The organism is Streptomyces sp. NPDC104307 (genome assembly GCF_055584045.1).
The window spans coordinates 1-115343 of the sequence record NZ_JBVJMU010000005.1; the positions used below are offsets into that span (position 1 = coordinate 1).

Here is a 115343-nt window from a genome sequence, read left to right on the forward strand (position 1 = left end):
ATGGTACTGCAGGGGGGACCCTGTGGGAGAGTAGGACGCCGCCGAACTCCTTTTAATAGTTAAGCCCCGTGCCCTTGTGGCACGGGGCTTTTCTGTGTTTCCCGACCAGGTTCCCGGTACCCCCGTGTACCTGCCGGCCGCCCCTGAGGGTAGGGTCAGGAAGCATCATTGGCACGTTCTTCACAGGAGGCCCCCGGGTGGAGGTCCAGGAGACCCGCGTTCAGACGAACCGGGTACTCACCATCCCCAACATCCTCAGCATGGCTCGCCTCGTCGGCGTACCTGTCTTCCTGTGGCTGATTCTCCGCCCCGAGTTCGGCGGACCCAAGAGCGACAGTTGGGCGTTGCTCGTGCTGATGTTCAGCGGTATCAGCGACTACCTGGACGGAAAGCTGGCGCGTCGCTGGAACCAGATCAGCAGCCTTGGGCGACTACTCGACCCGGCTGCCGACCGTCTCTACATTCTTTCGACCCTGGTCGGGCTGACCTGGCGGGAGATCCTCCCGCTCTGGCTCACCGCAGCGCTACTCGCTCGCGAGCTGATGCTTCTCGTCATGGTGGGAATCCTGCGCCGGCACGGCTATCCGCCGCCCCAGGTGAACTTCCTGGGCAAGGCGGCTACGTTCAATCTGATGTACGCGTTTCCCTTGTTGCTGCTCAGCGACGGAGGTGGTTGGCTTGCAACGCTGGCCTCTGTTTTCGGATGGGCGTTCGCAGTATGGGGTACAACGCTCTACTGGTGGGCAGGAGTGCTTTACGTGGTTCAGGTCCGCCGGCTTGTGAAGGCGGATGCAGTAGCCGACTGAGCCTGTTGATGCGGTGCCGCGCAGCGTGGCCGGCCCGCGGCTGATGACACAGATGCTGCCCCGACGGGCGAAGTCGGCTAGACCGTCGTCTCTTCGAGGAGGACGTTTCCGACATGAAGGCCGTCGTGATGGCTGGTGGTGAAGGCACTCGCCTTCGCCCCATGACCTCAAGCATGCCCAAGCCGCTCCTGCCCGTAGCCAATCGGCCGATCATGGAGCATGTGCTTCGGCTGCTGAAGAGGCACGGGCTCAATGAGACGGTTGTGACCGTCCAGTTTCTCGCGTCCCTGGTGAAGAACTACTTCGGGGACGGCGAAGAGCTCGGAATGGAGCTCAGCTATGCCAACGAGGAGAAGCCGCTCGGCACCGCGGGCAGCGTGAAGAATGCCGAAGAGGCATTGAAGGACGATACCTTCCTCGTCATCTCCGGTGATGCCCTCACCGACTTCGATCTCACCGACCTCATCGCCTTCCACAAGGAAAAGGGCGGCCTGGTCACGGTCTGCCTCACCCGTGTACCGAATCCCCTGGAATTCGGGATCACTATCGTGGACGAAGCGGGCCAGGTCGAGCGGTTCCTGGAGAAGCCCACCTGGGGTCAGGTCTTCTCGGACACCGTCAACACGGGCATCTACGTGATGGAGCCCGAGGTCTTCAACTACGTCGAGGCCGATGCCTCCGTCGACTGGTCCGGAGACGTCTTCCCGCAGCTCATGAAGGAAGGCAAGCCCATCTACGGCTATGTCGCCGAGGGCTACTGGGAGGACGTCGGAACGCACGAGAGCTACGTGAAGGCCCAGGCCGACGTTCTTGAGCGCAAGGTCGACGTGGAGATCGACGGCTTCGAGATCTCGCCCGGAGTATGGGTGGCCGAAGGCGCGGAAGTACACCCTGACGCCGTACTCCGAGGCCCCCTGTACATCGGTGACTACGCCAAGGTCGAGGCCGGGGTCGAGATCCGTGAACACACGGTCATCGGGTCGAACGTCGTCGTGAAGAGCGGGGCGTTCCTGCACAAGGCCGTGGTGCACGACAACGTGTACATCGGTGATCACAGCAATCTGCGTGGCTGTGTCATCGGAAAGAACACCGACATCATGCGTGCCGCCCGGATCGAGGACGGCGCAGTTATCGGCGACGAATGCCTCGTCGGCGAGGAATCGATCATTCAGGGCAACGTCCGCGTCTACCCCTTCAAGACCATTGAGGCAGGCGCGTTCGTCAATACCTCGGTGATCTGGGAGTCGCGCGGACAGGCTCATCTGTTCGGAGCGCGCGGCGTCTCCGGAATTCTGAACGTCGAGATCACGCCGGAACTGGCTGTCAGGCTGGCAGGCGCGTACGCCACGACGCTGAAGAAGGGCTCGACGGTCACCACCGCGCGTGACCACTCCCGGGGCGCCCGAGCGCTGAAGCGCGCGGTGATCTCGGCACTTCAGGCCAGCGCCATCGATGTCCGCGACCTGGAGAACGTACCGCTGCCCGTGGCGCGTCAGCAGACCGCCCGCGGTAGCGCCGGCGGCATCATGATCCGCACGTCGCCGGGTGTCCCCGACTCCGTCGACATCATGTTCTTCGACGCGAGCGGTGCGGACCTCTCCCAGGCCCAGCAGCGGAAGCTGGACCGTGTCTACGCCCGGCAGGAGTACCGCCGCGCCTTCCCCGGCGAGATCGGTGACCTGCACTTCCCGTCCAGTGTCTTCGACTCGTACACCGGATCCCTGCTGCGGAACGTGGACACCGCCGGGATCGCCGACGCCGGCCTCAAGGTCGTCGTCGACGCCTCCAACGGCAGCGCGGGGCTTGTTCTGCCCAGCCTGCTGGGGCGGCTCGGTGTGGACGCGCTGACCATCAATCCCGGGCTGGACGAGTCGCGTCCCACCGAGTCCGCCGAGACCCGGCGGTCCGGACTGGTGCGGCTCGGGGAGATCGTCTCGTCGGCCAGGGCAGCCTTCGGCGTCCGGTTCGACCCGGTCGGCGAACGGCTCTCCCTGGTCGACGAGCGGGGCCGGATCATCGAGGACGACCGGGCCCTGCTCGTCATGCTCGACCTCGTCGCCGCCGAGCGGCGCAGCGGACGGGTGGCGCTGCCGGTGACCACCACCCGGATCGCCGAGCAGGTGGCCGCGTACCACGGCACCCAGGTCGAGTGGACGACGACGTGGCCCGACGACCTGACCCGGGTCGGTCGCGACGAAGGCACCATCTTCGGTGGAGACGGTCGGGGCGGCTTCATCGTTCCGGAATTCAGCAGCGTCTTCGACGGCTCGGCCGCTTTCGTGCGGCTGATCGGGCTGGTGGCCAGGACGCAGCTCACGCTCAGCCAGATCGACGCACGTATCCCGCGCGCCCATGTGCTGCGCCGTGATCTGGCGACTCCGTGGGCCGTGAAGGGGTTGGTGATGCGTCGGGTCGTCGAGGCCGCCGGAGACCGTGACGTCGATACGACGGACGGCGTGCGGGTCGTCGAGGCGGACGGTCGCTGGGTGATGGTGCTGCCCGACCGGGCGGAAGCGGTCACCCATCTGTGGGCGGAGGGGCCGGACGACGCATCGGCGCAGGCCCTCCTGGACGAGTGGTCGACCATCGTCGAGAGCGCGGGCGACTGAGCCGTCCGGCCGCGGCGGGCGGGGAACGCTTCGCCGCGGCCGGACGGTTCGCGTTCACGCGGTCCGCCGGAGTGCGCCGGCCGGCGGCTCCCGGCGGCCCGGTGGGGCCATTCGGCGGTAGCCGCTGCGACGTGCGACGATGTGCGGCATGTCGCAGCAGCCCCCCGATCGGAGTACGGCCTCGCCGCCCGCGCGCCCCGACGCGTCCATGTCGCTGCTGACCAACGTGATGGACCACAGCCTGGACGACGGATACGCCGAGGCATCGGCCCGTCGCAAGGCCGACGGCCGGGCCGGCCTGCCCCGTACGCTCAAGGCGAAGCTGGGCTTCGCGGCGTGCCTGGTGCTGGCCGCGCTCGTTGTCACTCTGGGAGCCGCGCAGGCACGGGTCTCCGCGCCGGTCCTCGCCAAGGAACGCGAAGAGCTGATCGACCGGATCGACGCGGAGACCGACGCGGCCGACACCCTTGAGGACCAGGTCGAGAAGGTCCGCGACGATGTCGGCAGACGCCAGCGCAAAGCTCTGGAAAAACACGGCGGCGACCAGGCGGAGCTGGTGGCGCTGCTCTCCGGTGCGACCGCCGTGCACGGGCCCGGCGTGAAGCTGGTCGTCGACGACGCGAAGGACACCGACCAGGGCGGCGGCGGACCGCGTGAGACCAGTGGCTTCTCCGACACCGGACGGGTCCGGGACCGGGATATGCAGCGGGTCGTCAACGGGCTGTGGCAGTCCGGCGCCGAAGCGATCGCCATCAACGGGCAGCGTCTGACCGCCCTGTCGGCGATCCGCGCCGCGGGCGACGCCATACTGGTCGACAACAAACCGCTCGTGCCGCCGTACTCGGTGCTCGCGGTGGGGGACGGGAAGAAGCTCGGTGCCGCCTTCCGTGACAGCGCCGACGGCCAGTACCTGCAAGCGCTGAAGGACACCTTCGACATCAGGACGAGCATCTCCGTCCAGGAGAAGGTGAGTCTCCCGGCGGCCCCGAGCCTGATCGTACGGACAGCAGAGCCTTATAAGGCCGCAGACACCGGCAGTGGTGCGGCAGACACAGGGAAGGGCACATCGTGATCGCCGTACTGGGCCTCGTCGTGGGAGTCGTGGTCGGACTGTTGGTCCGGCCCGAAGTGCCGGCGGTGGTCGAGCCGTACCTCCCGATCGCCGTCGTGGCCGCCCTCGATGCCGTCTTCGGCGGCCTGCGGGCGATGCTCGACGGAATCTTCGTCGACAAGGTCTTCGTGGTCTCGTTCCTCTCGAACGTGGTCGTGGCCGCCCTGATCGTCTTCCTGGGAGACAAGCTGGGCGTCGGCGCGCAGCTCTCCACCGGTGTGGTGGTCGTCCTGGGTATCCGGATCTTCTCCAACGCCGCCGCCATCCGCCGCCACGTCTTCCGGGCCTGAGGCCGATGAGCAACGACGAGGAATTCACCGGTGACCGGGAACAGCCCGGCGAGCGGCCCGTGGACGCGCCCAAGGAGCTCACCGGACGCCAGCGGCTGATCGCCGGCATCTGGCCGCCGCGGGTCACCCGCGCCCAACTCATCGTCGCGGTACTGCTGTTCGTGCTCGGACTGGGACTCGCGATTCAGGTGCGGTCCAACAGCGACAACAGTGCCCTGCGTGGCGCGCGCCAGGAGGACCTGGTCCGCATCCTCGACGAGGTGGACGACCGTTCGCAGCGGCTGGAGGACGAGAAGCAGCGCCTGGAGGACCAGCGCACGGAGCTGGAGAACAGCTCCGACCAGGCGGAGGAGGCCCGTAAGCAGACGGTCGAGAAGGAACGCCAACTCGGCATCCTCGCGGGCACGGTGGCGGCGCACGGCCCGGGAATCACCCTCACCATCAACGATCCGGGTGACGCGGTCGAGGCGGACAAGCTGCTCGACGCGCTTCAGGAACTCCGGGCCGCCGGCGCCGAGGCCATCGAGGTCAACGGCGTGCGAGTGGTGGCCAATACGTACTTCTCCGGTGACGGTGGCGCCATCAAGGTCGACGGGCGGAAGATTCCGGCTCCGTACGTCTTCAAGGTCATCGGCAAGCCGCAGGATCTGGAACCGGCGCTGAACATCCCGGGAGGCGTCGTGCAGACGCTGGAGAAGGAGCAGGCCACCGTGCACGTGTCGCAGGCCGAGGACATTGTCGTGAACGCCTTGCGACCGGCGGAGCGGCCTGACTACGCTCGGTCGTCGGCCCAGTGAAACCGGGACGCGTGGGCGTCGGGGGACACGGGCAGAAGGTTGCGGGGGGTCGCCGCATCGTATTCGTGGCGCGTGGTGGAAACTGTCGAGTAGATACGGACGTTGTGAAGATGTCCGGGTCGGCAGGTGTGTTCATTCAGGGTTCGTCCTGCCCCACGGGCGGGTCTGTTTCGGTCAAGGGGAATCGCCCGTGAAGTTGTTTGGAAAGTTGTTCGGCAAGAGCGCACGCGATGAGGCTGCCCGCCATCGTGCGCCGCGCAATGGTCAGGCCGATGAGCAGGGCTCGGAGCGCCCGCTCTTCCGTGATCAGGTGGGAGGCCCGGGGGGTGACAATTCGGGCGCGTCGTCTGTTGACCCCGCCGGTCCCGGCCGCATAGGTTTCGGAGAACCGTCAACCTCAGGTACGGGTGGAGGGTTCACCCCGGGGCAGGAGGGTTCGTCCATGCCGGTCTGTACGAGGTGCGGCCACCGCAATGCCGAAGCCAGCCGTTTCTGCTCCAACTGCGGCGCGCCGCTGAGGGGCGGGGTCCCCGAGCGGGCCTCGGAGACGACATCGACCATCTCCATCTCGGGCCTTGAGGCCTACGAGGCGGAGGCGACCGGGCAGACGTCGGCCCCGTCGCTCTCGCCCGAGGCCCAGGCCGCTGTGGACGCACTGCCGCTCGGCTCGGCGCTCCTGGTGGTGCGCCGCGGTCCGAATTCGGGCAGCCGCTTCCTGCTGGACGGTGAGCTGACTACGGCCGGCCGCCACCCGCAGAGCGACATCTTCCTCGACGACGTGACGGTCTCGCGCCGCCACGTGGAGTTCCGCCGGAGTCCCGACGGCAGCTTCACGGTCGGGGACGTGGGCAGCCTCAACGGCACGTACGTCAATCGAGAGCGCATCGACTCCGTCGCGCTGTCCAACGGCGACGAAGTGCAGATCGGCAAGTACCGGCTGGTCTTCTACGCGAGCCAGCGGGCCATCTGACCCGCCCCTGACTCCGTCGGGGGGACCCCGAGGAAGGTCCATGCTGAGAACACCGACGGGCGGTGCCGGAAACGGCACCGCCACCGCCGAGGACCGCCCGATGAGCATCGGCACGGTGCTCCTGCAGCTGCGGGACGAGTTTCCCGAAGTCACCATCTCCAAGATCCGGTTTCTGGAGGCGGAGGGACTCGTCGAGCCGCAGCGGACGCCCTCCGGTTATCGCAAGTTCCGCCACGACGACGTCGAGCGGCTCGCCCAGGTGCTGCGGATGCAGCGGGACCACTACCTTCCGCTCAAGGTCATCCGCGAGCACCTGGACGCCGTCGCCCGGGGCGAGCGCGCCCCCCTGCCGGCCCCGGACAGCGAGCGGGACTTCACCGACGGCAGCTGGACCGGCGGGACGGGCCGGGCCACCGCCGCCCGCATCGGCCGGGCCGAGCTGCTCGCTGCCGCGGAGGTCACTGAGAGCGACCTCGACGCGTGGGAGTCCTACGGTCTGGTCGTGCCGTCGGCCGACGGCGGATACGACGCGGAGACGGTCACCGTCGCCAGGCTGGTGGCGGATCTGGGCCGATTCGGTCTGGAACCGCGGCATCTGCGTGCCATGCGGGCGGCCGCGGACCGGGAGGCCGGGCTGATCGAGCAGGTGGTCGCACCCCTGCGCCGGCACCGGAATCCGCAGACCAGAGCCCATGCCGAGGCCACCGCGAAGGAGCTGGCGGAGCTCTCCGTACGGCTGCATTCGGCCCTCGTACAGACCGCGCTCCAGATCAGACTCCACTGATCCGCGTGGGCCCCGACTACCCAAACCGGCCGAGCACGTCCTAGGGTTGCTGTGTGAACGAGCTCGACGTTGTGGGTGTCCGGGTGGAAATGCCCTCCAACCAGCCGATCGTGCTCCTGCGTGAAGTGGGAGGCGACCGGTACCTCCCCATTTGGATCGGTCCTGGCGAGGCGACCGCGATCGCCTTCGCCCAGCAGGGCATGGCTCCGGCGAGGCCGCTGACCCATGACCTCTTCAAGGATGTGCTTGAGGCCGTGGGCCAGGAGCTCACCGAGGTCCGGATCACGGATCTCAGGGAAGGGGTCTTCTACGCGGAGCTGGTCTTCGCGAGCGGAGTCGAGGTGAGTGCGCGGCCGTCCGACGCCATAGCGCTCGCCCTGCGTACCGGAACGCCGATCTACGGCAGTGACGGGGTGCTCGATGACGCGGGAATCGCGATTCCCGACGAGCAGGAGGACGAGGTGGAGAAGTTCCGCGAATTCCTCGACCAGATCTCGCCGGAGGACTTCGGCACGAACAGCCAGTGACGTCCCGACGGGGCGCCGTCAGCGCATCCGACAAGCCTTTCCCGGCCGAGGGTCACGGGAAACCACCCTCAGGGTGATTATCACTCGGCGTGCCGAGTGTGGCGATCGTTGACGCACCCCGGGTGACTGCCTACCTTCGAGTGGGCAGGTCAAGGACGGAGGTCGGCGTGGGAAGCAGCGGCGACGGTGCGGCAGTGGGTGGGCCGTATCCGCAGCAGGGGAGTACAGCCGACCAGACCATCAGGCAGCCGGCTGCGCCGGCTGCGGTGGCGGGGGGCGGCGTGGCATCGGCCAAGGACATCGGCTATCGCGGGCCGACGGCATGCGCGGCGGCGGGGATCACTTATCGACAGCTCGACTACTGGGCCCGTACGGGCCTGGTCGAGCCGAGCGTCCGGCCGGCCTACGGGTCGGGCACACAACGGCTCTACAGCTTCAGGGACGTCGTCCTGCTGAAGATCGTGAAGCGCTTCCTCGACACCGGGGTGGCCCTCCAGAACATCCGCACCACGGTTCAGCACCTGCGGGCCCGCGGCTTCCAGGACCTGGAGCGCATGACGCTGATGAGCGACGGGGCGACGGTCTACGAGTGCTCCTCGCCCGCCGAGGTCGTGGAGCTGCTCCAAGGGGGGCAGGGCGTCTTCGGTATCGCCGTGGGGGTGGTCTGGCGGGACGTCGACGCCGCACTGTCACAGCTGCACGGCGAGCGGGTGGACACCGGCGAGACACTGATCGGGAACAACCCCGCCGATGAGCTCGCCCGACGGCGCAACCGGGCCGGCTGACCCGGTGACCCCCGGCGGTTCCGGGCCGCCCGGGGCCGGCCGGCGGGGGAGCGCCGTCCGGCGATTGTCAGTGCCATGGGGCAGCATCGGTTGATGTGAGAGCCGTGCCGACCATCCTGCATCTGGACATGGATGCCTTCTACGCCTCCGCCGAGCAGGCGTCGAAGCCGAGCCTGCGCGGCAAGCCGGTCGTCGTGGGCGGGCTGGGGCCCCGTGGGGTCGTCGCCACCGCCTCGTACGAGGCCCGGCGTTTCGGGGTCCACTCGGCCATGCCGATGGCGCAGGCCAGACGACTGGCGCCTAACGCCGCGTATCTGGTGCCGCGCTTCGCGCTCTACCGGGCGGTGAGCGACCAGGTCATGGAGCTGCTGGGCCGCCTGTCGCCGCTGGTGGAGCCATTGAGCCTGGACGAGGCCTTCGTCGACCTGGAGGCGGGCGGCACCGCGGACGACACGGCCTCCGCGCTGGCCATCGGCGAGCAGCTGCGCGAGGCGATCGAGGCGGTCACCGGACTCAGCGGATCCGTCGGCCTGGCCGGCTCCAAGATGCTGGCCAAGATCGCCTCGGAGGAGGCGAAGCCCGACGGGATCATGCTGATAGAGCCGGGTACCGAACGGGAGATGCTCGCGCCCATGCCGGTGCGCACCCTGCCCGGCGTCGGACCGGCCACCGCGGACCATCTGCGGCGCGCCGGGATGACCACGGTGGACGACCTGGCCGAGGCGGGCGAGGCGGAGCTCGTACGGCTGCTGGGCAAGGCGCACGGCAGCTCACTGCACCGGATGGCCTCCGGCCACGACGACCGGCCGGTCGTCGCCGAGCGCGACGCGAAATCGGTCTCGGTCGAGGACACCTTCGACACGGACCTGCACGACCGGGTCCGGGTCAGGAGCGAGGTCGAGCGCCTTGCCGACCGGTGTGTCCAGCGGCTGCGCGCGGCGGAGCGCTCGGGCAGGACCGTCGTGCTGAAGGTGCGTCGGTACGACTTCTCGACCCTGACCCGCTCCGAGACGCTGCGCGGGCCCACCGACGACCCCACGGTGGTCCGGGAGGCCGCGGCCCGGCTGCTGGAGTCCGTGGACACCACCGGGGGAGTGCGGCTGCTGGGAGTGGGCGTCACCGGGCTGGCCGACTACACCCAGGAGGATCTGTTCGCGCAGGCGGCCGGCGAGCGCGCCGCGGCCGGGCTCGCCGCAGCCCTTGCCGCCGCCGCGCCGGCCGGTGGTGCGGAGGCCGCCGGGGACGCCGGAACGGACGAGGGCAGCCCGCAGCCCGTGGAGCCGGAACCGGAGAGCGCCGAGCAGCTCGCCGCCCGGCGCTGGCCGGCCGGACACGACGTGCGGCACGACGCCCACGGCCACGGCTGGGTGCAGGGCAGCGGGGTCGGCCGGGTCACGGTGCGCTTCGAGGAGCCGGAATCGGCGCCCGGCCGGGTGCGTACGTTCCGTATCGACGATCCGGAACTCCGGCCGGCCGATCCGCTGCCGCTCGTACGGGACCCGGCCGACTACTCGTCCTGGCCGGCCAGCCTGCCGAAGTCCCGGTCGGGGGCGGTCTCCTCGGGCGGGGAGTCCAGACCGTAGTGCCGGTAGAGCTGGAGCTCCTGTTCCGGCGAGAGGTGCCGGCCGACCCCGAAGTCGGGTGCGTCCCTGATCAGCGCGCGGTCGAAGGGGACGCGAAGCACGTCCTTGACGAATTCGCTGGGTTCCAGCGGGACGAAGGCGTCCCGGCTGAACAGTCCGGTGCGTACGGCCGCCCACTCCGGCACACCGGTCGCGTCGTCGAGGTACACCTCGTCCACGGTTCCGATCTTGGTGCCCTCGCGGTCGAAGGCCTTGCGGCCGATCAGGCTGCGCGGATCGATGTCGGTCTGCACGGTCCCTCCCACGGGTCGCGGGTACTCCACAGGAACCACAGAAGTGCAGATCCGTGGGCTTGGCCACTCGAAAACTCTGCCGGGCACCCCGCTGGTAGGCTGGGGGCGGCTGCTTACCCCGTGCGGGAGAGTCCTCCGGAGCGAGTCCGGAGGCGCCGAAGGAGCAAATCCTCCCCGGAATCTCTCAGGCCCCCGTACCGCACGGACGAGGTCACTCTGGAAAGCAGGGCGGGTTCCGCACGGCCGGGTGCCGGGTGGGTCCCTCCCTCACCGACGGTGAAAGCCGGTGCGCGCAGTGGGCACCGGTGAAGCTCTCAGGTTGAGATGACAGAGGGGGAGGCCGTTCGGGCACCCCGCGCCGCGGTGCCCCTCGCAGGTCGTGACAGACCAGGAGGCCTCCACCATGACCCCCCGCCGCACTTCGCTCTCCCAGCTCGAACAGGGAATCCCGTTCGAGCAGCGTCATATCGGTCCCGACGCCGCGGCGCAGGCGAAGATGCTCGCCCAGGTCGGTTACGGCTCGCTCGACGAGCTCACCTCGGCCGCCGTGCCCGACGTCATCCGCAGCGCGGAGGCGCTCCAGCTGCCGGAGGCCCGCACCGAGGCCGAGGTGCTGGCCGAACTGCGGGCGCTCGCCGACCGCAACCAGGTGCTGGCCCCGATGATCGGGCTCGGCTACTACGGCACGTTCACCCCGCCGGTGATCCTGCGCAACGTGATGGAGAACCCCGCCTGGTACACGGCCTACACGCCGTACCAGCCGGAGATCTCCCAGGGCCGCCTCGAAGCCCTCCTGAACTTCCAGACGATGGTCGCGGACCTGACCGGACTGCCCACCTCCGGCGCCTCGCTGCTCGACGAGGGCACCGCCGCAGCCGAGGCGATGGCGCTGGCGCGGCGCGTCGGCAAGGTGAAGAACGGCGTCTTCCTGGTCGACGCCGACGCCCTCCCGCAGACCGTCGCCGTGATCCGGACCCGCGCGGAACCGACCGGTGTCGAGGTCGTCGTCGCCGACCTGACCGACGGCATTCCGGCGGAGATCGCCGAGCGCGGCGTCTTCGGCGTACTGCTCCAGTACCCGGGCGCCTCCGGAGCCGTGCGCGACCTGCGGCCCGTCATCGAACAGTCCCACGAGCTGGGCGCGATCGTCACCGTCGCCGCCGACCTGCTGGCGCTCACCCTGCTCACCTCGCCCGGCGAGCTGGGCGCGGACATCGCGGTGGGCACCACACAGCGCTTCGGCGTGCCGATGGGCTTCGGCGGACCGCACGCCGGCTTCATGGCCGTGCGCGAGAAGTTCGCCCGCAGCCTGCCGGGCCGCCTCGTCGGCGTCTCCGTGGACGCGGACGGCAACAAGGCCTACCGGCTGGCCCTGCAGACCCGCGAGCAGCACATCCGCCGCGAGAAGGCCACCAGCAACATCTGCACCGCCCAGGTGCTGCTCGCCGTGATGGCCGGCATGTACGCCGTCTACCACGGCCCCGACGGGCTGCGGACGATCGCGCGGCGCACCCACCGCTACGCCGCGATCCTCGCGCAGGGCCTGCGGGCCGGCGGCGTCGACGTCGTCACCGACTCGCACTTCGACACGCTCACCGTCCGGGTGCCCGGCCGGGCCGCGGAGGTCGTGGCCGACGCCCGCGAGCGCGGTGTGAACCTGCGGCTCGTCGACGGCGATCTCGTCTCGCTCGCCTGTGACGAGACCACCACGCGTACGGAGATCGCGTCCGTCTGGGCGTCCTTCGGAGTCACCGGTGACATCGAGGCGCTGGACGCCACGACAGTCGACGCGCTGCCCGAGCAGCTGCTGCGCTCCGATGACGTGCTGACCCACCCGGTCTTCCACCAGCACCGTTCCGAGACCGCGATGCTGCGCTACCTGCGCAAGCTCGCCGACCGCGACTACGCGCTGGACCGGGGGATGATCCCGCTGGGCTCCTGCACCATGAAGCTGAACGCGACCGCCGAGATGGAGTCGATCACCTGGCCCGAGTTCGGCGCGCTGCACCCCTTCGCGCCGGCCGAGCAGGCGCAGGGCTTCCTGACGCTCATCCGCGAGCTGGAGGAGCGGCTGGCCGAGGTCACCGGCTACGACGCGGTGTCCATCCAGCCGAACGCCGGCTCGCAGGGCGAGTTCGCCGGGCTGCTGGCCGTCCGGGCGTACCACCGTGCCAACGGTGACGAGGGGCGGACGGTCTGCCTGATCCCGTCCTCCGCGCACGGCACCAACGCGGCCAGTGCGGTGATGGCCGGCATGCGGGTCGTCGTGGTGAAGACCGCCGACGACGGCGAGGTCGACATCCAGGACCTCCGCGCCAAGATCGAGCAGCACCGCGACGAGCTGGCCGTGCTCATGATCACCTACCCGTCGACGCACGGTGTCTTCGAGGAGCACGTCGCGGACATCTGCGCCGAGGTGCACGACGCGGGCGGCCAGGTGTACGTGGACGGCGCCAACCTCAACGCGCTGGTCGGGCTCGCCAAGCCGGGCCACTTCGGCGGCGACGTCTCGCACCTGAACCTGCACAAGACCTTCTGCATCCCGCACGGCGGCGGCGGCCCCGGCGTCGGCCCGGTCGGGGTGCGCGCGCACCTGGCGCCGTACCTGCCGAACCACCCGTTGCAGCCCGCCGCCGGTCCGGAGACCGGGGTCGGCCCGATCTCGGCCGCGCCGTGGGGCTCGGCCGGCATCCTGCCGATCTCCTGGGCGTACGTACGCCTGATGGGCGGCGAGGGCCTGAAGCGTGCGACGCAGGTCGCCGTACTCGCTGCGAACTACATCGCCAAGCGGCTGGAGCCGCACTACCCGATCCTGTACAACGGCCCGGCCGGGCTCGTGGCGCACGAGTGCATCGTGGATCTGCGGCCGATCTCCAAGGCGACCGGTGTCAGCATCGACGACGTGGCCAAGCGGCTCATCGACTACGGCTTCCACTCGCCGACCATGTCGTTCCCGGTCGCGGGCACGCTGATGATCGAACCGACCGAGAGCGAGGACCTCGCGGAGCTGGACCGCTTCTGCGACACGATGATCGCCATTCGCGGCGAAATCGAGAAGGTGGCCTCCGGCGAGTGGAGCGCGGACGACAGCCCGTTGGCCAATGCTCCGCACACGGCGGCCGCGCTGGGCGGGGACTGGGCGCACGGCTACAGCCGTGAGGTTGCGGTCTTCCCGGCCGGGGTCACCGCCGCGGACAAGTACTGGCCGCCGGTCCGCCGGATCGACGGTGCGTTCGGTGACCGTAACCTGGTCTGCTCCTGCCCGCCGCTGGACGAGTACGACAACTGACGGGACCGACGTCATGGACGTCGTCGTATGACGCGGGACCGCGTCGGGGCCGGTTCGGAGATCTCTCCGGGCCGGCCCCTCCCCGTATCTGCCTCGGTCAGGCGGCCTTCATCACCCGGCCCGTTCCCAGCGGCCGGTGGGGCGCGATGATCTGCCCGTCCGGGAGCAGCTCACCGGTGTCCTCGAAGAGCAGGACGCCGTTGCACAGCAGGCTCCAGCCCTGTTCCGGATGGTGTGCCACCGGGCGGGCTGCCTCCCGGTCGGCTGAGTCGGCTGTGGGGCAGGGTGGCTGGTGCTGACACATGGCTGGGTTCTTTCGCTGCGTTGAGTTGAGTGTCCTGCGGCTTGAAGAGGTGTTCATGGCCGCCCCCCGTATCGATCGGTCCGGTCCCAGTGTTGCCCCACGGGCGTCAATCCGCAGGGATTTCGCGGCAGCGCTGCTTCTCCTCTCATGACGCATCACCCGGCCGGACGGTTCAACGCAACTGCCCTGTCACTTCGGGTGGTTCGGGGTGGCCGGATGGGGCTAGTCCGGATGGGGCGCGGATGCGCCCCGCGCGCTGTGCCCCGCCACCGGAATCGGTGGCGGGGCACAGTGAAGTGGGGGGCGGCCTGAGGTCAGGCCGGGGAGCCGAGCAGGGGGCCGGGGCCGGGCGTGATGCGGGTGGTGATCACGGGAAGCAGATCGGCGACCTGGTGCGGACGGTGTGCCGCGATGCCCGGAGGAGCGGGAGCCAGCGGTACCAGCAGATCGGCGGGTGCGGGGGACCCGGTGGACGCGTCGGCCTCGGTGTCCTCGTGCAGCCACAGCGCCAGCATGTAGAGCTCGGGAATGGACAGCAGCCTCGGCTGGTAGTGCGTGCTCACCGCCTCCGCCTGGCGCAGGGCGAGTTCGGTCGAGGCGATGTAGGGGCCCTCGAAGAAGTGCGAGAAGGTCCAGCCGTCGGGGGTCAGCATGGTGTCCGCCGCGGCGATCGCCCGCTCCGCGCCGCGGATCTGGAAGCGCCAGGCGGCGAGCCGGGTGGTGGGTGCGAGTCCGCCCGGTCCGCTGCCGTCCAGCACGTGTACGGGGAGCGGGTGTTCGGGGCTCAGGGGGCCCTGGGCCGACCGCAGGGCAGGTGTTCGGGCCTCGCGGACCGCGGTGGGTGAACCGAGTGCCGCGAGGACGCTTCTCAGCGCGGGCGCGGGGGCCGGAGGAACATGCAGGGGCATAGTGGGTCGCCTCTCACTTCGGAGACACGGTGGAGCGTGGGCGGGTGCAGACGGCGCTGTCGGCGTGCGGGGCCAGAGGAGGCCGGTGACTGAGCCGGTGCGTCAACTCTCTGCCTCGTCCGCGGAGTTTATACGACACGTGTTCACGCGGTGATTCCACTAGCCGTCACTACTATTGCCGGCAAGGCAGTATCCAGACTTTATTATGCGGAGATTATGCTGATTCGGCGTGAGCGGCGCCGCTGCGGCCTCGGGTTTTCCCTCCGACGCGGTAGGCTGAAACACGTCGGTGCATTTCTCGCGCCCCGAACGGTGGAAACCGCTCACTGCGTCATGCCGAGTGAATGTGCCCCGGGCCGCGGTCATCAGATTAGCGGGTGCGCACCGTCCGCGGGGCGTTATGGATCACTCCGTCTGGGCATTATCGATCGTGACGCGAGCGGCCTGGGCCGCGGGCTGCCCACTCATGGAGGGACACGTCGATGGGGGAGAAGGTCGTGGCGGGCGCCTTTGACCTGTCCGATCGGCAGAGGTACCGACGGAAGCTCCACCAGTGCCTGGAGGGGCTGGAGAGGCTGCTGGCGGAGCGGAGATTCGACCGGCCGCGCAACCTCATGGGCATGGAGATCGAGCTGAACCTGGCGGGTCCCGACGGCATGCCGAAGATGTTGAATGGACAGGTTCTTGAGCGCATCGCGAGCCGCGATTTCCAGACGGAACTCGGGATGTTCAATCTGGAAGTGAACATTGTTCCCCATCGGCTGGACGGCCGCGTTCTCGATCAGCTGGCAGAAGAGCTGCGGACCGGCCTCGGATATGCCGACCGGAAGGCCGGTGAGGTCGATGCGGGGATCATGATGATCGGAATCCTGCCCACCGTCGGCAGCGCGGACATGGTCCGCGGGAACCTCTCCGATGTGGACCGCTACGCGCTGCTGAACGACCAAATGGTGGCGGCGCGCGGGGAGGATTTCTCCCTCGATATCGAAGGTGTGGAGCGCCTGGTCTGCACCTCGGGGTCGATCGCACCGGAGGCGGCCTGCACCTCGGTCCAGCTCCATCTGCAGGTGACCCCGGAACGGTTCTCCGACGTGTGGAACGCCGCCCAGGCCGTTGCCGCGGTCCAGGTGGCCCTGGGCGCCAATTCGCCCTTCCTGTTCGGCCGGGAGCTGTGGCGGGAGTCGCGTCCGCCGCTCTTCCAGCAGGCCACGGACACCAGGCCGCCCGAACTGCAGAACCAGGGGGTGCGTCCCAGGACCTGGTTCGGGGAGCGGTGGACGCGTTCGGCGTACGAGCTCTTCGAGGAGAACGTGCGCTACTTCCCCCCGCTCCTGCCCATCTGCGACGAGGAGGAGCCGCTCCGGGTCCTCGACGAGGGCGGCGTGCCCCGGCTCCAGGAACTCGTGCTGCACAACGGCACGGTCTACCGCTGGAACCGGCCGGTGTACGGGCTGTCGGACGGCGTTCCCCACCTCCGGGTGGAGAACCGGGTGCTGCCCGCCGGACCGACCGTCGCGGACGTGATCGCCAACGCCGCGCTCTACTACGGGCTCGTGCGGGCCCTGGCGGAGGAGTCCCGCCCGGTGTGGACCAGGATGCCGTTCGCCGCGGCGGCCGAGAACTTCGACACCGCCTGCCGCCGGGGCATCGACGCCGAGCTGCTCTGGCCCCGGCCCGGCCGCGCCGGCGGGCTGACCCGGGTGCCGGCCGCCAAGCTCGTACGGGACGAACTGCTGCCGCTGGCGGCCGCCGGGCTCGACGCGTGGAACATCGAACCCGCCGACCGCGACCACTATCTCGGGATCATCGAGGAGCGCTGCAAGCGACGGACCAACGGGGCGTCGTGGCAGGCGGACACCTATCACCGGGCGCGCGAGGCCGGACTGGGGCGGGACGCCGCGCTCGCCGCCATGACCCGGCGGTACGCAGAACTGATGCAGGCCGGAGAGCCCGTGCACAGCTGGCCGGTGGGCATCGCGGGGATATGAGCGGCCGGGGCCGGACCCGGGCGGGTCCGGCCCACGCGCGCTCGGGCCGGACCCAAGGACGGGACCGCACCAACCCCTCGCGTTCGACGCGGCGCGGCGGCTACTCCCGGGCGGCGCGGCCGCTCTGCCCGGCGGTCATGACCGCCTGGAGGATCACTGCCTGGATCTCGGCCGGGTCGTTGACCTGGTAGCCGCCGCCACCGGTCACCTTGGCTATCTCGTTCACCTCTTCGCGGTCGGCGTCGGGGCCGACCGCGATGGCGAGCAGCGGAACCGGTCGCTCGGGGTCGGCGATCCGGGTGAGTTCCGCGATCAGGGCGCTGCGCGAGATGGAATGGTCATCCTGGTTCGAGCCGTCGGTGAGGATCACCACGGCGTTGAACTTGCCCTTCACATAGGTGCGCTGCGCCTCCTTGTAGGCGGCCAGTGTGGTGTCGTACAGCCCGGTCGCCCCGTCCGGCACGGGCTGCAGCGCCGAGAAGGCGTCCGTGAGCTTCGCACGGTGGGTGCCGCCGTCCTTCGCCTTCTCCCCGAGCCGGCTGGTCGCCACCAGCCGGCGGTAGTCCTTGTCGCCGTCGAGCCTGGTGGCGAACTCCCAGAGGCCGATCTCGTCGTTCGGGGTGAACTGGTTGAGGGCCTCGATCAGGGACGCCTTGGTGACGTCCATCCGGGACTGGTTGCGGCCCGGCACGATCGTGGCCATCGACCCCGAGGCATCGACGACGGTGGTGAGCCGCGCGCTCTGCACGGTGATCGTCCACATGCCGAGCGTTTCCTGAAGTGTCTCGTCGGAAGGCGCCGTGGCGGGTGAGGTGGCGTACGGCTGAGGCGACCTGCCGCCCGCAGAGGCGACCAGCGCGCCGCCCGCCGTGCCGTCGACCGTCCGGAAACCGTGCTCCTCCAGTGTGCGCTGCGAGCTCTCCTCGGACAGCAGGGTCATGAACCGCAGCGCCGCCCGGCTCTTGTCCGTGCTGAGCTGATCCTCGTTGACCAGCGCGAAGGGATAGTCGAGCAGCGGGGTGCCATCCTTGGGGTAGAACAGGTTGAGCTTCCCGGCCCCGGTCGACTCGGCGTTGTGGGCGAACGCGGCCTGCTCGGACAGCAGCACCGCCTGGTTGCGGGCGGGGTTGCCCTCCTCTGCGCCCGAGTCGTCGCCGGCCAGGGTCCCGAGCGCCTGGGTATCGCCGTCCGACATCCGCTGGGCGAGGAGCTTGGCGGTGGCCGCGACCCTGGTGTCGCTGTCCCCGCCCTGCTTGTCGGAGGACGCGCCGATGCTGGTGAGCGCGAGCAGCCCGGTGGCGCTGCGCGCCGGGTCGGCCGAGCCCAGCCGTACTTTGTCCGACTCCATCGCTGTGGCCATCAGCTCGGCCCAGGTGTACTTCTTCTTCGGCCAGCCGAGGGTCCTGGCGGCGGAGGGCACCATGGCCAGGGCCACCGGGGAGGTGGCCACGGAGTCGCCCGGGGTGACGGGCACGGCGTCGCCGGTCCCCTTCGCCCGGCTCAGCCAGAGGTCGGAATCCGGCAGCCACATCTGGTAGTCGGGCTTGCTGGTGCCGGCGGCGAGCGCGTCGGCGACCTTGTACGAGTCACGGGCCAGCACCTCCACGTCGAGGCAGTGGCCGTCGGATCTCAGATCGTCCTTGCGGGCCTTGTCGGCCACCGCGCGCACGGCGGGCGCGATATCGGGCGAGGCCACCATGGACAGGTGCACCGCGGAGTCCTCGCAGGACTTCGAGAACGACAGCAAGCCCCCCTGGGCCGCTACCGCCGTTCCCGCCGCCACGGCGAGAACGAGCGCGGTGGCGATGGCTACGGTACGACGGCGGTTCGGCGGACGGTCCCCGCTTCCGTCCGCCGTGTAGTCGTCGGGCAAGCTGTGACGTCCCATGTCGGTGGTGCCCCTCCTTGAGGATGAACAAGGAAAAGGGGGACCACACCATCGGCAATGGTGCTTGTCCCCCGGCCTGTCGCGCATGATCTTCGTACCTGTATTCGAGACCCTAGCGGGGCGGGGAGTGGCATGGGACGTGAATGCACAACTGAAGGCAGGTGTACAGGTGGAGGCGGGGCGCGTGGCTGATTCTTATCCTCAGGAGGCCGTGTCACGACGGATCTTGCGGTCCGAGACGGTGTTGGTGCTGGCGCTCTCGCTGGGAGCCAGCGGGGTATCTGCCCTGATCAGTTTTGTCGGATCACTGACGAAACCAGGGGGTTTGAAGGATCAGGCGGCGACGCTCAACAGTTCCTACGCACCCGGCCGTCCCTGGCTGGATCTCGCCTGGCAGCTCTTCGGTATCGCGACCGCGCTGGTGCCCGTCGCGCTGGTCGCCCATCTCCTGATCCGTGAGGGGACGGGCCTGCGGGCGATCGGTTTCGACCGGACCAGGCCGGGATCGGATCTGGGGCGCGGCACGCTGGTGGCGGCGGGCATCGGCAGCGCCGGACTGGCCTTCTATCTGGTGGCGCGGGCCGCCGGATTCAACCTCACGGTCGTCCCCGAGTCGCTGCCCGAGGTGTGGTGGAAGTTCCCGGTACTGATCCTGTCGGCGGTCCAGAACTCCGTACTGGAGGAAGTGATCGTCGTCGGATACCTGCTGCGCCGGCTGGGGCAGTTGGGCTGGACTCCGATGGCCGCCCTGGTGGCCAGTTCGGTGCTGCGGGGCTCCTACCACCTCTACCAGGGGATCGGCGGCTTCATCGGGAACATGGCGATGGGCGTCGTCTTCGTGCTGCTGTACCGCCGTTGGCAGCGGGTGGGGCCGCTGGTCGCCGCGCACGCCCTGCTCGACATCGGGGCGTTCGTCGGATACGCGCTGCTCGCCGGAAAGGTGGGCTGGCTGCCCACTCCGTGAGCGGCCGCCGGGCCGGGCTCCTGGAGGGCGGGTACCTGGAGGGGGTGTGCGGGTGATCCGCACGCCCCCTCCAGGCGTTCGCTCCTGTCCGTGAGGGCGAGGGCCCCTCCTCCTGCCCTTTTACGGGGCGACGAGCAGTTCTCCGTCCAGGACCGTGACGGCGTCGCCGGTCAGCAGGGTCCGGTCACCGCGCAGGGCGGTGCGGACGAGACCGGACCGGGCGGACGCCTGGAGGCCGGTCAGCTCTTCGCGGCCGAGCCGGGCCGACCAGAACGGCGCCAGGGCGGTGTGGGCGCTGCCCGTCACGGGGTCCTCGTCGATGCCCACGGCGGGGAAGAAGCCGCGGGAGACGAAGTCGTAGCCGGACCCGGTGGCCGTGGCCGTGGCGATGACGCCGCGCCGCGAGTGGGCGGCCAGTGCCGCGAAATCCGGGGTCAGCCCCCGTACGGCCGCCTCGTCGGCCAGTTCCACGAGCAGGTCGCCGAGGTGCGGGCCCGTGTCGTGTACGGATACGGGCTCCGCGCCCAGTGCGGCGGCCAGCCAGTCCGGCGTGGCCTCGGGGGTCAGCGGCGCGGTGGGGAAGTCGAGCGTGAGCGAGCCGTCCGGCCTGGCGGTCGAGGTGAGGACGCCGCACCGGGCGGTGAAGCGCACCGTGCCGCTCGCGACGGCCGTGGTGTGCAGGACGTGGGCGGTGGCTAGGGTGGCGTGGCCGCACATGTCGACCTCGGTGGCCGGGGTGAACCAGCGCAGCGCCCAGTCCGCGGCGCCGCCCGGCGGCAGCGGGTGCGCGAACGCGGTCTCGGACAGGTTCAGCTCCGTCGCGATTTGCTGGAGCCGGCTGTCGTCGGGGAAGCCTTCCGGGCCGAGCAGCAGGACGCCCGCGGGGTTGCCGGTGAAGGGGTGGTCGGTGAACGCGTCGACGATTCGAATCCTCATGCCGCGACCGTAGGCGCGCCGCGAAGCCGTGGGCCAAGGCCAATTCCGGATCCGCGGACTGATCGGCCCCGTCCCGGAGCGGGTGTCACATTCGCGGGCCCGGCGGTGTCTTCATGCCGAAGCAGGAAAACGTTCGAAGGAGAACACGATGGCACTGCGCATCCCGAAGGCCGAGCTCCCCGCCGAGCTCCGCGAAAACCTGATCAAGCAGCTCGGTTCCGTGCCCGAGCCCAACGAGGTGCTGTGGAACAACCCCGAGCTCGCTGAGGCCAACCAGGAGTTCTCGGCCAAGGTGGGCACCTGGGACGCGGCCGACGCGAGCCTCAAGACATTCGCGCACATGGCCGTCGCGGCCCAGATCGGTTGCAGCTGGTGCCTCGACATCAACTACTTCGCGGCACAGAACCAGAAGCTGGACCTGACCAAGGCGAGCCAGGTGCCGCGCTGGCGGGAGTCGGAGGTGTTCACGCCATTGGAGCGGGAGGTGCTGGAGTACGCCGAGGCCATGACGAACACGCCGCCGACCGTCACCGATGAGCTGTCGGCGAGTCTGCTCGGCCGGCTCGGCCCGGCGGCGCTGGTCGAGATCACCGTGTTCATCGGCTTCGCCAACCTGGCGGCCAGGTGCAACACGGCTCACGGGATCACCTCGCAGGGCTACTCCGATGCCTGCGAGATCCCGCTGGCCGCACGTCCCGAGACGCCCGATACAGCGTCGAAGGCATGACCGAGGACCCGTTCGTCGCCCATCGCAGTCTGCTGTTCACGGTCGCCTACGAGATGCTCGGCTCGGCGGCCGACGCGGAGGACGTGCTGCAGGAGTCCTGGCTGCGGTGGGCCGAGGTCGACCGGTCGCGGGTGAACGACGCGCGGGCGTACCTCGTCAGGACCGTCACACGGCAGGCGCTCAACCGGCTGCGGACGTTGGCGCGCAGCCGCGAGGACTATGTCGGCGAGTGGCTGCCGGAACCGTTGCTGACCAGCCCTGATGTCGCCGAGGACGTAGAGCTCGCGGAGAGCGTCTCGATCGCGATGCTGACCGTCCTCGAAACGCTGGGGCCGACGGAGCGGGCGGTGTTCGTGCTCCGCGAGGTCTTCGAGCTGCCGTACGGCGAGATCGCCGGGGCCATCGGGAAGTCCGCGGCCACGGTGCGGCAGATCGCGCGGCGCGCACGCGAGCATGTGGCGGCCAGGCGTCCGCGGGTGCGGGTGAGCCGGTCGGAGCAGCAGGCCGTGGTGGAACGGTTCCTGCGGGCTCTGCGCACCGGGCAGTTGCAGGAGCTGGTCGAGGTCATGGCGCCGGACGTGGTCCTGATCGCCGACGGTGGCGGGCTGGCGGCCGCCGCTCTGGCTCCGATCCATGGGGTCGAGCTGGTGGCGAAGGTGCTCGCGCGCACCAACCAGGTCGACGCGGCCACGCTCGCGACGACTGCCGTGTGGCTCAACGGCGCACCCGCGGGCCGGATCGAGATCGACGGCGAGCCGGCCACAGCGGTGAGCCTCGTGGTGGAGAACGGGCAGATCACCCGGGTCTACTTGGTGAGAAACCCGCGGAAGCTGACGCGACTGGACGAGCCGGCTGAACTCGCCAGGTAGGCCGGCTGCTGCTCCGGTGTCGTGAGTGTTCCGGGCGAAACCGCCCGGAACACTCACGACCGCGAGTCGGGCCGGCACCCGATGGCGTTCCTGCCCAGTCTGTCCTGTCCCGAAGAACGCAGTGAAGGCCGCGTGGTCTCACCGAAGCTCCATCGCCGGTTGCCGGTTGCCGGTTGTCGGTCGCGGGCCGTCGGGAAGTCATATCCGGTGCGGTGCGGCTCCGTCCCGCCGGCGGTAGAGGTCGCGCAGCAGGGAGATCTCGGCGCCGTGATGGATCAGCTCCCTGTTGACGTGCAGGACGCGGTTCTCCATCGGCAACCGCTCGGGGCCCACCTTGGGCGGATTGTCCAGGTCGGCGTCCGAGAGCTCACAGACCCCCGCGTTCCACCTCCCGTACATCTCATCGAGCTGTTCCAGCGCCTCGTCAGCGGTCCCCGCGTAGGCGAATGTCCGGAAGTCGACGTCCTGGCCGCCGAAGTGCCATCCGACCCGATAGCCGAGGCATGAGACGGTGATGTGCGCCAGCCGCCAGGCGATCGTGGTCACCGGAGCCGGCACCGGGTCGGGGGATGCGGAGTCCATCGTCCACTTCCCCGAACCTGCCGACATCGGTGCGGCCGACGTGCCACGGGGGCGGATGCTCCAGCAGTCACGCACAGGCTCCCAGAAGTACTCCTCGTCGGTAAGGCCGTCCAGCCCTGGCCGCAAGTTCTTGTGCCAGTACCAGTCCAACTGCTCCGCGAGCCGCTCGCTTCTTGTCATTGCCGCACATTACAGACCCGTCGAGCAGAGCCACCGTCGCCGACTTCACCAACCGGTTTCAGCAGGGGGTTTGTCAGGCGACCGGTTCCGATATATCGTTGAAGCATCGCGACCGATCAACGATAGAAGGAGTACAGTCATGCGATCCCACGGATATGAACACGGACATGGACATGGCGGGCACGGCGAGCGCGGACGGGGTGACTTCGAGGGGCGCCGGGCGGCCTTCGGGCAGTTCGGGCCGCCTTTCGGCGGCGGACCTTTCGGCGGTGGCCCCTTCGGGGGCGGGCGCGGCCGGGGTGGCGGCCGGGGAAGGGCGCGCCGCGGTGACGTACGTGCGTCGATCCTGGCCCTGCTGAAGGACCGGCCGATGCACGGCTACGAGATGATCCAGGAGATCGGCGAGCGCAGCGGCGGGGCCTGGCGGCCCAGCCCCGGCTCGGTGTACCCGACCCTCCAGCTCCTGGAGGACGAGGGCCTGATCGTCAGCGCCAGCGAGGGCGGCAAGAAGCTGTTCACGCTGACCGACACCGGCCGCACCGAGGCGGAGTCGGGCCCCGAGGCGCCCTGGGAAGAGGCCGGCCGCGGCGTCGACTGGGAAGGGGTCAACGAGATCCGGCAGGCCGGATTCGGCCTGATGGAGGCGTTCGGCCAGGTCTGGAAGACCGGCTCTGCGGACCAGCGCGAGAAGGCGCTCACGGTCATCAACGACGCCCGCAAGAAGCTCTACCTGATCCTCGCCGACGAGCACTGAGTCGGCGGTGCGAAGGCTGAGGAGTTGTACGTCGAGAAGGCCCCGCGGGATATCCGCGGGGTCTTCTCGACGCCGGTGTGCGAACGGCTGGTGTGTGCGGCCGGTCCGCCGGTCCGGCCGTCCGTCGGTTTTCAGGCGACGATCAGTCCGTCCAGCTTACGCAGCGACTCGATGAGGGCGGCAGTGGCTGAATCCTTGAGCTTGCCGGCCATCAGGGAGACCGCCGCCCCCGTGAACTCGCCGTCGATGCGGACCGTGGTGGCGTCCCCGTCGGGTGTCAGCGCGTAGCGCATCTTCAGGTTGACGCCCATGGGGCCCTTCCCGGTGGTCGTCAGCAGGCGGCCGTCTTCCAGCTCGGCGATCGTCCACGTCACCTCGGCCGGGAACCCCATGAGCTTCATGTTCTCCTCATAGGTGCCCGCGAGCTCCAGCGCGGCCGGTCCGCCCTTGGGGAAGCTGGTGTGGGTGGCGTTCCACTCCCCGTACGTGCTGAAGTCGGTCAGCTGGGCCCAGACCTTCTCGGCCGGTGCCTCGATGCGCGCCTCTGCACTGACTTCGGCCATGCGACCACCCCTTCTCGGCGGGTTACGGTGTCGCGGAACGTAGCCGCAGGGGCTTCAATATTCAATACTGATGAACTGTCAGGTCTCAGGTTCTGTTCAGATTCAGGGTTACGTTCCGGCCCGCCAGATCCGCGCGGAGTCGAAGCGGTCGGAGGCGCGCGGGTGCGGACCGTCGTCGTGGCAGTGGAACGCTGCCCAGAACAGGTCGGCGGGCAGCGCGTCGCGGGGCGCGTGGACCCGGTAGACGTAGTCACGCCCGTCCAGTGCGGGCAGGGCGACCAGCCAGCTCACCTCCGGCACCCCTCCCGTCGCCGCAACAGTGCTCCGGGCTGTGGGACGTGTACGGAGACGGTTCCGGTTGCTCCTTGAGCGCAGGGCAAGGCGGCGCGCGCCGATTCCCGGGATTGGGTTCCAGAACGGCGTGATCTCATCCGTAAGGAGGAGGAGTCGCGCTTCTGTGCCCAACTCGGGTGGGATGCGTCAATGGGCCTCTCCGGGGACGATCCGGTCTGTCAGGGCTGATGAGGTGGGAGTGTGCAGAACCGGACACCGCGGATTCCTCAGCAACCCGCACCGAACCACCGTGCCGAGACGGACGCCGAACTCACCGATGAGCTGGCCGCCGTGGTGACGGGTGCGCGCAGGCGCGCCCTCCGTGACGGCGATCAGCAGATCGACACGGCTCATCTGCTGCACTCCCTGATCGAGTCCGACCCCGCGGTCCGCACCGCCTTCGACGGCGGACCGCAACTGGCCAGGGTGCTCGGCTATCTCGTCCAGCGCAGTATCGGCTACGGGCTCCGCTGGCAGGGTGCGATCGAGGACTCCGGGGCCATCCCGGTCGTCCCGGCCGCGCCGAACGCGGTGGCCGAGGGCTGGTCGCCGGCCGCCGGGTCCGCGATGGGGGAGGCCCATCGGCGCGCCCGGCTCCTGGGCCGGGAACGGGCCTGCGGGCTCGATCTGCTCGCCGCGATCGCCGCGGACCGGCAGTGCCGGGCTGTCGAGGTGCTGGAGCGGGCGGGCGTGGACGCGGATCTGCTCGCGGACCGGATCGTCGACACCTCCGGCCAGGGCTGACCGCAGGGGCCGGGGGCGACCGCAGGGCTGATGCGGTGACAGCGGGCTGTCGGGGTGCGTCAGGTGTCACCGGGATGACGCTCCTGACGGCAGCTGTCATGATGTGCCGATGCACGCGTCTCAGGGTAGAAGCGCCGGCCTGGGACTCGCCCTCGCCTCGGCCTTCGCGTTCGGCGGTTCCGGAGTGGCGGCCAAGCCGCTGATCGAGGCGGGGATCGACCCGCTCCATGTGGTGTGGCTCCGGGTGGCGGGCGCCGCGCTCGTCATGCTGCCGGTGGCCTGGCGCCACCGCGCTCTGGTGCGCAGCCGGCCCGTGCTGCTGCTGGGATTCGGGCTGCTCGCCGTCGCGGGCGTCCAGGCCTGCTACTTCATGGCGATCTCCCGCATCCCGGTCGGTGTGGCGCTGCTGGTCGAATACCTCGCGCCGGCGCTCGTCCTGGGCTGGGTGCGCTTCGTCCAGCACCGCCCGGTCACCCGGGCGGCCGCGGTGGGCGTGGTCCTGGCCGTGGGCGGACTGGCGTGCGTGGTCGAGGTGTGGTCCGGGCTGACCTTCGACGTCGTCGGCCTGCTGCTCGCACTCGGCGCCGCCTGCTGCCAGGTCGGCTACTTCGTCCTCTCCGATCAGGGCAGCGGCGAGCAGGCGGCGGGTGCCGGAACTCCGCACCCGGTCGGGGTCATCGCCTACGGGCTGCTGATCGGTACCGCTGTCCTCACCGTGGTGGCCCGGCCCTGGGGCATGGACTGGTCCCGGCTCGGCGGGAGCACCACCATGAACGGCACGGACGTGCCGGCCTGGCTGCTGCTCGTCTGGATCGTGCTGCTCGCCACCGCCATCGCGTACGTCACCGGAGTGATCTCGGTGCGGATGCTGTCGCCGGCCGTCGCGGGCGTCGTGGCCTGTCTGGAAGCGGTCATCGCGACCGTGCTCGCCTGGGTCCTGCTCGGGGAGCATCTGGCGGCCCCGCAGCTCATCGGTGGATTCCTGGTGCTGTTCGGTGCCTTCATCGCGCAGTCCTCGACACCGAAGGCGCCCTCGGGGCCCGTCGCCTCAGGGCCGGGCGGTGAGCTCGCAGGGGCCGAGGGGGAGTTGTCCGCAGGCCGTGCCGCCTCGTAGGGTGACGATCATGCGTCTCACCGTACTTCCGCCTCCCGCCGCTTAGCGCGGGCGGCCACCTCTGACGAAGACCGGGCTCGGGCAGTCCCCGAGCGGTTCGTCGCTGCCCGCGTGCGGAGCCGAGCGACCACCTTCCCGTCTTCCTTGGAGAAGTCACGTGTCGAATCCTGCTTCCGGCCTGTCCACCGGGCGGAGCCTGTGCTATCTGATCATCGCCGGAGTGGCCTGGGGTACGGCCGGTGCCGCCGCCTCGCTGATCTTCGGGGCCAGTGATCTCGGTCCTCTCGCGCTGTCGTTCTGGCGATGCGCGGGCGGCCTCGTACTCCTGCTCTCCGCGCTGGCGCTGCGGCCCGCGCGGGCGGCAGCCGCTGCCGAGCCCCGCCGTCGTCGGCTGCTGCGGATCGTCGGTACCGGCGTCGGGCTCACCGTCTTCCAGACCGCCTACTTCGCGGCGGTCCAGGTCACCGGCCTCGCGGTCGGGACCGTCGTCACGCTCGGGGCGGGCCCGGTACTCATCGCCGTCGGCGCCCGGATCACCATGGGCGAGCGGCTGGGCGGCGGCGGGATCGCCGCGGTGGCGGGCGCGCTGACCGGGCTCGCCGTACTGGTGCTCGGCGGCGACGCCGGTACGGTGCGGCCCGCCGGTATCGCACTGGCGCTGCTCTCGGCGTCCGGTTACGCGTCGATCACCCTGCTGACCCGTTGGCTCGGCCGGGACGGCGGCGGCGCCGACGCGCTCGCGACCAGCGCCTGGGCGTTCGCCGTCGCGGCGGTGCTGCTGCTGCCGTTGGCCGCCGGTGAGGGAATCGTGCCGGCGACCGCGCACCCGGTACAGGTGGTGGTCCTCATGGCGTACGTCGCCGCCATCCCGACCGCACTCGCCTACGCGCTCTACTTCGCGGGGGCCGCGGTGGTGCGCGCCGCCACCGTCTCGGTGATCATGCTCCTCGAACCGGTGAGCGCGGCGTTCATCGCCGTCGTGGTGCTCCGTGAGGAGCTCACCGCCGCGACCGTCGCCGGGACCCTGCTGCTGCTCACCGCGGTGGCCGGGCTGGCGGTGGCCGAGACGCGGGGCGCCGCGAACGCGCGTCGTGAGGCGGCCGCCCACGCCTGACCCGGGGGCCGGCGGGCCGGTTCGCTGTCCGGCGAGGGCCGGTCCGCCGTCCGGGGGGTGGTTCAGAGCGCCTTGAGGTAGTCGGGAACCGTGATGGCGGGATCGAGGTCGGCCGCGGGGACGGGGGCCGCGCATCCGTGTGTGAGCGGGACGACACCGGTCCAGTAGGGCAGTGCGAGATCCTCGGGCTCGTCGTTCGGGCCGCCGGTGCGGACCTTGGCGGACACCTCCCGCAGGTCCAGCCGGAGCACGGCGGTGGCCGCCAGCTCCTTCTCGTTGGCCGGCCGCGAGTCCCGCGAGCGCCCCGGAACGACCTGCTCCACGATCGCGTCGAGCGCGGTGCGCCGCTCATCGGGGTCCGTCACCGCGTGGGCGGTCCCGTGGACCACCACCGAGCGGTAGTTGAGCGAGTGGTGGAAGGCGGAGCGGGCCAGCACCAGCCCGTCGACGTGTGTCACCGTCAGGCACACGGCGAGTCCGTCGGAGCTTCCGCCCGCCGTCCGCAGCGGGCGGGAGCCGGTCGAGCCGTGTACGTAGAGCCGCTCGCCGATCCGGCCGAAGAGCGTCGGAAGGACGACGGGAGCGCCGTCGCGCACGAAGCCGAGGTGACAGACGTAGGCCTCGTCGAGTATCGAGTGGATCTGCTCACGGTCGTACGCCGCCCGTTCGCGGGAGCGGGTCGGGACCGTGCGCCCGGTCGGTTCGTAAGCGGCTACGGCGTCCGGGCCCGTGGTCTGCGGCGGTTGGGTGTCCGGCATTGCGTACTCCATTGCACTAGTGCATACTGTCCTTTGTGCTAGAAGAGTATCGGATCACCGGACGGCGTGCATCGGAAATTGCCGCCAGCGTGGAGCGGGCGGTCGGCTCGGGGGAGCTGGCTCCCGGCCAACTGCTGCCACCCATGCGGGAGTTGGCGGCCCTGCTGGAGGTGAACCCCAATACGGTTGCGGCCGCCTACCGCACCCTGCGCGAGCGTGGGGTGATCGAGACGGCGGGCCGCAGGGGCAGCCGGGTCCGGCCGCGCCCCGCGAGCACCGCGCGGGGATCGCTGCGGATCGAGGCGCCGCCCGGGGTGCGGGACCTGGGCACGGGGGATCCCGATCCGGCGCTGCTGCCCGCCCTGGGCGAGGCGTTCGCGGCGGTCACCGAGGCGTACGCGCGGGCGCCCGGGATGTACGCGCAGGCGCCCGTGGATCCGGAGTTCGCCGCGCTCGCGCGAAGCGCGTTCGACGCCGACGGCGTTCCGGCCGGGCCGGTGATCGCCACCTCGGGATCGCTCGACGCCATCGAGCGGGTGCTGACCGCCCATCTCAGACCGGGCGACGCGGTCGCCGTCGAGGATCCGGGCTGGGGCAGTCTGCTGGATCTCGTGCCCGCGCTGGGGATGCGCCCCGTCCCGGTGGCGCTCGACGACGACGGACCGTTGCCGGACGCTCTCGAAGCGGCGCTGCGGGCGGGTGCCCGTGCGGTCGTCGTCACCGGCCGGGCGCAGAATCCGACCGGAGCCGCGATCGGTGCCGGGCGCGCGGCCGAACTGCGCGCGGTGCTCGCGGGACACCGGGGCGTGCTGCTGATCGAGGACGACCACGGTCACGCCATCGTCGATCTGCCGCTGCACACCCTGACGGGCGCCACCGACCGCTGGGCGGTCGTACGTTCGGTGGCCAAGGCGTACGGGCCGGATCTGCGGGTCGCCGTGCTGACGGGCGACGCGGTCACGGCCGACCGGGTGTCGGGGCGGCAGCGGCTGGGGCCCGGATGGGTCAGCAAGCTGCTGCAGCGGGCGATGGTGCACCTGTGGACCTCGGGCGCCGTGGATCCGCGCGAGGTGGCCCGGTCGTACGCGCTGCGCCGGGACGCGCTGGTGCGGGCGCTGGAGGCCCGGGGTGTCGAGGCGCACGGCCGGAGCGGGATGAACGTGTGGGTCCCGGTGAGCGACGAGACCGGGGCCGTGGCGCGGCTGCTGCACACGGGCTGGGCGGTGGCGCCCGGGGCCCGGTTCCGGATGTCCGCGCCGCAGGCGATCCGGATCACCGTGTCCCCGCTCGTCGACGCGGACATCGGTCCGGTGGCGGACGCGGTGGCGGAAGCGGCGGGGCCCGCCCGGCCGCTGAGCTATGGCTGAGCCGGGGCTCCGGCGGGGAGGTGGGAGGGGCCGCCTGCCGGACGCCGAACGGCATGGGTGCCTGGGGCAGCCGTCGGACGCATTGCCGGGGGCGGATCTGCGGGTCCTGATTGGGACGAGAGGGGCTGGACCGGGCTGGATGAGGAGTGGCTCTGGACCGGGCTGGATGAGGAGAGGCCCGTGGACCGGTCTGGATAAGGTGCCGCCATGAGCGATCGCCACGGAACGCGGAACCTCTCGCCGGTGCTGCTCGGAGTGGATGACGGCGGCTGGTCGCCCGTCACCGCGGGCGAGTCGGGAGCGACTGTCTTTCGCAGTGCGGACGCCACTCGGTATGCCAAGTGCGTGCCCGCCCCGGACGCGGCCGGTCTGAGGGCCGAGCGCGACCGGGTCGCGTGGCTGAGCGGTCAGGGTGTGCCCGGCCCCCGAGTGCTCGACTGGCGGTCCGGTGCCGACGGCGCCTGTCTGGTGACGCGTGCTGTCTCCGGCGTACCCGCTGATCAGGTGCCTGCCGAGGATCTGTGGGTCGCCTGGGAACACATCGCGGACGCGGTCCGCCGGCTGCACGAGGTGCCCGTGTCCCAGTGCCCGTACCGCCGGAGCCTGGACGCCATGGTCGCCTTGGCGCGCGACGTCGTGGCCCGTGACGCCGTCAGCCCCGAGTTCCTCCCCGTCGAACAGCAGCGGACGCCCGCCCCTGAGCTGCTGGACCGCCTCACCCGGCAGGTCTCCCGGCGACGGGAGCAGGAAGCCGCTGACGCGGTCGTGTGTCACGGGGACCTGTGCCTGCCCAACATCATCCTCGATCCCCAGACCCTGGAGGTGTCAGGCTTCATCGACCTGGGCCGCCTCGGACTGGCCGACCGCTATGCCGACCTGGCACTGCTGCTCGCCAACGCGCGAGAAACCTGGACGGACGAGGAGCGCGCTCGGGCTGCCGACACGGCCTTCGCCGCGAGGTACGGCATCAAGCTCGACCACGAGCGTCTGCGCTTCTACCTCCATCTCGACCCGCTGACCTGGGGCTGACCGATTTCCGCAGCCGTTTGCGGAAGCCTCGCCGGTTGGTGCGGTGGCCCTGGTGGGCCGGGGCCTGCTCTGGGTCAGGGCGGCCCCCGCCAGGACTACGAGGGCGCCGACCGGGGTGTTCCAGTTCAGCTGTTCGCCCAGCACGGTGACTCCGGCGGCGGTGGCGATCACCGGGATGAAATAGGTGACCATCTGCGCGGTCGTCGGGCCGACCTCGGTGACCAGTCCGTACTGGAGGAGTACCGCGAGTCCCGTTCCGAGCGCCCCGAGAGCGACCACGGCCAGGGTGGGAAGCAGTGGGAACCCTGTCGGGGGCGAGGTGAACAGCGGTGTGATCAGGGCGAGTTGCGCGGTGCCGAGAAAGAGCTGGCTGCCCGTCAGTGCAAGGGTCGAGGAACCGCTGTCCGCCAGCGTCCGGCGGACGTAGATCCAGCCGACCGGGTAGCTGAGGGAGGCCAGGAGCGCCATCGCGGTGCCGGTGAGGTCCAGTCCGGAGAACCCCTGCCAGGCGCCCAGTACGGTCAGTACCCCGAGGAAACCGAGCCCGAGGCCGGCGACCCGGCGGCGGGTGGGCCGGTCCTCCGACAGTGCGACCACTGACAGTGCCATGCCCCACAGGGGTGAGGTCGCGTTACAGATGCCGGCCAGGGTCGAGGGAATGGTCAGCTCGGCGTACGCGAAGAGTGAGAACGGCAGCGCGTTGAGGAAGAAGGCGGCCACGGCCAGCTGGCCCCAGGTGCGGGCCGTGCGCGGCAGTCGCTCCCGCTTCACCGCCATCGCCACCGCCAGCACCGCCGTGCCCGACAGCAGTCGGCCGAGGGTGACCTGGAACGGCGCGTACCCGTCGGTGCCGACCTTGATCAGGAGGAAGCTGAAACCCCAGATGAGCGACAGTGCCGCGAAACGCAGCCGCCAGTCCAGGGCGGCACGGCGAGCGGGGTCGGCGGCGACGGCGGCGCCCGCTTCCCGCCGGACTGCTGCGGGAGATGCGGGAGGAGGTGGAGGCGATGCGGGCGGTGCGCTCATGCGTTCTACGATGACGAATGCAATCTCGTAGCACAAGTGAGAGTTTGTGTGATGGTCTGCGTAGCATTACTTACATGTTGAACCTGGAGCGTCTCCGCACCCTGGATGCCCTGGCCCGGCTCGGATCGGTCAGTGCCGCCGCCGAGGGGCTGCACGTCACCACCTCGGCCGTCTCCCAGCAGATGGCCAAGCTGGAACGCGAGGTCGGGCAGCAGCTGCTCGCCAAGAACGGCCGCGGGGTCCGGCTCACCGATGCGGGGCAGCTGCTCGCCGACCACGCCGCCCGGATTCTCTCCCAGGTCGAGCTCGCCCAGTCCGACATCGAGGCGCAGCGGGGCGAGGTGGTGGGTGAGATCCGGCTGGCCGCGTTCCCCACCGCGGCGCGCGGCCTCTTCCCGTCCGCCCTGCTCGCCCTGCGCGCGGATCACCCCGAACTCCGGGTGCGCACCAGCGAGCTGGAGCCGGAGGCCGGAATCCGTGCGGTGTTCAGGGGGGACGTCGACCTCGCGGTGGTGCTGGACTGGAGCAATAAGCGGCTGCCGGTGCCGGGCGGCCTCGCCACGGCGCAACTGCTCGACGATGTACCGGACATCGCGATGCCGGCCGGGCACCGGCTCGCGGGCCGGGCGGAGGTGGACCTTGAGGAGTTCTCGGACGACGACTGGGTCTCCTGGCCCGAGGGTGAGTTCTGCTACGAGTGGCTGATGTTCACCCTGCGCTCCAAGGGCATCGAGCCGCGCATCGCCCATCTCGCGGGTGAGCACCACACCCAACTCGCCCTGATCGCTGCCGGTATGGGGGTATGCGTGGCACCCAGGCTCGGTCGCGGTCCGGTGCCGGACGGGGTGCGGCTGGTTCCCGTCCGGCAGCGGATGCGGCGTCACGTCCATGCCGTCTGGCGGGCGGACGCGGACCGGCGGCCCTCCATCAGGGCGGCGGTCGCGGCGTTGCGGGAGGCGGGCCGGGTCCTGAACGAGCCGCTGGAGGGGGAGTAGGGACAGGATTGCGACGTACTCCCCGTCGCCGTCAGATGCCGGGCAGGGCGGCGAGTTTGCCGAAGTCCCAGGAGGTGATGGCCTCCGGTGTGAGCCGCAGCCACGCGTGCCGGCCGTCATGCGGCATCACCTCCATGCCGAAGTACTTCGCCGCGAACAACTGCTCGGGGACGACGAGTTCCGGGCAGGGCTCGCCCGTGCGCGGCGCCTCCCCGACGAACACCGCGTCGCCCGAGAGCTCGATGCCGCGCAGCTCCCCGTACTCCACACCGTCATCGACGACCACCGCGATCCTCGGGTCCCGGCCGAGCTGCGACCAGCGCAGACTCCGGGTGATCGAGTACAGCCACAGCGAGGTGCCGTCCCAGCAGAACCAGAGCGCTCCGACATGCGGGCGTCCGTCGGGGCCGACGGTGGCGACCCGGCAGGTGCGCTGCTGCGCGAGGTAGGTGTCGCGTTCCTCGTCCGTCATCATGATCCGGCGGCCCCGTCGCTGTATGACGGCCATGGGGAGCCTCCTCCTGTTAGCTGACTATGTGTCAGGAATCATGGAGGCTCTTCCCTCATCGCGCAATGGCGGTTAGCCTCGCGCGCCCGTTCCTTCAGCTATTTCACCGAGGCGACTTCACCGAGGCGACTTCACCGAGAGGGGCAGCCCGTGCCGTCCAGGCAACAGCTCGCGGAGCAGATCGATCCGGCCTCCACCGTCCTGCTGACGGTGGAGTGCCAGCAGGGTGTGGTGGGGACCGACAGCGCACTGCCCGAACTCGCCAAGGAGGCCAGGTCGTCGGGTGCGCTGCACAACGTGGCCAGGCTGGTAGCCGCCGCTCACGAGAGCGGTGTCCAGGTGCTGCACGCCGTGGCAGAACGCCGCCCGGACGGCCGCGGCGCCAACCACAACGCCCGCCTCTTCCGCGCCGCCGGGCGGCTGCCCGTGCAGCAGCACTCCGGAACCACCGCGGTACGGATAGCCGAGCCGATCGAGGTGGCGGACGAGGATCTCGTCGTCCGCAGACTCCACGGGCTCTCGCCCATCGCCGGTACGGACGTGGACGCGCTGCTGCGCAACCTCGGCTGCCGCACGCTCGTCGTCACCGGGGTGTCGGCCAACGTGGCCATCCCGAACGCGGTGTTCGACGCCGTGAACCTCGGCTACACGGCGGTGGTGCCGTCCGACGCCATCGCGGGGGTACCCGCCGAATACACCCCCGCGATGATCCGCAACACCCTCGCCCTGGTCGCCACCGTCGCCACCACCGACGACGTGCTCGGCTGCTGGCTGGGCCGGGGCCCTACGAAGCGAGGCTGATCGAGTCGCCCTGCACGCTGATCGGGGCGGCCGGCAGCGGCTCGGTGGCGGGGCCTGCCTTCACATCGCCCGTCGCCACGTCGAACTTGCTCCCGTGACAAGGGCAGTTGATGGTGCCGTCCGCGACGCTCGACACCGCACAGCCCATGTGCGTGCACTTCGACGAGAACGCCTTGAACTCACCGGCCGCGGGCTGCGTCACCACGACCCCCTGCTCCGTGAAGATCTTGCCGCCGCCCTCCGGGATGTCCGTGGTCTTCGCGAGGACGGCGCCCCCGCCGCCGGCCCCGCTCCCGCCGCCCTGTTTGACGGCACCGGAACCGGCGGACGCCTCTTTCGGCCCGCCGCAGGCGGTGAGTACGGCGGCCACGGAGACGGCACCGGCCGCCGTGACGACGTTCCGGCGTCCGGGACGGCCCTCGTGGTCCTGCGATGCGCTCATACTGACTTCCCTTCCACGGTGTACTCGGCTCCGGAGCTCCGTCCACGGGCGCGTCCGGCAGGCACCCCGTGTTCAAAGCCCCAGGGACTTCCTCAGGAAATCCCGCTCCAGCAGCAACAGGCCGCTCGCTGTGCGCTCCTGGCTGACCAGGTGGCCGGCGCCCGACAGCGGCAGCACCGTATGCGGCCGGCCGGCGGCCAGCAGCGCTGCGGAGAACCGCAGCGTGTGAGCCACGGCCACATTGTCATCGGCAAGACCATGCACCAGCATGAGCGGCCGGACCAGGGCCCCGGCCTCCTCCAGGAGGGAATTGCGGGAGTAGTGCTCAGGAAACACCTCCGGGTGGCCCAGGAACCGTTCCTCCCAATGGGTGTCGTAGAGCCGCCGGTCGACCGAGGCGGCACCCGCGACCGCGGCGTGGAAGACCTCCGGATGACGCAGCACCGCGGCCGCCGCCAGATAGCCGCTGAACGACCAGCCGCGCATCGCCACCCGGGTCAGGTCCAGCTCCGGATGGAGCCCGGCCGCCGCGTGCAACGCGTCGATCTGGTCCCGCAGCACGGCGCTGAGACGGTCCCCGTGCACCGCCTTCTCCCAGGCCTCGCCCCGCCCCGGCGTGCCCCGCCCGTCGGTCACCAGGACCGCGAAGCCCTGCTCCGCGAACCACTGGGCGACCGCGACCCACCAGGTACGCACCTTCAGCACCACCTGCATGCCGTGGCCCGCGTAGGGGCTGAGCAGCACCGGCAGCGGACCGTCACCGGGCCGGTGCCACGACGGCAGGTACAGCCTGCTCCGCAGCTGCCGCTTCCCGAGGCTCAGCGCCAGCGGCCGAGGGGCGACGAGCGGTTCCTGCGCCAGTACCGCGATCCGGCCCGCCGGAACGCCGGCCCGCAGCACCGTCACGGTGTGGCCGTCCGGAGTCCTGCTGTCGAGCACCACCGTCGGTCCGCCGACCGACGCCGTGTGCACACCGGGTGCGCCGCTGACCCGTACGAAACCCTCCTCGGGCGCGTCGGGCGCGTACGACCAGACGTGGGTCTCGGTCGGCTCCTCGCACGCGGTGAAGTACACCCGCCCGCCGGTCGCGCCCACCACGTCGTGGACCTCCAGGCCCGCCGGTGTCGGGGTGCCGCCGATGTCCAGCCCCTGACTGTCGCCGCCCGGCCGCGCGGCGACGACCAGAGCGCCCGAGTCGAGACGCAGCGGAGTGCCGGGCCGCAGTGACACCCAGGCGGGATCGTGGGTCGTGTGCACCGCCCGGGTGCCGCCCGTCCGCTCGTCCACCTCCAGGACATGGACGGACCGCTGGTCACGCGTCTGCACCGAGACCAGCGGCCCACGGCTGTCCCAGCCCGCCGACACGACGTACTCGAAGGACCGGTCCGTCCAGGCACCCTCGGGGTGGTCCGGGCCGGCGGCGGAGGGCAGCCGGACATCGGTCCGTTCCCCCGACACCCGCACCAGATGCAGCGAGACCTTCGCGTTCGGTGTGCCGGCCGCCGGATACGGCACCGCGCGCGGCGGCCGCTCCGGGTCCGTCGGATCACTGATGTACCGGCGCCGGACCCCTGCCGTGTCCACCCGCGCCACCAGCAGCGCATCACCGCACGGCGACCACCAGTAGCCGCGTGAGCGCCCGATCGACTCCTGCGACACATAGTCCGACAGCCCGTACGTCACCTGCTCGCCGTCCGGACCGGCGAGCGTCCGGACGCCCGTCCCGTCGGCCCGCACGATGTGCAGCGCGCCGTACGAGACATACGCGATCAGGGAACCGTCGGGCGAGGGGCGCGGGTCCACCACCGGCCCCGGTGTGCGGATCCGGCGCGGCTCCCCGCCTTCTGGGCGCACCACCCAGAGCGCGCCCCGAAGCGCGAAGGCCACCAGCCGTACGGCCTCGTCCGTCGCGTAGGAGACCACCCCGGAGGAGGTCTCCCGGGCCCGCTCCCGCCGCGCCAGCTCCTCCGGCGGCACCTCGCCCGCAGGCTCGTCCGCGAAACCGGGCCCGACGGGGTCCGCGAGCATCCGCTCCGCGCCGTTCTCGTAGAGCCAGAGGCGGCTCACCGGATCGGTGCCCGACGTGCCGCGTACGAACAGCACCCGCTCGCCGTCCGGGGAGACGGTGAACTGCCTGGGCACCCCGAGCGAGAAGCGCCGGGTACGGGCGAACTGGAGCGGGAACCGCTCGGCAGCGGTGGCGAGGGCATCGGCGGTGGCATCGACATGGGCGGCGGCCGGGGCGTCGGCGGGGGGAGTCATGGCGACACCATGACAGGTCGGAATCCGCCGGAGCCGCCGGCCTCCTCAGCCGCGCAGCCGTACGGGCAGCTGCCGCACGCTGTTGCCCACGAAGGACGCGTGCCGGGGCAGTTCGGACTCGGGCGCGGCCAGATCGAGGCCGGGGAAGCGCGCGAAGAGCTGCTCCAGTGCCGTGACGCCCTCCATCCGGGCCAGTTGGGCGCCCATGCAGTAGTGCGCGCCATGGCCCAGGGAGAGGTGCCGGACCCCGCTGTCGCGGGTGACGTCGAAGCGTCCGGCATCGGGGCCGTGGGCCGACGGGTCGCGGCCGGCGGCGGAGTACCCGGCGAGCACCGGGGTGCCCTTGGGGATCACGGTGCCGTCGATGTCGAGGTCGCGGGTCGGGTAGCGGAACGGGAAGTAGCTGACCGGGCTGTCCCAGCGCAGCGTCTCCTCGACCACGTCCGCCCAGCTCGCACCGCCGGAGCGCACCAGGTCGAGCTGGTCGCGGTGGGCGCACAGGGCCCGTACGGCGTTGGTGATCAGATTGAGCGTCGTCTCGTGGCCGGCGATGATCGTGAGCATCAGGGTGCCGATCAGCTCGTGCGGGCCGAGCCGGTCGCCGCCGTCCTCGCGGGCCGCGATCAGGGCGCTGGTGAGATCGTCCCCCGGACTCTCCGTCCTGGCGGCGGCCACCGCGCTCAGCAGCTCCACCATCTCCCGGTTGGCCGCCCTCGCCTCCTGCGGACCGATGTCCGTGGCGACGATCCGGTTGGACAGCTCGTGCAGCCGGCCGTGCAGCGCGTCATCCACGCCCAGCAGTTCGCAGATGACGCCCATCGGCAACGGCAGCGCGAAGTGCGCGCGGAGATCGACGACACCGCCGCTGGTGCCGGCCGCCGATTCGAGGCCGTCCAGCAGCGAGGCCGCCAACGCCTCGGTGCGCGGCCGCAGTTCCTCGACCCGGCGCGCGGTGAACGCCTTGCTCATCAGCGTACGCAGCCGCCGGTGATCGGCTCCGTCGGCGGTGGTCATCCCCTGCACGGTGGCGAAGGTCCGCAGCGGCCAGCCGTCGTCGATCCCACCGGACTGGAGCGCCGCGAAGTGCCGGGCGTCCTTGGCGACATCGGGGTGCGAGAGGAACTCCCTGAGCGCGTCGTGGCCCAGCACGGCCATTCCCGCCACCTCGCCGGGAAGGATCACCGAGGCGACGGAGCCCCGGGCCAGCAGTCGGGCGTTGGCCGCATGCGGACAGCCGCCCGCCGGGTCCATGCGGTGCGGGAGGTCGGCAGCGGGGTTCACCGGCGATGTGCTCAACAGGGCTCTCCAGTTCAAGAGTTCCGCAGGTTCGTAACGGATCGGATCGGATCGGATCGGGCCGGGCCGCGCGCCGGACCTGTGAGCCCGGCCCGACCCGTACGAGTGGACCCGGGCCAACGGGTCTGATTCGGGGAGTCGCCGGGGAAGTGTCCCGTAGGAACGGGGTGGCGGAAGATGCCGCCGTAACTGCCGATCGTGGCCGGAGGGGGAACCTAACGTCAACTCCTGTAAGCGATATCCGACGTCTTGGAGGACAGGCATGAACAACAGCATTCGCACGGCTGCCGCTGCCGCAGCTCTCGTCGCCGGTCTCGTCACGGTGGGCGGCACAGCCAACGCCGCCGAGCGTCCGGACCGGATCACCGGCCAGGAGCAGCTCGCACAGAGCATCGCGAAGGCGGTCGCCGCCGAGCAGGCGAGCGGAGCCGTCACCGACGGGGTCATCGGCGGCATAGTGGTCAACCCGTCTGTCGCGAGTTCCTGCTGACGAAGAGGAGGTGAGCACCGTGGACAGCACTGCGGACCTTGCCCGGGACGGGCAGGAGACTCCTCTGAGATGGTGTCCGAGCGGCGATGCGAGCCGCCCGGAGTCCGTCGTCCTCGGCGTTCGGTCCGGGGACGACGGCCAGGTCGTGTACCTGGCAGAGCCCGTACCCGCCGCCGATGTCCTCGGAGCCATTCCGGAGGGGATTGCCCCCAACCGGGTGCTCCGGTTCGCCTCGCACTGCGTGTCGGACTGCGCGAACCGGGTCGGAGAGGCCTGCGGGCTGATCGACCGGATCACGACCGTGCCGGCCGGGACCGTACCGGCCGCCGTGCCGCGGTGCCACCTCCGCCCGCACTGCAAGTGGTGGAACCAGACCGGTGTCGAGGCCTGCCACCGCTGCCCCGCCCTCACGACGCTGGAACCCCGCGACGACGAACTCGCCGTTCTCGTCGCGGACCCGGCGACCACCCGCGAACAGCTGGAGAGCTGGGTTGCCGCCGCACAATGAGGCAGGTCGTTCACATGTGGTAGGCCGTTCACAGGAGCGGGTCCGTTCACGGGAGCGGGCCCGCTCACTGTGCGCGTCCGCTCACGGAGCCGGTCGCGGACCGGACCGAGCACGAGAGAAGGGATGGCTGTGAACAACTGGATACGGTGCTTCCGCCCGGCCCCCGACGCCGGGGTCCAGGTGCTGTGCTTCCCGCACGCGGGAGGTTCGGCCAGTGGCTACTATCCGCTGTCGACCGAGCTCACGGGGGTGGCGGAGACCCTGGTCGTGCAGTACCCGGGGCGGCAGGACCGGCTCGCCGAACCGTTCGCCGAGCGGTTCGGCGAGGTCGTGGACGCGGTGCTGGCCTCGCTCCCCGCGAGTGACGGCCGGCCCCTCGTGCTGTTCGGTCACAGCATGGGCGCGCTCCTCGCGTTCGAGACGGCGCGGCGGCTGACGGCAGAAGGGCGGTCGCCCGCCGCGCTGTTCGTCTCCGGGAGCGAGTCCCCGGCGCTGCCACGACATGCCCGCCTGCCCAACCCGCCGGGCGACGACGACCTGATCGGAGAGATGCGGCTGCTGTCCGGCACGGGCGAGGAACTGCTGACCGATCCCGAGATCCTCCGGCTCGCCCTGCCGCCGCTGCGGGCCGACTACGCGATGCTCTTCTCCCGCACCTACGTTCCCGGGCCGCCGCTGCGCTGCCCGGTCGTCGCACTGACCGGTGACAGGGACCCCCGGGTCTCCGTCGAGGGCGCGAGGGCCTGGGAAGGGGAGAGCGTGGGCCCCTTCGCGTTGCATGTGCTGTCCGGCGGCCACTTCTTCCTGAGTGACCACCTGAACCGTGTCGCGGGACTCGTCGCGGCGTACGCGCCCGGCCGGGCGGTCCAGATCACCGGCTGAACCCGCTGAACCCGCACACATAGCACAGGGGTTGGGCCCCGGCCTTCCGGCCGGGGCCCAACCCCTGTGCTGTGTGCTCACTCACTCCGCCTCGAACTCCGCGAGCAGGGCGTCGATGGAGTCGTCACCGTCCCGCACCGCCATGATCCGACGGGCCATCTCGTGCAGCGTCAGCTGCTCCAGGAACAGCGTGATGGGGACATCGAGGCCGTACTCGTCGCGCAGGCAGCCGACCAGGTGGACGGCGGTCAGGGAGTCGCCGCCGGCCGCGAAGTACGTCATCTCCGGGTCGTCGGCGTCCGCCAGCCCCAGAGCCTCCGCGATCAGCGCCCGGATCTGCTGCTCCAGGTCCGCGGCGGGCCCGCCCGCCTCCGCCTGCTCCCCGGCCGGCCCGACCGGTGCGAGGCGGTACGCGCCGTGGCTCTCCCCGGCGAAGGGGTAGGACGGCAGCGCGGTCCGCCGGCCGCCCCCCTCCACCGACGCCGTTTCCGCCTCCGGCACCGGCTCGCCCGCCAGCCACGCCCCGCCCAGCGCATCGGGCCCGCCCGCCGCCGGCGCCCCGCCCGACGCCAGTCCGGCCAGCAGCTCCACCGCCTCCGCGCGGTCCACGGCCCGCACGTAGCCGCGCACCGCCATCGGGGCACGGCCCACGCGCAGGGTGTACGCGGTGTCGGTGAGGGACGGGGCGTCCGGGGCCCGCAGCGCCTCGGCCAGCCGGCCGGCCAGCGCGTCGAGGTCCGCCCGGGTGCGGGCGGACAGCAGCAGCACCTCCGGGCCGTCCGGCGCCTCGGTTCCACCGCGCGGCGGCGCCTGCTCCAGCACCACGTGCACGTTCGTGCCGCCGATGCCGACCGAGCTGACCCCGGCCCGCCGGGGGCCGGAACCGGGCTCCGGCCAGGAGTCCGCTCGCTCGATCAGGTGGAACGGCGAGTCCTCGAAGCCCAGTTCGGGGTGCGGGCGCCCGGCGTCGGCGTTCGGCACCAGCGTGGCGTGCTCCAGCATCAGCACCGACTTGATCAGCGCGGCCACGCCCGCCGCCGCGTCCAGGTGGCCGATGTTCGACTTCACCGAGCCGATCCCGATCCGCCCGGTGCCGAGCGCCCCCTTGAACGCCGCGCTCGCCGCCGCCGCCTCGATACGGTCACCGAGCGCGGTGGCCGTACCGTGCGCCTCCAGGTACTGGGCGTCCGCCGGGTCGAGACCGGCCGCCGCCCACGCCTCCACGATCGCCGCGGTCTGCTGGTCGACGCCGGGCGCGGTGAACCCGACCTTGGTCGCACCGTCGTTGGTGACGGCACTGCCCCGGATGACCGCCCTGACCGGGTCGCCGTCCGCGAGCGCCTCGCTCAGCCGGCGCAGCACGACCACGCCCACCCCGTTGCCGGGCACGGTGCCGCCGGCCCGCTCCTCGAAGGGGCGGCACCTGCCGTCGGGGGAGAAGATCCCGCCCTGGTGGTGCACGTAGCCCTTCTTGTGCACGGTGTCCACGGCGACGCCGCCGGCCAGCGCCGTGTCGCACTCACCGAGCAGCAGCGACTGCACCGCGAGGTGCACCGCGGTCAGCGAGGTCGAGCAGGCCGTCTGCACCGTCAGGCTCGGCCCCTCCAGACCCAGCCGGTAGGAGATCCACGGGGCGAGGAACTCGCGGTCGGTGAGGATCCGTACCTGGAGCGCCCCGATGGACGCGGCGAGCCTCGGATCGGTCTGTGCCGCCAGCATGTGCTCCGTGACCCCGCCGCCGACGTACACACCGGTACGGGCCGCGCCCCCGCGCGGCTTGCGGCCGGCGTTCTCCAGCGCGGACCAGGCCGTCTCCAGGAGCAGCCGGTGCTGGGGGTCCAGGGCCGCGGCCTCCGTGCGGTTGAAGCCGAACAGCTCCGCGTCGAAGCGGTCCGCGCCCGCGAGATGGCCCTTGGCCGGTACGTAGTCGCGGCCCCGGACCTCCTGCGGGTCGGCGCCGTCGGCTATCAGCTCCTCCTCGGTGAAGTCGGTCACCGAGCAGAGCCCGCCGAGCAGGTTGCGCCAGTAGGTGTCCAGGTCGGGGGCGCCGGGGAAGCGTCCGCTCATTCCGACGACCGCGATCGCGGAGTCGGCTGCGAGGGGCTCGGCGGCGCTTGCGTTCTCGGTCATCGTGTGGAGCCTTTCCGGTAGCTGAGTCGTTGGGCGGCGGCGGTGCGTCGTGCGTGCCGGTCATCGCCGCGCGCGGCGGCCGTCGCGGCGGTGGGGCCGGTCTCCGGGACCCCGGCGGCGGGGCCGGGGACCGACCGGTCGAGGTGGGCGGCGAGGTCGGCCACGGTGGGGTGACGGAACAGGTCGACGAGGCTGAGTTCGCCGTACGTCCCCAGCTCGCGCAGGGCGGCCAGCACGCTGAGCAGCCGGATCGAGTTGCCGCCCAGTTCGAAGAAGTGATCGGTGACGGCGACCCGTTCGAGGTTGAGGACCCGCGCCCACAGACCGGCCACCAGCTGCTCGGTGGCCGTGCCCACGACGGTGGCGGAGCCGTCGGGCCGGCACGCCACGGTGACGGGTTCCGGCAGCCGCGCCCGGTCGAGCTTGCCGTTCCCGCTGACCGGCATCTCGTCCAGCCGCACGAACACCTCGGGCACCATGGAGCCGGGCAGCCGCCGGGCGAGATGGGCGCGCAGCTCCGCGTCCGGCGGCGCGGCCCCGTCCCGGCCCACCACGTACGCCACCAGACGCTGCTCGGTGCCCGTACCGCGTACGGTGGCCGCTGCCAGGGCGACCCCCGGCGCGCCGGCCAGCAGGGTCTCGATCTCACCGAGTTCGATGCGTACGCCGCGCAGCTTGACCTGGAGGTCGGTGCGTCCGAGGTAGTGGATGAGGCCGTGCCCGTCGATCCGGCCGAGGTCGCCGGTGCGGTACATCCGGGTGCCCGGCGCCCCGTGCGGGTCCGCGACGAACCGTTCGGCGGTCAGGCCGGGCCGGCCGATGTAGCCGCGCCCCAGTGAGGCACCGGCCACGTAGATCTCACCGGCCACCCCGGCGGGCACCGGCCTGAGCCGCTCGTCGAGTACGTAGACACGGGCCCCCGGTACCGCGCCGCCGAGCGCCACGGGCTCACCGGGGGTGAGGTCCCCGGTGGTCGCGTAGACGGTCACCTCGCTGGGCCCGTACGCGTTCACGACGCGCCGGCCGGGCGCGCTGAGCCGTCCGACCAGCTCGGGCGGGCAGGCCTCGCCGCCGACAGCGACGGTCCGCAGGTGCGGCAGCTGCCCGGTGAGGTCGGGCAGCAGCATCGCGGCGGACGGCGGCAGGAACACATAGGTGATGCGGGAGTCCCGCAGCCGGTTCAGCAGCCCCTCGCCGATCCGCTCGTCCTCACTCGGGATGTGCAGCTCCGCTCCGGCCACCCAGGGGAAGAACAGGTCGGAGACGGCGACGTCGAAGCCGAACGAGACGAACTGCAGCACCCGGTCATCGGCGTTGACCGGGAAGGAGTGCCGGACCGCCCGGGTGAGGTTGACCAGCGCCCGGTGCTCGACGGCGACGCCCTTGGGGACGCCGGTGGAGCCCGAGGTGAACAGGACGTAGGCGAGATCCCCGGCGGACGGTGCGGCGGCGGGCCCGGTGGGTGCGGGGCCGACGGGGTCCGTGACGGCCGGGCGGTCGACCCGGATGCACGGCACCCCCAGGGCCGCCCCCGTCTCCGCGGTCTCCCGGGCGGTCAGCAGGAGCCCCGTGCCCGAACTCTCCAGCATGTGGCGGAGCCTGGCCTCCGGGTGCGCCCGGTCCAGCGGTACGTAGGCGCCGCCCGCGCGCAGGACGGCCAGGGCCGCGATGCCCTGGTCTGCAGAGCGGGGCAGCAGCAGGCCGACCCGGACGCCGGGCCGCACCCCGGTGGCGCGCAGCCGGGCGGCCAGCGCGTCGGCCCGGCCGAGCAGTTCGGCGTAGCTCAGGCGGAGGTCGCCGCAGACCAGGGCCGTGGCATCGGGGTGTTCGGCCGCCCGGTCCGCGATCAGCTCGGGCACCAGGCGGTCCAGCGGCGCGGCCTCCGCGAGGCGGTCGGCGCCGTCGATGGTCCGGGCGCGTTCGCCGGGCCCCACCAGCTCCACGGTGGACAGGGGCGCGGACGGGTCCGCGAGCAGCCCGGCCAGCAGGGTGCGGAAGTTCTCCGTCCAGCGCCGGACCGTCGCGGCGTCGAACAGGTCGCTGCGGTAGATGAACTGGGCGGCCAGCTCGTCGCCCCAGCGCTCCATGAAGAGGTGGAAGTCGAATTTGGCGGTGTCCAGGGTCAGGGCGAGCCGCTCGGTGGTGGCACCGGTCAGCCGCAGACCGGGCGCCGCCTCGTCCTCGTAGCTGAGCGCCACCTGCACCACCGGGTCGTGGCTGGTCTCACGGACCGGGGCGAGGGTGTCGACCACCGCTTCGAACGGCGCGTCCTGGTACGGCTGGGCCGCGAGCAGGGAGACCCGGACGCGGCGGGTCAGCTCGTCGAGCGACGGGTCGCCGGACACGTCCACGCGCAGCGCCAGGGTGTTGGTCAGCATCCCGACCATCTCCTGGAGTTCGGGCCGTTCGCGGCCGGACGCCGGGTAGCCGACGACCAGGTCCTCGCCGCCCGAGAGCCGGGAGAGGAACGCGGTATAGACCGCGAACATCGTCATGAAGGGGGTGGCGCCCTGGGCGGCGGCGACCTCGGCCAGGCACGCCCTGATATCGGCGCCGAGCAGGAAGCGCTCGGCGCCGCCCGCGGCGGTGCGGACCGGTGGGCGCGGGCGGTCCAGTGGCAGTTCCATGACGGTGGGGGCGCCGCGCAGCCGCTCTGCCCAGTGCCGCACGGACCCCTCGAACGCGCCGTCCTCGGTGCGCTCGCGCTGCCAGGCCGCATAGTCGGGGAACTGGAGCGGGAGTTCGGCCTGACGGTGGACGGTCCCCCGGATCTCGTGCGCGTACGCCTCCGACAGGCCGTCCAGCATCAGGCCGAGAGACCAGCCGTCGCAGACCAGGTGATGGGCGACCAGCAGCACCCGGTGGCTGCCGTCGTCCACCGCGTACACCGCGCAGCGCAGCAGCGGCCCCTGCGCGGTGTCGAACGGGCGGGCGGCCTCCGCGCGGACCAGGGCGTCCGCACGCTCCGCCGGCACGCCCCGGTGGATCGCGGGCCGCACCCGCCCGAGGGCGGACACCCGCTGGGCGGGAGTGCCGTCCTCTGCGGTCCGGAAGACCGTGCGCAGTGCCTCGTGGCGGGCGACGAGTGCGTTCAGCGCCCGGCCGAACGCCAAGGTGTCGAAGGGCCCGTGCACGGCGAAGGCGACCGGCACGTTGTACTGGGCGGTGCCCGGATTCAGCTGGTCGAGGACCAGCAGGCGGCTCTGGGCGTCGGAGGCGGGGAACTCGTACTCCTCGTTCCCGCCGCCCTCCCCGGCGTAGAGGTCGATGAGCTCGACGGTGTCGACGGTCATGGGTTTCAGTCCCCTCTGAGGGCGGATTCGAGGACCGCGGCGATCTCGGCCGCCGGGCCCGGATTGAGTACGTCGCTGTGACCGCAGTCCAGTTCGTGCACGTCGAGCGAGGCGGTCACACGCCGCCAGGCCGCGGTCTTCTCGGCCGTGCCCGGCCAGCTGTCGTGCGTCGCGGAGAAGAGCGTGAGCCCGCCCCCGTAGTCGGACGGCCGCCAGGTCCGTATGAGCGCGCTGTGATGCGCGCCGATGTCGACCAGGGCGTGCAGAGCGGCCTCGGAAAGACCGTCGAAGGCTCCCTCGTGGGCGCTGGAGAACACCGTGGCCCGGTCCAGCGGCCCGTCAGGTACCGGTGTGCCGGGAGCGTGCGAGTGGAGCAGGATGCGCAGCATCTCGTCCTCGACGGCGGCGGGGTCCAGCGGCGTGCCGAGGATCTTCTCCGGCATCGGCATGGCATCCACCACGGCGAGCATCCGCACCTCCTCGCCGGCCCGGCGCAGCCGCACCGCCAGCTCGTGCGCGAGCGGTCCGCCGAACGACCGGCCGAGGAGCAGGTACGGTCCCCGCGGCTGGAGTTCACGGACGCGCGGCAGATACAGGTCCGCCATCGCGCCGATGGACGCCGGGAGCCCGTCCACCCCGGTGAGCAGCGCCGGGCTCTGGAGGGTGTGCACGGGGCGGGCCGGATCCAGGTGCGGCAGCAGGTTCGCGTAGGACCAGCCGAGGCCGAGCCCCGGGTGCACGCAGATCAGCGGGGTGAGGTCCCCGCCCGCCCGCAGGGTGAGCACGGGCGCCAGGCTGCTCTGCTGCGGCTCCGCCTCCTGCTTCCCGGACGCGGGACGGCCCCGGCCGGGGCGCAGCGCGATCCGCGGTGCCGCGCCCTTCCCGGACGGCGGCGCGTCGAGCCGGGCGGCGAGGGCGGCCGGGGTGGGGGCGTCGAACAGCGCGGAGAGCGGGATCCGGACCCCGAGCACCGTCTCGATCTTCGACTTCAGCCGCAGCGCGGTCAGCGAATGGCCGCCCGCCAGGAAGAAGTCGGTGTCGGGCCCGACCGCCGGCAGTCCGAGCACCGTGCCGAACAGGGCGCACAGCTCGCGCTCGCGCGCGGTGCCCGGACTCCGGCGCGCCACCGGCTGCCCGGCGGGCCCCGGCTCTGGGAGCGCGGCCCGGTCGGCCTTCCCGTGCCGGGTGAGCGGTACTTCGTCGATACGGGCCCACAAGGACGGCACCAGGTGCGCGGGCAGTTGCCGGGCGGCGTGCTCCCGTACCCGGTCGAGGAGGACCTGCCACGGCTCGGCCGCGCCGTCCTGCACCAGCCAGGCCGCCAGCAGTTTGCCGCCCGCCGCGTCGGTCCGGGCGCCGGCCACGGCACGCGCCACGCCGGGGCAGCCGGCCAGCACCGACTCGACCTCTGCGGGCTCCACGCGGAAACCACGCACCTTGACCTGCTCGTCGGCCCGGCCCGCGAACTCCAGTGCGCCGTCGGGCATCCGGCGGGCCAGGTCCCCGGTGCGGTACATCCGGCTGCCCGGCGGCCCGTACGGATCGGCGACGAACCGCTCGGAGGTGGCCACCGGCCGACCGAGGTAGCCGTGCGCCAGCCCGCTGCCGCCGAGGTACAGCTCACCGGTGGCGCCCGCCGGAACGGGGCGTAGCCGGTCGTCCAGTACCTGGGCGCGGGTGTTGTCCAGGGGGCGCCCGATGGGGACGCCGCCCGGCTGGGCGGCCGACTCCGCTGTGGCGGTGTGCGCGGTTGCGAACACCGTCGTCTCGGTGGGCCCGTATCCGTTGACGACGACGGTCCCCGGGCAGTGCTCGTGCAGACGGCGCACGGTGCCGGGCGCGAGGACGTCGCCGCCGGACCACACCTCGCGGAGCCCGGACAGCGCGTCGGGCGCGATCTCCGCGACGGTGCGCAGCAGTTCGGGCGTGAGCATCAGCGCGGTGACCCCTCGGTCGGGGACCACCCGCTTCAGCAGGTCGGGGGTGACCGCCTCCGCAGGGGCGACGACCACGGTCCCGCCGTTCAGGAGCGGGACCCACACCTCGTAGGTGGAGGCGTCGAACGTGTACGGGTTGTGCAGCAGCACCCGGTGGTGGGCGCCGCCCGCGAACCGTCCGTCCGCGGCGAGTTCGGTGATCGCCCGCTGCGGGACGACCACTCCCTTGGGTTCGCCGGTGGAGCCCGAGGTGTAGATCACGCAGGCGGCGGCACCGGGGGAGGACTCCACCCCGTCGAAGGGCTCGTGGCCGGACTCCTCAGTGAGGTCCAGCACCGCCGTTCCCCCGGGCAGCCGGTTCGCGGCGGAATCCGGCCGGTCGGTGAGGACGAGCGCGGGCTTCGCCGCCGTCAGGAGCCGGGCCAGCCGCTCCGCCGGTTGCGCCGGGTCGAGGGGGAGCCAGCAGGCGCCCGCCTTGAGGACCGCGAGCTGGGCGACGACCACGGTCGCCGAGCGGGCCAGCAGGAGGCCCACGGTCCGCCCCGGCGCGACCCCGGCCCGGACGAGCCGGCCCGCCAGCCGGTCGGAGGCCGCGTCCAGCTGGGCGTAGCTGAGGATCTCGCCGTCCGTGTCGACGGCCGGGGCGCCGGGGGTACGGGCCGCCTGGGCGGCGAACCGTCCGGTCACGGAGGCGGGCGCGGCGGGCGCCCGGGACGGCCCCTCGGCCAGGGCCAGCAGCTCGTGCCGCTCCGCCCCGGGCAGGGCGTCGATCTCGTCCACGGGGGTCTGCGGGGAACGGGCCAGTTGCTCCAGTACGTGCGCCAGCCGGGCGGTCACAGCGGTCGCCGAGATGCCCCGGCGGCAGCTCACGGAGAGCAGCAGCCGGTCCTCCGCGACCGCCGCGATGGTGACCGGATAGTGGGTGGCGTCCGTCACCTTCGCCAGGCGCACCGAGTCCGGGGCGGCCTCGCCGCCCTCGGTCCGGGGGAAGTTCTCGAAGGCGAGGATCGAATCGAAGAGTTCACCGGCCCCCACGGCACGCTGCACCTCCGCGGCGCGGGCGTGGTGGTGGGCCAGCAGCAGGGACTGCTCGTCCTGGACCCGGCGCAGCAGCTCTTCCGCCCGCTCGCCGTCCCGCAGCCGGACCCGTACCGGCAGGGTGTTGATGAACAGGCCCACCATGGACTCGACACCGGGCAGATCGTGCGGGCGCCCCGAGACGACCGCGCCGAAGACCAGGTCGCGGGAGCCCGTCAGCCTGGCCAGCACCAGGGCCCAGGAGACCTGCACCAGGGTGTTCAGGGTGACGCCCGCCGCCGCGGCCCGCCGGACCAGCGTCCCGGTGAGCTCGGTGGTCAGCCACACCTGCGAGCGGTCGGGCGCGGTGTCCGGACCGGTGGGGGCCAGCAGCGCGGGCCGTTCCAGGCCCTCCAGCGCCTCGCACCACGCGGCCTCCGCCCTGCCTCGGTCCTGGGCTCCCAGCCACACCAGATAGTCCCGGTAGGGCGCGGCGGGCGGCAGCGGACGGCCCGCCACCAGGGCCGCCAGGTCCCGTTCGACGACCGGCATCGACCAGCCGTCCAGGAGGATGTGGTGGAAGGACACGACGAGGTCGCCGCCGGAGTCGTCCCGCAGGAACGTGGCCCGCACCAGCGGCGGCCGGGCCAGGTCGAAGCGGAGCGCCGCGTCCTGGCGCAGTACCTCATCGGTCCGTACGCGCACCTCGTCCGGGGCGAGACCTGTCAGGTCCACCTCTGTCCACGGCACCGCGACCGCCTTCGGCACGACCTGGACCGGCCGGTCCAGGCGTTCGTGCCGGAAGCAGGAGCGCAGATTGGGGTGCCGGTCCAGGAGCGCGGCGACCGCGTCCCGTACCGTGCGCCCGGCTGTCGCGGCACCGATCCGGAAGCGGGCCTGCACCAGGTAGGGGTCGGGGCCGGCGGTCTCCCGGGCGGCGTGGAAGAGAAGGCCCTCCTGGAGCGGGGAGAGCGGCAGTACGTCCGCGATGCGCGCGTTCATCGTCGTTCCCCTTCTTCGTCGTTGTCCTGCGCGGAGCCGGGGCCGTCGAGGTCCCCGAAGTCCAAGTCCCGCGCGGAGCCGAAGCCGTCCAGGTCACCGAAGTCCATGTCCTGCGCGGAGCCGAAGTCGTCCAGGTCACCGAAGTCCAGGTCCTGCGTGAGCAGTTCGAGCTGGTCGCCGGTGAGGTCGACGAGCGGGAAGTCGGACGGGGTGTGGATGGCCGCGCCGTCAGATCCGCCGTGCTCTGCGAGGACGCCGAGCGCCTCGGACCAGGCCCCGGCCAGGGTGCGTACCTCTTCCTCCGTGAACACCCCGGACGGGTAGGAGAAGCTCGCCTCCAGCAGGGGCTCGCCGTTCTCCTCGCGGGCCAGCACGTCCACCTCCAGGGTGTGCGCGAGCGGCACGGCGTCCGGCCCGAGATCGAGCAGCCGCCCGCCCGCCGCGTCGGTCGCGGTGAACCGGCCCAGGTAGTTGAAGCGGACATTGGGTGCGGTCAGCGCGGCGAGCGCCGGGCCGGTCTCCGGGTGGAGGTAGCGGAGCAGCCCCCAGCCGAGCCCGCCGGACGGCACCGCCCGCAACTGCTCCTTGACGCACTTGAGGGCCTCGCCCGGCCGGCCGCCGGGCTCCACGGAGGCGGCGCCGATGTCCAGCCGGACCGGGTACTGCGTGGTGAACCAGCCGACGGTGGCGGAGACGTCGACCTCGGTGGAGATCACCTCGCGCCCGTGCCCCTCCAGGTGGACGAGGAGAGCGGAGCCGGTGCCACGGCGCCGGACGGCCGCCGCCGTGAGAGCGGTCAGCATCACCGCGTCGGGGCGGCAGTTGAAGGCGGCCGGCAGTGCGACGAGCACACTCCGGGTCAGCTCCGCGCCCAGTTCGAAGGTGAGCGTCTCCCGATGTCCGTCCGGCTGCCCGTCCTCGGTGAGGCGTGCGGCGGGGTCCGCCAGCTGCCTTTCCCACCAGGGGAGTTCATCGGTGCGCAGGCCGGCCTCCTGGGAGAGCAGCCGGGACCAGCGGGTGAACGAGGCCGTGGCGGGGGCGGCTTCGTGACCGGGGCGCGGATCGAGGGCCGAGGCGAGTTCCTGGCCGAGCACCCGCCAGGAGAACCCGTCGACCGCCAGATGGTGCACGGTCAGGACCAGGGCGCCGGGCCGTCCGGGCCCGGGGTCCAGCCACAGCGCCCGCACCATCTCGCCGTCCTCCGGCCGCAGCGTGGCGGTGCGCGCCAGCTCCGTCGCCCGCGCGTGCAGATCGGTGTCCGCCGGCACGGCCAGCCGGACGGCCCGCGCCCCGGCGGGTGCTCCGGCGACGGGCACGTCGAACTCCCAGCCCGTGTCGTCGTCGCGCACCAGGCGCATCCGCAGCGCGGTGTGCCGCTCGGTGAGCGCGGTGACGGCCGCCTCGATCGCGGCCAGTCCGGTGCCGGGCGCCAGCGGGAACAGCATGGACTGGGTGAACGCAGAGGTGTCCGCTACCTGTTCGCGCCACCAGTGCATCACCGGGGTGAGCGGCAGCCGCCCGGTCCCGGTGTCCTCCTCGGCCGGCCCCTCGCTCTCCGGGGTACGGGCCAGCACCGCCAGCCGGGCCGGGGTGCGGACGGTGAACACGTCGTGAGGTGAGAGCACCAGACCGGCCGCACGCGCCCGTGCGGCGAGCTGGATCGCCATGATGCTGTCGCCGCCGAGCCGGAAGAAGTCGTCGTCGGCACCGGCCTGTCCGACGTCCAGCAGCTCCGCGAAGAGCCCGCAGAGGATCTCCTCGCGCGCCGATCCGGGCAGCCGGACCGTGTCCCCGGTCCGCTCGGCCGGTGCCGGCAGCGCGGACCGGTCGAGCTTGCCGTGGGACGACAGCGGCAGCGCGTCCAGCACCACCACCGCGGCCGGGACCATGGCAGCGGGCAGCCGTCCGGCCGCGTGCAGGAGCAGCGCGTCCTCGTCGGTCTCCGCACCCTTCGCAGGCACCACGTACGCGATGAGCTGCGCGGTGCCCCGGTCGTGCCGTACGACGGCCACCGCCCGCTCCACGGTGGGGTGTTCCACCAGTGCGGCGGCGATCTCGCCCGGTTCGATCCGCAGCCCGCGCAGCTTCACCTGCTCGTCGCCGCGCCCCAGGTAGTACGTGATGCCGCTGTCGTCGCGGTGGACCAGGTCGCCGGTGCGGTACATGCGGCCGCCGGGCGGACCGTAGGGATCGGCGACGAACCGCTCTGCGGTGAGCGCGGCACGTCCGAGATAGCCACGGGCCAGAGCGGTACCCGCGAGGTAGAGCTCGCCGCCCGCCCCGGCCGGTACCGGCCGCAGCCGCTCGTCCAGGACGTAGGCGGTGGTGCCCGCCACCGGGGAACCGATGGGCACCGCCGTCGAGCCGGCGTCCAGCGGCCCGGAGACCGTGGCGACGACGGTGGACTCGGTGGGCCCGTAGGCGTTGTGGAAGCGCCGCCCCCCGACCGCCCAGCGCGCCACCAGATCCGGCGGGCACGCCTCCGCGCCGACGACGAGCGCCCGCAGCCACGGGTGCGGGCCGGCCGGCACCGTCGCGAGCACCGACGGCGGGACGAACGCGCAGGAGATCCGCCGCTCGGCCAGCACCGCCCCGAGATCCTCGCCCACGAGCGGCCCCGGCGGCGGCAGCACCAGGGTGCCGCCGGAGCCGAAGGCCAGGCACAGTTCGCCGACGGAGATGTCGAAGGTGGGCGGCCCCAGCTGGAGCACCCGGCTCCCCGCGTCGAGCGCGACGCCGTCCACCAGGCTCCTGGTCAGCGCGGCCACACCGGCATGGGTCACCAGCACGCCCTTGGGGGTGCCGGTGGAACCGGAGGTGTGGATGACATGGGCCACGTCGTACGGCTCAGGACCGCCCGGCGGCAGCGGCGGTCCGGCCCAGGCGTCCTCGTCGAGGACCAGTGCCGGGACGTCCGTCACCAGGGGCGCACCACCCGGCTCGGTGATCAGGAGCACCGGCCCCGCTTCTTCGAGGACCCTGCGGACGCGCTCCGCCGGGTGGGCGGGGTCGACGGGCAGATACGCGGCCCCGGCGCGCTGGACGGCCAGCGCCGCCACCGGCCAGTCGCTGCCGCGCGGGAGGGCGAGCGCCACGGTCCGCCCGGGGCCGGCCCCGAGCCGGACCAGCCGGCCGGCCAGCCGGGCGACCCGGTCGTCCAGTTCGGCATAGCTCAGGCCGCGCCCCGGGAACGGGGACTCGATGGCCGGCGCGTCCGGCGTACTGGCCGCCCGCCGGCTGACCAGAGCGGGCAGCGACTCCGGGGCGGGGGCGGCGGATCCGGCGGAGACGGCGAGCAGTTCACCGCGCATCGCCTCCGGCACCAGATCGATGTCCCCGATCAGCGCCGAGGGCTCCGCGGTGATCCGCCGCAGCAACTCGACGTAGCACTGCGTCCAGCGGGCCACCGTCGCCGGGCTGAAGACATCGGTACGCAGACCGAAGCTGCCCTCCATGCCGTCGCCGCTGTCCTTCACCACACCGACGAGATCGTGCTCGCCGCCCGTGTGGATGCGCTCCGGCTCCGCGAACTCCTTCATCACCGTGACGCTCGGCTGCTGCGTCAGATGCATGAAGACCCACTGGTACAGCGGGGCCCGGCCCGCGCTGCGCTCGGGCGCGGCGGCCGACACGATCCGGCCGACGGGCACGTCCGCGTTGGCCATCAGATCCGGGAAGTCGGCGGCGAACCCGGCGAGCACATCGGTGAACGACCGGTCGGGGCGCACCTGCCAGCGGGTCGGCACGGCGTTCATGACGTACCCGATGACCTGGTCGAGTCCCTTGGCCGCCCGGTTGGCGATCGGTGTCCCGATCACCAGGTCCTCCGCGCCGCTGACCCGGTGCGCCAGGACCGCGAAGGCGGCCATCAGGACGACGTAGACGGAGGAGCCGCGCTCCCGGGCCAGGGCCCGTACGGCGGCGGTGGTCGCCGGGTCGATGCGGAAGGGGACGTTCGCGATGCCGTCGCCTTCTGTGGTGGTGCCGGTGCCGGCACCGGGCACGGCGAGCGGACCGGGCGGATCCGCGAGATAGCGGCGCCAGAAGTCGAGCCGGCTCCCGAAGACCCCGGCCTCCGTCAGCTCGCTCTGCCAGGACGAGAAGTCGGCGTACTGGATACGGGGCCGGGTCAGGGGCGGCTCGACACCGTCGCGCAGGGCGCCGTACGCCTGGGCGAACTCGTTCTGCAGCACGTCGAACGACCACCAGTCACTGATGGTGTGGTGCAGGCTCAGCATCAGCGTGGAGCGCCGCTCGTCGACCCGGACGAACCTGGCCCGGATCAGCTTGTCCCGGCTCAGGTCGAAAGGGCGGTTGCGGAAGGCTTCGAAGGCCGCGTCGATCGTCCCGCCGGTGCCCCGCAGGTCCTCCCGCTCCAGGTCGAATTCCCCGTCCTCGGGGAACTCGACGTGCAGTTCGCCCGCCGGGTCCGTGACGATCCGGGTCCGCAGGATGTCGTGGTGACGCTGGATCAGCGTCAGCGCCGCCGCCAGATGTGCCGGGTCCACCGGCCGCTCGAAGTGGTACGCGGCGCACAGGTTGAGCGCGGGGGTGCCCGGATACAGCGAGTCGTACACCCACAGGTCGTGCTGCGCCGGGCTGAGCGGCACCCGGCGGGCCGGATCGCGCGGCGGGATGACGGCCGGTATCTCACGGGCCCGGCCCGCCTCCAGGAGGCGGCGCATCAGCCGGACCCGCTGCTCCCGGCCGAGCGCGCCGAACCGGTCGGCCATGGAAGGGGAAGGGGACGTGGCGCCCGGAACGGCGCGCGCGACGGTGGGGGCGCTCATCACAGGTTCTCTTTCAGTTCGGCCAGCCGGTGCAGCCCGGCCAGTACGTCGTCCCGTCCGATGCCGAAGTCGATGAAGCAGGCGACCTCGTCGACGCCCAGTTCGGCCAGATCGGCGAGCATCTTGGCGCAGTGCCCCGGGGAGCCGAGCAGACTGCCCCAGCTCAGATAGCGTTCGAAGGCGAATTCCGCGAGCATCGCGGTCTGTTCCTCGGTGAGCTGCGCGGTCGTGGGGTCCGCCGCCCGGTTGGCCGCCGTCTGGCGGACGTAGGAGGCGAGATACGTCTTCAGGGGCGCGCCCGCCATCCGGCGCACCTCCGCGTCGTCGGCGCCGACGTAGGTGTGGGCCATCAGCGTGACCCGGCCGTGCGCGTCGGTGCCGCGCTGCTCGGGGGCGGCCGCGCAGGCGGTGCGGTAGAGGGCGATCTTCTCGGCCAGCTCCCCCCGGCTCTGCCCGACGGTCGCGCCGAGCACCCCGGCGCGCAGTGCGCCGGCCGCCGACCAGGTCTCCGGGTTGCCGGACGTGGTGACCCACAGCGGCAGGGTGTCCTGGACGGGCCGGGGCTGGGGCGTCACGGAGACCGGGGTGCCGGTGCCGTCGGGGTACTCGGCGGATTCGCCCGCCCACAGCGCCCGCAGCCGGGGGATGGTCTCCAGGGCGGTCCGCCGCCGGTCCGCGTACTGCTCAGGGGCCAGCGTGAAGTCCTTGGAGTGCCAGCCGGTGGCCACGGAGAGGCCCACCCGTCCGTGCGAGAGGTTGTCCACGACGGCCCAGTCCTCCGCGACCCGCAGCGGGTGGTGGAGCGGAAGGACGACGCTGCCCGCGCGGATCCCGATCCGCTCCGTGGCGACGGCGAGCGCCGCACTGAGCACCGGCGGGCTGGGGAAGACCTGTCCCACCTGCTGGAAGTGGCGCTCGGGGGTCCAGACGGCGTGGAACCCGAGCCGGTCGGCCGTCCGGGCCACGGCGAGGATGTCCTCGTACGTCTCGGTGTGCCGGGCCTGGCCGGCGGTGGTGCTGTCCGCACCGAAGAACATCACACTGAGGTCCACTGCCGCTCCTCCTGCTTCCTGCTGGGCTGGGTCTGGGATTCCGGACGGCGCGGCACCCGGGGGCGGCGCGGGATGGGGCTGGGGGCGGCCGGTCCGGGCAGGGCCGAGGCCCGTTCCAGCTCGGCCGCGAAGGCGGCGACGGTCGGGGCGGCGAACAACTGGGCCACCGTCACCGGCCGGTCACCGGCCAGCCGGGCCACGACGCGTACCGCGCGCAGCGAGTTGCCGCCGAGCGCGAAGAAGTCGTCGTACGGGCCCGCGCTCGGCACACCGAGGACCTCGCACCACACGGCGGCGGTCTGCTGCTCCAGAGCGGTCATCGGGCGGTCGGCGGGGCTCGGGCGGCGGGTCGCGGCCGTGATCCGGTCGCCCTGCCCGGCCCGCCGCGGCGGCGGGGTCGCGACCAGCCGCGACAGCGGGGTGCCGGGCTCTGCCGCGGCTGTCTCCAGGGTCTCGGGGAGGGCGCGGGCGAGCCACTGGACGAACTCCGCCTCCAGTGCCTGGTCCCGGTACTCGAAGGTCAGGGTCAGCCCCTCCGGGGAACCGTCCGGCGCGGTGGAGTCCGTGACGTCCACCAGCAGTTCGAACCGGGCGGCGCCGGTGCGCACGACCTCGACGCCGTGTTCGGCGCCGGGCAGCGCGACCTCGGCCCGCGCGTTGTTCTGGAGCGCGAGGACCACGTCGGTGAACGGCTGACGGCCGGGGGAGCGCGGCGGGTTGAGGGCCCCGACCACGTCCTCGAACGGCACGTCCTGGTGGCTGAACGCGGCGAGGTCCGTCTCCCGGACCCGGGCGAGCAGCTCGCCCGCCGTGGGGTCGCCGGACAGATCGGTGCGCAGCACCAGCATGTTGACGAAGAATCCGACGACGTCCTCGACGCCGCTGTCCCCGGCCCGGCCGGCCACCGGTGCGCCGACCGCCAGGTCCTCGTCCGCACCGGCCCGTACGAGTACGGCTGCCAGCGCGGCGTGCAGGGCCATGAAGAGGGTGGCGCCCCGGGAGCGGGCCGACTCGACGATCCGGGCGTGGGCCGCCGCGTCCAGGTGGGCCACCACGACCCGCGCGTCCGGCCCCGGTACGGCAGGCCGGCCGGCGCGACGCGGCAGCAGCGGTCCGGCGGCCGGCAGTCCGTCCAGCTCCTTGCGCCAGTACCTGAGCTGGCGGGCGGCGAGCGCGTGCGGATCGGCCGGTGAGCCGAGCCGGCCGAGCTGGTGGCGTGCGTGCTCCGGGTACGGGACGGCCAGCGGCTCAAGTCCGGTGCTGTCACCCGCGACCCGGGCCGCGTAGGCGCGGGACAGATCGCGGAAGAGCGGGCGCAGGGACCAGCCGTCCCCGGCGATGTGATGGACCAGCACCAGGAGCGCGTGCTCGTCGCTACGCTCCCGCGTGGTGAACAGGGTCGCCCGGAGAGGGATTTCGGCCCCGAGGTCGAAGGGGCGGCGGGCCTCCCGCTCGATCTCCCGGTCCAGCGAATCTTCGGCGACGCTCAGTTGACGCAAGGGCGGCCGCGCGGCCGCCCCGTCCAGGACCCGCCGTACGGGGGAGCCGTCGGCCTCCTCGAAGACGGTACGGAGCACTTCGTGCCGCTCCGCGACCTGCGCCAGGGCGTCACCCAGCGCCGCCGCGTCGACCGGGCCCCGCAGCCGTACCAGCATCGGCAGGTTGTACGCCGGGCCGGCCCCGGTCCGGTCCAGGAACCACAGCCGGTGCTGCGCGTGCGAGACCGGGAGCCCACCGGGGACGGCGCCGCCGGCCGGGGCCTCGGGCGGCACCGGGGGAGCGGTGTCGACGAAGGGCGCGAGCAGCGCCGGAGTGGGTGCCTCGAACAGCCCCCGGATGTCGATCTCGGCGCCGAGCACGGTCCGGATCCGGCCCAGCAGCCGGGCGGCCAGCAGGGAGTGGCCGCCGAGGGCGAAGAAGTCGTCGTCCGGGCCGACCGCCGCCGCGCGCAGCACCTGGGCGAAGAGCTCGCACAGCGTGGCCACGGTTCCGTCCGCCGCCGGCCGGCCGGTCACGGCCGCCACGGCTCCGGGCGCCGGCAGCGCGGCCCGGTCCAGCTTTCCGCTGGGCGTCAGCGGCAGCGCGTCCAGCACCACGAACGCCGCCGGCACCAGGTAGTCGGCCAGCATCTCGCGGGCGTAGGCGCGCAACTCCGCTTCCCGGCAGCCCTGCCGGGCACCGCCGCTCGGCACGACGTACGCGGTCAGCTGCCGGTCACCGGCCCGGTGCTCATGGGCGACGACCGCCGCCCGGCCGACGCCGGGGTGCCGGGCCAGCACGTTTTCCACCTCGCCCGGCTCCACCCGGAAGCCCCGGATCTTCACCTGGCTGTCGGCCCGTCCCAGGTATTCGAGGACCCCGTCGGCACGCCGCCGGCCGAGGTCACCGGTGCGGTAGACGCGCTCGCCGGACGGAGCCGCGACGAAGCGCTCCGCCGTCAGCGCGGGCCGGCCCCGGTACTCACGGGCGAGGCCCGCGCCGGCCGCGTAGAACTCACCGGCCGCCCCGTCCGGCACCTGACGCAGCTCCTCGTCCAGGACGTACAGCCGCTTTCCCGCGAGGGGGCGGCCGATCGGCACCGGGCCGTCACCCAGCCCGGCGCGGGTCACCGGGTGCACGGTCAGGAAGACCATGCACTCGACGGGACCGTAGCCGTTGCTCAGCCGCAGGTCAGGGCTGCGCTCCAGGGCGCGGGCCGCGTGCGGCGCGGACAGCGCCTCGCCGCCCACCACGAGCTCCCGCACCCCGTCCAGCAGGTGCGGGTACTCGTCGACGACGACGTTGAAGAGGGATGCCGAGAGGTACATCGAGGTGATGTCGTGCTCCGCGACGAGCCGCGCCATCAGGAGGGGCTCCGGCCGCCCGGCGGGATGCAGAACACAGGTCCCGCCGTTCATCAGAGGCCCCCACAGCTCCAGGGCGAACGCGTCCCAGGACAGCGGCGCGCACTGGAGCCAGACCGCGCCTGGGCCGAAGGAGGCGAAGTCCTGTCCGGTGAGCGTGGCGGTGAGCGCGTGGTGCGACGCGGCGATGCCCTTGGGCCGCCCGGTCGAGCCCGAGGTGAACATCACGCACGCGATGTCGTCCGGCCGGACCCGGACCGTGCCGCGCGGCAGCGGCCGCGCCCCGGCGGCGTCCTCGATGTCCACCCGCGCCGCGCCGAGCCCGTCGAACGTGGTGCCCCTGGCCGAGACGACCACGGCGGCACCGGCGTCCTCGGCCATCACGCGCAGCCGTTCGGCGGGGAAGGCCGGGTCGAGCAGCACATAGCCGGCCCCGGCCTTGAGGATGCCGAGCACCGCCACGACGAGCGAGGCGGAACGGTCCAGGTACACCCCGACCGTATCGCCGGACCGGACGCCTCTCGCGGTCAGCAGACCGGCCAGCCGGTCCGCCCGTGCATCGAGTTCGGCGTATCCGATCCGCTCGTCGCCGTGGATCAGCGCGGTCGCGCCGGGGGTCAGGGCCGCCTGCTCCTCGAACAGCTCATGCGCGCACCTCATCGCGTTCACCTCCCTGGTGGTCGCTCTGCTCGACCGGGTCCTGCGGAGCGTCGGCGACCGGGTCCTGCGGAGCGTCGAGATCGGGCAGCAGGGTGTCGATGTCCCTGATCGAACGGCTGGCGAGTCCCCACAGGGCGACCCCGGTCCCGCCGATGCCGGCCAGGAACAACATGGCCGCCATGCCGCTGCCCGGAGAGTCACCGACGAGCGGGCCGAGCACGGTGAACAGACCGGATCCCTGGGCGGCCTGCGGTTCGAAGACGTGGTCGGCCAGCGGTCCGGAGACCGCCATGGCCAGCGGGACGGAGATCTGCGACAGGAACATCACCGCGCCGAAGACCCGGCCCTGCCATTCGTGGGGAACCTTGGTCTGCACGATCGTCTGCATCGAGGCGTTGACCACGTTCATGAGCAGGGCGCCGACCAGGATGGTCAGACACCAGCCGGTCACACCGCCCACCAGTCCCATCGCCACCAGTCCGGAGAGGCACATGCCGACGACGCCGAGCATCATGCCCCGGCCCCGGTTCGCCGGGCCGCCCCAGGCCGCCATGAGGAGGGCGCCGGCCACTCCGCCGATTCCCACCGAGGTGTTGACCGCGGCGAGTGCGCCGTTCCCGGCCCGGAGCAGCACCATCGGTGAGATGAGCGCGAACCCGAAGACCATGACCAGGTTGACGACACAGAAGTTGATGATCAGGTCGCGCAGGCTGGGCACCCGGAACAGATAGCGCAGCCCCTCGACCGAGTCGGCGGTGATCCGCCGCCGGGGCGCGCCGGGCGTGGTCGTCACCCGGTCACCGACGAAGCGCACGATCCGGACGCCGATGAGGGCGAACGTGTAGCTCGCCACGTCCACCAGGAGCGTCGGGCCGATCCCGAAGAGCGCGAGCATCAGACCGCCCAGCGCCGGTCCGCCGATCCCGGCTGCGCTCTTCGCCCCCGCCAACAGGCCGTTGGTGCGGTCCAGTTGGTCCTTGCGGACCAGCAGGGGAACGGCTGAGGACAGGGCCGGGAACTGGAAGGCGGCACAGACTCCGAGGAGCACGGAGGCCGGATAGACCTGCCAGGCCTGGAACGCGCCGATGTAGTGGAGCAGGGCCAGCGAGCCCACGACGAGGAGCCCGCCGGCGTCGGCTATCTGCAGCGCGGCGCGCTTGGATATCCGGTCGACGATTGCACCCGCAATGGGACTGAAAATGGCCTGCGGCAGCATGGCGCACAGCGAAAGAATGGTGACGGCGGTCGCCCGCTCACCGGACGACCAGACCTCGACGATGAAGGCGAACCGCACCGCCGCGCTGCCTGCCAGCGAAACCGCCTGACCGGACCAGACGAGGAGAAAGGGCCCCATCCCCGAGAAACGCCCGGGAATGTCCTTTGATATCCGGGCGCCCATCAGGATTCGGGCCCGTCGTGCACCGGCGTCCGGCGCAATGTGCCGCCGCCGTCGAATGGTTTGGTTACCACGCCTCTGTCTCCCGGATGTCGCATCCCCTGCGGATCACCACGGATCCCTGTCTGATCGGAACGGGGTCATCATGCGGCCATCGATTACCGCTGCGTTCCCTTGGCGAACGAGGGAACGGGAAGGAAGCGGGATCGGAACGGGAGGGAACCGGGAGCCGGGGCGGAGAGGGTGGCCGGGAAGTTGTCTGCAGTAAGGAGTACTCAAGTGAAGGACCCCAGGGATCGCTCCCCCGACGGGACGGAGCTGCGCCAGGCCTTCCAGGACCTGTCCACCGTGGAACGGTGGGCCGAGCACGTCGCGTCCGGCGTCCATTCCCACCCGTACACCACGCCGGAGTCCCTGGAGGGCCCCCAGCTCAGCGTCGAGACCAGAACCGAGGACGGCATGCACACGGTGGCGGGGATCGAGGAGTGGCCGCCCGGGGGCGACGGCGGAGCGGCCGTCCTGGACGAGACGGAGCGGGCGGTGCTCCGCTCCCTGGTGAGATCGCTGCTCGACCTGGCCGGCCATGAGTCGGGAACCGCCCGTACCCGCGTGGTGCTCACACCCGTCGGCCCCCGCGTCGCCGCCTGCCAGTTGGAGCCGGACCCGGTCTAGGCCGCTGTCCGCAGGCGATTCCTGCCCCGTTCCTGCGGCAGTTCCGGCGGCGGTATCGGGGCAGGAACGGACCGGGAACGCCGGTCAGCAACATCAGTGGTGTCGGGAAGCGGAACACCGCAAAAACCCACAAACACCACTTAGGGGCGGGACCATGGGACACAAGCTTGCTGGGCTCTTCGGGATCATCGCGGCGACGCTGGCCTTCGGTATCGGCGTGACCGCCGAAGCGGGACAGACGCACAGCCCCCGGAGCACTCAGCAGGTCGTGGCCGACGACAAGGGCCCCACGGTGATCGGCACCCACACACTCGCCGACGACAAGGGCCCCACCGTCATCGTCGCCACCCCGAACGACGACAAGGGCCCCACCTTCGCCACCCCCAACGACGACAAGGGCCCCACGTCCGTCACCGACACGACCAACGACGACAAGGGCCCCACGTCCCCGGCCATGTGATCCCGCTTCTCGACAAGCGCGCCCCGCACCGGAGTCACGGTGCGGGGCGTGGTGCTGTCCGTGCGTCGTGCGTCTGCCGTCTGGGTCTGCGTCTGCCGTCGTTCGTGAGCCGTCAGCCGCGGCGGTGTTCGGCCGGCACACCCAGCGCGGCGAAGAGCTTCTCGGCCTCGGCCCGGTACTGGACCGCGTCCGGCGCGTCACCGAGGGCGTCGGCCATGCCCGCGAGGGCGTAGGCCTCCTCGATGCGATAGCTGAGGGACGAGGAGAGGGCATGGGCATGGGTGTGCAGCGCGAGCGCCGCCGCCGTGTCGCCCTGGCGCCGGCGCAGCCGCCCCACCATGTTCTCGACCTTCGCGCGGCGCAGCGGGGAGGAGTTCGTCCGCATCATGGCCAGCGCCCGCTCCGCCCGGTCCGGATCGTGGGGCGGCCGGCCCAGCAGGTTGTCCACATCGGCGGACAGCGCCAGGGTCAGGGCGAGGTTCACCTCGTTGCCGGCGTCCCCGTACAGCGCGCGGGCCTCCGCCAGGCAGCGGTCGGCCTCCTCGTAGGCGCCCAGACCGACATGGGCGAAGGCGAGATCGGTGATGGCCCCGGGCAGACCCTCGTGCTGCCCCAGCTGCCGGCTCAGTTCGGCCGACCGCTGGGCCGCGTCCCGCGCCTCCTCGTACCGCCCCCACTGTTCGTAGAGCGTGCTCAGGATGGTCAGGCTCTCGGCCTCCGCGCGCGGCATGTCCAGGTCCCGTTCGTGCGCGATCGCCGTCTCCATGTGGCCCAGGGCCTCGGAGAAGTCACCGAGCAGGCTGTTGAACTGGCCGAGGATGCTCTCGCTGTGGGCCTGGGTGTGCAGATCACCGAGCCGGATCGCCACGTCCCGGCTCTCCCTGGCGGCTTCGAGCCCCTCGGTGAGACGGCCCAGTTTCCAGCAGGCGACGCCGAGGTTCGAGAGGCTCACCCCCAGCAGCGACAGATCCTGCAGCCGTCCGGCGGCGGCGACCGCGACCCGGCTCAGTTCACCGAACTCCTCCAGGAGGCCGAGGTCGTTGAGCTGGAAGACGAGATTGCGGGACAGACACACCACATAGCGGTCGTGGCCCTTGCGCTCCGCGAGCGTCACGGCCGCCAGGAGCGCCGTCTGCTCGCGCAGGAACCACGTGCGGGCCCGCTCGGCGGTGCCGAGGTCGGGCAGTTCGGCCGTGGAGGGCGGGATACCCGTGCTGCGCCGGCGCCGCCCGGAGTACAGGAGGTCGCACGCCTCCTCGGTGGCGGTGAGGTAGTAGCTCAGCAGCCGCTCCACCGCATCCGAGCTCTCCGCGGGCTCGGCGGACTCGACGAGCAGGCTCTGCGCGAAGCTGCGGACAAGGTCGTGGAAGGTGTAGAGACCGATCTCCGGCTGCTGTACGAGATGGACGTCGAGCAGCATCTCCAGCAGATCCTCCGCGTCCCGCGCACCCGTACCGAGCAGCGCACCGGCCGCGTGGATGTCCATGTCGCTGCCCGGGTGCAGGGCCAGCGTCGAGAACGCGTTCCGGCACTCCTCGTCCAGGGCCTGGTAGGACAGGCGCAGGGTGGCGGAGACGCTGCGGGCGCCGGAGCTGAGCTCGTCGAGTCTTCGGGTCTCGTCGCGCAACCGCTCCGCCAGGTACTGCAGGGTCCAGCGCGGTCGGTTGCGCAGCCGGGCGGTGGCGATGCGCAGGGCGAGGGGCAAGTGGCCACAGAGCCGGGCGAGTTCGGCGGCGGCCTCCGGCTCGGCGGCGACCCGCTGGGCGCCGAGGGTCTCGGCCACCAGCATCGCGCTGTCCTGGGGCGGCATCACTCCGATGGAGATCCACCGCGCGCCGTCCAGATCGACCAGCCGGGCCCGGCTGGTGACCATGATCAGGCTGCCGGAGGAGGCGGGCAGCAGCGGCCGTACGGTGGCGGCGTCCGCCGCGTTGTCGAAGAGGATCAGCAGCCGCTTGCCGATCAGGGTGGCCCGCCACAGGGCGGTGCGGGCGGGTACGTCGTCGGGTATGAGGCTGCCCGGCACACCGAGCGCCCGCAGCAGGGTGTCGAGGGCCATGCCCGCGGTCACCGGCTGGTCGCCGGGCGTGTACCCGCGCAGGTCTATGTGGAGCTGGCCGTCCGGGTACCGAGGTGCGAGCCGGTGCGCCGCCCGCACCGCCAGCGAGGTCTTGCCGCAGCCGCCCATGCCGTCGATGGCCAGGATCTGCGGGCCCTGTCCGCCGCCGTCCTCCACGGCACGCTGTATTTCGGCCAGTTCCCGGTCCCGCCCGGTGAAGTCGGAGAGGTCGTACGGGAGGGTGCTGGGCGGTTCCGCGGGCAGGGCCACCGGTGCGACCGGGGCGACCGCCGGTCCGGGGCCGGCCAGCTCGGGGCTCTCCCGCAGGATTCCCTCGTACAGCTTGGTCAGATTGGGGCCGGGATCGATGCCCAGTTCCTCGACGAGGAGCTCGCGCACCCTGCCGAACTCTTCAAGGGCCTCCGCCTGCCGCCCGGACCGGTACAGGGCGATCATCAACTGCCCGCGCAGGGACTCGCGCAACGGGTGCTGCTGGACCAGCTCGCGGAGTTCGACGACGAGTTCGGCGGCCTCACCGAGACCCAGGTGGAGTTCGAAGAGCTGTTCCGCGGCGGTCAGCCGGCGCTCCTCGATGGAGGTCGACGCGGCCTTGATGACCGGGCCGCCGCCGCCGGACAGAACAGGCCCCCGCCACAGGGCGAGAGCGCCGCGCAAAATCTCTGCGGCTTCGGCCGCGCGGCCCTCGGAGGCCGTCTGCTTCGCTTTCCGTATCAGTAGGCCAAATTCGGCCAGGTCGATTTCGCATTGCTCGTCCGCGACGCGATAGCCGGGCCCATCGGTGAGCAGGACGTCGGCGCCGCCGGGTATCCGCCTGCGAAGATCCGCGACCGCCTTGCGCACTTGGTGCGGTGCCGTCGGCGGTGGTTCTTCGTCCCAGGCAGCCTCGACCAGACGCGAAACCGGAAGCACCTTTCCGGGCTCCAGAAGCAGCGTGGCCAGAACTCGCTCCTGGATGACTCCCCCCAGCCGGAGCCGCGTCCCGTTCGACCACCCCTCGATCGGGCCAAGAATGTTGAAGCGCAGCCGAACCTCTTCCGCTGTTGACACGCATCCTCCCGTCAGCTCTGCCCACCCGCAGCTCTACCCAGGCGCGAAGTGATCGTAGCCCCTGCGTGAAGGAAGTCGCGGTACCGCACCGGGAAGACTTCGGGAATGGCTCGATGGACGCTGTTCATCGACGGCAGACCTTGGCTGTCACGGAGCGTACGGAGCGTGAGCGGGCCGGAATGATCCCGGTCCGGGGGGCGCGTTCCGGACAGTCCATGGAGGCCGGGCAGCCGGCTATTGCCTTTCTGATCGTGTGGAGACCGAGGAGACAATGATGAATTCCCAGCCTGCACACGGGCTTGACGTTCTTCTGCAGAATGCGCGCAGACGAGCGGGGCTCACTCAGGAACAGCTCGCCGGGCTTTCCACCGTGAGCGTCCGGGCCATTCGGGACCTGGAACTGGGGAGGGTTCAGCACCCGCGCAGGGAAACGCTGAAGCTTCTCGCCAATGCCATGAGACTGAGTGACGCCCGACGTGTCGAGCTCGAACTCGCCGTCGACGCGAAGGCGGTGGGCCGCGTCTTCCAGGACAGTTACGGGGCGGACCTCGCCACACCGCCCCCCGCGCTGCGCCCGCTGGTCGGGCGGCGCCCCGAACTGGAGGCACTGACCGCTCGGTTGAGTACGGACCACGAGCGGCTGCTGACACTGGTGGGCCTGCCGGGAGTGGGAAAGTCCCGGCTCGCCCAGGAAGCCGCGTCCGTCATTCACGCCAGGGACCGGGTTCCGGTCCTGTGGGTGAGTCTGGACGGCCCGGCCGATACCGCGGAAATGGGCTCCGGCAGCCCGCAGTCGACCGTGGCCGGCTGGGTGCGCGCACTCGTCCGCGACGGCGGGGAATTCGAGGAGCTCGCCACGCTCATCGGGTCCAAGGAGACCCTGATCGTGCTGGACGGTCACGATGCGTCACCGAATGTCACCCCTCGGCTGCTGAATCTGCTGCGAGCCTGCGAGCGCCTGAAAATACTCACCACCTCCGACCGGCCGGTGCAGTTGCCCGGCGGACGGCTGCTGCCACTGGCTCCGCTCGCGGTGCCGTCCGCCGCGGAGCTGGCCGGCGAGGTGGCCGGCGACACGCTCGTCGCGGACCGGCACGCCGTCGAGCTGACGCTCTCCCATGTCAGCTACGCGCGGCCCGACTTCCTCCCCACGGACACCGTCGTCACCACCGTCGCCCACATCTGCCGGGCACTGGACGGGATGCCGCAGGCACTGGAGGGCGCGGCGTCGTGGCTGCTCCTCTACTCGCCCCAGCAACTCCTGGACATCGCCCGCACCACTCCGCTGGTGCTGCTCGACGGCGTCACCCCGTCCGATCCCGCCGCCGGTCCCACCCTGAGCGAACGGCTCACCGCCGCCGTCACCGGACTCGCCCCGCAGGCAGCCGCGCTGCTGCGCACACTGGCGGGCCTGGAGGACCCGTGGACCGTGGACGGCGCCGCCCGCGCCTGCGGAACCCCGCTGGCCGGGACCGCCCGTGACGTACATGCCCTGCTGGTCCGCGGCCTGATCCGCAGACTGCCCGCCACGGCGGGCGACCCGGTCGGCTTCACGGTGCTCAACCTGGTCCGTGCGGTGCTCTCGGCACAGGACCGGGAGCAGGCGCCCGCCGCTCTCGTCTCCGCGTCGGCCGAATGAGCCGGGCAGCCCCGACCGCCCGGAACTCCGGCCCTTCGTCCCTCTCCGCTCCCGCCCTCACGAAAGGCACCTCACCCATGCGCAACCTGATCTCGCTCGCCGACCTCACGCCCGCCGAGCTGGACCAGCTGGTCCAGCGCGCCGTCTCGTTCGGCCGCGACGGCATCGTGCCGAAGCCGCTGGCCGGACGCCAGGTCGGCCTCTACTTCCGCAAGTCCTCCACCCGGACCCGTACGTCCTTCTGGAGCGGGGCGACCCGGCTCGGCGCCGACGTGATCACCTTCGGCCCGAGCGAGCTCCAGCTCACCACCGGCGAGACGGTCGAGGACACCGCCCGGGTGCTCGGTCAGTACCTCGACGCCCTCGTCGTACGCACCAACGGGGACGTCGAGGAGATCCGGCGGCTCGGCAGCAGCGAGGACCTGGCCGTCGTCAACGCCCTGAGCCTGGACGAGCACCCGACCCAGGCGATCGCCGACCTCGCCACGCTCACCGAACGGTTCGGCTCGCTCGACGGCCTCCACCTGCTCGCCGTCGGCGAGGGCAACAGCTCCGGCGCCGCCCTCGCGCTCGCCGCGGCCCTCACCCCAGGGCTGCGCCTCACCCTGCTGTGCCCGAGGGGATACGAGGTGCCCAAGGAGACCCTGGACCTGGCGGCCGAACTCAGCGGCGGCAGGGCCCTGGTGAACCAGGTCGTGACGCCGGACGAGGTGTCGGGCCCGGTGGACGCGGTGTACACCAGCCGCTGGCAGACCATGGGTGTGACGAAGGAGAACCCCGACTGGCTCCGCGACTTCGACGGCTTCCAGATCAACGCCGGCTTCCTGGAGCGCTTCGGCGGTCCGGAGACCGTCTTCCTGCACGACCTGCCCGCGGTCCGGGGCGAGGAGGTCACCGACGAGGTCCTCGACGGCCCGGCGAGCCTGGCCTGGCGCCAGGCCCACCACAAGATGACCGCCGCCGCCTCGGTCCTGGAGTGGTGCGTCACCGGCTCCCGGGGCTGATCATTCTTTTCGTACCGCGAACGGAAAGGGCGGGTGCGAGACGCTGTACGCGTCTCGCACCCGCCCTTTCGGCACGGGAGTGGCGGCGGGATCAGCCACCCATCGCCGCGACGACCGAACGCGGCCGCATATCGGTCCAGTTTGCCTCGATGTATTCGCCGCACTCCTGCTTGCTGCCCTCGCCCTTCACCAGTTCCCAGCCCGCCGGCTGCTGGATACGGGCCGGCCACAGCGAATACTGTCCCTCCTCGTTGGCCAGCACCACATAACGGCCCTGAGAGTCCTCGAACGGGTTGGTTGCCATGATTCTTCACCTCGGTTGGACGAAGGTATTCATTCGGTCATCGGGTCTGACTGTTTTCTCTGTCGCCTGCCTCAAAGGCTAGGAGCCGCCGACCGGTTCGCCGGGCAGAAGCCCAGGCAGATCGGCGGCACCACGCAGCACGGGTCAGGCGGGCACACGGGCCGTCCGATGCGCATAGGTCAGTGCGACCCCGGTGGCCACGGTCGCCGCACGCACCGCGCCGAGCGCCTCGCGCACCAGCTCCGACCGCTCCGCCGGCATCGCCTCCAAACCGGTCTGACCGGCACGGACGATGTTCACCGCGGCTTCGAGCACGGCGACCTGCGCCTCACCGAGCGCCTCCCGCCGGTCGACCCTCTCCCGAACCTGTGCCAGGACGTCCGCGAGCACGTCCGCCGCCCGGACGCTGTGGCCGGTCTCTGCCATGTCATGACTCCTCGGTCGTTCGCCGGCGGTGTGCACAGGGCCGGGCGCTGAATTCTGCGGGCGCAGTCCGGCCAGTCTCACGCCCCGACACCCGCCCGGCACGGCGCTGTCGGCCAACTGCTGCTCTCCTGCCGCCCAGTTGCCGCCGGTCACGCCGGATTCGGCTCCGCGACGAATCTACGTTGGTCACCGAAAGGAAGTTCAGGCCACGTCTGGACCTCTTTCTCCCCCTGTCATCCAATGATGTGGACGAAGCGAACAATGAAGCCTGCGGAATGGGCGGCTCGTCATCGATCCGGGCCGCTGGATGTTGTTGTCACCGGACTGCCATCCGATGCGCACACCTGGAATCTCATCTACATCCAATTGCTGCTCGAAGACCTCGGGCACAAGGTCGTCAATCTGGGTTCCTGCGTGCCCGAGGACGAGATCGTCGAGTCCTGCTGCAAGTTCCAGCCCGACCTGCTGGTCGTCAGCAGCGTCAACGGACACGGCTTCAACGACGCCCAGCCGCTGATCGGCGCCATCCGCTCGCGCTGGGAGCTGACCGCCCTGCCCGCCGTCATCGGCGGCAAGCTCGGTGTCGCGGGCGGCGGGGAGAAGGAGGCCGACGTCCTCAGGAGGGCCGGGTTCGACGCGGTCTTCCAGGACGGCGTCGACCTCACCGCCTTCGAGTCCTACGTCGGCTCACTGCCCAGGGAGGTGGAACGATGACCCCGCAGACCCTCGCGGCAGCCCCGGACAGCCGCACCACCGTGCACCGGCGCCCGCTCTCCTTCGGCCGCTTCGTGGCCGAGGCACAGAACCGGGGCGCCCTGGTCGTACAGCCCCGCATGGGCTTCTCCGGACCTGCCCTGATGCGGGCCGGACTGCTGGCCACCAAGGGCGCCGCGGACGCGGTCGTCGGCACTATGACGATCGACAGCTACACCCGGGTGAGCGACGAGGCGTCCGCGGTCCGCGCACTGAACAGCGGCGTTCCGCTCAACGGGTTCCCCATCACCTCCTACAGCCCCCACACCTCGCGCTGGGTCCTGGACGGTGTCCGGGACGCCGGCTTCCCGGTCCAGATCCGGCACGGCTCCGCACGCCCCCAGCGGATCGTCACCGCACTGGCCAGGCTCGGCCTGGACGCGACGGAGGGCGGCCCGGTCTCCTACTGCCTGCCCTACGGCCGCACCCCGCTCCTGGACTCCGTACGCAACTGGCAGGAGAGCTGCGAGTTCCTGGCAGGTCTGCGCGCCACCGGGGCGGAACCGCACCTGGAGACCTTCGGCGGCTGCATGCTCGGGCAGCTCTGCCCGCCCGGACTCCTCGTCGCGATCAGCGCGCTGGAGGCGCTCTTCTTCCACCGCGCCGGGCTGCGCAGCATCTCGCTCAGCTACGCCCAGCAGACCAACGCCGCGCAGGACCGGGACGCGGTACACGCGCTGCGCCGGCTGGCCGGCGAGTTCCTGCCGGACACCGACTGGCACATCGTCCTCTACACCTACATGGGTCTCTACCCGCAGACCCGGAGCGGTTCCCTGGACCTCCTGGAGCGCTCGGCCGAACTGGCCGTGGAGACCGGGGCGGCCCGGCTGATCGTGAAGACGGTCGCCGAAGCACACCGCATCCCGACGGTGGCGGAGAACGTCGAGGCGCTGCGGGTCGCCGCACGCGCCGCGTCCCGGCACCGGGCGGCGGCCGGTCCCGGAATCCTGCCCGGCCCGCCCGCGGCCGCCGACAACGCCGTTTACGCGGAGGCCCGCGCCCTGGTGGAAGCCGTGCTGAACCTCGACGACGACCTGGGCCAGGCGCTGCTGAAGGCCTTCGCCCGCGGCTACCTCGACGTCCCCTTCTGCCTGCACCCCGACAACGCGGGCCGCTCCCGGAGCCGCATCGATGGCTCCGGCCGCCTCACCTGGTCCGAGATCGGGGCGATGCCCCTGGGACCCGTCCGCGACCGGGGCCGGCGGCTCACCGCCGCCGGGCTGTTCGACGCCCTGTCCTTCGTCCAGCGCCGGCACGACCGCACCCTTCCTTCATCCCTCTCCCGCACCCCGCTTCCCTCGGCAGCCCGTCGACCGGCGGCCCATCGGCAGCACATCCAGGAGGTAGCACCATGACCAGCACGAGTGCCGAGCCCCGCGCCCGCGTCGCGCCCGCGTTCCCGGTCTCTCCCGACCAGCACCTGATGGCGGAGCCGACCCGGGCGACCCTGCGGGTGCAGAGCCGCATGCTCGCGGCGACCCGCGCCTTCCTGACCGGTCAGGGGTTCCAGGAACTGCTGCCGCCGGTCATCGGACCGGTCACCGACCCCGGCATCCGGGGCTCCAAGCAGGTGGACATCGATTTCTACGGCCACAAGTACAAGCTGATGACCAGCGCGATCCTCTACAAGCAGGCCTCCCTGATGGCCTTCGAGAAGATCTTCTACATCGCGCCCAACGTGCGTCTGGAACCGCTGGAGACGGCCGTCACCCACCGCCACCTCGCGGAGTTCCACCAGATAGACGTGGAGATCCGCGACGCCGGCCGCGAGGACGCGATGGAGCTGGCCGAGCGGCTCGTGGCGCACGTCGTCGACGAGGTCGTCCGCGAGATGCCCGGCGATCTGGAGCTCCTGGGCCGGGACCCGGACGCGTTCCGGGAGGTGGTCAGGGGGGCGTTCGCCCGCACCACGCACCAGGAGGCCACCGCGGACCTGGTGGCGCTCGGCCATCCGCAGGACCCGGGTGCCGAGATCGACTGGGAGGGGGAGGAGATCCTCTCCGCGAAGACCAGCCGCCCGTTCTTCGTCGTCGACTACCCCAAGGGCTCGCGCGGCTTCTACGACCAGGAGGACGCCGAACGCCCCGGCATCCTGCGCAACTTCGACCTGATCGCCCCCGAGGGCTACGGCGAGCTGGCCAGCGGCAGCGAGCGCGAACACGACTACGCGGCCCTCGTCACCCGGATGCGCGAGACCGGCGAGAACCCCGCGAAGTACGGCTGGTACCTCGACCTGGCCCGCCGCGGCATCCCCGCCAGCTCAGGCTTCGGCATCGGCCTGGAGCGCTTCACCCGGTACGTCACCGGCCGCACCGCCGCCTGGGAGGCCAGCGCCTACCCGAAGCTCCCCGGAGTGGTGTCGGCATGAGCGTACTGAGCGCAGAAGGCTTCCCCGAGGAACAGGTGCGGCACCGGGCCAGGGCCGGAGCGGCGGCGGCCTTCCCCGCCCTGGAGTCGTACGGCAGCAGCCTGCTGGGCGCGATCCCGGCCGGCCACGACCCGCAGGACCTGCTGGAGCGGGCCAGGATCGTCCCCCCGGTGTTCATGCCGGAACGGCTGAAGAAGCTCATCGACCTGGCCCGTGAACCGCTCTACACCGATGTCGAACTCAGCACGTCCGTGGGCGGGTTCACCTCCCGGCTGCCGCTGTACGTGTCCGCGTTCGGCTCGACCCAGGTCGCCAGCCACGACCTGGGCGAGGCCGCCGGACGCCAGGCCGGACAGCTCGGCATCCCGATGGTCATCGGGGAGAACGTGGTGCCGGTCAACGGCTACCGCGCCGCCTCCGACTCGGGGTCCTCCCCGCTGCTCGGCCGGATCGCCGCCTACACCGCCACCGCCGACGACGAGCACGGCGGAGTGGTGGTCCAGCAGTCCACGGAGGACGCGGACGCCGAGGTGTGGAATCTCGTCTACAGCGACCCGGTCTCCGAACCGCTGCTCGCCACCGGCCGGCTCGCCTTCGAACTGAAGGTCGGCCAGGGTGCGAAGCCGGGACTTGGCGGACTCACCGTCCTGGGCCGCGAGGCCGGCGGCAGGGTCGCGGAACAGTACGCCATGGACCCGGTGTTCGGCCCGGACAGCGACTCCGTCCTGCGGATCAGCAGCCCCGGCACCTTCACGGAGGAGATCCTGCGCCAGCAGATCCGCCTGATGCGCAACAACTTCCCGCGCGTGAAGGTATGGGTGAAACTGCACCCCGGACGTGACATCGCCCTCGCGGCCGCCACCGCCTGGGCGGCCGGCGCCGACTCCGTCACGGTGGACGGCGCGGAGGGCGGCACCGCCTGGGCGCCGACCGGCTTCCTCGGCCAGGTCGGACTCCCGCTCGGCGAGTGCCTCACCCGCATCGGCCCCACCGAGCACTGCCTGCTCGCCAGCGGGCGGATCTGGGAGGGCGGCAGAGCCGCGAAGGCCCTGGCGCTCGGCGCCCGCGCCGTCGGCCTCGGCCGGGCCGCGCTCCTCGCCGTGGACGAGGACGCAGAGGCCGGACTGGTCCGGCTGGTCGAGAGCATCGCACTGGAGCTCCGGCTGCTGATCAGCTCCGTCGGCAAGTACCACGCGAACGCACTGGAAGCGGACGACATCCTGCTCCCCGCCGAAGCGGCGGTGGCGTCCCGCACCGGCTGACTCCCCGCCCCGCCGACGAGGCGGTGGCGTACGCACCCGCCGACTCCCCGCCCCCACCGCACAACTTCGCACCCGCCGACTCCCCGCCCCACCGCACGACTTCGCACTCCTCCGCACGTCATCCACCGTGGCTCCGTCGGTCTCCCGGCACGCCGCGAGACCACGAGATCCGAGCTACCAAGAAGGTGTCGAGATGCCCCAGCCGCAAGCAGACCCAGCCCTCTCCCTCGGCGTCGGCGTCCCCACGCACGTCGCCACGTACAACGACACGGCGGAGGACCTTCCCGTGGGTGCGCTGCACACGCTCTTCGCCGCACAGGCCGCCCGTACTCCGGAGGCTCTCGCCCTCGTCCACGAGGACCGCGGTCTCACCTACCGGGAGCTGGACGGCGCGGCCAACGCACTCGCGCACCGGCTCATCACCGACGGCCTGCGGCCCGGCGATGCCGTCGGCCTTCTCTTCGACCGCTCGTTCGCCTACGTCATCACGGTCCTCGCCGTGCTCAAGAGCGGCTGCGTGTACGTTCCCCTCGACCCCCGCCAGCCCGCCGAGCGCCTCAGCTGGATCCTCGGAAATACCGGCGCCACCCTCCTGGTGACCGACCGCGCCGCCGGGGAGACGGAGTTCGCCGACGGCCTGCCGACCCTGCGGCTCGACGACCGGAGCGCCACGGCCGACACCGCGCCCACGCCGCCCGACGTCACGGTCCACCCCGACCAGCCGCTGTACATCATGTTCACCTCGGGCTCCAGCGGCACCCCCAAGGGCGTAGTCAACACCCACCGCAACGTCGTCGAACTGGCCCTCGACCCCGGCTTCGGCGCCCACGCCCATCAGCGCGTGCTCGCCTACTCGCCGCTGCCCTTCGACTCCTCCACCTACGAACTCTGGGTCCCGCTGCTCCGCGGCGGACTGGCCGTCGTGCTGTCCGCCCCGAAGATCGACATCGGTGAACTGGCCGAAGCCATCGCCCGCCACGACGTGACCGCCGCCTACTTCACGACCGCCCTCTTCGACGCCATGGCGGGCGAGTCGATCGACGCGCTCAAGCAGCTGCGCGAGATCTGGACCGGCGGCGACGTCCTGTCCGGGGTCGCCCTCCAACGCGCCCTCGACCACTGCCCGGACACCACGTTCGTCCACGTCTACGGCCCCACAGAGGCCACGGTCTTCTGCAGCTACCAGGCCTTCACCCCCGAGACCCGCACCCTCGACCGGCTGCACCTCGGCATCCCGATGGCCAACACCGCCATGTACGTCCTGGACGCCGGACTGCGCCACACCGCCCCCGGCGAGACCGGGGAACTCTACGTCGCCGGACCGCACCTCGCCCAGGGCTACGGCCGGCTCCCGGCCATGACCGCAGAGCGCTTCACCGCCGACCCGTACGGACCCGCCGGCAGCCGCATGTACCGCACCGGCGACCTGGCCGCCTGGAACGAGCACGGCGAGATCGTCTTCCTGGGCCGCGCGGACCAGCAGGTCAAGCTCCGCGGCAACCGCATCGAACTCGGCGAGATCGAGACCGTGCTGGTCCGCCACCCCTCCGTCGCCCAGGCCGCGGTCATCGTCCGCGAGGACCGGCCCGGCGACAAACGCCTGGTGGCCTACGCCGTACCGGCACAAGCCGGCGTCCTGGACGGGGCCGAACTCCTCCGCCACGTGGGCGAACAGCTCGTCGAGTACATGGTGCCCTCGGCCGTCGTGCCGCTGGGCGCTCTGCCGCTGACCCCGAACGGCAAGCTGGACCGTCGCGCACTGCCCGCCCCCCGAGCGAACGCGGCAAGCAACGGCCGGGCCGCCCGCAACCCCGTCGAAGAGGTCCTCTGCGGGCTGTTCGCCCACTCCCTCGGCCTCCCGTCGATCGGCATCGACGACGACTTCTTCGCGGTCGGTGGTCACTCACTGCTCGCCACCCGGCTGGTGAGCCGGGTGCGCGGCGTCCTGGACGTCGAGCTGACGCTGCGGCAGTTCTTCGAGTACCCGACCGTGGCGCTGCTCGCCGAGTACGTCGCCACCGGCGGCGGCGAGCCCGCCCGCCCGGCTCTGACCGCGCAGGCGCGGCCCGAGCCGATGCCGCTCTCGGCGGCCCAGCAGCGGCTCTGGTTCCTCGACCAGCTGGAGGGCCCTTCGGCCACCTACAACATCCCGCTCGCCGTCCGGGTGCGCGGCGAACTCGACGTAACCGCCCTGGAAGCGGCGCTCACCGATGTCGCGGGACGGCACGAGAGCCTGCGCACCGTCTTCGGCCAGGCCGAAGGCCAGACCTACCAGCGGATTCTGCCCGCCGACAACGTCCGCGTGGAGCTGCCGGTCACCTCCGCCACCGAGGAGACCGTCGCCGCGCTGCTCACCGCCGAGTCGGAGCGCGTCTTCGACCTTGCGGTCGATCTGCCGTTCCGCGCCCGGCTGTTCGGCCTCGGCCGGCAGGAGCACGTCCTCCTGGTGGTCATGCACCACATCGTCTCCGACGGCTGGTCCTACCAGCCGCTCATGCGCGACCTGAGCACCGCGTACGCGACCCGCTCCCGGGGCGAGCGCCCCGCCTGGGACCCGCTGCCCGCCCAGTACGCGGACTACGCCCTCTGGCACCGAGGCGTCCTCGGTGACCCGGCCGACCGGGACAGCGTCTCCGCCCGCCAACTCGACCACTGGAAGCAGGCGTTGGCAGGCCTCCCGGAGGAGGTCACCCTCCCTACTGTCCGGCAGCGGCCGGCCGTCGCCTCCTACCGGGGCGCCACACACACCGTGCACTGCTCGGAGGCCGTGCACACCTCGCTGGCGGAACTGGCGAGCGAAACGGGCGCCTCGGTGTTCATGGTGGCGCAGGCGGCGGTCTCCACCCTGCTGTCGCGGTCCGGCGCCGGGCACGACATCCCGCTCGGCTCACCGATCGCCGGCCGCACGGACCAGGCCCTCGATGATCTCGTCGGGTTCTTCGTGAACACCCTGGTGCTGCGGACCGACACCAGCGGTGACCCGAGTTTCCGGGAGCTGCTGACCCGGGTCAGGGAGACCGACCTCGCCGCCTGGGCCAACCAGGACCTGCCGTTCGACCGGCTGGTGGAGGCCATCAACCCGGACCGCTCGGCAGCCCGGCACCCGTTGTTCCAGGTGATGCTGACGCTCACGGACGCTGCCACCCCGACACTCGTCGCCGGGGGCCTGGAGACCGAGTCGGAGTTCACCTGGCTGCGATTCGCCAAGTTCGACCTGACGTTCTCGTTCGCGGAGCATCGGACGGGTGAGGGTCGGCCGGGTGGGCTGGACATCACGATCGAGTATGCGACTGATCTGTATGACGCGCGGTCTGTGGAGTTGGCGGGTGAGCGTCTGGTGCGGTTGCTGGAGGGTGCGGCGTCGGCTCCGGATGTGCCGGTGGGTGAGTTGGAGTTGTTGTCGGCGGGTGAGCGTGAGGTGTTGTTGGGGGAGTGGTCGGGTGAGGTGACCGGTTCTCCGGGGGCTGGATTGGGGGTGTTGTTCGCGGCGCAGGTGGCGCGGACGCCGGATGCGGTGGCGGTGGTGGGTGAGGGGCGTGAGCTTTCCTACCGTGAGCTGGACGGGCTGGCGAATGCTGCGGCGCGTCGGTTGATGGGTGAGGGGGTGCGGCCCGGTGGCCGGGTGGCGTTGTTCCTGGAGCGCTCGGTGAGTGCTGTGGTGATGACGCTGGCCGTGGTGAAGGCGGGTGCGGTGTACGTCCCGTTGGATACGCGGTATCCGGCGGAGCGGGTGGAGTTGATTGTTGGTCAGTCGGGTGTGTCGCATGTGGTGACGGACCGGGACGCGGGCGTGTTGGGGGTGCCGGCCGGTGTGCGGGTGCTGGCCCCGGTGTCGGAGGGGGTGGGTGATTCCTCCGATCCGTTGGTCGCGGTGCATGCGGATCAGCCGGTGTATGCGATGTTCACGTCGGGTTCGACGGGGGTGCCGAAGGGTGTCGCCGTTACGCACCGCAACGTCGCGGATCTGGCGGCGCAGACGATGTACGCGAACGGTGCGCACAGTCGGGTGCTGTTCCACTCCGCGATGGCGTTCGACGCGTCCACGTACGAGATGTGGGTGCCCTGGCTGAACGGCGGCACCCTCGTCGTCGCCCCTGCGGGGCACCTCGACGCGGCAGCTTATGAGGGGCTGATCTCGGAGCACGGGATTACCGCGTTGTGGCTGACGGCCGGGTTGTTCCGGGTGATGGCGGAGGAGGTTCCGGAGGCGTTCGCCGGGGTGCGTGAGGTGTGGGCGGGGGGTGATGTGGTGCCGCCGGAGGCGGTGCGCCGGGTCATGGACCGTTGCCCGGAGGTGACCGTCGTGAACGGCTACGGTCCGACGGAGACGACGACGTTCGCGACGACCCACCGCATCCACCGTCCCCTCGATTACGCGGGTGCGATCCCGATCGGGGAGCCGCTGGACAACCACCGGGTGTATGTCCTGGATGAGGGGTTGCGGCTGGTCGCTCCGGGTACTCCGGGTGAGCTGTATATCGCGGGTGCGGGTCTGGCGCAGGGGTATCTGGACCGGCCGTCGTTGACGGCCGACCGGTTCGTCGCCGATCCGTACGGTCCTGCCGGTACGCGGATGTACCGGACGGGTGACCTGGTCCGCTGGAACGCCGAGGGTTCGGTGGAGTACCTGGGCCGTGCCGACCAGCAGGTCAAGCTCCGCGGCTTCCGCATCGAACCCGGCGAGATCGAAACGGCGTTGAGCGCCCAGGAGGGCGTGGGCCAGGCGGCCGTCATTGTCCGCGAGGACCGGCCCGGCGACAAACGCCTGGTCGCCTATCTCGTCGCCGCCGGCGGTGCCGGAGTCGACACGGAGGCCGTGCGCCGCGCGCTGGCCGGCGTCCTCCCCGAGTACATGGTCCCGTCCGCCTTCGTCGCCCTGGACGAGATCCCGCTCACCGTCAACGGCAAGGTCGACCGGGGCGCACTGCCCGCACCGCAGACCACAAACGACACCACGGGGCGTGCGCCCCGTGGACCGGGCGAGGAAGTGCTCTGCGGCCTCTTCGCGGAGGTCCTCGGACTGCCGTCCGTCACCATCGACGACCACTTCTTCCACCTCGGCGGGCACTCGCTCCTCGCCACCCGGCTCATCAGCCGCATCCGGCAGACCTTCGGCGTCCAGATCACCGTCAGGGACCTCTTCCAGGGCCCGACGGTGGCCGCTCTGGCCGAGTACGTCGAAGCGGGCGGCGAGCAGCAGGCCGTACAGCGCCCCGCCCTGCGGCAGGCCGACCGGCCCGAGCGGGTACCGCTCTCCTCTGCCCAGCAGCGCCTCTGGTTCCTGCACCACCTGGAGGGCCCGTCCGCGACGTACAACATTCCGCTGTCGCTGCGCCTCAAGGGCGCACTCGACACCCAGGCCCTTCAGCTCTCGCTCACCGACCTGGTGGTCAGGCACGAGTCGCTGCGCACCCTCTTCGGCATGGCGGACGACGCCGCCTACCAGTGGCAGCTCCCGGCGGCCGAGGTCGAGGTGGCACTGCCCGTCGTCGGCGCGACCGAGGAGACGTTGGAGGCGGAGCTCAGCGATCACGCCGCCCGCAGCTTCGCCCTCGAATCCGAACTGCCCTTCCGGGCCGTTCTGTTCGCGCTCGGGAGCGAGGAACACGTCCTGCTGGTGGTCATGCACCACATCGCTTCCGACGGCTGGTCCACCACCCCGCTGCTGCGGGACCTCACGGCCGCCTACACCGCACGCACCCGGGGCGGCGCCCCCGACTGGGAGCCGCTGCCGGTCCAGTACGCCGACTACACCCTCTGGCAGCGGGAACTCCTCGCGGCGGACGGGGAGCGGCAGGCGGAGTTCTGGCGCGAGACCCTGGACGGGCTGCCCGACGAGGCCACGCTGCCGGCCGACCGCCCCCGTCCGGCGGTGGCCACCTACCGGGGCACCACCCACAGCGTTCACGTTCCGGCGGCGTTGCACGAGGCGCTGACCCGGCTGGCCCGGGAGACCGGCAGCACGCTGTTCATGGTGGCCCAGGCCGCAGTAGCGACCGCGCTGTCCCGCTCCGGCGCCGGGGAGGACATCCCGATCGGCGCCCCGATCGCGGGCCGCTCCGAACAGTCCCTCGACGACCTGGTCGGCTTCTTCGTCAACACCCTGGTCCTGCGTACGGATCTCACGGGCGACCCCGGTTTCCGTGAACTGCTGACCCGGGTACGGGACGCCGACCTGGCGGCCTGGGCCCACCAGGACCTGCCCTTCGACCGGCTGGTGGAGGCCCTCAACCCGGAGCGCTCCACCGCCCGCCACCCGCTGTTCCAGGTGGTCCTCACCCTTCAGGAGGCCGTCACCCCCACCGTCGAACTGCCGGGAATCTCCGCCGAGTCGGGCTTCACCTCGCTGGACATCTCCAAGTTCGACCTGACCTTCTCCTTCCATGAGCACCGCACGGCGGACGGCAGCCCGGACGGGATGGACATCAGGGTCGAGTACGCCACCGACCTGTACGACGCCGGCACCGTGGAGGCGGTCACCGGCCGGCTGGTCCGGCTGCTGGCAGACGCCGTCGAGCGCCCCGAAGTCCCAGTCCGTGAGCTCGACTTCATCGGCCCCGACGAGCGGCACCAGCTGCTGGAGGGGTGGAACGGCACGATCACTGCCTCCCCCGAAGTCGGGCTCGCGGAGCTGTTCGCCGCGCAGACCGCCCGCACCCCGGACGCGATCGCCGTGGTCGACGGTGTCCGGGAGCTGACCTACGCGGAGCTGGACGCGGACGCCAACCGGCTCGCCCGTCACCTCGTGGGCCTCGGCGTCCGGCCGGAGAGCGTCGTCGCCGTCCTGATGGAGCGGTCGGCGGACCTGCTCACCGGGCTCCTCGCGGTGGTCAAGGCCGGCGGCGTCTACGCCCCGCTCAACACCGCGGACCCGGACAGCCGCCTGCTGCGGATCCTCGCGGAGACGGGTGCGCCCGTCCTGCTCACGGACAAGGTGCTGGCGGAGCACCCGGTGGTGGCCCGGACCACCGCGGCGACCGTCGTGCTCGACGGGGCCTCGGGCTTCGCCCACCTTCCGTCGACGCCGCCTGCCCTGCCCGCCCACCCCGACCAGTGGCTGTACGTGATGTTCACGTCCGGTTCCACGGGGGTGCCGAAGGGTGTCGCGGTCACCCACCGCAACGTCGCGGACCTGGCCGCGCAGACCATGTACGCCAACGGCGCCCACACCCGGGTGCTCTTCCACTCGCCGCACACCTTCGACGCCTCAACACACGAGATCTGGGTGCCGTGGCTGAACGGTGGCGCGGTCGTCGTGGCACCTCCTGGCTACCTCGACCCCGGAACCCTGGGCGGACTGCTCACCGAACGCGGGATCACCTCACTGTGGCTGACGGCCGGACTGTTCCGGGTGATGGCGGAGGAGGTGCCGGAGGCGTTCGCCGGGGTGCGTGAGGTGTGGGCGGGGGGTGATGTGGTGCCGCCGGAGGCGGTGCGCCGGGTCATGGACCGCTGCCCGGAGGTGACCGTCGTCAACGGTTACGGTCCGACGGAGACGACGACGTTCGCGACGACCCACCGCATCCACCGCCCTCTCGACTACCCGGGTGCCATCCCCATCGGGGAGCCCCTGGACAACCACCGGGCGTATGTGGTGGACGAGGGGCTGGGGCTCGTACCCCCGGGCACCCCCGGCGAGCTGTACATCGCCGGCGCCGGTCTCGCCCGCGGCTACCTCGGCCGTCCGGGCATGACGGCGGAGCGCTTCGTTGCTGACCCGTTCGGCGAGCCGGGTACGCGGATGTACCGGACGGGCGACCTGGTCCGCTGGAACGCCGAAGGCTCGCTCGAATACCTCGGGCGTGCCGACCAGCAGGTCAAGCTGCGCGGCTTCCGCATCGAACTGGGCGAGATCGAGACGGCGTTGACCGCCCATGCGAGTGTGGGCCAGGCGACCGTCGTCGTGCGGGAGGACCGGCCCGGTGACAAACGCCTCGCCGCCTACCTCGTCGCCACCGAAGGCGCCCGCATCGACGTGGCAGAGCTACGGGCCCACATCACGGCCGCCCTGCCCGAATACATGGTCCCGGCCGCCTTCGTGGTCCTCGACGAGATTCCGCTCACGACCAACGGGAAGGTCGACCGGCGCGCCCTGCCCGCACCCCAGGTCGCTCACGCGGCAAACGGGCGTGCGCCGCGCACACCGCAGGAAGAAGTGCTCTGCGGTCTCTTCGCGGCCGTCCTCGGACTGCCGTCGGTCACCATCGACGACCACTTCTTCCACCGGGGCGGCCACTCGGTGCTCGGCACCCGGCTGATCAGCCGCATCCGGCGGGCGTTCGGCGTCCAGCTCGGGGTGAAGGACCTGTTCCGCAACCCGACCGTGCTCGCCCTCTCGGAGTGCGTCACCGAGAGCAGCGGCGAACTGCCCCGGCCGGCCCTGATGCCGGAGGAGCGGCCGGAGCGCATCCCGCTCTCCTCCGCCCAGCAGCGGCTGTGGTTCCTCGACCAGATGGAAGGCCCGTCCGCCACCTACAACATCCCCCTCGCCCTGCGTCTCAGGGGCTCCCTCGATCTTCGGGCACTCCAACTGGCCCTCACCGACCTCACCACCCGCCACGAAGGCCTGCGCACCGTCTTCCCCACCCACGAGGGCACCCCGCACCAGCACGTCCTGCCCCCGGCCGACATGGAACTGCCCCTGATCAACACCACTGAGGAGGAGCTCACCGCACGGCTGGCGGCCCTCTCGGCGGCCACCTTCGATCTGGCCGTCCAGCCGCCGATCCGCTCGCACCTGGTCTCGCTGGGCGAGCAGGAGCACATCCTGCTGGTGGTCATCCACCACATCGCCTCCGACGGCTGGTCCAACGGCCCGCTCTTCCGTGACCTGGCCACCGCCTACGAAGCCCGCACCGAGGGCGTCGCCCCCGCATGGGAGCCGCTCCCCGTCCAGTACGCCGACTACTCGCTCTGGCAGCAACGGCTTCTGGGCAGCGACGAGGAACGCCAGCTCGACTACTGGAAAACGGTGTTGGCGGAGCTTCCGGAGGAGGCCACGCTTCCGTCCGACCGGCCCAGGCCGGCCACCGCGTCCAACCGGGGCACCACCCACACCGTGCACTGCACGGCCGGGCTGCACGATTCGCTCACCACGCTGGCCCAGGACACCGGCAGCACCCTGTTCATGGTGGCGCAGGCGGCGGTCTCCACCCTGCTGTCGCGGTCCGGCGCCGGGCACGACATCCCGCTCGGCTCACCCGTCGCGGGACGCACCGACCCGGCTCTCGACGATCTCGTCGGGTTCTTCGTGAACACCCTGGTGCTGCGGACCGATACCAGCGGCGATCCGAGTTTCCGGGAGCTGCTGACCCGGGTGCGGGAGACCGACCTTGCCGCCTGGAGCCACCAGGACCTGCCGTTCGACCGGCTCGTCGAAGCCCTCAACCCCGAGCGCACCACTGCCCGGCACCCCCTCTTCCAGGTAATGCTCACCGTCGGCGACATGTCCGCAGAGGCTCCCGAACTCCGCGGCCTGGAGGCGGAGTACGAGTTCTCGAAGGTGGAGATCGCCAAGTTCGACCTCACCTTCGGCTTCGCGGAGCATCGGACGGGTGAGGGTCGGCCGGGTGGGCTGGACATCACGATCGAGTATGCGACCGATCTGTATGACGCGCGCTCTGTGGAGTTGGCGGGTGAGCGTCTGGTGCGGTTGCTGGAGGGTGCGGCGTCGGCTCCGGATGTGCCGGTGGGTGACTTGGAGTTGTTGTCGGCGGATGAGCGCGGTCTGCTGCTGGGGGAGTGGTCGGGTGAGGTGACCGGCTCTCCGGGGGCGGGGCTGGGCGTGTTGTTCGCGGCGCAGGTGGCGCGGACGCCGGATGCGGTGGCGGTGGTGGGTGGAGAGCGTGAGCTTTCCTACCGTGAGCTGGACGGGCTGGCGAATGCTGCGGCGCGTCGGTTGATCGGTGAGGGGGTGCGGCCCGGTGGCCGGGTGGCGTTGTTCCTGGAGCGCTCGGTGAGTGCTGTGGTGATGACGCTGGCCGTGGTGAAGGCGGGTGCGGTGTACGTCCCGTTGGATACGCGGTATCCGGCGGAGCGGGTGGAGTTGATTGTTGGTCAGTCGGGTGTGTCGCATGTGGTGACGGACCGGGACGCCGGTGTGCTGGCCGTGCCGGCCGGTGTGCGGGTGCTGGCCCCGGCGTCGGAGGGAGTGGGTGATTCCTCCGACCCGATGGTCGCGGTGCATGCGGATCAGCCGGTGTACGCGATGTTCACGTCGGGTTCGACGGGGGTGCCGAAGGGTGTCGCGGTCACGCACCGGAATGTGGCGGATCTGGCCGCGCAGACGATGTACGCGAACGGTGCGCACAGTCGGGTGCTGTTCCACTCCGCGATGGCGTTCGACGCGTCCACGTACGAGATGTGGGTGCCCTGGCTCAATGGCGGCACCCTCGTCGTCGCCCCCGCTGGACACTTGGCCCCGGCCGACTACCAGCGGCTGCTGGCCGAACACGGCATTACCGCGTTGTGGCTGACGGCCGGGTTGTTCCGGGTGATGGCGGAGGAGGTTCCGGAGGCGTTCGCCGGAGTGCGTGAGGTGTGGGCCGGTGGTGACGTGGTGCCGCCGGAAGCGGTGCGACGGGTCATGGACCGTTGCCCGGAGGTGACGGTCGTCAATGGTTACGGTCCGACGGAGACCACCACCTTCGCCACCACCCACCGCATCCACCGCCCCCTCGATTACGCGGGTGCCATTCCCATCGGGGAGCCGCTGGACAACCACCGGGTGTACGTGCTGGATGAGGGGCTGCGGCTGGTGGCCCCGGGGACTCCGGGTGAGTTGTATATCGCGGGTGCGGGTCTGGCGCAGGGGTATCTGGACCGGCCGTCGTTGACGGCCGACCGGTTCGTCGCCGATCCGTACGGTCCTGCCGGTACGCGGATGTACCGGACGGGTGACCTGGTCCGCTGGAACGCCGAGGGTTCGGTGGAGTACCTGGGCCGTGCCGACCAGCAGGTCAAGCTCCGCGGCTTCCGCATCGAACCCGGCGAGATCGAGACCGTACTCGTCGGCCGGCCCGGCGTGGCCCAGGCCACCGTCGTCGTGCGGGAGGACCGGCCCGGCGACAAGCGCCTCGTCGCCTACCTCACCGCCGTGGACGGCGCGGGGATCGAGCTCGGCGACGTACAGCGGCAGGTGTCCGGGCTGCTGCCCGACTACATGGTCCCGTCCGCCTTCGTGGTCCTGGACGAGATCCCGCTCACCGTCAACGGCAAGGTCGACCGGCGCGCCCTGCCCGTACCGCAGACCGTCAACGACACCACCGGGCGCGCACCGCGTACCGCCAAGGAAGAAGTGCTCTGCGGCCTCTTCGCGGAGGTCCTCGGACTGACCTCGGTCACCATCGACGACCACTTCTTCCACCTCGGCGGGCACTCGCTCCTCGCCACCCGGCTCGCCGGCCGGATCCGCACCGTACTCGGGGTCGAACTCTCCGTGGCGACCCTCTTCGAGAACCCGATCGTGGCCACGCTCGTCGAGAAGCTCGACGGCGCCTCGGCCGCGCGGCCCAGACTTCGGCCGATGCGCCGGATGGGAGCGACCAAGTGATTCCTCTGTCCTTCGCCCAGCAGCGGCTCTGGTTCATCGCACAGATGGAAGGGCCGTCGACCACCTACAACATCCCGCTCGCCGTGCGTCTGAACGGCGAACTCGACCGCCCGGCCCTTCGGTCGGCGCTCCTGGACCTGGTCGGCAGGCACGAGAGCCTGCGGACCCTCTTCCCCGACCAGGACGGCACCCCGTACCAGCGCATCCTCGCCGAGGAAGAGGTGGAGCTCCCGCTCGACGTCGTACCGGCCGACGCCACAACGCTGCCGGCCGTCCTCGCTCAGGAGTCCGCGCAGGTCTTCCACCTCGCCGTGGACCTGCCGGTCCGGGCGCGGCTGATCGCCCTCGGTGAGCGGGAGCACGTCCTGCTCATCGTGATGCACCACATCGTGTCCGACGGCGGCTCGACCGCTCCTCTGCTCCAGGACCTCGCCACCGCCTATGAGGCACGGGTCCGGGGCGCCGTGCCCGACTGGGAGCCGCTGCCGGTCCAGTACGCCGACTACACCCTCTGGCAGCAGGAGCTGCTGGGTGAGAGCGACGACCCCGAGAGCGCCGGATCACGGCAACTGGACTTCTGGCGCTCGGCCTTGGCGGACCTGCCCGAGGAGGGAACGCTGCCGGCCGACCGGCCGCGCCCCGCATCTGCCTCCTACGTGGGCGCCACCTGCGACGCCCGGCTGCCCGCCGACGTCCACGCCGGTCTGACCCACCTCGCGCGGGAGTCCGGCGCCACGCTGTTCATGGCGGTCCAGGCCGCCGTCGCGACCGCCCTGTCGCGTTCCGGCGCCGGCCTCGACATCCCGATCGGCTCCCCGGTGTCCGGGCGCATCGACGAGGCGCTCGACGGGCTGGTCGGCTTCTTCGTCAACACCCTGGTGCTGCGTACGGACGTCACGGGCGACCCGAGCTTCCGCGAACTGCTCTCCAGGGTCCGCAGGACGGATCTGGCCGCCTGGGACAACCAGGACCTGCCCTTCGACCGGCTGGTCGAGGTGCTGAACCCCGAGCGCTCCGCCTCCCGCCACCCGCTGTTCCAGGTGATGCTCACCATGGGGGAGGCCGGCTCCGACGTCATCGGGTTCCCGGGGCTCGACGCCCGGACCGAGTACAGCGCCCTGCAGATCGCCAAGTTCGACCTGACGTTCGGCTTCGCCGAGCACCGCACCCGCGACGGCCGGCCGGACGGTCTCGACATCACCATCGAGTACGCCACCGACCTCTACGACGCCCGGACGATCGAGGCGCTCATGGCGCGGCTGAACCGGCTCCTGGAGGCCGTGGTCACCTCGCCCGACTCCCCGCTGTCCGTCCTCGACCTGCTGGGCGAGCACGAGCGGCGGCTGCTCCTGGAGGAGCGGAGCGGCGCCGCCACCGGCTCGTCCGGGAAGAGCCTGGCAGAGCTGTTCGCCGCCCAGGCCGCCCGCACCCCGGACGCGATAGCCCTGGTGGACGAGGACCGCGACCTGACCTTCGCCGAACTCGACGAGGCCACCAACCGGCTGGCCCACCACCTCATCGGCCTCGGCATCCGGCAGCACGACGTGGTCGCCGTCCTGATGGAGCGGTCGACCGACCTGCTCACCGCTCTGCTCGCCGTCGTCAAGGCCGGGGCCGTGTACGCGCCGCTGAACACCAGCGACCCCGACAGCCGGCTCGTCCGGATCCTCGCCGACACGGGGGCGCCGGTCCTGCTCACCGATCAGGCGCTGTCGGACCACCAGGTCGTCCTTGACGCCGAAGCGCAGGTCGTCGTGCTGGGCGCCGGCACAGCGCTGGGCCACCTTCCCGCCACCGCGCCGGCCCGCTCCATCCACCCCGACCAGCCCGTCTACGCGATGTTCACGTCCGGCTCGACGGGGGTGCCGAAGGGCGTCGCGGTCACCCATCGCAACGTCGCGGACCTGGCCGCGCAGACCATGTACGCCAACGGCGCCCACCGGCGCGTGCTGTTCCACTCGCCGGCCGCCTTCGACGCCTCGACGTACGAGATCTGGGTCCCGTGGCTGAACGGCCGCACGGTCGTGGTGGCACCGCGCGGCCACCTCGCCCCGGCCGACTACCAGCGGCTGCTGGCCGAGCACCGCGTCACCGCGCTCTGGCTGACGGCCGGGCTGTTCCGGGTGATGGCGGAGGAGGCGCCCGCGGCGTTCGCCGGGGTCCGCGAGGTGTGGGCGGGCGGCGACGTGGTGCCGCCGGAGGCGGTACGCCGCGTCATGGACCACTGCCCGGAGGTGACCGTCGTCAACGGCTACGGACCGACGGAGACCACCACCTTCGCCACCACCCACCGCATCCACCGCCCCCTGGACCACGCGGGAGCCATCCCCATCGGGGAGCCCCTCGACAACCACCGGGCCTACGTCCTGGACGCCGCCCTGCAACTCGCCGCGCCCGGCGCCCCCGGCGAGCTGTACGTCGCGGGGGCCGGTCTGGCGCAGGGCTACCTCAACCGTGCCTCGCTGACGGCGGAGCGCTTCGTCGCGGACCCGTTCGGTCCTGCCGGTACGCGGATGTACCGGACCGGAGACCTGGTCCGCTGGAACGCCGGAGGCTCGCTCGAATACCTGGGCCGGGCCGACCAGCAGGTCAAGTTGCGCGGCTTCCGTATCGAACTGGGCGAGATCGAGACGGCGTTGACCGCGCACGAGAGTGTGGGCCAGGCGACCGTCGTCGTCCGGGAGGACCGGCCCGGTGACAAACGCCTCGCCGCCTATCTCGTCGCCACCGAAGGCGCCCGCATCGACACGGAGGCCGTGCACCGCGAGATCTCCGGCGGACTCCCGGAGTACATGGTCCCGGCGGCCTTCGTGGTCCTGGACGAGATCCCGCTCACCGCCAACGGCAAGGTCGACCGGCGCGCCCTGCCCGCACCGCTGCTGACCGCCGACGCCGGGGGCCGCCCGCCCAGGACGCCGGCGGAAGAAGTCCTGTGCGGCCTCTTCGCGGCCGTGCTCGGACTGCCGTCGGTCACCATCGACGACCACTTCTTCCGGCGTGGCGGACACTCCCTGCTCGCCACCCGCCTCATCAGCCGCATCCGTGCCGTCTGGGACACCGAGATCACCATCCGGGACCTGTTCCAGTACGCGACGGTCGCGCAGCTCGCCGAGCGGATCGCGGCCGAGGGCAGCGGGGAGCAGCGCCCCGCGCTGACACCGCAGGAGCGGCCGGAGCGCGTACCGCTCTCCTCCGCCCAGCAGCGGCTGTGGTTCCTCGACCAGCTGGAAGGTCCCTCCGCCACCTACAACATCCCCCTCGCCCTGCGCCTCAGGGGCACCCTCGACCACGAGGCGCTCCAGCTGGCCCTCACCGACCTGATCACCCGTCACGAAGGCCTGCGTACCGTCTTCCCCACCCACGAGAACACGCCCTACCAGCACGTGCTGCCCCCGGCCGGCCTCGACCTCCCGCTGATCGGCACCACGGAGGAGGCACTTCCGGAGCGGCTCGCCGCCGAGGCGGCCCGTACCTTCGACCTGGCAGCCGAAATCCCCTGCCGGGCCCGGCTGCTGAGGATCGGGGCAGCGGACCACGTACTCCTGCTCGTGATCCACCACATCGCCTCCGACGGCTGGTCCAACGGCCCGCTCTTCCGTGACCTGGCCACCGCCTACGAAGCCCGCACCGAGGGCACGGCCCCCGCCTGGGAGCCGCTGCCGGTCCAGTACGCCGACTACACCCTCTGGCAGCAGGGGATCCTGGAGCGCGACGAGGACCGTCAGCTCGACCACTGGCGCGAGGTGCTCGCGGACCTGCCGGAGGAGTCCACCCTCCCCGCCGACCACGCCCGTCCCGCAGCCGCCTCCAACCGGGGCCGCACCCACGCCGTGCGCTGCCCCGCCGAACTGCACACCGCCCTGATGTCGCTGGCCCAGGACACCGGGACCACGTTCTTCATGGTGGCCCAGGCAGCCGTCGCGACGCTGCTCGCCCGCTCCGGTGCCGGGCACGACATCCCGCTCGGCTCACCCGTCGCCGGGCGCACCGACCAGAAGCTCGACGACGTCGTCGGGTTCTTCGTCAACACCCTGGTCCTGCGCACCGACACGAGCGGCGACCCGACCTTCCGGGAGCTGCTGACCCGGGTCCGGGAGACCGACCTCGCCGCCTGGGCCCACCAGGACCTGCCGTTCGACCGGCTCGTCGAAGCCCTCAACCCCGAGCGCACCACCGCCCGGCACCCCCTCTTCCAGATCATGCTCACCGTCGGCGACACCAGTAACGAGGCGCCGCAACTGAGCGGACTGGAGAGCGAGTTCGCCACCCCGGCGGCCTCGGTTGCCAAGTTCGACCTCACCTTCGCCTTCGCGGAGAACCGCACCGCCGACGGCCGCCCCGACGGCCTCGACATCCTGATCGAGTACACCACCGACCTCTACGAGGCACGCACCATCGAAGCCACCGCGGACCGGCTGGTCCGGCTCCTCACCGGGGCCGTGGCAACCCCCGACCTGCCGCTCGCGGAACTGGAGACCGTCTCCGAGGACGAGCACGGCCGGCTGCGGGAGTGGAGCGGCGTCCGTTCGCCCGCGCCGGTCCTGGCACTCGACGCGCTGTTCGCGCGGCAGGCCGCCCGCACACCGCACTCGGTGGCGCTGGTCCACGAGGAACAGCAGGTCACCTACCAGGAGCTGGACATCTGGTCCAACCGGCTGGCCCGCCACCTGACATCACGTGGCGTCACACCGGGCTCCGTCGTCGCCATCCACCTGGAGCGCTCCCCGCAGCTCATCGCCTCGCTGCTCGCCGCCCTGAAGGCCGGGGCCGGATACACGCTGCTCGACCCGCAGTTCCCGGCCGACCGGCTGAACACCGTGCTCGGCCAGACCAATCCGGCGGCGCTGGTCACCCAGGCCCATCTGACGGCCCTGTCGACCCGGGCCACCGTCGTCGACCTGACCGAGGAGATCCCCGCCATCACCGCCCTGCCCGGGACACCGGTCGAGACGGGCGGACACCCCGAATCCATCGCCTGCGTGATGTTCACCTCCGGTTCGACCGGACTCCCCAAGGGGGTGGCCGCCTCCCACCGGGCACTGGCCGCCACCTTCATCGGCCCCGACTACCTGGACTTCGGACCCGAGCAGACCTACCTGCAGAGCTCGCCGGTCTCCTGGGACGCGTTCGCCCTGGAGGTCTTCGGACCCCTGCTGCACGGCGGGGTCTGCGTCCTGCAACCGGGCCAGCACACCGACCCGCACCAGATCGCGGAACTGGTCGAACGGCACCAAGTCACCACCCTCCAGATGTCGGCGAGCCTGTTCAACCACATGCTCGACGAGCACCCGGTGGTGTTCTCCCGGATCAAGGAGGCGATGACCGCCGGTGAGGCGGCCTCGCCCGCCCACACCGCCAAGGCGCTGGCCGACCACCCCCACCTCCACCTGGTCAACGGCTACGGGCCCGCCGAGAGCATGGGCTTCACCACCGCCCACACCCTCACCCGGCCCGCCCCCGCCATCCCGATCGGGCGGCCGATCGCCGGCAAGCACGCCTACGTCCTGGACGAGAACCTCCGGCTGCTGCCCCCGGGCGTCCCCGGCGAGCTCTACGTCGCCGGGCACGGACTCGCCCACGGCTACATCGGGCAGCCCGTACTGAGCGCCGAACGCTTCGTCGCCGACCCGCACGGTGCGCCCGGCTCCCGGATGTACCGGACCGGCGACCTGGCCCGCTGGAGCCAGGACGGCGCGCTGGAGTATTTCGGCCGGGCCGACCAGCAGATCAAGTTGCGGGGCTTCCGCATCGAGCCGGGTGAGATCGAATCGGCGCTGCTGCGGCACCCCTCCCTCGCGCAGGCGGCGGTGCTGATCCGGGAGGACCGGCCCGGTGACAAGCGCCTGGTGGCCTACGTGGTGCCCACGGAGGGCAGCACTCCCGACGCCTCGGAACTGCGCCGGCACGCGGTCGCCGCACTGCCCGAGTACATGGTGCCGGCCACCATCGTGCCGCTGGACGCACTGCCCCTCACGGTCAACGGCAAGCTCGACCGCCGCGCCCTGCCCGAACCGGCGCAGTCCTCCACCGGCGGCGGCCGGGCACCGCGTACCCCGGCGGAGGAAGTCCTGTGCGGGCTCTTCGCGGCGACCCTCGGGGTGCAGTCGGTCACCATCGACGACCACTTCTTCCAACTGGGCGGCCACTCACTGCTCGCCACCAAGCTGATCGGCCGGATCCGCTCCGTCTGGGAGACCCGGGTCACCATCCGCGACCTGTTCCAGTACCCGACGCCCGCGCTGCTCGCCGAACACATCGCCTCCGACACGAGCGGCGACCCGATGGAGACGCTGCTGCCGATCCGGGCCGCTTCCCCCGAGGCCGATGAGGCCCCGCTGTTCTGCGTCCACGCGATCTCCGGGATGAGCTGGTCGTACGCCGGACTGCTCCGGCACATCGGCGGACGGCGGCCGCTGATCGGCCTCCAGGCCAAGGAGCTGACGAACCCGGCGGACCGGCCGGCCGGCATCGAGGAGATGGCCGACGGCTATGTGGCCGAGATCCGCTCGGTCCAGGCCCACGGCCCGTACCACCTGCTCGGCTGGTCCTTCGGCGGGCTGGTGGCGCACGCGGTCGCGGCCCGGCTGGAGGAGCAGGGCGAGCGGGTGGCCCTGCTGGCGCTGCTCGACTCCTACCCGCTGCCCGACGGTTTCCGGCCCCCCGCCGTCACCGGCCGCGAGGTGCTGACCGCGCTGCTCGGGGGCCGGGGCGCCGAACTCGACGTGCGGTGCGCCGACAGCGCCCCGGACGCGGCGGAGCTGGCCGCCGTGCTGCGCGCGGAGGACGCGATCCTGGGCGCGCTGGAACCTGCCCAGGCCGCCTCCGTCGTCGCGGTCACGGCCGGGAACCTGGAGATGCGCTACCGGTACGTGCCGCAGCGGCGGTTCGGCGGCGACGCGGTGTTCCTCAACGCCGCCCGCACACCCGCGGAGACGACCGGCGCGGAGGCCTGGGCACCCCATGTCCTGGGCCGGGTCGAGGAGTACGACATCGACTGCGCGCACTGGGACATGACCACCGCGGAGCCGCTGCGCGAGATCGGAAAGGTGCTGGCGGAGGAGTTGCGCGGAGCACGTCACTGACTCTCCGCGACACCGCACAGGTGCCCGGGACCGCCCACCACGGTGGCCCCGGGCACCTCTGCGTGTGCGGCCGGCCGGGGCGGCACCCCAAGTTGCCCGCGGGCTGCCGCTCATGCCGCCGGGCGGCAGGTTCCGGCCTGCATAGCGTGAAGCCATCCGCAGGCCACGGTCCCGGCAACAGAAAGTCAAGGAAATGGTTGATCATTCCGGCTGGCGTGTCGGGGTAGCCTCAGCCCCCGTCCACCACGGTGAGATCCTGCAAGGCGTGTTCACCGGTGACGGAGGGCTCACCCGAGGTCTCGTCACTCTTCCCTGCACCATTCACGCGACCCGCGCGACGTTCATCCCCGCCCCCGGCGACGAGGTCACCGTCACGCCGCACTGGAAGGGCAAGGCACGGCGCGCGGCCGAACTCGCGGTCCGCGCGGTGACCCCGCCGGGCGCAGAGCCGGCGGGCGGCCACCTCGACCTCACCGGTGACGTACCGCTGTGCCGGGGCTTCGGCTCCTCCACGAGCGATGTGCTCGCCGCCATCTGGGCGGTCAAGGACGCGTTCGTCAGCCCGCTGCCGCCGCAGGAGGTCGCCAGGATCGCGGTACGGGCGGAAACCGCCTCCGACTCCCTGATGTTCGAGGAGTCCACCGTCCTGTTCGCCCAGCGCGAGGGCACGGTGATCGAGGACTTCGGCTACCGGATGCCGGCCCTGCGGATCCTCGGCTTCGGCTCACGGCCCGAGGGCGGCGGGCGCGGCGTGGACACCCTGGCCTTCTCACCGGCCCGCTACGGGCAGGACGAGATCGACCTCTTCACCCGGCTGCAGTCCATGCTCCGGGAGGCCATCCAGATGAAGGACGTGGCCCTGCTGGGCTCGGTGGCCACGGCCAGCACGGAGATCAACCAGCGCCATCTGCCGATCCCGCGGCTCGACCGCATCCGGGACATCGCGCGGACCACCGGAGCCGTCGGAATCCAGGCGGCACACAGCGGGGACATCGCCGGACTCCTCTTCGACCGGGACGACCCCGAGGTCGAGGCGCGCACCGGCACGGCCCAGGACCTCCTGCAAGAGCTCGGAATTCACGAGCAGTGGAACTACACAACGGGTGACTGACATGACGACGACGACTCTCCCCAAGGCTCACTCCTCGATCGTGGAGGCGACGGAGCTGCCACGCATCATCAAGGTGACCGACAACCTCTACGCGGCCGCCTTCAGCCTGATGAAGCTGCTGCCCGCCCGCTACATCCTCGACCGGGCGGAGGCCGCCGGTCTGATCTCACCCGGCACCCGGATCATCGAGACCTCCTCCGGCACCTTCGCACTGGGCCTGGCCATGGTCTGCCGGCTGCGCGGCTACCCGCTGACCATCGTCGGTGACTCGGCGATCGACCGCGATCTGCGCACCCGGCTCGAAATGCTCGGCACGACCGTGGAGATCGTCGAGCACACCGGCCAGGCCGGCGGCATCCAGGGTGCCCGGCTCGCCCGCGTGGCCGAACTGTGCCGGCAGGACCCGGAGGCCTTCGTCCCCGGCCAGTACGACAACCCCGACAACCCCGGCGCGTACGGCATCGTCGCCGATCTGATCGGGGACACCGTGGGCGCCGTGGACTGCCTGGTGGGCCCGGTGGGTTCGGGCGGCTCCACCGGCGGACTCGCCGCCGCGCTGCGCCAGACCGGCCCCGCACTCCACCTGGTCGGCGTCGACACCCAGGGGAGCATCATCTTCGGCAGCCCCGACGGACCGCGTACCCTGCGCGGACTCGGCAGCAGCATCCACCCGGGCAACGTCAGCCACACCGCGTACGACGAGGTCCACTGGGTCACCGCGCCCGAGGCGTTCCACGCGACCCACGAGCTCTACCGCGAGCACGGCCTGTTCATGGGCCCGACCAGCGGCGCGTCCTTCCAGGTCGCCTCCTGGTGGGCCGAGCAGAACCCGGGGAGCACCGTCGTGATGGTCCTCCCGGACGAGGGCTACCGCTACCAGTCCACGGTGTACAACGACACCTGGCTGAACGAGCAGGGGATCGTTCCCGCCCCCGCCGCCGACGGCCCCCGCACCGTCGAGCACCCGCTGGACGCCACCGCCGCCTGGTCCCGGCTGCTGTGGGCCCGCCGCGGCTTCGACGACGTGGTGTTGCCGGTGGTCGGCTCATGAGTGAGCGCCTGCTGCTCCTGGTGGAGAGCAACACCACCGGTACGGGACGGCTGTTCGCCCGCCGCGCGGCCGAACTGGGCGTGGTGCCCGTGCTGCTCAGCGCGGACCCGGGCCGCTACCCGTACGCCGCGGAGGACCGGCTGCGGACCGTCACCGTGGACACCTCCGACGAGGACGCGCTGTGGGCGGCCGTGCGGACACTGGAGGACGGGGCGACCGTCGCGGGCGTCCTGACCAGCTCCGAGTACTACGTACCCACCGCCGCCGCACTGGCCTACCGGCTCGGGCTCCCCGGCCCGGCGGCCGACGCCGTACGGGCCTGCCGCGACAAGGCAGAACAGCGCCGGGCCCTGACCGGCGCGGGCGTCGGCTCCGCGGACTTCGCAGCCGTCTCCGAGGTGGCCGGGGCTCTCGCCGCCGCCCGCTCCATCGGACTGCCCGTCGTCGTCAAACCGGTACAGGGCTCCGGCAGTCTGGGCGTCCGGCTCTGCACGGACCTGGACGAGGTCGCCGAGCACGCCGGAACACTGCTCTCGGCCACCGTCAACGAGCGGGGCATCGCCGCACCCGGCCGGATCCTGGTCGAGGAGTACCTGACCGGCCCCGAGTTCTCCGTCGAGGTGTTCGGCACCGAGGCCGTCGTCACCGTCGCCAAACACGTCGGCCCGCTCCCGGCGTTCGTCGAGACCGGGCACGACGTACCGGCAGCGCTCCCCGGCGAACAGGAGATCGCCCTGCGCGAGACCGCGGTACGCGCGGTACGCGCGCTCGGACTCGGCTGGGGCGCCGCCCACGTGGAACTGCGGCTGACCGGTACCCGCACCGCCCAGGTCATTGAGGTCAACCCCCGGCTGGCCGGCGGCATGATCCCCGAACTGGTCCGCCGGGCCTGCGGGATCGACCTCGTACGCGCCCAGGTGCTGGCCGCGCTCGGGGCCGCCCCCGAGCTGGAGCGCTCCGGCCACGCCCGCGCCTCGATCCGCTTCCTCACCTGCGACCGGGACGGCATCCTCGCGCCCGCCGCCGCCCTGCACGAAGCCGTGGACCGGGCCCGCACTGTACCGGGCACCGTCGAGACGCTGCTCTACCGGGCCCCCGGCGAACCGGTCGGCCCCGCGGCGGACTTCCGGGGCCGCGTCGGCCACGCCATCGCCGTCGCGGACCGCTCGGGACGGGCGGCGGAGGCGGCCGGCCGGGCCGTGGCCCTGCTCGGCGAAGCCGTCTCGTACGCGGATCTGCACACAGAGGAGGCATACGCATGACCACAGCGCCCGCGCACGGCGTCGACACCGGCCGGCTCAAGGCCGCGCTCGACGCCGAGGCGCACCGCATCGTCTACGACCAGTACCTGCCGGACACCGCCGACGGACTCGGGCAGGAGCTGCGCGCCATCAGCGAGGTCGACCGGGCCCACCTGATCATGCTCACCGAGCGCGGCATCGTCGACCGGGACCGGGCCGCGGCCCTGCTGCGCGCCATCGAGGAACTGCGCGGGCAGGACTTCGCACCCGTCAGGGCCAGACCGATGCCGCGCGGCGTCTACCTCGCCTACGAGGGCCACCTCATCGAGCAGCTGGGCGACCGGACCGGCGGCATCCTGCACACCGGCCGCTCGCGCAACGACCTCAACGCCACCACCACCCGGCTCAAGGTCCGCGGCCCTTATCTCGCCCTCCTCGATGCGGTCGACCGGCTGGCGGGCGTACTCCTGGACAAGGCCGGGGAGTACCGGGACGTGGTCATGCCCGCCTACACCCACGGGCAGCCCGCCGTGCCGATCGGCTACGGCCACTACCTCGCCGGTGTCGCCGGCGCCGTACTGCGCGCGTACGAGTCGCTGCTGGACGCCGGACGCCAGATCGACGTCAACCCGCTGGGAGCCGGTGCGATCGGCGGGACCTCCGTCCCCATCGACCCCCGGCGCACCGCAGAACTCCTCGGCTTCAGCTCCGCCGCGCCCAACTCGGTCGACGCGGTGGCCTCCCGCGACTTCGTCCTGGACCTGCTGTCCGCGTCCGCCGTCCTCGGCGTCGGACTGGCCCGCACCGGCCGGGACCTCAGCACCTGGACGTCGGAGGAGTTCGGGCTGCTGAGGGTGGGCGACACCCTCGTCGGATCCAGCTCGATGATGCCGCAGAAGCGCAACCCGTTCCTCCTCGAACACATCCAGGGCCGGTCCGCCGCGAGCCTCGGCGCCTTCGTCGGCGCGGCGACCGCCATGACCACCGGCGGCTACACCAACGCCATCGCGGTCGGCACCGAGTCCGTACGCCACCTGTGGCCCGGACTCAGCGACACCACCGACGCGGTGACACTGCTGAGCCTGGTGGTCGCGGGCACCGAACCCGAACGCGAACGCATGAGGGACCGGGCCGTGGACGGATTCACCTCCGCCACCTACCTGGCGGAGCGGCTCGTACTGGACGGAATGCCGTTCCGGGCCGCGCACCATCTGGTGGGCGAGACCGTGCTCGGCGCCCTGGACTCCGGCCGGTCGCTGGTGGACGCCGCCCGCTTCCCCGCCGTCGAGGACGGCGGACTGGCCCCGGACCTGGTGGCCCGAGCCTGCGCCCACGGCGGCGGACCCGGCTCCACGGCGGACGGCATAAGCGCCCTGGCGACCCGTCGCGACGTACTCAAGGCCGAGCTGACCGCCCGGCGCACCCGCTGGTCGGACGGGAGCGCGCTGCTGACCCGGGCCGTGCTCAAGGCGGTGACGTCATGAGCGCCGGACTGTCGGAGCGGGCCCCCGGCATGGACCACGAACCGCCGCCGCGCGGCGGACTGCGCGGCAACCGCGACTTCCGGCTGCTGTGGATCGGTGAGACGACCAACCGCGTCGGCATCAACATCACCGCCGTCGCCATGCCCATGGTCGCCCTGGTGACGCTCAAGGAGAGCGTCTTCTCCGCGAGTCTGCTGGCCGCCGCGCCCTGGCTGCCCTGGCTGCTGATCGGCCTGCCGGCCGGAGCCTGGGTGGACCGGATGCGGCGGCGGCCGATCATGCAGATCTGCAACGTGGTCCCGCTCGTGCTCCTGGCAAGCGTGCCGGTCGCGGGCTGGCTCGGCATCCTGACGATGACCCAGCTGCTGACCGTCGCGCTGATCAACGGTTTCGCCGCGGTGTTCTTCGGGATCTCGTACAAGGTCTACGTGCCTTCCATCGTCGAGCCCGAGGACCTCCAGGAGGCCAACGCCAAGCTCCAGGGCAGCGAGTCGGTCGCCCAGGTCGCGGGTCTTGGCGGCGGCGGGCTGCTCGCCCAGGCCTTCGGCGCCACCTCCGGTCTCCTCGCCAACTCGGCGACGTTCCTCGTCTCCGCGCTCTGCCTCTCCGGCATCCGCAGCCAGGAGGAGCGGCCGGAGCGGCCCGCCGAACGCCCGGCGCTGAGGCAGGACATCAAGGAGGGGCTCGGCTTCGCCTTCAAGGACCCCTACCTGCGGGTGCTCACCCTCTACGGCACCGCCACCAACCTGGTGCTCACAGCAGAGGCGGCGGTCCTGCCCGCCTTCATCCTCCGCGGACTCGGGATACCCGAAGGCGCCACCGGATGGCTCCTCGCGTCGAGCAGCATCGGCGGCATCCTCGGGGCCACCACCGCGAAACGAGTGATCGCGCGGTTCGGCACGGCCCGCGGACTACTGGTCGCCACCGTCCTCAGCGCCCCGTTCGCCCTGCTCATCCCGCTGTCCGACAAGGACTGGAGACTGTCCGCCCTGGTGGCCGGCAGCGCCGTGCTCTCGCTCGGTGTCGTACTCGCCAATGTGATCCAGGGCGCGTTCCGCCAGCGCTACTGTCCGCCCCAGCTGCTCGGCCGGGTCTCGGCCAGCATCTCGGTCGCGAACTTCGGCGTGATCCCCGTCGGTTCACTCCTCGGCGGAGGCCTCGGCACCCTGCTCGGCCTGCGACCCGCCCTCTGGGTGCTCACCGCAGGCCTCGCCCTGACCCCGCTGCTCCTCCTGACCGGGCCGCTGCGCGGAAGGCGCGACCTGCCGGTCGCGCCGGCCACGCGGTGAGACCCGGCTCGCCTGTCTCACTCCCGTACGAACAGGAGAGACCCCGTGGAACAAACCCTGCCGTGGGTCGTTCGTGAGCTGCCACCCCCAGGCTCACTGGACCTCTGGCTCCTGAGGGTCTCGGATGTCCCTCTCGGCATCCTGGACGAACAGGTACTCGACGCGACCGAGCGTCAACGTGCCGCCGGCCTCATGCACGCCGCCGACCGCACCCGGTTCACGGCCGCGCACGTCGCCCTCCGCAGGCTGCTGGGCTCGTACCTGAGCCTGCGCCCGGAGGACGTCCACCTCGGCCGGGACACCTGTCCCTGCTGCGGCGGACCGCACGGCCGGCCCACCGTGCTCGACGCCGAAGAACGGCTGTTCTTCTCGCTGTCCCACCGAGGCGACCTCGCCGTCGTCGGTACTGCGGCCGCCCCCATAGGGGTCGACGTGGAGCTGGTGGGCGACGAGGAGGGCACTGCGGAACTCGCCCCGATGCTGCACGTGGACGAGCAGGCCGAACTGGCCGCGCTCAGCCCGCTGGAACGGCCTCGGGCGCTGGCCCGGCTGTGGACCCGCAAGGAGGCCTACCTCAAGGGCCTCGGCACGGGCCTGGGCCGCGACCCCGCTCTCGACTACGTCGGCTCCGGCCGCCCGGAGGGGCCGTACCCGCCGTCCGGCTGGACCCTGCTCGACGTCCCGGTGGACCGGGGCTACGCGGCGGCGGTGGCGGTGCGCGGCGAGCTGAGCGTGGAAGGACCGTTCGTCAAGAGGCTCTCCGGCCTCGACGTCGTACGGCACACCCGCGATGCGCTGCGGACGGCGGGGACGCCGCCCTGACCCGGCCCGAGGTCCGCCGGGTGCACCCGATGCGGTGATCACCCGGCGGCGGGCCCGTACCACCGGCCGCTCCCGCCGCGGCTCCCGATCACCGAAACGTCCTCGACAACACCCCTACGGACTTTTGGAACTGACGATGTCAAACGCTGTGCAGCAGGCCCCCGCGCCCCTCCTCCCGCAAGTGCGGACCCGTCCCACCGGGCAGCCGGACACCGGCGCCGAGCACGTGACGGGTGCCCAGTCGCTCATCCGCTCTCTCGAAGAGGTCGGCGCGGACACCGTGTTCGGCATCCCGGGCGGCTGCATCCTCCCCGCGTACGACCCCCTGATGGACTCGGTCCGGGTCCGTCATGTGCTGGTCCGCCACGAGCAGGGTGCCGGCCACGCGGCCACCGGCTACGCCCAGGCCACCGGCAAGGTCGGGGTGTGCATGGCGACCTCGGGTCCGGGCGCCACCAATCTGGTGACCCCGATCGCGGACGCGCACATGGACTCCGTGCCGCTCGTCGCGATCACCGGACAGGTGCCCTCCAAATCGATCGGCACGGACGCCTTCCAGGAGGCGGACATCGTCGGCATCACCATGCCGGTCACCAAGCACAACTTCCTGGTCACGGACGCCGACGACATCCCGCGGACCGTCGCGGAGGCCTTCCACATCGCCGCGACCGGCCGCCCGGGACCGGTGCTCATCGACATCACCAAGGACGCCCTCCAGGCAGCGACCACCTTCCAGTGGCCGCCGGTGCTGGAACTGCCCGGCTACCGCCCGGTGACCAAGCCGCACGCCAAGCAGATCCGCGAGGCCGCCCGGCTCATCGGCGAGGCCCGCCGGCCGGTCCTCTATGTCGGCGGCGGGGTGCTCAAGGCACGCGCCACCGCCGAGCTGCGCACCCTGGCCGAGCTGACCGGGGCACCCGTCGTCACCACCCTGATGGCGCTCGGCGCCTTCCCCGGCAGCCACCCCCAGCACGTGGGGATGCCCGGCATGCACGGCGACGTCGCCGCGGTCGCCGCGCTGCAGAAGGCGGATCTGATCGTCGCCCTCGGAGCCCGGTTCGACGACCGGGTCACCGGCAGGCTGGACGGATTCGCGCCGCACGCCAAGGTCGTCCACGCCGATATCGACCCGGCGGAGATCGGCAAGAACCGGCTCGCGGACGTCCCGATCGTCGGGGACGCCCGCGAGGTGCTCGACGCCCTGGCCGTCGCCGTGCGCGGCGAGCGGGACGAGGGGCGCTCGGGCGACTACACGGCCTGGTGGCGGGAGCTGGACCGCTGGCGGACCACCTACCGGCGCGGTTACGAACTCCCCGCGGACCCGGGGCTGCTCTCCCCGCAGCAGGTCATCGAACGGATCGGCCAACTCGCCCCGGAAGGAACACTGTTCGCGTCCGGTGTGGGCCAGCACCAGATGTGGGCGGCGCAGTTCCTCCCGCACGAGGAGCCCGGCACCTGGTTCAACTCGGGCGGTGCGGGGACGATGGGGTACGCGGTCCCGGCGGCGATGGGGGCCAAGGCCGGGATGCCGGACCGCGCGGTGTGGGCGATCGACGGTGACGGCTGCTTCCAGATGACCAATCAGGAGCTCACCACCTGCGCGCTCAACAACATCCCGATCAAGGTCGCGATCATCAACAACGGCGCGCTCGGGATGGTCCGCCAGTGGCAGACCCTCTTCTACAACCAGCGGTACTCCAACACCGTGCTGCACTCCGGCGCCGACACCGACGGCCTCCCGGCGAAGGGCACCCGGGTGCCCGACTTCGTACAGCTCTCGGAGGCGATGGGCTGTGTGGGCCTGCGCTGCGAGAACCCGTACGAGCTCGACGCGATCATCGACAAGGCCAACTCGATCAACGACCGCCCCGTCGTGGTGGACTTCATCGTCCACGAGGACGCGATGGTGTGGCCGATGGTCCCCGCCGGCACCTCCAACGACGACATCATGGCCGCACGCGACGTACGCCCCGACTTCGGCGACTCCGCGGACGACTGAGAGGACCTCCCGACATGTCCCAGCACACGCTCTCCGTCCTGGTCGAGAACACGCCCGGCATCCTCGCCCGGGTCGCCGCACTCTTCTCGCGCCGCGGCTTCAACATCGACTCGCTCGCGGTCGGCACCACGGAACACCCCGATCTCTCCCGCATCACGATCGTCGTCCGGGTCGATCACGAACTCGCCCTGGAACAGGTGACCAAGCAGCTCAACAAGCTGGTCAACGTCCTGAAGATCGTCGAGCTGGAGGCCGATTCGGCCGTCCAGCGCGAGCTGGTCCTGGTGAAGGTGAGCGCCGACAACGCCTCGCGCGCCCAGATCGTGCAGATCGCCGAACTGTTCCGGGCCAGAACCGTGGACGTCTCGCCCGAAGCCGTCACCCTTGAGGCGACCGGCTCCGGCGACAAGCTCGACGCGATGCTCAGGATGCTCGCGGCCTTCGGTATCAAGGAGCTCGTCCAGTCCGGTGCGATCGCGATCGGCCGGGGCTCCCGGGCGCTGGCCGACCGCACCGCACGCGAGGCCCGGCCGATCCGCCTGACTCCGGCCGGCACCACCACCACCGCGGCACGCGCGCAGAGCGCGTAACGCCCGGCCGCCCTCCGCACCTCCCGTCCGTACACCCTCGTATTCCAGGAACCAAGGAGAACTCCCCATGCCTGCCGAGCTGTTCTACGACGACGATGCCGACCTGTCCGTCATCCAGGGCCGCAAGGTCGCGGTCCTCGGCTACGGCAGCCAGGGCCACGCCCACGCGCTGTCGCTGCGCGACTCGGGTGTCGACGTCCGTGTCGGTCTGCACGACGCCTCGAAGTCCAAGGCCAAGGCCGAGGAGCAGGGCCTGCGCGTGGTGACGCCCGCCGAGGCGTCCGCAGAGGCCGACGTCATCATGATCCTGGTTCCGGACCCGATCCAGGCCCAGGTCTACGAGGAGTCCGTCAAGGACAACCTCAAGGACGGCGACGCGCTGTTCTTCGGCCACGGCCTGAACATCCGCTTCGACTTCATCAAGCCGCCGGCGGGCGTCGACGTCTGCATGGTCGCCCCGAAGGGCCCGGGTCACCTGGTCCGCCGCCAGTACGAGGAGGGCCGCGGCGTTCCGTGCATCGTGGCCGTCGAGCAGGACGCCACGGGCAAGGGCCTGGAGCTCGCCCTCTCGTACGCCAAGGGCATCGGCGGCACCCGCGCCGGCGTCATCAGGACGACGTTCACCGAGGAGACCGAGACGGATCTGTTCGGTGAGCAGGCGGTGCTGGCCGGTGGTACGGCGGCGCTGGTGAAGGCCGGTTTCGAGACGCTGACCGAGGCCGGCTACCAGCCGGAGATCGCGTACTTCGAGTGCCTGCACGAGCTGAAGCTCATCGTGGACCTCATGTACGAGGGCGGCCTGGAGAAGATGCGCTGGTCCATCTCGGAGACCGCCGAGTGGGGCGACTACGTGACCGGCCCGCGCATCATCACCGACGCCACCAAGGCCGAGATGAGGAAGGTCCTCGCCGAGATCCAGGACGGCACCTTCGCCAAGGCCTGGATGGCGGAGTACCACAACGGTCTGCCCAAGTACAACGAGTACAAGAAGGCCGACAGCGACCACCTGCTGGAGACCACGGGCCGTGAGCTCCGCAAGCTCATGAGCTGGGTCAACGACGACGACGCGTGACAGCGACCGGCCCGCCGCGCACCGGCCGCCGGAATCCGGCAGCCGGTGCGCGGCAGGTCTACTCCAGGGAGCCCGTCAGGCGATCTCGATGAGCAGATCGCCCGCCTCGACCTGCTGGACCCGGCCGATCGCGAGACGCCGGACCACCCCGGCGGACTGGGCGGTGATCGACGCCTCCATCTTCATGGCCTCGATGGTGGCGACGGTCTGGCCCGCAGAGACCGAGGCGCCCTCCTCCACCTGGAGGGTGACGACCCCGGCGAACGGGGCCGCGACATGGCCCGCGTTGCCCCGGTCCGCCTTCTCGGCGGCCTTGACCTCGGTGGCGACGGACCTGTCCCGCACCGAGACCGGCCGCAACTGCCCGTTGAGGGTGGCCAGTACGCTGCGGAAGCCGCGCTCGTCGGCCTCCGAGATGGCCTCCAGCTCGATCAGCAGGGTGACACCCGGGTCGAGTGTGACCGTGTGCTCGGTCTCCGTCTCCAGCCCGTACAGGAAGTCCTGGGTCGGCAGCACAGAGGTGTCGCCGTACGCCTCGCGGTGGGCCTCGAACTCCTTGGTCGGACCTGGGAAGAGCAGCCGGTTCAGGGTCGCGCGCGGCGACTTCTCCAGCCCCTCGCGGTCCTCGTCGGACAGCTGCGGCGGCTGCGCCTTCTCCGGGCGGCCCTTCAGCGCGCGGGTACGGAACGGCTCGGGCCAGCCGCCGGGCGGGTCACCCAGCTCGCCGCGCAGGAAGCCGATCACGGAGTCCGGTACGTCGAACTTGCCGGGGTCGGACTCGAAGTCGGCCGCCTCGACGCCCGCGCCCACCAGATGCAGTGCCAGATCGCCCACCACCTTGGACGACGGCGTCACCTTCACCAGCCGCCCGAGCATCCGGTCGGCCGCGGCGTAGCAGTCCTCGATGAGCTCGAAGCGGTCGCCCAGACCGAGGGCGATGGCCTGCTGGCGCAGGTTGGACAGCTGCCCGCCGGGGATCTCGTGGTGGTAGATCCGGCCGGTGGGCGAGGCGAGACCGGACTCGAAGGGGGCGTAGACCTTGCGGGTCGCCTCCCAGTAGGGCTCCAGGTCACCGACGGCCTGGAGCGAGAGGCCGGTGGCCCGCTCTGTGTGGTCGGTGGCGGCGACCAGTGCGGACAGCGAGGGCTGGCTGGTCGTACCGGACATGGAGGCGACCGCCGCGTCCACCGCGTCGACCCCCGCGTCGATGGCGGCGATCAGGGTGGCCAGCTGCCCGCCGGGGGTGTCGTGGGTGTGCAGGTGGACCGGCAGCTCGAACCGCTCGCGCAACGCGGTGACCAGCGTGCGGGCGGCGGGCGGACGCAGCAGCCCGGCCATGTCCTTGATGGCGAGGACATGGGCGCCCGCGTCCACGATCTGCTCCGCGAGACGCAGGTAGTAGTCCAGTGTGTACAGGCTCTCGCCGGGGTCCGAGAGGTCCGCGGTGTAGCAGAGCGCCACTTCCGCGACCGAGGTGCCGGTGGCGCGCACGGCGTCGATGGCCGGGCGCATCTGGGAGACGTCGTTGAGGGCGTCGAAGATCCGGAAGATGTCCATCCCGGCGCTCGCGGCCTCGGCGACGAACGCCTCGGTGACCTCGGTGGGATAGGGCGTGTAGCCGACCGTGTTGCGGCCGCGCAGCAGCATCTGGGTACAGATGTTGGGCACGGCCTCCCGGAGCTTCACCAGCCGTTCCCACGGGTCCTCGGCCAGGAAGCGCAGCGCCACGTCGTAGGTGGCGCCGCCCCAGCATTCGAGGCTCAGCAGCTGCGGGGCGGTCCGGGCCACGTGCGGGGCGACGGCCAGCAGATCGCGGGTCCGCACCCGGGTGGCCAGCAGCGACTGGTGCGCGTCGCGGAACGTGGTGTCGGTGACGGCGACGGCCGGCTGGGCGCGCAGCTCGGCGGCGAAGGCCTCCGGGCCGAGGGCCGCGAGGCGCTGCCGGGAACCGGCGGGCGGCGAACCGGTCGGCAGGGCCGGCAGCTTGTCCGCCGGGTCGATGACGGACGGGCGGGGGCCGTAGGGCCGGTTGACGGTGGTTTCGGCCAGGTAGCCGAGCATGCGGCTGCCCCGGTCGGCCGAGGGGCGGGCCCGGATCAGCTCCGGGTGCTCCTCGATGAAGCTCGTCGTGATGCGCCCGGCCCGGAAGTCGGGCTGGTCCAGCACGGCGCCCAGGAACGGCAGGTTGGTCGCCACGCCCCGGATGCGGAACTCCGCGATGGCCCGGCGCGCCCGGCGGGCCGCGTTGGTGAAGTCGTGCCCGTGGCAGGTGAGCTTGACGAGCATCGAGTCGAAGTGTGCGGACACCTCCGCGCCGGTGTGGACGGTGCCGCCGTCCAGCCGCACCCCGGGCCCGCCGGGGGAGCGGTAGGCGGAGATGGTGCCGGTGTCGGGCCGGAAGCCGTTGGCCGGGTCCTCGGTGGTGATGCGGCACTGCATCGCGGTGCCGTTGAGGGTGATGTCGTCCTGCGAGAGGTGCAGTTCCGGCAGCGTCCTGCCGGCGGCGATGCGCAGCTGGGCGATGACCAGGTCGCGCCCGGTGACCTGCTCGGTGACGGTGTGCTCGACCTGGATGCGCGGGTTCATCTCGATGAAGACGTGGTTGCCGCGTTCGTCGACGAGGAACTCGACCGTGCCCGCGTTGACGTAGCCGATGTGGTGGGCGAAGGCGACGGCGTCGGCGCAGATCCGGTCCCGCAGCTCCGGGTCGAGGTTCGGGGCGGGCGCGATCTCGACGACCTTCTGGTGGCGGCGCTGCAACGAGCAGTCCCGCTCGTACAGGTGCACGACGTTGCCCTCGGCGTCGGCGAGGATCTGCACCTCGATGTGGCGGGGGTTGATCACCGCCTGCTCCAGGAAGACCGTCGCGTCACCGAACGCGGAGCGCGCCTCGCGCATGGCCGCGTCGATCGACTCGCGCAGTTCGGCCGCCTCCGCGACCCGGCGCATACCGCGTCCGCCGCCGCCCGCGACGGCCTTGACGAAGACCGGGAAGCCGATGTCCTCGGCCGCGGCGACGAGCGCGTCGACGTCCTCGGAGGGCTCGGAGGACTTCAGCACCGGCACCCCGGCCTCTCGGGCGGCGGCGACCGCGCGGGACTTGTTCCCCGTCAGGTTCAGTACCGAGGCGGGCGGTCCGACGAACGTGATGCCGGCCTCCGCGCACGCGGCCGCGAGGTCGGGGTTCTCCGACAGGAAGCCGTAGCCGGGGTAGATCGCGTCGGCGCCCGCCTTCCGGGCGGCCTTGATGACCTCGTCGACCGAGAGGTAGGCGCGCACCGGATGTCCGGGCTCCCCGATCCGGTACGCCTCGTCCGCCTTGGCCCGGTGGAGTGAGTTGCGGTCCTCGTGGGGATACACCGCCACCGTGGAGATCCCGAGCTCGAACGCGGCGCGGAACGCGCGGATCGCGATCTCACCGCGGTTGGCGACCAATACCTTGTCGAACATCAAACTCCCCAGTCGTGTCACGAGCGCGTGGCGTCAGGACGGGCGATGTCGCACGGGCGCACCGGTCGGTGTCCCGTGGTCACTAGGCGGCGGCGGACCGCTCCGGGCCTTCCAGCAACTGTCCGGCCCGGAGCGTTCGACACCGTACCGGAGACCTACCCACAGATCGCGGACACAGAGGATGGTCTGCGTCACGTGGGCCGGTGCGGTGGGGGAGGGGGCGCGCGGCGGAACAGGGGCGGCGCGCATGTCCTCACCCAGGTTCGCTCGCCGCCTTCGCGGCGAGGTAGCGGGCCGGGAACTCCCCGCCGCCGTGCACCGCCAGATCCGCCCCGGTCACGTAGCCGGACAGCTCGCTCGCGAGGAACAGGCAGGCACGGGCGACGTCCTGCGGCACGGCCATCCGGCCCATCGGGATGACGCCCGCCACCGAGGCGCCGCCGTCCGCGCCGTAGACCGGAGCCGCGCTCGGCGTGCGGATCAGCCCGGTGGTGATGTGGTTGACCCGGACCGCCGGCGCCCACTCCAGGGCCAGCGCCCTGGTGAGCGCGAGGAGCCCGGCCTTGGCGGCGGTGTAGGCGGCGGTGCCGGGCTGCGGGTCGTGGGCGGAGACGCTGCCGATGTTGACGATCGAGCCGCCGCCGCCCCGGTCCCGCATGACGCGGTTAGCCGCCTGCGCCACGTAGAAGGGCGCGAGCAGATTGAGCGCGACGACCTTCTCGACGAAGCGCGGTGAGACGGTGGCCGCGTCGGCGGCCGGAGAGCCGCCCGCGTTGTTGACGAGCACGTCGAGCCGGCCGAAGCGCTCCACCGCACCGTCCACCAGCGAGGACGCCGCCGCCGGGTCGCGCACATCGGCGGCGCGGAAGACGGCCTCCCGGCCTCCGGCGCAGGGCAGGGTGTCCGGGGTGGTGCGGCCGCAGACGACCACGTCCGCCCCGGCCCCGAGGAAGGCCGCGGCGATGGCGGCCCCGATGCCCTTGGTGCCGCCCGTGACCAGCACCACGCGCCCGGTGAAGTCCAGCGGGCTTTCGCTGTCCATGAGGTGAGGCCTCTCTTGTCCGACGGGATTCAGCGGGTCGCCGGCCTCATCCGGCTGGTCTCCCGCGTGTGCGGTCAGCCGGCGAGTACGCGGGCCCGGCACGCGGCCGGGGTGCCCCAGGCGTCGCGCAGCGGGCGGGCCTTGCGGATCCACAGGGACAGGTCGAGCTCGTCGGTGTAGCCCACCGCGCCGTGCAGCTGGAGGGCGGTGCGTGCCGCCCGGTACGCGGCCTCGCCCGCGGTGACCTTGGCCGCGGCGATCTCGCGCCCCGCCCCGTCGTCGCCGTTGGCGAGCGCGAGGGCAGCGCCGTGCAGCAGCGGCTCGGTGAACTCCAGGGCCAGCAGGGTGTCCGCCAGCCGGTGCTTGACCGCCTGGAAGGAGCCGATCGCCACCCCGAACTGGGTGCGCCGGTTGACGTGGGCGACGGTACGGGCGAGCAGGGTGCGGCCGGCCCCGAGTGCCTGGGCCGCCGTGGCGAGCGCGGCGACATCGGCCGCGTACCGTGCCGCGGCGGTCACCTCGGGCCCCCGGGCGACGACCGCGCCGCCGGACGGCCGCGACAGCCGCCGCGCCGGATCGGCCGACGGCTGCACGGGACCGGGACCGGCGGCGAGGCGCAGGGTGTCGCCGTCCACCACGAACACCGCGTCGGCCGCGTCCGCGTCCAGCGCGTACGGGCCGAGCGAGGTCAGGCAGAGCGAGACGAGGGACGTGCCGGAGGCGATGGCGGGCAGCAGGGCGGCGGCCGTGTCCGGGTCTCCGAGCCGGTCCAGCAGCGCTGCCGAGGCCACCGTCTCGACCAGTGGCCCGGGAACCGCGTGGCGTCCCAGCGCCTCGAAGGCGACGGCGAGTTCGACCGGCAGCGGGCCGAATCCCTCGTGCTCCTTCGGGACCGCGAGGGCGAACACCCCGGCCTCGGCCAGCCGTGTCCAGAGGGCCCGCCCCGGGCCGTGGTCGCCGGTGGCCCAGGACCGGATCACGGCCGGGGTGCCTGCGGCGGTGAGCAGGGCGTCGAGGGAGCGGGCGAACTCCCGCTGCTCTGCGTCAAGGAAGAAGCGCATCACCGGCGTCCCTTCGGCAGGCCGAGCAGCCGCTCGGCGATGATGTCGCGCTGGATCTCGTTGGTGCCCGCGTACACGGGTCCGGCCAGGGAGAAGGTGTAGCCCTCGGCCCAGGCCCCGTCGGCGGGCGATTCGTCCGCGTGGTCGGCGAGTTCGCCGTACGGGCCGAGCAGGTCGAGGGCCGTCTCGTGCAGGGCGATGTCCAGTTCGGACCAGTAGATCTTGTTGAGGCTGGAGGCGGCCCCGGCGGGCCCGCCCTCCTCGTGCAGCACGTGGGAGGCGCCCCGGTAGGAGAACAGCCGGTAGGCGCGGGCCCCGATCACGGCGTCGGCGACCCGGTCGCGCAGCGCCGTATCGGCCGGATCACCGTGTTCGCGCCACAGCGCGGTCAGCCGGTCCGCGGCGGCCGTGAACCGGCCCGGACTGCGCAGGGTGAGTCCGCGTTCGTTCCCGGTGGTGCTCATCGCGACCCGCCAGCCCTGTCCGGGCTCACCGATCACGTCCTCGTCGGGGACGAACACCTCGTCCAGGAAGAGTTCCGCGAAGGAGGGCTTCCCGTCGAGCCGCCCGATGGGGCGCACGGTGACCCCCTCGGCGTCCAGCGGGAACATCAGATACGTCAGTCCCCGGTGCGGCCGGTCCGCGGCCGGGTCGCTGCGGAACAGACCGAAGGCGCGGTCCGCGAAGGCGGCCCGCGAGGACCAGGTCTTCTGGCCGCTGAGCAGCCAGCCGCCCTCCGTGCGTACGGCCGTCGAGCGCAGCGAGGCCAGGTCCGAGCCGGACTCCGGCTCGGACCAGGCCTGCGCCCAGATGACCTCGCCGCTGGCCATCGGGGGCAGGATCCGGGCCCGCTGCTCGGCGGTGCCGTTCTCGAAGAGAGTGGGGGCCAGCAGATTGATGCCGTTCTGGCTGACCCGGCCGGGCGCCCCGGCGGCGTAGTACTCCTCCTCGAAGACCAGCCAGCGCAGCAGTGAGCCGCCGCGCCCGCCGAACTCCTCGGGCCAGGACACCACCGACCAGCGGTCGGCGGCCAGGGTGGCCTCCCACTCCCGGTGGGCGGCGAATCCCTCGCGGGTCTCCAGGGAAGGCAGGGGGACGGCCGGCACATGGGCGGCCAGCCAGTCGCGCACCTCGGTCCGGAACTCCTCGTCGGCCGCGTCGAAATCGAGGTCCATCAGGCACCCGCCTCCTTCATCGCCTTCTTCATCGCCCGGATATCCATGCCGCCCAGCGCGTCGGCCGAGGCCTCGCCGCTCCTCGTAGCGCACCGGTTCGTCATGGGCAGCGGACATCGGCCCCTGCTTCCCTAACAAGTGTTTGGTAGATTAACGTACTTCCATGAGCACCGTCGAGGAGTTCCGCACCGGCCCAAGGAGAGTCGCCCGTGACCACCCAGCCGCCCTATGTAGCGGGGCACTCGCTCCTGGCCGGACGCACCGCCGTGATCACCGCCGCCGCGGGCGCCGGGATCGGCGGCGCCACCGCCCGCAGGTTCCTGGAGGAGGGCGCCCGGATCGTCATCGGTGACGCCCACGCACGCCGGCTGGGGGAGAGCGCCACCGCCCTGGCCGAGGAGTTCGGCGCCGACAACGTCGCCGCCCTGCGCTGCGACGTCACGGACCAGGACGAGGTCGACGCCCTGTTCGGCTTCGCCGCGGAGCGCCACGACGGCCTCGACATCGTCGTCAACAACGCGGGACTCGGCGGCACCGCGGACCTCGTCGACATGGCCGACGAGCAGTGGTCGAAGGTCCTCGACGTCACCCTGAACGGCACCTTCCGCTGCACCCGCGCCGCCCTGCGCCACTTCAAGGACCGCGACAGCGGCGGCGTCGTCGTCAACAACGCCTCCGTCGTGGGCTGGCGCGCCCAGCGCGGCCAGGCCCACTACGCCGCCGCGAAGGCCGGAGTGATGGCCCTCACCCGGTGTGCCGCCCTGGAGGCCGCCGACTTCGGCGTACGCGTCAACGCCGTCGCCCCGAGCCTGGCCATGCACCCGCACCTGGTGAAGGTCACCACCCCGGAGCTGCTGGCCGGACTCACCGAACGGGAGGCCTTCGGCCGGTACGCCGAACCCTGGGAGATCGCCAACGTCATCGTCTTCCTGGCCAGCGGCTACTCCTCGTACATGACGGGGGAGACCGTCTCCGTCAGCAGCCAGAGGGCGTGACCGCGATCGCCGCGAACGCCAACGCCGAACGACGCGCCGAACTCCTGGCCACCGCCGCCGAGGTGTTCGCCGCCCTGGGCTACAACGCCACCACCGTCCGCCGGATCGCGGACGAGGCCGGACTGCTCGCGGGCAGCCTCTACTACCACTTCGACTCCAAGGAATCGATGCTCGACGAGATCCTCTCGGCCTTCCTGGACGAACTGTGGGCGGGCTACGGCACCGTTCTCGCCGCCGGACTCGGGCCCGGCGCGACCATCGAGGCACTCGTCACCCAGTCCTTCCGGCAGATCGACCGGCACGGCCCGGCGGTCGCCATCTACCAGAAGGAGTCCGGCCGGCTCTCCGCCCAGCCCCGATTCGCCTACCTCACCGACTCCCGGGCCAAGTTCGAGGACGCCTGGCTGCGGACCCTGGAGCGCGGCGTGGCCGAGCACGCCTTCCGCGGCGACCTGGACGTCCGGCTCGTCTACCGCTTCGTCCGCGACACCGTCTGGGTCGCCGCCTCCTGGTACCGCCCCGGCGGCACCCACAGCCCGGAGGAGATCGCCCGCCAGTACCTGTCCATGGTCCTGGAAGGCATCACCCCACGTGCCTGACAAGCCATCAACTTTGCTACGAAGGAGCAGTCATGGCCGAGGCCTACATCGTCGACGCGGTACGCACTCCGGTCGGCCGGGGCAAGGGCGGGCTGTCGGCCGTCCACCCCGCCGACCTCGGGGCCCACGTCATCAAGGCGCTGATCGAGCGCAGCGGGGTCGACCCGGCGGCCGTGGAGGACGTCGTCTTCGGCTGCCTGGACACCGTCGGCCCGCAGGCCGGCGACATCGCCCGCACCGCGTGGCTGGCCGCGGGCCTTCCCGAGGAGGTGCCCGGCACCACCGTCGACCGGCAGTGCGGCTCCTCCCAGCAGGCGGTCCACTTCGCGGCCCAGGGCGTGCTGTCCGGCACCCAGGACCTGGTCGTGGCGGGCGGCACCCAGAACATGTCGATGATCCCCATCGCCTTCGCCAGCCGCCAGGCCGCCGAACCGCTGGGGCTGACCGACGGCCCGTACGCGGGCTCTGTGGGCTGGCGGGCCCGCTACGGCGACGTACCGGTCAACCAGTTCCACGGCGCCGAACTCATCGCGGAGAAGTGGGGCATCAGCCGCCAGGACATGGAGGAGTTCGCCCTGCGCTCGCACCGGCGGGCCCTGCACGCCATCGACGAGGGCCGCTTCGGCCGCGAGACCGTCGCCTACGGGGACGTCCGGGTGGACGAGGGACCGCGCCGGGACACCTCGCTGGAGAAGATGGCCGGGCTCAAGCCGGTCGTCGAGGGCGGCCGGCTGACCGCCGCGGTCTCCTCGCAGGTCTCCGACGGCGCCTCCGCGCTGCTCATCGCCTCCGAACGGGGTGTGGCGGAGCACGGCCTGACCCCCCGCGCCCGCGTGCACCACCTCTCGGTGCGCGGCGAGGACCCGATCCGGATGCTCTCCGCACCGATCCCGGCGACGGCGTACGCCCTGAAGAAGGCCGGGATGTCCATCGACGACATCGACCTCGTCGAGATCAACGAGGCGTTCGCCCCGGTCGTCCTGGCCTGGCTGAAGGAGACCGGCGCCGACCCCGACAGGGTCAACGTCAACGGCGGTGCCATCGCGCTCGGCCACCCGCTCGGCGCCACCGGCACCAAGCTCATGACGACCCTGCTGCACGAACTGGAGCGGACCGGCGGGCGCTACGGCCTGCAGACCATGTGCGAGGGCGGCGGCCAGGCCAACGTCACCATCATCGAACGCCTCTGATACGTCCCGGCCGGGCCGGCTGACTCATCGGGCCGCCCGGTCCGGGACCGCCGGAAGAACCTCCTCAGCGATGTTGAGCAGGACCCCGTCGTCGGGGAGGGCTCCGGTCTTGCTCCATACGGTGATGTCGTAGTAGCCGCCCGTGTCCTTCCGGTCGAGAGCCACGGTCAGCGTCCTGGCGAGGGGGCCTTCCTCGACGGGCCCGCTGGAACTCTTGCTTCCGAGGTTGATCTCGAACTTCATGGTGGGATCCGAGGAGAAGACCGCAGGCCGGCCGAGGATGGTGTCCGTCCTGTTGTCGTCACCTACGGCCTTCTTCATCTTCGCGTACTGGGCGACCGACAGCTTGTTGTACGTGGCCGAGAGGTTCACGGTGTACGTGTCGAACTCGACCTGGGCTTCGGGCTCGGCGACCCTCCCGTTGGTCAGGGCCGCGGTACCGCTGGTGCCGCTGGCCGAGGTCGCACTCTCGTCCGGCGTTCCCATGAGCTCTGCCAGATCGGGACGGTTGAGTGCCTCGCACAGTTCGGCACCGGTGGCGGCCTTCGGAGTCCTGGCGTACGCCTTCGGCGGCTTCCCGTCCTCGCTGCCCGAACAGGCGGCGGGCGCCGATGCGTTGTTGTCGCCGTCCGCTGTCATGTGGGGAGCCACCCACACCGCTGCCGCGAGCCCCCCGAACAGAGCCACGGCCGCGAACGCCTGCCCCCAGGCGTTGGGCTCCTTCTTCGGCGTCGCGGGCACGGCGCCGGGCTGCGGCTGCGGCTGCGGTCGCGGCATGGTGCCGCCCGCCGGGGCCGGCTGGTCCGGGCTCCGGCGGGCGCGCAGTGCACGGACCACCGTGTGGACGCGAACCGCGGTGAACACGAGGAAGACCGCGCCGATGCCGGCGGCGGTCCAGTTCTGTTCGTGAGCGGCGAGATACATGATGCGTACGCCGAAGACCGAGCCGACCAGGATGAACACAGGCTCGCGGACCCAGAAGGGCAGGAGGCGAAGGAGGAGACCGAGCATCCGGTGATCTCACCAGAGCGCCTCGACAACCGCTGTGATGGAAGCCATAATTCCGGTCTGGTGCAGACTTTTCCGTCGTACTGCCCTTCATCCGTGTACGTCAGGAGCTCTGTTCCGCCCCCGGCAGCGACTTCAGCACGGCCAGCGCCTCGGACATGATCCGCTCGACCAGCTCCGCGCAGGACGGCAGATCCTCGATCAGACCCGCCACCTGCCCCGAGGCCATCACCCCGATATCGGTACGGCCCTCGACCATCGAGGCCTTGAGCAGCATCGGCGTGTTGGCCGCCAGCAGCACCTGGCTCCAGGCCAGTTCCCTGCCGTGTTTCATCGCCAGACCGTCGCGGATCAGTCCGCGCCAGCTCGAACCGGTCTCCTTCCGGAAGGCGGAGGCGTGCCGTACCGCCCCCAGCAGTGCGGCGGCCCGGCCGGAACGCTCAAGGGAGTCGACCAGCTCCGTGCGCAGCATGCGGTGCGGCATCCCGTCGACCCGGTCGGTGACCGTGACGTCCTTGACGGTGGCGGCCAGGTACTTCGCCTTCACCGCCGCCGGCACGGTGCTGTCGGAGGTGAGCAGGAAGCGGGTGCCCATCCCGATGCCGGCCGCCCCGTAGGCGAGCGCCGCGACCAGGCCGCGGCCGTCGTGGAAGCCGCCCGCCGCGATGACCGGGATGTCCACGGCGTCCACGACCTGGGGGAGCAGCACGGTGGTGGCCACGTCGCCCGTGTGGCCGCCGCCCTCGCCGCCCTGCACCATCACCGCGTCGGCGCCCCACGCGGCGACCTTCTCCGCGTGCCGCCTGGCGCCCACGGACGGGATGACGACGACGCCCGCGTCCTTGAGGCGCGCGATCAGCTCCTTCGACGGGGCGAGCGCGAACGACGCCACCCGCACACCCTCCTCGATCACGATCCGCACCCGCTCGGCCGCGTCACCCGCGTCCGCGCGCAGATTGACGCCGAACGGCGCGTCCGTACGGGACCTGACCTCGCGGACCGCCGCGCGCAGCTGCTGCACGGTCATCGTCGCGGAGGCCAGGATGCCGAGCGCCCCCGCGTTCGCGGAGGCGGACACCAGCCGGGGACCGGCCACCCAGCCCATGCCGGTCTGCACGAGCGGATACCGCACCCCGGTCAGTTCGGTGAGCGCGGTCGGCAGCGGCGCCGGCCCGGTCATGCCGGGACCTCGCTCTCGCGCAGCCCCTTCGGGTCGATGACCTCGCGGATCAGCCGGAGTTCAGCCTCCGACGGGTCCCGGGTCAGCGGTACCCGGTCCGGGATCGTGAGGGCGAAACCCGTGGCCCCGGTGACGTCCTCGACGCTCACCCCGGGGTGCAGCGAGCGCAGCCGCATGGTGCGCTCCGGGGTCTCGAAGTCGAAGACGCCCAGATTGGAGACGACTTCGGGGATCCGGTGGTAGCGGGTCGCGGAGGGGCCGGCCGCCGCCGCCCGCTCGTACCCGACCCCGCTGACCATGTCCACATGCTCAACGAACACCCGGGACGAGTGTTTCGGCACCCAGTAACTCGTGGGGTTGTTGAGGGTGTTGACCGGGGCGCCGCGGACCCCGAGCAGCTGCCGCACGGGCCTGTCCCACGGGCCGATGCAGGAGATGTTCTGGTTGCCGTGCCGGTCGATCTGACTGGCGCCCATCATCACGTGCCGACGGCCGGTCGCGGTGAGCGTCAGGTGCTGACGGAACGGCAGCCAGCCCTCGATGCTCGCGGCCCGCGTCCCCAGCGCGGGGGTGTCGCCCGTCAGCAGCGCCTCACCGTCGGTCAGCAGCAGATCGGGCGAGAAGGTGAGCCTGGCCAGCCGCGCCCCGATGGCCGGGACGGTACCCATCGGACTGGCGAGGATCTCGCCCGCGCCCCGCCACGCCTCGGCGCACGCCAACACGCAGTACTCCGCACGGGTCGCCGCCGTGAAGCCGGTGGACTCGGTGCCGCTCATGCTTCCTCCTGGTGGAACGCGGTGACGGCGGCCTGGTAGGCGGCCTCGTCCCCGGACAGGAACCGTTCGACGAAGGCGGGCCAGGCCCCGGGATCGCGGGCGGCCCGGACGTAGGCGCGCTGGAAGCTCTCGTCCCGGTCGTGGTCGGGCACGCAGGAGGTGAAGTGCGCGCCGTTCGGCGTTTCGACGACCCCGTCCACGAACAGCCGCTTGACCAGCAGCGTCTGCGGCCCGTGCTCCTTGAGCAGATCGGCCGTCTCCACGATCCGTTCGCAGGAGACGTAACTGTGGTCGGCCGCCTCGCAGAACAGGTCGTCGAAGTACGGATCGGGCCCCAGGTACTGGCCGTTGCCCTGGATGTCCGCCCGGTTGAGGTGGACCAGGGCGGCGTCCAGGCGCAGGGCCGGCGCGGCGACCAGCTTCTCCCCGTCCTCGTACGGCGAAGTGACGGTACGCAGACCCGGGTTGACCTTCATCAGGTCGGATCCCAGACCGGCCCGCACCGGCATGAACGGCAGCCGCTGTGCGCCCGCCGTCAGCCCCCACATCATCATCGCCTCGTCGAGCTCGACCATCTCGAACGCGCCGCGCTGCCGGGCGGCGGTGAAGTGCGGCTCCAGCGGTATCGAGTCGAGCGTCCCGAACGCCGCCACCAGCTTGCGGATCCTTCCCGCGGCGGCGAGCAGCCCGACGTCGGGCCCGCCGTACGACACCACGGTCAGATCGGTGACGTCGGACCGCAGCACCGCCCTGACCAGGGCCATCGGCTTGCGGCGCGAGCCCCAGCCGCCGATGCCGACCGTCATCCCGCTCTCCAGCCGGCCGACGACGTCGTCGGCCGTCATCGTCTTGTCCTGTGTCACGTCTGCTGCTCCTTGTCCGTGCCGAAGGTGTCGCGCACGCGGTCGGCGACGCCACTGAGGTTGGCTTCGAAGGTGAAGCCCTGCTCGAAGCGGTAGCTGCGGCGTACGTCGACCGGGTCGATGCCGTTGATGGCCGCCTTGGCGAGCCGGATCAGGTACCCGTCCTTGGCCGCGATCTCCCGGGCCAGCTCCCCGGCGGCCCGGGGCAGCTCGGCGCGCGGGACGACGCTCCACACCGAGCCGTGACCGTGCAGCTCCTGGGCGGTGACGGTGCGCGAGGTGTAGTAGAGGGTGCGCATCAGATGCTGCGGAACCAGCCGGGCCAGATGCGTGGCCGCGCCGAGCGCGCCCCGGTCCAGCTCCGGCAGGCCGAAGGTCGCGTCGTCGCTGGCCACGATCGC

The 115343-nt window shown here is 71.6% G+C and carries 80 protein-coding genes, 1 pseudogene and 1 riboswitch (1 of these 82 running past the window's edge); of the genes and pseudogenes, 48 read left to right on the plus strand and 33 right to left on the minus strand.

Going from position 1 to position 115343, the window contains the following annotated elements; genetic code table 11:
• Window positions 1–197: 197 nt before the first annotated feature.
• From ACZ601_RS15270 to ACZ601_RS15315, 10 genes are all read left to right on the plus strand, one after another.
• Window positions 198–806, plus strand: coding sequence for a CDP-alcohol phosphatidyltransferase family protein (locus ACZ601_RS15270; RefSeq protein WP_469537635.1), 609 nt, complete (start codon window positions 198–200; stop codon window positions 804–806).
• A 113-nt stretch (window positions 807–919) separates the two neighbouring features.
• The gene (locus ACZ601_RS15275) at window positions 920–3415 is read left to right on the plus strand and encodes a sugar phosphate nucleotidyltransferase (protein ID WP_440579204.1); all 2496 of its coding nucleotides are present in this window, start codon (window positions 920–922) and stop codon (window positions 3413–3415) included.
• Between the two features lie 148 nt (window positions 3416–3563).
• Entirely contained in the window at window positions 3564–4487 is a 924-nt protein-coding gene (locus ACZ601_RS15280) for a DUF881 domain-containing protein (RefSeq protein ID WP_371774309.1), read from the plus strand.
• Window positions 4484–4816: a small basic family protein gene (locus tag ACZ601_RS15285; RefSeq protein WP_003970459.1), complete on the plus strand. Its 333-nt coding sequence runs from the start codon at window positions 4484–4486 to the stop codon at window positions 4814–4816. Before ACZ601_RS15280 ends, ACZ601_RS15285 begins: the two co-directional genes overlap by 4 nt.
• 5 nt (window positions 4817–4821) lie before the next feature.
• A complete protein-coding gene (locus ACZ601_RS15290) occupies window positions 4822–5613 on the plus strand; it encodes a DUF881 domain-containing protein (protein ID WP_469537637.1) in 792 nt (263 codons plus the stop codon).
• A 61-nt stretch (window positions 5614–5674) separates the two neighbouring features.
• Window positions 5675–6583, plus strand: coding sequence for an FHA domain-containing protein (locus ACZ601_RS15295; protein ID WP_440579232.1), 909 nt, complete (start codon window positions 5675–5677; stop codon window positions 6581–6583).
• Window positions 6584–6623: 40 nt separating this feature from the next.
• Window positions 6624–7367: a transcriptional regulator FtsR gene (ftsR, locus tag ACZ601_RS15300; protein ID WP_469537640.1), complete on the plus strand. Its 744-nt coding sequence runs from the start codon at window positions 6624–6626 to the stop codon at window positions 7365–7367.
• A 53-nt stretch (window positions 7368–7420) separates the two neighbouring features.
• On the plus strand, window positions 7421–7894 hold the full coding sequence (locus ACZ601_RS15305; RefSeq protein WP_006123076.1) for a bifunctional nuclease family protein: 474 nt from the start codon (window positions 7421–7423) through the stop codon (window positions 7892–7894).
• Between the two features lie 167 nt (window positions 7895–8061).
• A complete protein-coding gene (locus ACZ601_RS15310; RefSeq protein WP_024493231.1) occupies window positions 8062–8679 on the plus strand; it encodes a MerR family transcriptional regulator in 618 nt (205 codons plus the stop codon).
• A 95-nt stretch (window positions 8680–8774) separates the two neighbouring features.
• Window positions 8775–10262, plus strand: coding sequence for a DNA polymerase IV (locus tag ACZ601_RS15315; RefSeq protein WP_469537643.1), 1488 nt, complete (start codon window positions 8775–8777; stop codon window positions 10260–10262).
• Here ACZ601_RS15315 and ACZ601_RS15320 read toward each other — a convergent pair.
• Window positions 10187–10555: a PRC-barrel domain-containing protein gene (locus tag ACZ601_RS15320; RefSeq protein ID WP_440578344.1), complete on the minus strand. Its 369-nt coding sequence runs from the start codon at window positions 10553–10555 to the stop codon at window positions 10187–10189. The genes ACZ601_RS15315 and ACZ601_RS15320 overlap by 76 nt on opposite strands.
• Window positions 10556–10668: 113 nt before the next feature.
• A riboswitch (glycine riboswitch) is annotated at window positions 10669–10765 on the plus strand.
• Window positions 10766–10958: 193 nt separating this feature from the next.
• Here ACZ601_RS15320 and gcvP point away from each other — a divergent pair.
• On the plus strand, window positions 10959–13844 hold the full coding sequence (gene gcvP, locus ACZ601_RS15325) for an aminomethyl-transferring glycine dehydrogenase (RefSeq protein WP_469537646.1): 2886 nt from the start codon (window positions 10959–10961) through the stop codon (window positions 13842–13844).
• A gap of 97 nt (window positions 13845–13941) precedes the next feature.
• Here gcvP and ACZ601_RS15330 read toward each other — a convergent pair whose 3' ends face one another.
• Together ACZ601_RS15330 and ACZ601_RS15335 are read right to left on the minus strand one after the other, a co-directional pair.
• Window positions 13942–14148: a DUF5999 family protein gene (locus ACZ601_RS15330; protein ID WP_024493227.1), complete on the minus strand. Its 207-nt coding sequence runs from the start codon at window positions 14146–14148 to the stop codon at window positions 13942–13944.
• A gap of 314 nt (window positions 14149–14462) precedes the next feature.
• A complete protein-coding gene (locus tag ACZ601_RS15335) occupies window positions 14463–15056 on the minus strand; it encodes a hypothetical protein (RefSeq protein ID WP_469537649.1) in 594 nt (197 codons plus the stop codon).
• Between the two features lie 482 nt (window positions 15057–15538).
• On the opposite strand from ACZ601_RS15335, the gene ACZ601_RS15340 reads away from it, so the two are divergent.
• Window positions 15539–17044 carry a glutamate-cysteine ligase family protein gene (locus tag ACZ601_RS15340; RefSeq protein ID WP_469537650.1) on the plus strand — a complete coding sequence of 502 codons (1506 nt, stop codon included), beginning with the start codon at window positions 15539–15541 and terminating at the stop codon, window positions 17042–17044.
• A gap of 100 nt (window positions 17045–17144) precedes the next feature.
• Here the strand turns inward: ACZ601_RS15340 and ACZ601_RS15345 are convergent, their stop codons facing one another.
• On the minus strand, window positions 17145–18932 hold the full coding sequence (locus ACZ601_RS15345; RefSeq protein WP_469537653.1) for a substrate-binding and VWA domain-containing protein: 1788 nt from the start codon (window positions 18930–18932) through the stop codon (window positions 17145–17147).
• Window positions 18933–19116: 184 nt separating this feature from the next.
• Between ACZ601_RS15345 and ACZ601_RS15350 the strand changes: the two genes are divergently transcribed.
• On the plus strand, window positions 19117–19896 hold the full coding sequence (locus ACZ601_RS15350) for a CPBP family intramembrane glutamic endopeptidase (protein ID WP_469537656.1): 780 nt from the start codon (window positions 19117–19119) through the stop codon (window positions 19894–19896).
• Window positions 19897–20016: 120 nt separating this feature from the next.
• On the opposite strand, the gene ACZ601_RS15355 is transcribed toward ACZ601_RS15350, so the two are convergent.
• The gene (locus ACZ601_RS15355; protein ID WP_469537659.1) at window positions 20017–20832 is read right to left on the minus strand and encodes a PhzF family phenazine biosynthesis protein; all 816 of its coding nucleotides are present in this window, start codon (window positions 20830–20832) and stop codon (window positions 20017–20019) included.
• A gap of 148 nt (window positions 20833–20980) precedes the next feature.
• Between ACZ601_RS15355 and ACZ601_RS15360 the strand changes: the two genes are divergently transcribed.
• Both ACZ601_RS15360 and ACZ601_RS15365 read left to right on the plus strand, forming a co-directional pair.
• Window positions 20981–21559, plus strand: a complete 579-nt coding sequence (locus ACZ601_RS15360) for a carboxymuconolactone decarboxylase family protein (RefSeq protein WP_469537661.1) — start codon at window positions 20981–20983, stop codon at window positions 21557–21559.
• Window positions 21556–22428 (plus strand): RNA polymerase sigma-70 factor, encoded by an 873-nt coding sequence (locus ACZ601_RS15365; RefSeq protein ID WP_469537664.1) that lies wholly within the window; start codon window positions 21556–21558, stop codon window positions 22426–22428. The genes ACZ601_RS15360 and ACZ601_RS15365 overlap by 4 nt, the downstream gene beginning before the upstream one ends.
• A 198-nt stretch (window positions 22429–22626) precedes the next feature.
• Here the strand turns inward: ACZ601_RS15365 and ACZ601_RS15370 are convergent, their stop codons facing one another.
• Window positions 22627–23190 (minus strand): DinB family protein, encoded by a 564-nt coding sequence (locus ACZ601_RS15370; protein ID WP_469537667.1) that lies wholly within the window; start codon window positions 23188–23190, stop codon window positions 22627–22629.
• A gap of 139 nt (window positions 23191–23329) precedes the next feature.
• On the opposite strand from ACZ601_RS15370, the gene ACZ601_RS15375 reads away from it, so the two are divergent.
• The gene (locus ACZ601_RS15375; RefSeq protein WP_469537670.1) at window positions 23330–23944 is read left to right on the plus strand and encodes a PadR family transcriptional regulator; all 615 of its coding nucleotides are present in this window, start codon (window positions 23330–23332) and stop codon (window positions 23942–23944) included.
• A 131-nt stretch (window positions 23945–24075) separates the two neighbouring features.
• Here ACZ601_RS15375 and ACZ601_RS15380 read toward each other — a convergent pair whose 3' ends face one another.
• Window positions 24076–24507: a type II toxin-antitoxin system Rv0910 family toxin gene (locus ACZ601_RS15380; RefSeq protein ID WP_469537672.1), complete on the minus strand. Its 432-nt coding sequence runs from the start codon at window positions 24505–24507 to the stop codon at window positions 24076–24078.
• 108 nt (window positions 24508–24615) lie between these two features.
• Window positions 24616–24798 carry a hypothetical protein gene (locus ACZ601_RS15385; protein ID WP_440576643.1) on the minus strand — a complete coding sequence of 61 codons (183 nt, stop codon included), beginning with the start codon at window positions 24796–24798 and terminating at the stop codon, window positions 24616–24618.
• 243 nt (window positions 24799–25041) lie between these two features.
• Between ACZ601_RS15385 and ACZ601_RS15390 the strand changes: the two genes are divergently transcribed.
• The 3 genes from ACZ601_RS15390 (at window position 25042) to ACZ601_RS15400 (ending at window position 27812) form a co-directional block, all read left to right on the plus strand.
• The gene (locus tag ACZ601_RS15390) at window positions 25042–25584 is read left to right on the plus strand and encodes a peptidase (protein WP_469537675.1); all 543 of its coding nucleotides are present in this window, start codon (window positions 25042–25044) and stop codon (window positions 25582–25584) included.
• Window positions 25585–25693: 109 nt separating this feature from the next.
• Window positions 25694–26698, plus strand: a complete 1005-nt coding sequence (locus ACZ601_RS15395) for an EamA family transporter (RefSeq protein ID WP_469537678.1) — start codon at window positions 25694–25696, stop codon at window positions 26696–26698.
• Between the two features lie 157 nt (window positions 26699–26855).
• On the plus strand, window positions 26856–27812 hold the full coding sequence (locus ACZ601_RS15400; RefSeq protein WP_469537681.1) for a DMT family transporter: 957 nt from the start codon (window positions 26856–26858) through the stop codon (window positions 27810–27812).
• Window positions 27813–27874: 62 nt separating this feature from the next.
• Here the strand turns inward: ACZ601_RS15400 and ACZ601_RS15405 are convergent, their stop codons facing one another.
• Complete coding sequence (locus tag ACZ601_RS15405) at window positions 27875–28570, minus strand: pyridoxamine 5'-phosphate oxidase family protein (protein ID WP_469537683.1); 696 nt, start codon at window positions 28568–28570, stop codon at window positions 27875–27877.
• A gap of 35 nt (window positions 28571–28605) precedes the next feature.
• Between ACZ601_RS15405 and ACZ601_RS15410 the strand changes: the two genes are divergently transcribed.
• Window positions 28606–29937, plus strand: coding sequence for an aminotransferase class I/II-fold pyridoxal phosphate-dependent enzyme (locus ACZ601_RS15410; protein ID WP_469537685.1), 1332 nt, complete (start codon window positions 28606–28608; stop codon window positions 29935–29937).
• A gap of 207 nt (window positions 29938–30144) precedes the next feature.
• Window positions 30145–30966: an APH(3'') family aminoglycoside O-phosphotransferase gene (locus ACZ601_RS15415; protein WP_469537688.1), complete on the plus strand. Its 822-nt coding sequence runs from the start codon at window positions 30145–30147 to the stop codon at window positions 30964–30966.
• A gap of 21 nt (window positions 30967–30987) precedes the next feature.
• On the opposite strand, the pseudogene ACZ601_RS15420 reads toward ACZ601_RS15415, so the two are convergent.
• A pseudogene (locus tag ACZ601_RS15420) lies at window positions 30988–31992 on the minus strand (DMT family transporter); the annotation flags it as partial.
• A gap of 74 nt (window positions 31993–32066) precedes the next feature.
• Between ACZ601_RS15420 and ACZ601_RS15425 the strand changes: the two are divergent.
• Window positions 32067–32987 (plus strand): LysR family transcriptional regulator, encoded by a 921-nt coding sequence (locus ACZ601_RS15425; RefSeq protein ID WP_469537690.1) that lies wholly within the window; start codon window positions 32067–32069, stop codon window positions 32985–32987.
• A gap of 31 nt (window positions 32988–33018) precedes the next feature.
• Here ACZ601_RS15425 and ACZ601_RS15430 read toward each other — a convergent pair whose 3' ends face one another.
• Window positions 33019–33495: a pyridoxamine 5'-phosphate oxidase family protein gene (locus ACZ601_RS15430; RefSeq protein WP_469537692.1), complete on the minus strand. Its 477-nt coding sequence runs from the start codon at window positions 33493–33495 to the stop codon at window positions 33019–33021.
• A gap of 150 nt (window positions 33496–33645) precedes the next feature.
• Here ACZ601_RS15430 and ACZ601_RS15435 point away from each other — a divergent pair, with 150 nt between their 5' ends.
• Window positions 33646–34296 (plus strand): cysteine hydrolase family protein, encoded by a 651-nt coding sequence (locus tag ACZ601_RS15435; protein ID WP_073739272.1) that lies wholly within the window; start codon window positions 33646–33648, stop codon window positions 34294–34296.
• On the opposite strand, the gene ACZ601_RS15440 is transcribed toward ACZ601_RS15435, so the two are convergent.
• The 3 genes from ACZ601_RS15440 to ACZ601_RS15450 form a co-directional block, all read right to left on the minus strand.
• Window positions 34280–34738, minus strand: a complete 459-nt coding sequence (locus ACZ601_RS15440; protein ID WP_440576653.1) for a Rieske (2Fe-2S) protein — start codon at window positions 34736–34738, stop codon at window positions 34280–34282. The two genes, ACZ601_RS15435 and ACZ601_RS15440, sit on opposite strands and share 17 nt — an antisense overlap.
• A 72-nt stretch (window positions 34739–34810) precedes the next feature.
• Window positions 34811–37000 carry a S9 family peptidase gene (locus tag ACZ601_RS15445; RefSeq protein ID WP_469537695.1) on the minus strand — a complete coding sequence of 730 codons (2190 nt, stop codon included), beginning with the start codon at window positions 36998–37000 and terminating at the stop codon, window positions 34811–34813.
• Window positions 37001–37045: 45 nt separating this feature from the next.
• Window positions 37046–38251, minus strand: a complete 1206-nt coding sequence (locus tag ACZ601_RS15450) for a cytochrome P450 family protein (RefSeq protein WP_469538499.1) — start codon at window positions 38249–38251, stop codon at window positions 37046–37048.
• A 307-nt stretch (window positions 38252–38558) separates the two neighbouring features.
• Between ACZ601_RS15450 and ACZ601_RS15455 the strand changes: the two genes are divergently transcribed.
• From ACZ601_RS15455 to ACZ601_RS15465, 3 genes are all read left to right on the plus strand, one after another.
• A complete protein-coding gene (locus tag ACZ601_RS15455) occupies window positions 38559–38786 on the plus strand; it encodes a hypothetical protein (protein ID WP_311306886.1) in 228 nt (75 codons plus the stop codon).
• 19 nt (window positions 38787–38805) lie between these two features.
• Complete coding sequence (locus ACZ601_RS15460) at window positions 38806–39294, plus strand: hypothetical protein (protein WP_469537699.1); 489 nt, start codon at window positions 38806–38808, stop codon at window positions 39292–39294.
• A gap of 129 nt (window positions 39295–39423) precedes the next feature.
• The gene (locus tag ACZ601_RS15465) at window positions 39424–40176 is read left to right on the plus strand and encodes a thioesterase II family protein (protein WP_469537701.1); all 753 of its coding nucleotides are present in this window, start codon (window positions 39424–39426) and stop codon (window positions 40174–40176) included.
• Window positions 40177–40257: 81 nt separating this feature from the next.
• On the opposite strand, the gene ACZ601_RS15470 is transcribed toward ACZ601_RS15465, so the two are convergent.
• From ACZ601_RS15470 to ACZ601_RS15500, 7 genes are read right to left on the minus strand one after another with little or no spacing between them, the layout of a single operon-like run.
• A complete protein-coding gene (locus ACZ601_RS15470) occupies window positions 40258–42306 on the minus strand; it encodes a beta-ketoacyl synthase N-terminal-like domain-containing protein (protein ID WP_469537704.1) in 2049 nt (682 codons plus the stop codon).
• Window positions 42303–45599 carry a non-ribosomal peptide synthetase gene (locus ACZ601_RS15475; RefSeq protein ID WP_469537706.1) on the minus strand — a complete coding sequence of 1099 codons (3297 nt, stop codon included), beginning with the start codon at window positions 45597–45599 and terminating at the stop codon, window positions 42303–42305. Before ACZ601_RS15475 ends, ACZ601_RS15470 begins: the two co-directional genes overlap by 4 nt.
• Window positions 45600–45604: 5 nt before the next feature.
• Window positions 45605–49555: a non-ribosomal peptide synthetase gene (locus tag ACZ601_RS15480; protein ID WP_469537709.1), complete on the minus strand. Its 3951-nt coding sequence runs from the start codon at window positions 49553–49555 to the stop codon at window positions 45605–45607.
• On the minus strand, window positions 49552–54345 hold the full coding sequence (locus tag ACZ601_RS15485) for an amino acid adenylation domain-containing protein (RefSeq protein ID WP_469537712.1): 4794 nt from the start codon (window positions 54343–54345) through the stop codon (window positions 49552–49554). The genes ACZ601_RS15480 and ACZ601_RS15485 overlap by 4 nt, the downstream gene beginning before the upstream one ends.
• Entirely contained in the window at window positions 54345–55397 is a 1053-nt protein-coding gene (locus ACZ601_RS15490) for a MupA/Atu3671 family FMN-dependent luciferase-like monooxygenase (protein WP_469537715.1), read from the minus strand. The genes ACZ601_RS15485 and ACZ601_RS15490 overlap by 1 nt, the downstream gene beginning before the upstream one ends.
• Window positions 55382–58900, minus strand: a complete 3519-nt coding sequence (locus ACZ601_RS15495) for an amino acid adenylation domain-containing protein (protein ID WP_469537718.1) — start codon at window positions 58898–58900, stop codon at window positions 55382–55384. Before ACZ601_RS15495 ends, ACZ601_RS15490 begins: the two co-directional genes overlap by 16 nt.
• On the minus strand, window positions 58884–60254 hold the full coding sequence (locus tag ACZ601_RS15500; protein ID WP_469537720.1) for an MFS transporter: 1371 nt from the start codon (window positions 60252–60254) through the stop codon (window positions 58884–58886). The genes ACZ601_RS15495 and ACZ601_RS15500 overlap by 17 nt, the downstream gene beginning before the upstream one ends.
• 321 nt (window positions 60255–60575) lie before the next feature.
• Here ACZ601_RS15500 and ACZ601_RS15505 point away from each other — a divergent pair, with 321 nt between their 5' ends.
• Window positions 60576–60968 (plus strand): hypothetical protein, encoded by a 393-nt coding sequence (locus ACZ601_RS15505; RefSeq protein ID WP_469537722.1) that lies wholly within the window; start codon window positions 60576–60578, stop codon window positions 60966–60968.
• Window positions 60969–61122: 154 nt separating this feature from the next.
• Window positions 61123–61428, plus strand: coding sequence for a hypothetical protein (locus ACZ601_RS15510; protein WP_440574603.1), 306 nt, complete (start codon window positions 61123–61125; stop codon window positions 61426–61428).
• A 112-nt stretch (window positions 61429–61540) separates the two neighbouring features.
• Here ACZ601_RS15510 and ACZ601_RS15515 read toward each other — a convergent pair whose 3' ends face one another.
• Complete coding sequence (locus ACZ601_RS15515) at window positions 61541–64555, minus strand: AfsR/SARP family transcriptional regulator (RefSeq protein WP_469537725.1); 3015 nt, start codon at window positions 64553–64555, stop codon at window positions 61541–61543.
• 274 nt (window positions 64556–64829) lie between these two features.
• Between ACZ601_RS15515 and ACZ601_RS15520 the strand changes: the two genes are divergently transcribed.
• Both ACZ601_RS15520 and ACZ601_RS15525 read left to right on the plus strand, forming a co-directional pair.
• On the plus strand, window positions 64830–66194 hold the full coding sequence (locus ACZ601_RS15520; RefSeq protein WP_469537728.1) for an AAA family ATPase: 1365 nt from the start codon (window positions 64830–64832) through the stop codon (window positions 66192–66194).
• A 77-nt stretch (window positions 66195–66271) separates the two neighbouring features.
• Window positions 66272–67198 (plus strand): ornithine carbamoyltransferase, encoded by a 927-nt coding sequence (locus ACZ601_RS15525; protein ID WP_469537729.1) that lies wholly within the window; start codon window positions 66272–66274, stop codon window positions 67196–67198.
• Window positions 67199–67289: 91 nt separating this feature from the next.
• Here the strand turns inward: ACZ601_RS15525 and ACZ601_RS15530 are convergent, their stop codons facing one another.
• Together ACZ601_RS15530 and ACZ601_RS15535 are read right to left on the minus strand one after the other, a co-directional pair.
• On the minus strand, window positions 67290–67502 hold the full coding sequence (locus ACZ601_RS15530) for an MbtH family protein (protein WP_469537732.1): 213 nt from the start codon (window positions 67500–67502) through the stop codon (window positions 67290–67292).
• Window positions 67503–67646: 144 nt separating this feature from the next.
• Window positions 67647–67928 (minus strand): hypothetical protein, encoded by a 282-nt coding sequence (locus tag ACZ601_RS15535; RefSeq protein WP_469537734.1) that lies wholly within the window; start codon window positions 67926–67928, stop codon window positions 67647–67649.
• 261 nt (window positions 67929–68189) lie between these two features.
• Here ACZ601_RS15535 and ACZ601_RS15540 point away from each other — a divergent pair, with 261 nt between their 5' ends.
• The 15 genes from ACZ601_RS15540 to ilvC all read left to right on the plus strand — a co-directional run bounded on the left by ACZ601_RS15540 (window position 68190) and on the right by ilvC (window position 101603).
• Complete coding sequence (locus ACZ601_RS15540; RefSeq protein ID WP_440574609.1) at window positions 68190–68642, plus strand: cobalamin B12-binding domain-containing protein; 453 nt, start codon at window positions 68190–68192, stop codon at window positions 68640–68642.
• Window positions 68639–70036 carry a methylaspartate mutase gene (locus ACZ601_RS15545; RefSeq protein WP_469537737.1) on the plus strand — a complete coding sequence of 466 codons (1398 nt, stop codon included), beginning with the start codon at window positions 68639–68641 and terminating at the stop codon, window positions 70034–70036. Before ACZ601_RS15540 ends, ACZ601_RS15545 begins: the two co-directional genes overlap by 4 nt.
• Window positions 70033–71049 (plus strand): asparagine synthetase A, encoded by a 1017-nt coding sequence (locus ACZ601_RS15550; RefSeq protein WP_469537740.1) that lies wholly within the window; start codon window positions 70033–70035, stop codon window positions 71047–71049. Before ACZ601_RS15545 ends, ACZ601_RS15550 begins: the two co-directional genes overlap by 4 nt.
• Complete coding sequence (locus ACZ601_RS15555) at window positions 71046–72311, plus strand: glutamate synthase-related protein (RefSeq protein WP_469537742.1); 1266 nt, start codon at window positions 71046–71048, stop codon at window positions 72309–72311. Before ACZ601_RS15550 ends, ACZ601_RS15555 begins: the two co-directional genes overlap by 4 nt.
• A 193-nt stretch (window positions 72312–72504) precedes the next feature.
• Window positions 72505–83862: a non-ribosomal peptide synthetase gene (locus ACZ601_RS15560; protein ID WP_469537745.1), complete on the plus strand. Its 11358-nt coding sequence runs from the start codon at window positions 72505–72507 to the stop codon at window positions 83860–83862.
• Window positions 83859–90944, plus strand: coding sequence for an amino acid adenylation domain-containing protein (locus ACZ601_RS15565; protein WP_469537748.1), 7086 nt, complete (start codon window positions 83859–83861; stop codon window positions 90942–90944). Before ACZ601_RS15560 ends, ACZ601_RS15565 begins: the two co-directional genes overlap by 4 nt.
• Window positions 90945–91209: 265 nt before the next feature.
• Entirely contained in the window at window positions 91210–92055 is an 846-nt protein-coding gene (locus tag ACZ601_RS15570) for a GHMP family kinase ATP-binding protein (RefSeq protein ID WP_311306909.1), read from the plus strand.
• A 1-nt stretch (window position 92056) separates the two neighbouring features.
• The gene (locus tag ACZ601_RS15575) at window positions 92057–93106 is read left to right on the plus strand and encodes a PLP-dependent cysteine synthase family protein (RefSeq protein ID WP_469537751.1); all 1050 of its coding nucleotides are present in this window, start codon (window positions 92057–92059) and stop codon (window positions 93104–93106) included.
• Window positions 93103–94368 (plus strand): ATP-grasp domain-containing protein, encoded by a 1266-nt coding sequence (locus ACZ601_RS15580; protein ID WP_469537754.1) that lies wholly within the window; start codon window positions 93103–93105, stop codon window positions 94366–94368. Before ACZ601_RS15575 ends, ACZ601_RS15580 begins: the two co-directional genes overlap by 4 nt.
• A complete protein-coding gene (gene argH / locus ACZ601_RS15585; protein WP_469537756.1) occupies window positions 94365–95831 on the plus strand; it encodes an argininosuccinate lyase in 1467 nt (488 codons plus the stop codon). Before ACZ601_RS15580 ends, argH begins: the two co-directional genes overlap by 4 nt.
• Window positions 95828–97120 (plus strand): MFS transporter, encoded by a 1293-nt coding sequence (locus ACZ601_RS15590; RefSeq protein ID WP_469537759.1) that lies wholly within the window; start codon window positions 95828–95830, stop codon window positions 97118–97120. The genes argH and ACZ601_RS15590 overlap by 4 nt, the downstream gene beginning before the upstream one ends.
• Before the next feature lie 45 nt (window positions 97121–97165).
• Window positions 97166–97942: a 4'-phosphopantetheinyl transferase family protein gene (locus tag ACZ601_RS15595; protein WP_440577130.1), complete on the plus strand. Its 777-nt coding sequence runs from the start codon at window positions 97166–97168 to the stop codon at window positions 97940–97942.
• 136 nt (window positions 97943–98078) lie between these two features.
• Window positions 98079–99941, plus strand: a complete 1863-nt coding sequence (locus tag ACZ601_RS15600; protein WP_469537762.1) for an acetolactate synthase large subunit — start codon at window positions 98079–98081, stop codon at window positions 99939–99941.
• Between the two features lie 14 nt (window positions 99942–99955).
• Window positions 99956–100531, plus strand: a complete 576-nt coding sequence (gene ilvN / locus ACZ601_RS15605) for an acetolactate synthase small subunit (RefSeq protein WP_440577128.1) — start codon at window positions 99956–99958, stop codon at window positions 100529–100531.
• A 67-nt stretch (window positions 100532–100598) separates the two neighbouring features.
• The gene (gene ilvC, locus ACZ601_RS15610; RefSeq protein WP_469537766.1) at window positions 100599–101603 is read left to right on the plus strand and encodes a ketol-acid reductoisomerase; all 1005 of its coding nucleotides are present in this window, start codon (window positions 100599–100601) and stop codon (window positions 101601–101603) included.
• Between the two features lie 75 nt (window positions 101604–101678).
• Here ilvC and ACZ601_RS15615 read toward each other — a convergent pair whose 3' ends face one another.
• The 4 genes from ACZ601_RS15615 to ACZ601_RS15630 form a co-directional block, all read right to left on the minus strand.
• Window positions 101679–105053, minus strand: a complete 3375-nt coding sequence (locus ACZ601_RS15615; protein ID WP_469537769.1) for a pyruvate carboxylase — start codon at window positions 105051–105053, stop codon at window positions 101679–101681.
• A gap of 253 nt (window positions 105054–105306) precedes the next feature.
• Window positions 105307–106095, minus strand: coding sequence for an SDR family oxidoreductase (locus ACZ601_RS15620; protein WP_469537771.1), 789 nt, complete (start codon window positions 106093–106095; stop codon window positions 105307–105309).
• A 74-nt stretch (window positions 106096–106169) separates the two neighbouring features.
• Complete coding sequence (locus tag ACZ601_RS15625) at window positions 106170–107156, minus strand: acyl-CoA dehydrogenase family protein (protein WP_469537773.1); 987 nt, start codon at window positions 107154–107156, stop codon at window positions 106170–106172.
• The gene (locus ACZ601_RS15630; protein WP_469537775.1) at window positions 107156–108331 is read right to left on the minus strand and encodes an acyl-CoA dehydrogenase family protein; all 1176 of its coding nucleotides are present in this window, start codon (window positions 108329–108331) and stop codon (window positions 107156–107158) included. Before ACZ601_RS15630 ends, ACZ601_RS15625 begins: the two co-directional genes overlap by 1 nt.
• 209 nt (window positions 108332–108540) lie before the next feature.
• On the opposite strand from ACZ601_RS15630, the gene ACZ601_RS15635 reads away from it, so the two are divergent.
• The 3 genes from ACZ601_RS15635 to ACZ601_RS15645 are packed head-to-tail and all read left to right on the plus strand — an operon-like array spanning window position 108541 to window position 111115.
• Window positions 108541–109326: an SDR family oxidoreductase gene (locus tag ACZ601_RS15635; protein ID WP_469537778.1), complete on the plus strand. Its 786-nt coding sequence runs from the start codon at window positions 108541–108543 to the stop codon at window positions 109324–109326.
• On the plus strand, window positions 109323–109925 hold the full coding sequence (locus ACZ601_RS15640) for a TetR/AcrR family transcriptional regulator (RefSeq protein WP_469537781.1): 603 nt from the start codon (window positions 109323–109325) through the stop codon (window positions 109923–109925). Before ACZ601_RS15635 ends, ACZ601_RS15640 begins: the two co-directional genes overlap by 4 nt.
• A 32-nt stretch (window positions 109926–109957) precedes the next feature.
• On the plus strand, window positions 109958–111115 hold the full coding sequence (locus ACZ601_RS15645) for an acetyl-CoA C-acetyltransferase (protein WP_469537785.1): 1158 nt from the start codon (window positions 109958–109960) through the stop codon (window positions 111113–111115).
• Between the two features lie 24 nt (window positions 111116–111139).
• Here the strand turns inward: ACZ601_RS15645 and ACZ601_RS15650 are convergent, their stop codons facing one another.
• The 5 genes from ACZ601_RS15650 to ACZ601_RS15670 form a co-directional block, all read right to left on the minus strand.
• Window positions 111140–112126, minus strand: a complete 987-nt coding sequence (locus ACZ601_RS15650; RefSeq protein ID WP_469537788.1) for a DUF6215 domain-containing protein — start codon at window positions 112124–112126, stop codon at window positions 111140–111142.
• Between the two features lie 100 nt (window positions 112127–112226).
• Window positions 112227–113285: an NAD(P)H-dependent flavin oxidoreductase gene (locus tag ACZ601_RS15655; RefSeq protein ID WP_469538502.1), complete on the minus strand. Its 1059-nt coding sequence runs from the start codon at window positions 113283–113285 to the stop codon at window positions 112227–112229.
• A gap of 14 nt (window positions 113286–113299) precedes the next feature.
• Window positions 113300–114079: a CoA-transferase subunit beta gene (locus ACZ601_RS15660; RefSeq protein ID WP_469537791.1), complete on the minus strand. Its 780-nt coding sequence runs from the start codon at window positions 114077–114079 to the stop codon at window positions 113300–113302.
• Window positions 114076–114924: a CoA transferase subunit A gene (locus tag ACZ601_RS15665; protein WP_469538504.1), complete on the minus strand. Its 849-nt coding sequence runs from the start codon at window positions 114922–114924 to the stop codon at window positions 114076–114078. Before ACZ601_RS15665 ends, ACZ601_RS15660 begins: the two co-directional genes overlap by 4 nt.
• Before the next feature lie 14 nt (window positions 114925–114938).
• Window positions 114939–115343, minus strand: the 3' portion of a protein-coding gene (locus tag ACZ601_RS15670; protein WP_469537794.1) for an enoyl-CoA hydratase family protein. It continues 351 nt past the right edge of the window; 405 of the gene's 756 nt are visible here — the last part of the coding sequence; the start codon falls outside the window, past its right edge; it ends in the stop codon at window positions 114939–114941.

What these genes read in the sequence shown, in the direction of transcription:
- ACZ601_RS15275 (WP_440579204.1), top strand. Translation starts at nt 920, where the DNA reads ATGAAGGCCGTCGTGATGGCTGGTGGTGAAGGCACTCGCCTTCGCCCC.
- ACZ601_RS15280 (WP_371774309.1), top strand. Translation starts at nt 3,564, where the DNA reads ATGTCGCAGCAGCCCCCCGATCGGAGTACGGCCTCGCCGCCCGCGCGC.
- ACZ601_RS15290 (WP_469537637.1), top strand. Translation starts at nt 4,822, where the DNA reads ATGAGCAACGACGAGGAATTCACCGGTGACCGGGAACAGCCCGGCGAG.
- ftsR (WP_469537640.1), top strand. Translation starts at nt 6,624, where the DNA reads ATGCTGAGAACACCGACGGGCGGTGCCGGAAACGGCACCGCCACCGCC.
- gcvP (WP_469537646.1), top strand. Translation starts at nt 10,959, where the DNA reads ATGACCCCCCGCCGCACTTCGCTCTCCCAGCTCGAACAGGGAATCCCG.
- ACZ601_RS15330 (WP_024493227.1), bottom strand. Translation starts at nt 14,148, where the DNA reads ATGTGTCAGCACCAGCCACCCTGCCCCACAGCCGACTCAGCCGACCGG.
- ACZ601_RS15335 (WP_469537649.1), bottom strand. Translation starts at nt 15,056, where the DNA reads ATGCCCCTGCATGTTCCTCCGGCCCCCGCGCCCGCGCTGAGAAGCGTC.
- ACZ601_RS15340 (WP_469537650.1), top strand. Translation starts at nt 15,539, where the DNA reads ATGGGGGAGAAGGTCGTGGCGGGCGCCTTTGACCTGTCCGATCGGCAG.
- ACZ601_RS15345 (WP_469537653.1), bottom strand. Translation starts at nt 18,932, where the DNA reads ATGGGACGTCACAGCTTGCCCGACGACTACACGGCGGACGGAAGCGGG.
- ACZ601_RS15355 (WP_469537659.1), bottom strand. Translation starts at nt 20,832, where the DNA reads ATGAGGATTCGAATCGTCGACGCGTTCACCGACCACCCCTTCACCGGC.
- ACZ601_RS15360 (WP_469537661.1), top strand. Translation starts at nt 20,981, where the DNA reads ATGGCACTGCGCATCCCGAAGGCCGAGCTCCCCGCCGAGCTCCGCGAA.
- ACZ601_RS15365 (WP_469537664.1), top strand. Translation starts at nt 21,556, where the DNA reads ATGACCGAGGACCCGTTCGTCGCCCATCGCAGTCTGCTGTTCACGGTC.
- ACZ601_RS15370 (WP_469537667.1), bottom strand. Translation starts at nt 23,190, where the DNA reads ATGACAAGAAGCGAGCGGCTCGCGGAGCAGTTGGACTGGTACTGGCAC.
- ACZ601_RS15375 (WP_469537670.1), top strand. Translation starts at nt 23,330, where the DNA reads ATGCGATCCCACGGATATGAACACGGACATGGACATGGCGGGCACGGC.
- ACZ601_RS15380 (WP_469537672.1), bottom strand. Translation starts at nt 24,507, where the DNA reads ATGGCCGAAGTCAGTGCAGAGGCGCGCATCGAGGCACCGGCCGAGAAG.
- ACZ601_RS15395 (WP_469537678.1), top strand. Translation starts at nt 25,694, where the DNA reads ATGCACGCGTCTCAGGGTAGAAGCGCCGGCCTGGGACTCGCCCTCGCC.
- ACZ601_RS15405 (WP_469537683.1), bottom strand. Translation starts at nt 28,570, where the DNA reads ATGCCGGACACCCAACCGCCGCAGACCACGGGCCCGGACGCCGTAGCC.
- ACZ601_RS15415 (WP_469537688.1), top strand. Translation starts at nt 30,145, where the DNA reads ATGAGCGATCGCCACGGAACGCGGAACCTCTCGCCGGTGCTGCTCGGA.
- ACZ601_RS15425 (WP_469537690.1), top strand. Translation starts at nt 32,067, where the DNA reads ATGTTGAACCTGGAGCGTCTCCGCACCCTGGATGCCCTGGCCCGGCTC.
- ACZ601_RS15430 (WP_469537692.1), bottom strand. Translation starts at nt 33,495, where the DNA reads ATGGCCGTCATACAGCGACGGGGCCGCCGGATCATGATGACGGACGAG.
- ACZ601_RS15440 (WP_440576653.1), bottom strand. Translation starts at nt 34,738, where the DNA reads ATGAGCGCATCGCAGGACCACGAGGGCCGTCCCGGACGCCGGAACGTC.
- ACZ601_RS15445 (WP_469537695.1), bottom strand. Translation starts at nt 37,000, where the DNA reads ATGACTCCCCCCGCCGACGCCCCGGCCGCCGCCCATGTCGATGCCACC.
- ACZ601_RS15450 (WP_469538499.1), bottom strand. Translation starts at nt 38,251, where the DNA reads ATGGACCCGGCGGGCGGCTGTCCGCATGCGGCCAACGCCCGACTGCTG.
- ACZ601_RS15455 (WP_311306886.1), top strand. Translation starts at nt 38,559, where the DNA reads ATGAACAACAGCATTCGCACGGCTGCCGCTGCCGCAGCTCTCGTCGCC.
- ACZ601_RS15470 (WP_469537704.1), bottom strand. Translation starts at nt 42,306, where the DNA reads ATGACCGAGAACGCAAGCGCCGCCGAGCCCCTCGCAGCCGACTCCGCG.
- ACZ601_RS15475 (WP_469537706.1), bottom strand. Translation starts at nt 45,599, where the DNA reads ATGACCGTCGACACCGTCGAGCTCATCGACCTCTACGCCGGGGAGGGC.
- ACZ601_RS15480 (WP_469537709.1), bottom strand. Translation starts at nt 49,555, where the DNA reads ATGAACGCGCGCATCGCGGACGTACTGCCGCTCTCCCCGCTCCAGGAG.
- ACZ601_RS15485 (WP_469537712.1), bottom strand. Translation starts at nt 54,345, where the DNA reads ATGAGCGCCCCCACCGTCGCGCGCGCCGTTCCGGGCGCCACGTCCCCT.
- ACZ601_RS15495 (WP_469537718.1), bottom strand. Translation starts at nt 58,900, where the DNA reads ATGAGGTGCGCGCATGAGCTGTTCGAGGAGCAGGCGGCCCTGACCCCC.
- ACZ601_RS15500 (WP_469537720.1), bottom strand. Translation starts at nt 60,254, where the DNA reads ATGGGGCCCTTTCTCCTCGTCTGGTCCGGTCAGGCGGTTTCGCTGGCA.
- ACZ601_RS15510 (WP_440574603.1), top strand. Translation starts at nt 61,123, where the DNA reads ATGGGACACAAGCTTGCTGGGCTCTTCGGGATCATCGCGGCGACGCTG.
- ACZ601_RS15520 (WP_469537728.1), top strand. Translation starts at nt 64,830, where the DNA reads ATGAATTCCCAGCCTGCACACGGGCTTGACGTTCTTCTGCAGAATGCG.
- ACZ601_RS15525 (WP_469537729.1), top strand. Translation starts at nt 66,272, where the DNA reads ATGCGCAACCTGATCTCGCTCGCCGACCTCACGCCCGCCGAGCTGGAC.
- ACZ601_RS15530 (WP_469537732.1), bottom strand. Translation starts at nt 67,502, where the DNA reads ATGGCAACCAACCCGTTCGAGGACTCTCAGGGCCGTTATGTGGTGCTG.
- ACZ601_RS15535 (WP_469537734.1), bottom strand. Translation starts at nt 67,928, where the DNA reads ATGGCAGAGACCGGCCACAGCGTCCGGGCGGCGGACGTGCTCGCGGAC.
- ACZ601_RS15540 (WP_440574609.1), top strand. Translation starts at nt 68,190, where the DNA reads ATGAAGCCTGCGGAATGGGCGGCTCGTCATCGATCCGGGCCGCTGGAT.
- ACZ601_RS15545 (WP_469537737.1), top strand. Translation starts at nt 68,639, where the DNA reads ATGACCCCGCAGACCCTCGCGGCAGCCCCGGACAGCCGCACCACCGTG.
- ACZ601_RS15550 (WP_469537740.1), top strand. Translation starts at nt 70,033, where the DNA reads ATGACCAGCACGAGTGCCGAGCCCCGCGCCCGCGTCGCGCCCGCGTTC.
- ACZ601_RS15555 (WP_469537742.1), top strand. Translation starts at nt 71,046, where the DNA reads ATGAGCGTACTGAGCGCAGAAGGCTTCCCCGAGGAACAGGTGCGGCAC.
- ACZ601_RS15560 (WP_469537745.1), top strand. Translation starts at nt 72,505, where the DNA reads ATGCCCCAGCCGCAAGCAGACCCAGCCCTCTCCCTCGGCGTCGGCGTC.
- ACZ601_RS15575 (WP_469537751.1), top strand. Translation starts at nt 92,057, where the DNA reads ATGACGACGACGACTCTCCCCAAGGCTCACTCCTCGATCGTGGAGGCG.
- ACZ601_RS15580 (WP_469537754.1), top strand. Translation starts at nt 93,103, where the DNA reads ATGAGTGAGCGCCTGCTGCTCCTGGTGGAGAGCAACACCACCGGTACG.
- argH (WP_469537756.1), top strand. Translation starts at nt 94,365, where the DNA reads ATGACCACAGCGCCCGCGCACGGCGTCGACACCGGCCGGCTCAAGGCC.
- ACZ601_RS15590 (WP_469537759.1), top strand. Translation starts at nt 95,828, where the DNA reads ATGAGCGCCGGACTGTCGGAGCGGGCCCCCGGCATGGACCACGAACCG.
- ACZ601_RS15600 (WP_469537762.1), top strand. Translation starts at nt 98,079, where the DNA reads ATGTCAAACGCTGTGCAGCAGGCCCCCGCGCCCCTCCTCCCGCAAGTG.
- ilvN (WP_440577128.1), top strand. Translation starts at nt 99,956, where the DNA reads ATGTCCCAGCACACGCTCTCCGTCCTGGTCGAGAACACGCCCGGCATC.
- ilvC (WP_469537766.1), top strand. Translation starts at nt 100,599, where the DNA reads ATGCCTGCCGAGCTGTTCTACGACGACGATGCCGACCTGTCCGTCATC.
- ACZ601_RS15615 (WP_469537769.1), bottom strand. Translation starts at nt 105,053, where the DNA reads ATGTTCGACAAGGTATTGGTCGCCAACCGCGGTGAGATCGCGATCCGC.
- ACZ601_RS15620 (WP_469537771.1), bottom strand. Translation starts at nt 106,095, where the DNA reads ATGGACAGCGAAAGCCCGCTGGACTTCACCGGGCGCGTGGTGCTGGTC.
- ACZ601_RS15625 (WP_469537773.1), bottom strand. Translation starts at nt 107,156, where the DNA reads ATGCGCTTCTTCCTTGACGCAGAGCAGCGGGAGTTCGCCCGCTCCCTC.
- ACZ601_RS15630 (WP_469537775.1), bottom strand. Translation starts at nt 108,331, where the DNA reads ATGGACCTCGATTTCGACGCGGCCGACGAGGAGTTCCGGACCGAGGTG.
- ACZ601_RS15645 (WP_469537785.1), top strand. Translation starts at nt 109,958, where the DNA reads ATGGCCGAGGCCTACATCGTCGACGCGGTACGCACTCCGGTCGGCCGG.
- ACZ601_RS15650 (WP_469537788.1), bottom strand. Translation starts at nt 112,126, where the DNA reads ATGCTCGGTCTCCTCCTTCGCCTCCTGCCCTTCTGGGTCCGCGAGCCT.
- ACZ601_RS15660 (WP_469537791.1), bottom strand. Translation starts at nt 114,079, where the DNA reads ATGAGCGGCACCGAGTCCACCGGCTTCACGGCGGCGACCCGTGCGGAG.
- ACZ601_RS15665 (WP_469538504.1), bottom strand. Translation starts at nt 114,924, where the DNA reads ATGACGGCCGACGACGTCGTCGGCCGGCTGGAGAGCGGGATGACGGTC.